Annotated in this window: 115 protein-coding genes and 6 tRNA genes (2 of these 121 cut by a window edge); 58 read left to right on the top strand and 63 right to left on the bottom strand. The window is 67.8% G+C overall.

Going from position 1 to position 111,390, the window contains the following annotated elements; translation table 11 throughout:
* From clpX to BLU77_RS03700, 5 genes are all read right to left on the bottom strand, one after another.
* Positions 1-121, bottom strand: partial view of an ATP-dependent Clp protease ATP-binding subunit ClpX gene (gene clpX, locus BLU77_RS03720; RefSeq protein WP_089771748.1) — the 5' portion only. The gene continues 1,163 nt to the left of window position 1, outside the view; the window shows 121 of its 1,284 coding nt (coding positions 1-121); the start codon lies at positions 119-121; the stop codon falls past the left edge of the window.
* A gap of 194 nt (positions 122-315) precedes the next feature.
* Positions 316-984, bottom strand: coding sequence for an ATP-dependent Clp protease proteolytic subunit (locus BLU77_RS03715; protein ID WP_089771747.1), 669 nt, complete (start codon positions 982-984; stop codon positions 316-318).
* 35 nt (positions 985-1,019) lie between these two features.
* The gene (locus tag BLU77_RS03710) at positions 1,020-1,628 is read right to left on the bottom strand and encodes an ATP-dependent Clp protease proteolytic subunit (RefSeq protein ID WP_089771746.1); all 609 of its coding nucleotides are present in this window, start codon (positions 1,626-1,628) and stop codon (positions 1,020-1,022) included.
* Positions 1,629-1,793: 165 nt separating this feature from the next.
* A complete protein-coding gene (gene tig, locus BLU77_RS03705; RefSeq protein WP_089771745.1) occupies positions 1,794-3,251 on the bottom strand; it encodes a trigger factor in 1,458 nt (485 codons plus the stop codon).
* A 185-nt stretch (positions 3,252-3,436) separates the two neighbouring features.
* Positions 3,437-3,510 (bottom strand) — tRNA-Gly (locus tag BLU77_RS03700).
* 100 nt (positions 3,511-3,610) lie between these two features.
* Between BLU77_RS03700 and BLU77_RS03695 the strand changes: the two genes are divergently transcribed.
* Positions 3,611-3,687, top strand: a tRNA-Pro gene (locus BLU77_RS03695).
* A gap of 271 nt (positions 3,688-3,958) precedes the next feature.
* Here the strand turns inward: BLU77_RS03695 and rpmF are convergent.
* Both rpmF and BLU77_RS03685 read right to left on the bottom strand, forming a co-directional pair.
* Positions 3,959-4,129 carry a 50S ribosomal protein L32 gene (gene rpmF, locus BLU77_RS03690; RefSeq protein ID WP_089771744.1) on the bottom strand — a complete coding sequence of 57 codons (171 nt, stop codon included), beginning with the start codon at positions 4,127-4,129 and terminating at the stop codon, positions 3,959-3,961.
* Positions 4,130-4,221: 92 nt separating this feature from the next.
* Positions 4,222-4,479, bottom strand: coding sequence for a type B 50S ribosomal protein L31 (locus BLU77_RS03685; protein ID WP_089771743.1), 258 nt, complete (start codon positions 4,477-4,479; stop codon positions 4,222-4,224).
* A gap of 489 nt (positions 4,480-4,968) precedes the next feature.
* Here BLU77_RS03685 and cysK point away from each other — a divergent pair, with 489 nt between their 5' ends.
* Together cysK and cysE are read left to right on the top strand one after the other, a co-directional pair.
* Entirely contained in the window at positions 4,969-5,904 is a 936-nt protein-coding gene (cysK, locus tag BLU77_RS03680) for a cysteine synthase A (RefSeq protein WP_089771742.1), read from the top strand.
* A gap of 7 nt (positions 5,905-5,911) precedes the next feature.
* Positions 5,912-6,511, top strand: coding sequence for a serine O-acetyltransferase (gene cysE / locus BLU77_RS03675; RefSeq protein WP_089771741.1), 600 nt, complete (start codon positions 5,912-5,914; stop codon positions 6,509-6,511).
* Here cysE and BLU77_RS03670 read toward each other — a convergent pair.
* Complete coding sequence (locus tag BLU77_RS03670) at positions 6,502-6,831, bottom strand: MGMT family protein (protein WP_245708652.1); 330 nt, start codon at positions 6,829-6,831, stop codon at positions 6,502-6,504. The two genes, cysE and BLU77_RS03670, sit on opposite strands and share 10 nt — an antisense overlap.
* A gap of 30 nt (positions 6,832-6,861) precedes the next feature.
* Here BLU77_RS03670 and BLU77_RS03665 point away from each other — a divergent pair, with 30 nt between their 5' ends.
* Positions 6,862-7,605: a hypothetical protein gene (locus BLU77_RS03665; protein ID WP_089771739.1), complete on the top strand. Its 744-nt coding sequence runs from the start codon at positions 6,862-6,864 to the stop codon at positions 7,603-7,605.
* A gap of 5 nt (positions 7,606-7,610) precedes the next feature.
* Here the strand turns inward: BLU77_RS03665 and BLU77_RS03660 are convergent, their stop codons facing one another.
* On the bottom strand, positions 7,611-8,057 hold the full coding sequence (locus tag BLU77_RS03660; protein WP_089771738.1) for a ribose-5-phosphate isomerase: 447 nt from the start codon (positions 8,055-8,057) through the stop codon (positions 7,611-7,613).
* Between the two features lie 51 nt (positions 8,058-8,108).
* Between BLU77_RS03660 and BLU77_RS23025 the strand changes: the two genes are divergently transcribed.
* Positions 8,109-8,432, top strand: coding sequence for a hypothetical protein (locus BLU77_RS23025; protein ID WP_342741439.1), 324 nt, complete (start codon positions 8,109-8,111; stop codon positions 8,430-8,432).
* Positions 8,369-10,081, top strand: coding sequence for a M13 family metallopeptidase (locus BLU77_RS03655; RefSeq protein ID WP_342741438.1), 1,713 nt, complete (start codon positions 8,369-8,371; stop codon positions 10,079-10,081). Before BLU77_RS23025 ends, BLU77_RS03655 begins: the two co-directional genes overlap by 64 nt.
* Positions 10,082-10,103: 22 nt before the next feature.
* On the opposite strand, the gene BLU77_RS03650 is transcribed toward BLU77_RS03655, so the two are convergent.
* The 3 genes from BLU77_RS03650 to BLU77_RS03640 all read right to left on the bottom strand — a co-directional run bounded on the left by BLU77_RS03650 (position 10,104) and on the right by BLU77_RS03640 (position 12,054).
* Entirely contained in the window at positions 10,104-10,496 is a 393-nt protein-coding gene (locus BLU77_RS03650) for a rhodanese-like domain-containing protein (protein WP_089771737.1), read from the bottom strand.
* Positions 10,497-10,751: 255 nt separating this feature from the next.
* Complete coding sequence (locus tag BLU77_RS03645) at positions 10,752-11,336, bottom strand: hypothetical protein (RefSeq protein WP_139177576.1); 585 nt, start codon at positions 11,334-11,336, stop codon at positions 10,752-10,754.
* Between the two features lie 64 nt (positions 11,337-11,400).
* Positions 11,401-12,054: a mycothiol-dependent nitroreductase Rv2466c family protein gene (locus tag BLU77_RS03640; RefSeq protein ID WP_281242044.1), complete on the bottom strand. Its 654-nt coding sequence runs from the start codon at positions 12,052-12,054 to the stop codon at positions 11,401-11,403.
* 98 nt (positions 12,055-12,152) lie between these two features.
* Here BLU77_RS03640 and BLU77_RS03635 point away from each other — a divergent pair, with 98 nt between their 5' ends.
* Positions 12,153-12,746: a GNAT family N-acetyltransferase gene (locus tag BLU77_RS03635; protein ID WP_089771734.1), complete on the top strand. Its 594-nt coding sequence runs from the start codon at positions 12,153-12,155 to the stop codon at positions 12,744-12,746.
* Here the strand turns inward: BLU77_RS03635 and BLU77_RS03630 are convergent.
* Positions 12,718-13,050 carry a cupin domain-containing protein gene (locus BLU77_RS03630; protein ID WP_089771733.1) on the bottom strand — a complete coding sequence of 111 codons (333 nt, stop codon included), beginning with the start codon at positions 13,048-13,050 and terminating at the stop codon, positions 12,718-12,720. The genes BLU77_RS03635 and BLU77_RS03630 overlap by 29 nt on opposite strands.
* A gap of 119 nt (positions 13,051-13,169) precedes the next feature.
* On the opposite strand from BLU77_RS03630, the gene pepN reads away from it, so the two are divergent.
* Positions 13,170-15,749 (top strand): aminopeptidase N, encoded by a 2,580-nt coding sequence (gene pepN, locus BLU77_RS03625; protein WP_089771732.1) that lies wholly within the window; start codon positions 13,170-13,172, stop codon positions 15,747-15,749.
* 7 nt (positions 15,750-15,756) lie between these two features.
* Here pepN and BLU77_RS03620 read toward each other — a convergent pair whose 3' ends face one another.
* Positions 15,757-16,407: a transaldolase family protein gene (locus BLU77_RS03620; RefSeq protein WP_175476928.1), complete on the bottom strand. Its 651-nt coding sequence runs from the start codon at positions 16,405-16,407 to the stop codon at positions 15,757-15,759.
* A gap of 109 nt (positions 16,408-16,516) precedes the next feature.
* Here BLU77_RS03620 and BLU77_RS03615 point away from each other — a divergent pair, with 109 nt between their 5' ends.
* The 8 genes from BLU77_RS03615 to BLU77_RS03580 all read left to right on the top strand — a co-directional run bounded on the left by BLU77_RS03615 (position 16,517) and on the right by BLU77_RS03580 (position 23,699).
* Entirely contained in the window at positions 16,517-17,473 is a 957-nt protein-coding gene (locus BLU77_RS03615) for a ribokinase (protein WP_089771731.1), read from the top strand.
* Positions 17,473-17,877: a D-ribose pyranase gene (gene rbsD, locus BLU77_RS03610; RefSeq protein WP_089771730.1), complete on the top strand. Its 405-nt coding sequence runs from the start codon at positions 17,473-17,475 to the stop codon at positions 17,875-17,877. The genes BLU77_RS03615 and rbsD overlap by 1 nt, the downstream gene beginning before the upstream one ends.
* Entirely contained in the window at positions 17,877-18,662 is a 786-nt protein-coding gene (locus BLU77_RS03605) for a GntR family transcriptional regulator (RefSeq protein WP_089771729.1), read from the top strand. The genes rbsD and BLU77_RS03605 overlap by 1 nt, the downstream gene beginning before the upstream one ends.
* A gap of 180 nt (positions 18,663-18,842) precedes the next feature.
* Positions 18,843-19,319, top strand: a complete 477-nt coding sequence (locus tag BLU77_RS03600; RefSeq protein WP_245708651.1) for a glucose-6-phosphate isomerase family protein — start codon at positions 18,843-18,845, stop codon at positions 19,317-19,319.
* 1 nt (position 19,320) lies between these two features.
* Entirely contained in the window at positions 19,321-20,811 is a 1,491-nt protein-coding gene (gene xylB / locus BLU77_RS03595; RefSeq protein WP_089771728.1) for a xylulokinase, read from the top strand.
* Entirely contained in the window at positions 20,811-21,806 is a 996-nt protein-coding gene (locus BLU77_RS03590; protein WP_089771727.1) for an NAD(P)-dependent oxidoreductase, read from the top strand. Before xylB ends, BLU77_RS03590 begins: the two co-directional genes overlap by 1 nt.
* The gene (locus tag BLU77_RS03585) at positions 21,806-22,723 is read left to right on the top strand and encodes a hypothetical protein (protein ID WP_089771726.1); all 918 of its coding nucleotides are present in this window, start codon (positions 21,806-21,808) and stop codon (positions 22,721-22,723) included. Before BLU77_RS03590 ends, BLU77_RS03585 begins: the two co-directional genes overlap by 1 nt.
* Before the next feature lie 4 nt (positions 22,724-22,727).
* Positions 22,728-23,699 (top strand): phosphotriesterase family protein, encoded by a 972-nt coding sequence (locus BLU77_RS03580; protein ID WP_089771725.1) that lies wholly within the window; start codon positions 22,728-22,730, stop codon positions 23,697-23,699.
* A 61-nt stretch (positions 23,700-23,760) separates the two neighbouring features.
* On the opposite strand, the gene BLU77_RS03575 is transcribed toward BLU77_RS03580, so the two are convergent.
* From BLU77_RS03575 to BLU77_RS03550, 6 genes are all read right to left on the bottom strand, one after another.
* The gene (locus tag BLU77_RS03575; RefSeq protein ID WP_089771724.1) at positions 23,761-24,765 is read right to left on the bottom strand and encodes an ABC transporter substrate-binding protein; all 1,005 of its coding nucleotides are present in this window, start codon (positions 24,763-24,765) and stop codon (positions 23,761-23,763) included.
* Positions 24,766-24,925: 160 nt separating this feature from the next.
* The gene (locus BLU77_RS03570) at positions 24,926-25,930 is read right to left on the bottom strand and encodes an ABC transporter permease (protein ID WP_089771723.1); all 1,005 of its coding nucleotides are present in this window, start codon (positions 25,928-25,930) and stop codon (positions 24,926-24,928) included.
* On the bottom strand, positions 25,927-27,465 hold the full coding sequence (locus BLU77_RS03565; protein WP_089771722.1) for a sugar ABC transporter ATP-binding protein: 1,539 nt from the start codon (positions 27,463-27,465) through the stop codon (positions 25,927-25,929). The genes BLU77_RS03570 and BLU77_RS03565 overlap by 4 nt, the downstream gene beginning before the upstream one ends.
* A gap of 137 nt (positions 27,466-27,602) precedes the next feature.
* Positions 27,603-28,049, bottom strand: coding sequence for a PTS sugar transporter subunit IIA (locus BLU77_RS03560; protein ID WP_342741437.1), 447 nt, complete (start codon positions 28,047-28,049; stop codon positions 27,603-27,605).
* Between the two features lie 18 nt (positions 28,050-28,067).
* On the bottom strand, positions 28,068-30,230 hold the full coding sequence (gene malQ / locus BLU77_RS03555) for a 4-alpha-glucanotransferase (protein WP_089772950.1): 2,163 nt from the start codon (positions 30,228-30,230) through the stop codon (positions 28,068-28,070).
* 111 nt (positions 30,231-30,341) lie between these two features.
* Positions 30,342-30,581 (bottom strand): PTS sugar transporter subunit IIB, encoded by a 240-nt coding sequence (locus BLU77_RS03550; RefSeq protein ID WP_175476927.1) that lies wholly within the window; start codon positions 30,579-30,581, stop codon positions 30,342-30,344.
* 106 nt (positions 30,582-30,687) lie between these two features.
* Between BLU77_RS03550 and ptsP the strand changes: the two genes are divergently transcribed.
* The 3 genes from ptsP (at position 30,688) to BLU77_RS03535 (ending at position 33,784) form a co-directional block, all read left to right on the top strand.
* Positions 30,688-32,367, top strand: a complete 1,680-nt coding sequence (gene ptsP, locus BLU77_RS03545) for a phosphoenolpyruvate--protein phosphotransferase (RefSeq protein WP_089771719.1) — start codon at positions 30,688-30,690, stop codon at positions 32,365-32,367.
* Positions 32,368-32,471: 104 nt separating this feature from the next.
* A complete protein-coding gene (locus BLU77_RS03540; protein ID WP_089772949.1) occupies positions 32,472-32,885 on the top strand; it encodes a globin in 414 nt (137 codons plus the stop codon).
* 2 nt (positions 32,886-32,887) lie between these two features.
* A complete protein-coding gene (locus tag BLU77_RS03535; RefSeq protein ID WP_089771718.1) occupies positions 32,888-33,784 on the top strand; it encodes an acyl-CoA thioesterase in 897 nt (298 codons plus the stop codon).
* 1 nt (position 33,785) lies between these two features.
* Here the strand turns inward: BLU77_RS03535 and BLU77_RS03530 are convergent, their stop codons facing one another.
* Both BLU77_RS03530 and BLU77_RS03525 read right to left on the bottom strand, forming a co-directional pair.
* Positions 33,786-34,730: an N-acetylmuramic acid 6-phosphate etherase gene (locus BLU77_RS03530; RefSeq protein WP_089771717.1), complete on the bottom strand. Its 945-nt coding sequence runs from the start codon at positions 34,728-34,730 to the stop codon at positions 33,786-33,788.
* Entirely contained in the window at positions 34,727-36,163 is a 1,437-nt protein-coding gene (locus BLU77_RS03525; protein WP_089771716.1) for a glycoside hydrolase family 3 N-terminal domain-containing protein, read from the bottom strand. The genes BLU77_RS03530 and BLU77_RS03525 overlap by 4 nt, the downstream gene beginning before the upstream one ends.
* Before the next feature lie 298 nt (positions 36,164-36,461).
* On the opposite strand from BLU77_RS03525, the gene ectA reads away from it, so the two are divergent.
* From ectA to thpD, 4 genes are all read left to right on the top strand, one after another.
* Complete coding sequence (gene ectA / locus BLU77_RS03520; RefSeq protein ID WP_089771715.1) at positions 36,462-36,986, top strand: diaminobutyrate acetyltransferase; 525 nt, start codon at positions 36,462-36,464, stop codon at positions 36,984-36,986.
* An 82-nt stretch (positions 36,987-37,068) separates the two neighbouring features.
* Positions 37,069-38,325, top strand: coding sequence for a diaminobutyrate--2-oxoglutarate transaminase (gene ectB, locus BLU77_RS03515; RefSeq protein WP_089771714.1), 1,257 nt, complete (start codon positions 37,069-37,071; stop codon positions 38,323-38,325).
* Between the two features lie 65 nt (positions 38,326-38,390).
* Entirely contained in the window at positions 38,391-38,783 is a 393-nt protein-coding gene (locus BLU77_RS03510) for an ectoine synthase (protein WP_089771713.1), read from the top strand.
* 145 nt (positions 38,784-38,928) lie between these two features.
* On the top strand, positions 38,929-39,828 hold the full coding sequence (thpD, locus tag BLU77_RS03505; protein WP_089771712.1) for an ectoine hydroxylase: 900 nt from the start codon (positions 38,929-38,931) through the stop codon (positions 39,826-39,828).
* 64 nt (positions 39,829-39,892) lie between these two features.
* Here thpD and BLU77_RS03500 read toward each other — a convergent pair whose 3' ends face one another.
* From BLU77_RS03500 to BLU77_RS03480, 5 genes are all read right to left on the bottom strand, one after another.
* Positions 39,893-40,318 carry an acyl-CoA thioesterase gene (locus BLU77_RS03500; protein WP_089772948.1) on the bottom strand — a complete coding sequence of 142 codons (426 nt, stop codon included), beginning with the start codon at positions 40,316-40,318 and terminating at the stop codon, positions 39,893-39,895.
* A 32-nt stretch (positions 40,319-40,350) separates the two neighbouring features.
* Positions 40,351-42,033 carry an energy-dependent translational throttle protein EttA gene (gene ettA, locus BLU77_RS03495; RefSeq protein WP_089771711.1) on the bottom strand — a complete coding sequence of 561 codons (1,683 nt, stop codon included), beginning with the start codon at positions 42,031-42,033 and terminating at the stop codon, positions 40,351-40,353.
* An 86-nt stretch (positions 42,034-42,119) separates the two neighbouring features.
* Positions 42,120-42,638 (bottom strand): single-stranded DNA-binding protein, encoded by a 519-nt coding sequence (locus tag BLU77_RS03490; RefSeq protein ID WP_089771710.1) that lies wholly within the window; start codon positions 42,636-42,638, stop codon positions 42,120-42,122.
* 183 nt (positions 42,639-42,821) lie between these two features.
* Positions 42,822-44,309 (bottom strand): GTPase, encoded by a 1,488-nt coding sequence (locus BLU77_RS03485; RefSeq protein ID WP_139177574.1) that lies wholly within the window; start codon positions 44,307-44,309, stop codon positions 42,822-42,824.
* Positions 44,306-45,979, bottom strand: a complete 1,674-nt coding sequence (locus BLU77_RS03480; protein WP_089771708.1) for a GTPase domain-containing protein — start codon at positions 45,977-45,979, stop codon at positions 44,306-44,308. Before BLU77_RS03480 ends, BLU77_RS03485 begins: the two co-directional genes overlap by 4 nt.
* 108 nt (positions 45,980-46,087) lie before the next feature.
* On the opposite strand from BLU77_RS03480, the gene BLU77_RS03475 reads away from it, so the two are divergent.
* Positions 46,088-46,163 (top strand) — tRNA-Arg (locus BLU77_RS03475).
* 300 nt (positions 46,164-46,463) lie between these two features.
* Here the strand turns inward: BLU77_RS03475 and BLU77_RS03470 are convergent.
* From BLU77_RS03470 to BLU77_RS03460, 3 genes are read right to left on the bottom strand one after another with little or no spacing between them, the layout of a single operon-like run.
* Entirely contained in the window at positions 46,464-47,108 is a 645-nt protein-coding gene (locus BLU77_RS03470) for a dihydrofolate reductase family protein (RefSeq protein WP_089771707.1), read from the bottom strand.
* Between the two features lie 35 nt (positions 47,109-47,143).
* Positions 47,144-47,599 (bottom strand): SRPBCC family protein, encoded by a 456-nt coding sequence (locus tag BLU77_RS23155; RefSeq protein WP_089771706.1) that lies wholly within the window; start codon positions 47,597-47,599, stop codon positions 47,144-47,146.
* Positions 47,596-47,922, bottom strand: a complete 327-nt coding sequence (locus BLU77_RS03460; protein ID WP_245708650.1) for an ArsR/SmtB family transcription factor — start codon at positions 47,920-47,922, stop codon at positions 47,596-47,598. The genes BLU77_RS23155 and BLU77_RS03460 overlap by 4 nt, the downstream gene beginning before the upstream one ends.
* 312 nt (positions 47,923-48,234) lie before the next feature.
* Between BLU77_RS03460 and BLU77_RS03455 the strand changes: the two genes are divergently transcribed.
* The 3 genes from BLU77_RS03455 to BLU77_RS03445 all read left to right on the top strand — a co-directional run bounded on the left by BLU77_RS03455 (position 48,235) and on the right by BLU77_RS03445 (position 51,135).
* Positions 48,235-49,248 carry an ATP-binding cassette domain-containing protein gene (locus BLU77_RS03455; RefSeq protein ID WP_089771704.1) on the top strand — a complete coding sequence of 338 codons (1,014 nt, stop codon included), beginning with the start codon at positions 48,235-48,237 and terminating at the stop codon, positions 49,246-49,248.
* Positions 49,248-50,099 carry an ABC transporter permease gene (locus tag BLU77_RS03450; RefSeq protein ID WP_089771703.1) on the top strand — a complete coding sequence of 284 codons (852 nt, stop codon included), beginning with the start codon at positions 49,248-49,250 and terminating at the stop codon, positions 50,097-50,099. The genes BLU77_RS03455 and BLU77_RS03450 overlap by 1 nt, the downstream gene beginning before the upstream one ends.
* A 64-nt stretch (positions 50,100-50,163) precedes the next feature.
* Positions 50,164-51,135, top strand: coding sequence for a squalene cyclase (locus tag BLU77_RS03445; RefSeq protein ID WP_089771702.1), 972 nt, complete (start codon positions 50,164-50,166; stop codon positions 51,133-51,135).
* A gap of 12 nt (positions 51,136-51,147) precedes the next feature.
* On the opposite strand, the gene BLU77_RS03440 is transcribed toward BLU77_RS03445, so the two are convergent.
* Genes BLU77_RS03440 through BLU77_RS03430 form a run of 3 tightly spaced genes read right to left on the bottom strand, consistent with a single transcriptional unit; the run spans position 51,148 to position 53,499 of the window.
* Positions 51,148-51,681, bottom strand: coding sequence for a DUF1697 domain-containing protein (locus BLU77_RS03440; protein ID WP_089771701.1), 534 nt, complete (start codon positions 51,679-51,681; stop codon positions 51,148-51,150).
* A gap of 10 nt (positions 51,682-51,691) precedes the next feature.
* Complete coding sequence (locus BLU77_RS03435) at positions 51,692-52,336, bottom strand: response regulator (RefSeq protein ID WP_089771700.1); 645 nt, start codon at positions 52,334-52,336, stop codon at positions 51,692-51,694.
* Positions 52,333-53,499 carry a sensor histidine kinase gene (locus tag BLU77_RS03430; RefSeq protein ID WP_245708649.1) on the bottom strand — a complete coding sequence of 389 codons (1,167 nt, stop codon included), beginning with the start codon at positions 53,497-53,499 and terminating at the stop codon, positions 52,333-52,335. Before BLU77_RS03430 ends, BLU77_RS03435 begins: the two co-directional genes overlap by 4 nt.
* 41 nt (positions 53,500-53,540) lie before the next feature.
* Between BLU77_RS03430 and BLU77_RS03425 the strand changes: the two genes are divergently transcribed.
* The 4 genes from BLU77_RS03425 to BLU77_RS03410 all read left to right on the top strand — a co-directional run bounded on the left by BLU77_RS03425 (position 53,541) and on the right by BLU77_RS03410 (position 55,969).
* Complete coding sequence (locus tag BLU77_RS03425; protein ID WP_089771699.1) at positions 53,541-54,278, top strand: ABC transporter ATP-binding protein; 738 nt, start codon at positions 53,541-53,543, stop codon at positions 54,276-54,278.
* Positions 54,275-54,976, top strand: a complete 702-nt coding sequence (locus BLU77_RS03420) for an ABC transporter permease (protein ID WP_245708648.1) — start codon at positions 54,275-54,277, stop codon at positions 54,974-54,976. The genes BLU77_RS03425 and BLU77_RS03420 overlap by 4 nt, the downstream gene beginning before the upstream one ends.
* A 55-nt stretch (positions 54,977-55,031) precedes the next feature.
* Positions 55,032-55,649: a DUF998 domain-containing protein gene (locus BLU77_RS03415; protein WP_217632351.1), complete on the top strand. Its 618-nt coding sequence runs from the start codon at positions 55,032-55,034 to the stop codon at positions 55,647-55,649.
* A 104-nt stretch (positions 55,650-55,753) separates the two neighbouring features.
* Positions 55,754-55,969, top strand: coding sequence for a hypothetical protein (locus BLU77_RS03410; RefSeq protein WP_089771698.1), 216 nt, complete (start codon positions 55,754-55,756; stop codon positions 55,967-55,969).
* 99 nt (positions 55,970-56,068) lie between these two features.
* Here the strand turns inward: BLU77_RS03410 and BLU77_RS03405 are convergent, their stop codons facing one another.
* Genes BLU77_RS03405 through BLU77_RS03380 form a run of 6 tightly spaced genes read right to left on the bottom strand, consistent with a single transcriptional unit; the run spans position 56,069 to position 63,205 of the window.
* Positions 56,069-58,081: a hypothetical protein gene (locus tag BLU77_RS03405; RefSeq protein ID WP_089771697.1), complete on the bottom strand. Its 2,013-nt coding sequence runs from the start codon at positions 58,079-58,081 to the stop codon at positions 56,069-56,071.
* Positions 58,078-59,121, bottom strand: coding sequence for a glycoside hydrolase family 130 protein (locus BLU77_RS03400; protein ID WP_089771696.1), 1,044 nt, complete (start codon positions 59,119-59,121; stop codon positions 58,078-58,080). Before BLU77_RS03400 ends, BLU77_RS03405 begins: the two co-directional genes overlap by 4 nt.
* Positions 59,122-59,130: 9 nt before the next feature.
* Positions 59,131-59,961: a carbohydrate ABC transporter permease gene (locus tag BLU77_RS03395; protein ID WP_089771695.1), complete on the bottom strand. Its 831-nt coding sequence runs from the start codon at positions 59,959-59,961 to the stop codon at positions 59,131-59,133.
* A 1-nt stretch (position 59,962) separates the two neighbouring features.
* The gene (locus BLU77_RS03390) at positions 59,963-60,892 is read right to left on the bottom strand and encodes a carbohydrate ABC transporter permease (RefSeq protein ID WP_089771694.1); all 930 of its coding nucleotides are present in this window, start codon (positions 60,890-60,892) and stop codon (positions 59,963-59,965) included.
* Between the two features lies 1 nt (position 60,893).
* Positions 60,894-62,168 carry an extracellular solute-binding protein gene (locus BLU77_RS03385; RefSeq protein WP_089771693.1) on the bottom strand — a complete coding sequence of 425 codons (1,275 nt, stop codon included), beginning with the start codon at positions 62,166-62,168 and terminating at the stop codon, positions 60,894-60,896.
* Entirely contained in the window at positions 62,165-63,205 is a 1,041-nt protein-coding gene (locus BLU77_RS03380; RefSeq protein ID WP_089771692.1) for a LacI family DNA-binding transcriptional regulator, read from the bottom strand. The genes BLU77_RS03385 and BLU77_RS03380 overlap by 4 nt, the downstream gene beginning before the upstream one ends.
* Before the next feature lie 154 nt (positions 63,206-63,359).
* On the opposite strand from BLU77_RS03380, the gene orn reads away from it, so the two are divergent.
* Positions 63,360-64,031, top strand: a complete 672-nt coding sequence (gene orn, locus BLU77_RS03375) for an oligoribonuclease (RefSeq protein WP_281242041.1) — start codon at positions 63,360-63,362, stop codon at positions 64,029-64,031.
* A 61-nt stretch (positions 64,032-64,092) separates the two neighbouring features.
* Here orn and BLU77_RS03370 read toward each other — a convergent pair whose 3' ends face one another.
* Complete coding sequence (locus tag BLU77_RS03370; protein ID WP_089771691.1) at positions 64,093-64,458, bottom strand: MarR family winged helix-turn-helix transcriptional regulator; 366 nt, start codon at positions 64,456-64,458, stop codon at positions 64,093-64,095.
* A gap of 353 nt (positions 64,459-64,811) precedes the next feature.
* Here BLU77_RS03370 and BLU77_RS03365 point away from each other — a divergent pair, with 353 nt between their 5' ends.
* The 5 genes from BLU77_RS03365 to BLU77_RS03345 all read left to right on the top strand — a co-directional run bounded on the left by BLU77_RS03365 (position 64,812) and on the right by BLU77_RS03345 (position 69,790).
* Positions 64,812-66,143 carry an ABC transporter substrate-binding protein gene (locus BLU77_RS03365; RefSeq protein WP_089771690.1) on the top strand — a complete coding sequence of 444 codons (1,332 nt, stop codon included), beginning with the start codon at positions 64,812-64,814 and terminating at the stop codon, positions 66,141-66,143.
* Positions 66,143-67,087: a carbohydrate ABC transporter permease gene (locus tag BLU77_RS03360; RefSeq protein ID WP_089771689.1), complete on the top strand. Its 945-nt coding sequence runs from the start codon at positions 66,143-66,145 to the stop codon at positions 67,085-67,087. The genes BLU77_RS03365 and BLU77_RS03360 overlap by 1 nt, the downstream gene beginning before the upstream one ends.
* Complete coding sequence (locus tag BLU77_RS03355) at positions 67,087-67,947, top strand: carbohydrate ABC transporter permease (protein ID WP_089771688.1); 861 nt, start codon at positions 67,087-67,089, stop codon at positions 67,945-67,947. Before BLU77_RS03360 ends, BLU77_RS03355 begins: the two co-directional genes overlap by 1 nt.
* A gap of 58 nt (positions 67,948-68,005) precedes the next feature.
* Positions 68,006-69,586, top strand: coding sequence for an arylsulfatase (locus tag BLU77_RS03350; protein ID WP_089771687.1), 1,581 nt, complete (start codon positions 68,006-68,008; stop codon positions 69,584-69,586).
* Between the two features lie 128 nt (positions 69,587-69,714).
* Positions 69,715-69,790, top strand: a tRNA-His gene (locus tag BLU77_RS03345).
* A gap of 362 nt (positions 69,791-70,152) precedes the next feature.
* Here BLU77_RS03345 and BLU77_RS03340 read toward each other — a convergent pair.
* Positions 70,153-70,698, bottom strand: a complete 546-nt coding sequence (locus BLU77_RS03340; RefSeq protein WP_089771686.1) for a GNAT family N-acetyltransferase — start codon at positions 70,696-70,698, stop codon at positions 70,153-70,155.
* 59 nt (positions 70,699-70,757) lie between these two features.
* Here BLU77_RS03340 and BLU77_RS03335 point away from each other — a divergent pair, with 59 nt between their 5' ends.
* The gene (locus tag BLU77_RS03335; protein WP_089771685.1) at positions 70,758-71,366 is read left to right on the top strand and encodes a TetR/AcrR family transcriptional regulator; all 609 of its coding nucleotides are present in this window, start codon (positions 70,758-70,760) and stop codon (positions 71,364-71,366) included.
* A 263-nt stretch (positions 71,367-71,629) separates the two neighbouring features.
* On the opposite strand, the gene BLU77_RS03330 is transcribed toward BLU77_RS03335, so the two are convergent.
* Complete coding sequence (locus BLU77_RS03330; RefSeq protein ID WP_089771684.1) at positions 71,630-72,214, bottom strand: TetR/AcrR family transcriptional regulator; 585 nt, start codon at positions 72,212-72,214, stop codon at positions 71,630-71,632.
* Positions 72,215-72,281: 67 nt separating this feature from the next.
* On the opposite strand from BLU77_RS03330, the gene BLU77_RS03325 reads away from it, so the two are divergent.
* A complete protein-coding gene (locus BLU77_RS03325; protein ID WP_089771683.1) occupies positions 72,282-73,637 on the top strand; it encodes an MFS transporter in 1,356 nt (451 codons plus the stop codon).
* Between the two features lie 168 nt (positions 73,638-73,805).
* Here BLU77_RS03325 and BLU77_RS21695 read toward each other — a convergent pair whose 3' ends face one another.
* A complete protein-coding gene (locus BLU77_RS21695) occupies positions 73,806-74,030 on the bottom strand; it encodes a hypothetical protein (RefSeq protein WP_139177572.1) in 225 nt (74 codons plus the stop codon).
* Between the two features lie 107 nt (positions 74,031-74,137).
* Complete coding sequence (locus BLU77_RS03320; RefSeq protein ID WP_089771682.1) at positions 74,138-74,518, bottom strand: hypothetical protein; 381 nt, start codon at positions 74,516-74,518, stop codon at positions 74,138-74,140.
* Between the two features lie 310 nt (positions 74,519-74,828).
* On the opposite strand from BLU77_RS03320, the gene BLU77_RS03315 reads away from it, so the two are divergent.
* Positions 74,829-75,425, top strand: a complete 597-nt coding sequence (locus BLU77_RS03315; protein ID WP_217632349.1) for a TetR/AcrR family transcriptional regulator — start codon at positions 74,829-74,831, stop codon at positions 75,423-75,425.
* Positions 75,426-75,475: 50 nt separating this feature from the next.
* Here the strand turns inward: BLU77_RS03315 and BLU77_RS03310 are convergent, their stop codons facing one another.
* From BLU77_RS03310 to BLU77_RS03300, 3 genes are all read right to left on the bottom strand, one after another.
* Positions 75,476-75,784 carry a hypothetical protein gene (locus tag BLU77_RS03310; protein ID WP_089771680.1) on the bottom strand — a complete coding sequence of 103 codons (309 nt, stop codon included), beginning with the start codon at positions 75,782-75,784 and terminating at the stop codon, positions 75,476-75,478.
* Between the two features lie 88 nt (positions 75,785-75,872).
* Positions 75,873-76,310: a PaaI family thioesterase gene (locus tag BLU77_RS03305; RefSeq protein WP_089771679.1), complete on the bottom strand. Its 438-nt coding sequence runs from the start codon at positions 76,308-76,310 to the stop codon at positions 75,873-75,875.
* 136 nt (positions 76,311-76,446) lie between these two features.
* Entirely contained in the window at positions 76,447-77,217 is a 771-nt protein-coding gene (locus BLU77_RS03300) for a helix-turn-helix domain-containing protein (protein WP_245708773.1), read from the bottom strand.
* Between the two features lie 379 nt (positions 77,218-77,596).
* On the opposite strand from BLU77_RS03300, the gene BLU77_RS03295 reads away from it, so the two are divergent.
* The 6 genes from BLU77_RS03295 (at position 77,597) to BLU77_RS03270 (ending at position 81,567) form a co-directional block, all read left to right on the top strand.
* Positions 77,597-78,127 carry a glyoxalase superfamily protein gene (locus BLU77_RS03295; protein WP_089771677.1) on the top strand — a complete coding sequence of 177 codons (531 nt, stop codon included), beginning with the start codon at positions 77,597-77,599 and terminating at the stop codon, positions 78,125-78,127.
* A gap of 275 nt (positions 78,128-78,402) precedes the next feature.
* Positions 78,403-79,005, top strand: a complete 603-nt coding sequence (locus BLU77_RS03290; RefSeq protein WP_089771676.1) for a PadR family transcriptional regulator — start codon at positions 78,403-78,405, stop codon at positions 79,003-79,005.
* Positions 79,002-79,751, top strand: a complete 750-nt coding sequence (locus tag BLU77_RS03285) for an ABC transporter ATP-binding protein (protein WP_089771675.1) — start codon at positions 79,002-79,004, stop codon at positions 79,749-79,751. Before BLU77_RS03290 ends, BLU77_RS03285 begins: the two co-directional genes overlap by 4 nt.
* A complete protein-coding gene (locus BLU77_RS03280; protein WP_089771674.1) occupies positions 79,748-80,533 on the top strand; it encodes an ABC transporter permease in 786 nt (261 codons plus the stop codon). Before BLU77_RS03285 ends, BLU77_RS03280 begins: the two co-directional genes overlap by 4 nt.
* A gap of 171 nt (positions 80,534-80,704) precedes the next feature.
* Entirely contained in the window at positions 80,705-81,031 is a 327-nt protein-coding gene (locus tag BLU77_RS03275) for an ArsR/SmtB family transcription factor (RefSeq protein ID WP_089771673.1), read from the top strand.
* Positions 81,032-81,033: 2 nt separating this feature from the next.
* A complete protein-coding gene (locus BLU77_RS03270; protein ID WP_175476926.1) occupies positions 81,034-81,567 on the top strand; it encodes an SRPBCC domain-containing protein in 534 nt (177 codons plus the stop codon).
* A gap of 254 nt (positions 81,568-81,821) precedes the next feature.
* On the opposite strand, the gene BLU77_RS03265 is transcribed toward BLU77_RS03270, so the two are convergent.
* Positions 81,822-82,793: a LysR family transcriptional regulator gene (locus tag BLU77_RS03265; protein WP_217632347.1), complete on the bottom strand. Its 972-nt coding sequence runs from the start codon at positions 82,791-82,793 to the stop codon at positions 81,822-81,824.
* A 115-nt stretch (positions 82,794-82,908) separates the two neighbouring features.
* Between BLU77_RS03265 and BLU77_RS03260 the strand changes: the two genes are divergently transcribed.
* On the top strand, positions 82,909-84,150 hold the full coding sequence (locus BLU77_RS03260) for a Glu/Leu/Phe/Val dehydrogenase dimerization domain-containing protein (protein ID WP_089772943.1): 1,242 nt from the start codon (positions 82,909-82,911) through the stop codon (positions 84,148-84,150).
* Here the strand turns inward: BLU77_RS03260 and BLU77_RS03255 are convergent.
* Positions 84,140-84,793, bottom strand: coding sequence for a TetR/AcrR family transcriptional regulator (locus BLU77_RS03255; protein ID WP_089771671.1), 654 nt, complete (start codon positions 84,791-84,793; stop codon positions 84,140-84,142). The two genes, BLU77_RS03260 and BLU77_RS03255, sit on opposite strands and share 11 nt — an antisense overlap.
* A 21-nt stretch (positions 84,794-84,814) precedes the next feature.
* Between BLU77_RS03255 and BLU77_RS03250 the strand changes: the two genes are divergently transcribed.
* Positions 84,815-85,714 carry a CPBP family intramembrane glutamic endopeptidase gene (locus BLU77_RS03250; protein WP_139177571.1) on the top strand — a complete coding sequence of 300 codons (900 nt, stop codon included), beginning with the start codon at positions 84,815-84,817 and terminating at the stop codon, positions 85,712-85,714.
* Between the two features lie 128 nt (positions 85,715-85,842).
* Here BLU77_RS03250 and BLU77_RS03245 read toward each other — a convergent pair whose 3' ends face one another.
* The 3 genes from BLU77_RS03245 to BLU77_RS03235 all read right to left on the bottom strand — a co-directional run bounded on the left by BLU77_RS03245 (position 85,843) and on the right by BLU77_RS03235 (position 89,573).
* Positions 85,843-87,207 carry an MFS transporter gene (locus BLU77_RS03245; protein WP_217632346.1) on the bottom strand — a complete coding sequence of 455 codons (1,365 nt, stop codon included), beginning with the start codon at positions 87,205-87,207 and terminating at the stop codon, positions 85,843-85,845.
* A gap of 304 nt (positions 87,208-87,511) precedes the next feature.
* The gene (locus tag BLU77_RS03240) at positions 87,512-88,465 is read right to left on the bottom strand and encodes an ATP-grasp domain-containing protein (protein WP_089771668.1); all 954 of its coding nucleotides are present in this window, start codon (positions 88,463-88,465) and stop codon (positions 87,512-87,514) included.
* 58 nt (positions 88,466-88,523) lie between these two features.
* Entirely contained in the window at positions 88,524-89,573 is a 1,050-nt protein-coding gene (locus BLU77_RS03235; RefSeq protein WP_089772942.1) for an aldo/keto reductase, read from the bottom strand.
* A 282-nt stretch (positions 89,574-89,855) separates the two neighbouring features.
* Between BLU77_RS03235 and BLU77_RS03230 the strand changes: the two genes are divergently transcribed.
* On the top strand, positions 89,856-90,854 hold the full coding sequence (locus tag BLU77_RS03230; protein WP_245708647.1) for a diacylglycerol/lipid kinase family protein: 999 nt from the start codon (positions 89,856-89,858) through the stop codon (positions 90,852-90,854).
* Positions 90,855-90,966: 112 nt separating this feature from the next.
* Here BLU77_RS03230 and BLU77_RS03225 read toward each other — a convergent pair whose 3' ends face one another.
* The gene (locus BLU77_RS03225; RefSeq protein ID WP_089771667.1) at positions 90,967-92,841 is read right to left on the bottom strand and encodes a glycoside hydrolase family 2 protein; all 1,875 of its coding nucleotides are present in this window, start codon (positions 92,839-92,841) and stop codon (positions 90,967-90,969) included.
* A gap of 161 nt (positions 92,842-93,002) precedes the next feature.
* On the opposite strand from BLU77_RS03225, the gene BLU77_RS03220 reads away from it, so the two are divergent.
* The 4 genes from BLU77_RS03220 to BLU77_RS03205 all read left to right on the top strand — a co-directional run bounded on the left by BLU77_RS03220 (position 93,003) and on the right by BLU77_RS03205 (position 97,656).
* Positions 93,003-94,127, top strand: a complete 1,125-nt coding sequence (locus tag BLU77_RS03220) for a carbohydrate ABC transporter permease (RefSeq protein ID WP_089772940.1) — start codon at positions 93,003-93,005, stop codon at positions 94,125-94,127.
* Complete coding sequence (locus tag BLU77_RS03215) at positions 94,124-95,020, top strand: carbohydrate ABC transporter permease (RefSeq protein ID WP_089771666.1); 897 nt, start codon at positions 94,124-94,126, stop codon at positions 95,018-95,020. The genes BLU77_RS03220 and BLU77_RS03215 overlap by 4 nt, the downstream gene beginning before the upstream one ends.
* Before the next feature lie 52 nt (positions 95,021-95,072).
* Positions 95,073-96,467: an extracellular solute-binding protein gene (locus BLU77_RS03210; RefSeq protein WP_089771665.1), complete on the top strand. Its 1,395-nt coding sequence runs from the start codon at positions 95,073-95,075 to the stop codon at positions 96,465-96,467.
* 160 nt (positions 96,468-96,627) lie between these two features.
* The gene (locus tag BLU77_RS03205) at positions 96,628-97,656 is read left to right on the top strand and encodes a LacI family DNA-binding transcriptional regulator (protein WP_089771664.1); all 1,029 of its coding nucleotides are present in this window, start codon (positions 96,628-96,630) and stop codon (positions 97,654-97,656) included.
* A 59-nt stretch (positions 97,657-97,715) separates the two neighbouring features.
* Here the strand turns inward: BLU77_RS03205 and BLU77_RS03200 are convergent.
* Positions 97,716-97,788, bottom strand: a tRNA-Lys gene (locus tag BLU77_RS03200).
* Positions 97,789-97,897: 109 nt separating this feature from the next.
* Here BLU77_RS03200 and BLU77_RS03195 point away from each other — a divergent pair.
* Entirely contained in the window at positions 97,898-98,374 is a 477-nt protein-coding gene (locus tag BLU77_RS03195) for a peroxiredoxin (RefSeq protein ID WP_089771663.1), read from the top strand.
* 9 nt (positions 98,375-98,383) lie between these two features.
* Here BLU77_RS03195 and BLU77_RS03190 read toward each other — a convergent pair whose 3' ends face one another.
* From BLU77_RS03190 to BLU77_RS03165, 6 genes are all read right to left on the bottom strand, one after another.
* Positions 98,384-99,256 (bottom strand): MurR/RpiR family transcriptional regulator, encoded by an 873-nt coding sequence (locus BLU77_RS03190; protein WP_089771662.1) that lies wholly within the window; start codon positions 99,254-99,256, stop codon positions 98,384-98,386.
* Entirely contained in the window at positions 99,256-100,134 is an 879-nt protein-coding gene (phnE, locus tag BLU77_RS03185; RefSeq protein ID WP_089771661.1) for a phosphonate ABC transporter, permease protein PhnE, read from the bottom strand. The genes BLU77_RS03190 and phnE (BLU77_RS03185) overlap by 1 nt, the downstream gene beginning before the upstream one ends.
* On the bottom strand, positions 100,131-100,952 hold the full coding sequence (gene phnE / locus BLU77_RS03180) for a phosphonate ABC transporter, permease protein PhnE (RefSeq protein ID WP_089771660.1): 822 nt from the start codon (positions 100,950-100,952) through the stop codon (positions 100,131-100,133). Before phnE (BLU77_RS03180) ends, phnE (BLU77_RS03185) begins: the two co-directional genes overlap by 4 nt.
* Positions 100,949-101,725 (bottom strand): phosphonate ABC transporter ATP-binding protein, encoded by a 777-nt coding sequence (phnC, locus tag BLU77_RS03175; RefSeq protein WP_089771659.1) that lies wholly within the window; start codon positions 101,723-101,725, stop codon positions 100,949-100,951. The genes phnE (BLU77_RS03180) and phnC overlap by 4 nt, the downstream gene beginning before the upstream one ends.
* A gap of 74 nt (positions 101,726-101,799) precedes the next feature.
* A complete protein-coding gene (phnD, locus tag BLU77_RS03170) occupies positions 101,800-102,825 on the bottom strand; it encodes a phosphate/phosphite/phosphonate ABC transporter substrate-binding protein (protein WP_089771658.1) in 1,026 nt (341 codons plus the stop codon).
* Positions 102,826-103,003: 178 nt separating this feature from the next.
* A complete protein-coding gene (locus BLU77_RS03165; protein WP_089771657.1) occupies positions 103,004-103,717 on the bottom strand; it encodes an HAD family hydrolase in 714 nt (237 codons plus the stop codon).
* A 22-nt stretch (positions 103,718-103,739) separates the two neighbouring features.
* On the opposite strand from BLU77_RS03165, the gene BLU77_RS03160 reads away from it, so the two are divergent.
* Positions 103,740-103,821 (top strand) — tRNA-Leu (locus tag BLU77_RS03160).
* An 83-nt stretch (positions 103,822-103,904) separates the two neighbouring features.
* Here BLU77_RS03160 and BLU77_RS03155 read toward each other — a convergent pair.
* From BLU77_RS03155 to BLU77_RS03145, 3 genes are all read right to left on the bottom strand, one after another.
* Positions 103,905-104,630 carry an amino acid ABC transporter ATP-binding protein gene (locus BLU77_RS03155; protein ID WP_281242039.1) on the bottom strand — a complete coding sequence of 242 codons (726 nt, stop codon included), beginning with the start codon at positions 104,628-104,630 and terminating at the stop codon, positions 103,905-103,907.
* Positions 104,627-105,298: an amino acid ABC transporter permease gene (locus BLU77_RS03150; RefSeq protein ID WP_089771656.1), complete on the bottom strand. Its 672-nt coding sequence runs from the start codon at positions 105,296-105,298 to the stop codon at positions 104,627-104,629. Before BLU77_RS03150 ends, BLU77_RS03155 begins: the two co-directional genes overlap by 4 nt.
* Before the next feature lie 62 nt (positions 105,299-105,360).
* Positions 105,361-106,185: a transporter substrate-binding domain-containing protein gene (locus BLU77_RS03145; protein WP_089771655.1), complete on the bottom strand. Its 825-nt coding sequence runs from the start codon at positions 106,183-106,185 to the stop codon at positions 105,361-105,363.
* A 263-nt stretch (positions 106,186-106,448) separates the two neighbouring features.
* Between BLU77_RS03145 and BLU77_RS03140 the strand changes: the two genes are divergently transcribed.
* The 3 genes from BLU77_RS03140 to BLU77_RS03130 all read left to right on the top strand — a co-directional run.
* On the top strand, positions 106,449-107,480 hold the full coding sequence (locus BLU77_RS03140; protein WP_217632345.1) for a LacI family DNA-binding transcriptional regulator: 1,032 nt from the start codon (positions 106,449-106,451) through the stop codon (positions 107,478-107,480).
* A gap of 170 nt (positions 107,481-107,650) precedes the next feature.
* Positions 107,651-109,006 carry a discoidin domain-containing protein gene (locus BLU77_RS03135; protein ID WP_089771653.1) on the top strand — a complete coding sequence of 452 codons (1,356 nt, stop codon included), beginning with the start codon at positions 107,651-107,653 and terminating at the stop codon, positions 109,004-109,006.
* Positions 108,967-111,390, top strand: partial view of an endo-alpha-N-acetylgalactosaminidase family protein gene (locus BLU77_RS03130; RefSeq protein ID WP_089771652.1) — the 5' portion only. It continues 1,056 nt past the right edge of the window; the window shows 2,424 of its 3,480 coding nt (coding positions 1-2,424); its start codon is at positions 108,967-108,969; the stop codon falls past the right edge of the window. Before BLU77_RS03135 ends, BLU77_RS03130 begins: the two co-directional genes overlap by 40 nt.

Genomic DNA, 111,390 nt, shown 5'->3' with positions numbered 1-111,390 from the left:
GGTCGATGCACTCGTCACAGATGTACACACCGGGACCTGCGATGAGCTTGACGACCTGCTTCTGGCTCTTCCCGCAGAAGGAGCACTTGAGCAGATCGGCGCCTTCACCTACTCGCGCCATCTCTCCTCACCTCTCTGCCGTCGTGGGGCCGACCGCACGGTCGTCGTGTTCATTCTGCGCTATCGATGCGTGGGCGACCACCCGTGTATCCGGATCGTCACCGACCACTGTCCACGATACGGGGCGCGTCACGTGGATATCGCAGCGGCCCGCCGCGTGTCGTCCACGCGACGGGCCGCCAGAGCGATCTCTGATCAGTTCTTGCCTGCAGGAAGCGCCTGGGCCTTGCGGCTGTCCAGCACCTGGTCGACCAGGCCGTACTCGAGCGCCTGCTGAGCAGAGAGGATCTTGTCCCGCTCGATGTCGCGTCGGACCTTCTCCACCTCGGTGCCGCTGTGCCCGGCGATCGTGGTCTCGAGCCACTCGCGCATGCGCATCACCTCGTTGGCGTGGATCTCGATGTCCGAGGCCTGACCGAACCCGCCCTCGAGTGCCGGCTGGTGGATCAGCACGCGGGCGTTCGGCAGCGCGAGGCGCTTACCGGGAGTGCCGGCGGCGAGCAGCACGGCGGCGGCGGAGGCCGCCTGGCCGAGGCAGACAGTCTGGATCTGCGGCCGGATGTACTGCATGGTGTCGTAGATCGCGGTCATCGCGGTGAACGAGCCGCCCGGGGAGTTGATGTACAGGATGATGTCCTGATCCGGGTCCTGGCTCTCCAGCACCAGGAGCTGGGCCATGATGTCGTCGGCCGAGGCATCGTCCACCTGCACACCGAGGAAGATGATGCGGTCCTCGAAGAGCTTGGTGTAGGGGTCCTGGCGCTTGAACCCGTAGGCGGTGCGCTCCTCGAACTGGGGAAGCACGTAGCGCGCGCCCGGGGACTGCGGGGCCCGGCCACCGAAGGCTTGGGGGGAAAAGTTCACGTCTTTCTCGCTCCTTGTCAGTGGTGGACCGACGGTCAGGACTGGGCGGCCGTAACGGCGTCCGAGTCGGTCACGACGTGGTCGATGAAGCCGTACTCGAGGGCCTGGTCGGCGGTGAACCACCGGTCCCGGTCAGCGTCGCGGTTGATCTCCTCCACGGTGCGCCCGGTCTGCTCGGCCGTCAGTTCGGCCATCACGCGCTTCATGTGCAGGATGAGTTCGGCATTGATCTTGATGTCCGAGGCCGTGCCACCGATACCGCCGGACGGCTGGTGCATCATCACGCGGGCGTGCGGGGTGGCATACCGCTTCCCCTTCGCGCCGGAGGCGAGCAGGAACTGCCCCATCGAGGCCGCCATCCCCATCGCCACGGTCGCGACGTCCGGCTTCACGTACTGCATGGTGTCGTAGATCGCCATCCCCGCGGTGACCGAGCCGCCCGGGGAGTTGATGTACAGCGAGATGTCCTTCTCCTGGTCCTCGGCAGCCAGCAGCAGCATCTGTGCACAGATCTGGTTCGCGTTCTCGTCCCGGACCTCGGAACCGAGCCAGATGATCCGTTCCCGGAGGAGACGGTTGTAGATGTGGTCGCCCAGTGCGAACCCTGGGGTGTCGCTGCTGGCGGCCTGCGGGTAGTCGCTCACGTGCCTGCTCCTGATCGTCGGGTCGTGGTCGGGGTCTGCGATGACACTAACGCTGCTGCGGCGTCAGACCTGCCCGCCACCGGGCCTATTTCGCTGATGGCGCACGAGACGAGGAAACCCCCGCACCACGGGTGGTGCGGGGGCTTCTCCTGTCACGTCTGACGATCAGGCTTTCTCAGCCTCGTCAGCGTCCTCGGGTGAATCGGCGGACTCGGAGGACTCAGCACTCTCGGCGGACTCGCTGCTCTCGGCGGACTCAGCGTCCTCAGATGCCTCGGTGTCCACATCGGCCACCTCGACACCGGCTGCCTCGGCCTCGGCCATCGCTGCCTGGACGGCGTCTTCCTCGTCCGAGCCGATGTAGGCGGTCAGGTCGACGGCCTCGCCGGCCGGGTCGACCACCTTCACCTGGCGCAGCGCCACGGCCAGGGACTTGTTCCTGGTCAGCTCGGCCACGAACAGCGGGATCTGGCCGTTCTGGTCGGCCTGCTGGATGAACTCGTTCGGGTCCTGCTGGTACTGCTGTGCGGTGCGGAGCAGGAACTCCAGCAGCTCGTTCTGCCCGACGGACACTGACACCTTCTCGGCGAGGGTGTCGAGCACAAGCTGACGCTTGAGCGCCGTCTTCGTCTCCTCGGTGACCTCGGCGCGGTGCTCGTCGTCCTCCAGGCGCCCCTCGTTCTCCAGGTGCTGGTGCACCTCGGACTCGATGACGCCGGAGGGCAGCGGGAAGTCGGTGGCCTCGAGGAGCTGCTCGAGGAGCTGGTCGCGTGCGGCGACAGCCCGGTTGTTCTCCTTGTCGTCGGCCACCTGGCTGCGCAGGCTCTCGCGCAACTCGTCCACGGTGTCGAACTCGGAGGCGGTCTGGGCGAACTCGTCGTCCACCTCGGGCAGCTCCTGCACCTTGACGGCGGTCGGGGTCACGGTGACCTCAGCCTCCTGGCCGGCGCGGTCACCCCCGGCGAGCGGTGCGGTGAAGGTCGCCGTCTCATCGGCGGAGAGACCGATGAGCGCCTCGTCCATCCCTTCCAGCATGTTGCCGGAGCCAATCTGGTAGGACACGCCGGAGACCGAGTCGATCTCCTCGTCACCGATGGCGGCCTTGAGGTCGAGGGTGACGAAGTCGCCGTCGACGGCTGCACGGTCCACCCCGACGAGCGTGGCGTGACGCTCGCGCAGCGAGGTAAGGCGCTCTTCGACGTCGTCATCGGTGACGTCGCTGCTCTCCACGGTGATGCTGAGGCCGTCGAGCTCAGGAAGCTCGAACTCGGGGCGGACGTCGAGCTCCGCCGTGAAGATCAGGTTCTCGGCGTCGTCGCTGACTCCCGGCACCGCGGTGACCTCGACCTGCGGCTGACCAAGCGGCTTGAGCTCGGCCTCGGTGACCGCCTGGCGGTACAGGCCGGGCAAGGCTTCGTTGATGGCCTGCTCCATGACGGCACCCTTACCGACCCGCTGGTCGATGATCCGGGGCGGCACCTTGCCACGGCGGAAGCCAGGGATGTTCACCTGGGTGGCGATCTGGGAGTACGCGTGGTCCACGCTCGGCTGAAGCTCGGCCAGAGGCACCTCCACGGTCAGCTTCGCCCGCGTGGGCTCGAGGTTCTCGACGTCGCTCTTCACTACGTGCTCTCCACTCATGATTGCTCGTGCCACGCCGGGAAGGCCCGCGGGCAAGGACTGGGTGCGTCCACCAGCCGCAGAATCGGCAGCGGCATGCGGGAATAGACGCAGCCACCCATCGTACGGCACGGTCGGACAGGCCGAGAACGCCACGGCGATGGGGCCGCTCGGACAATTCACACGAATGGAGCGGGTGACGGGAATCGAACCCGCACCATCTGCTTGGAAGGCAGAGGCTCTACCATTGAGCTACACCCGCGAGGCGCCACCTAGCCTACCCGCTCGAGCGGACTGCCCGGGACAAGAACACCCCACCTGACGCCGTAGACTCATCTCTGCGGCCGTCACCCTGGTCGCACCGGGATGTGGCGCAGGTTGGTAGCGCGTCCGCTTTGGGAGCGGAAGGTCGCAGGTTCAAATCCTGTCATCCCGACCATGAGCAGAGCCGGTCGCCCGAGCGGGCGGCGGCCGCGATCGACAGTGCGTCTGCGATCCATTGGAACGGACTTCCGCCATACGAACGGACTTCCGCGCGCACGAAACCCCGTTCGAGTGACCAAACCCCGTTCCAATGCGACGTGTGGGCGCCTCGCCGATGGGTGCCTCGCGAATGGGCACCTCCCCGATAGGTGTCTCGCAGCCCCGCACGACGAAACGGCCGCCCCCATGGGGACGGCCGCTTCGATCTGCGGTTCAGGTGTCGACGCTCAGCTCTCGACGTCGACCAGGCCGCGCTCGACGGCGCGCGCCAGGCGCCGCGGCACCTTGACCTCGCGCCCACCGGAGCGGACCGGGACGAGGTCAGCCGCCTTGGTCTTCCACTGCGAACGACGCGAGCGAGTGTTGCTGCGCGACATCTTGCGCTTGGGAACTGCCATGGGCCCTACCTCCCCTTCTGTGCTGGTTCTCTCCCCGCGAGCAGGCTGCTGCGGGACGTACGGGTGGCACCGGCGGACCGGGGCCTCACGACTCAGGCCTTGTCGCCGGCCTTCGCGTACCGCTGGCGGAACTTCTCCACACGGCCCGCGGTGTCCATGATCTTCTGCTTACCCGTGTAGAAGGGGTGCGACTCGGAGGAGATGTCGACGTCGACCACCGGATAGGTGTTGCCGTCCTCCCACTCGACCGTGTTCTCCGACGAGATCGTCGACTTCGTCAGGATCGCGAAGTTCGCGGAGATGTCTCGGAACACGACCGGCCCGTACTCCGGGTGGATGTCCTTCTTCATGTTTCGCTTCCTACCTACTTCTGCTCACGCGATTGCCGGGTGGTTGGTGGTCACTGGGTGCTCATCGCCGCGCTCTCGCATCTCACGACAACGGTGCGGATCGCAGGCCCGATGTACCCAGTGACTCGAACGCGTCGTCCGCGCAGCACCACAGGCGAGCCACGGTGCGCCCCGGAGATGATACCCACATTCGGCACGCCACGCCTACCCGACGCCGCTCCACCGGCCGCGCAGACCCCCAGGTCACGGGGCTGGTCGAGGCGAGTGTGACGAATCCCTCAAGGCCCCACCCACCCTACGCCCGGGTGACGTGACCGCATAGTGGGACGGTCGCCGTCGGGAGCCTGGGCCTCTGGCCACGACTGCGAGGATGAGCGAGCGTGACGCGTACGGCTCCCAGCCAGGTGGGGCCACGCCGTCCGGCAGGCCGGCCGTTCGGCCTGTCGGCGTCCGCTCGCCATCCGACAAGCCAACGAAGGACGAGACACCATGGCCCGCATCTACGACAATGCCACTGCGCTGATCGGCAACACCCCGCTGGTCCGCGTCAACAAGGTCACCGATGGCGCCGACGCCACGGTGCTCGCCAAGCTCGAGTTCTACAACCCGGCGAACAGCGTCAAGGACCGTATCGGCGTTGCCATCGTCGACGCCGCCGAGGCGTCCGGGCAACTGCCCGCCGGCGGCACCATCGTGGAGGCCACCAGCGGCAACACGGGTATCGCGCTGGCTTTCGTGGGCGCGGCTCGGGGCTACGACGTCGTGCTCACCATGCCCGAGACCATGTCCAACGAGCGCAAGATGCTGCTGCGCGCCTTCGGTGCCGAGCTGGTGCTCACCCCGGGCTCGGAGGGGATGAAGGGTGCGGTGAACCGCGCCGAGGAGATCGCTGCTGAGCGCCCGGGCGCTGTGCTGGCCCGCCAGTTCGCGAACGAGGCGAACCCGGAGATCCACCGCAAGACCACGGCCGAGGAGATCTGGGCCGACACCGACGGCAACGTCGACATCGTGGTGGCCGGCATCGGCACCGGCGGCACCATCACCGGTGTGGGCCAGGTGCTCAAGGAGCGCAAGCCGGACATCCAGATCATCGCCGTGGAGCCGGAAGAGTCCGCGATCCTCAACGGCGGTGCACCCGGCCCGCACAAGATCCAGGGCATCGGCGCCAACTTCGTGCCGGAGATCCTGGACACCTCCGTCTACGACGAGGTCATCGACGTCAACGCCGAGACCGCCGTGCAGGTGGCGCGCCGCGCGGCCCGCGAAGAGGGCCTGCTCGTGGGGATCTCCTCCGGTGCGGCGCTGCACGCGGCCACTCAGGTGGCCCAGCGCCCGGAGAACGCGGGCAAGACCATCGTGGTGATCATCCCGTCCTTCGGTGAGCGCTACCTGTCCACCATTCTGTACGCCGACCTGGCGGAGTGACTCACGCGTGAGCCCCACCAAGCACCTGCGGCTGCGTGAGCTGATCGCAGAGGACCTCGAGACCGCCCGGCGTCGCGACCCCGCGGCCCGGACCGGTCTCGAGGTCGCGCTGCTCTACCCCGGCGTGCACGCCCTCTGGCTGCATCGACTGGCGAACCGGCTGTGGCACACGAGTCTGCTCCTGCGCCTGCCAGCACGGTTGATCTCCCAGCTGGCGCGCGCCGTCACCGGGGTGGAGATCCACCCCGGCGCCGTGCTGGGTAGGCGCTTCTTCATTGATCACGGGATGGGCGTGGTGATCGGCGAGACCGCCGAGGTGGGCGACGACGTCCTGATGTTCCACGGCTCCACCCTCGGCGGCCGCTCGATGAGCAAGGGCAAGCGCCACCCCACCATCGGCGACCGGGTGGTGATCGGGGCCGGCGCCAAGGTGCTGGGTCCGATCACGATCGGCGACGACGTCCGGATCGGCGCGAACGCCGTGGTGGTCAAGGACGTTCAGGATGATTCCGTGGTGGTCGGTGTCCCGGGCCAGACCCGCAAGGTAGCCGGGGCCGAGGACTCCGTCGATCCGGCCTACTACCTGGACCCGGCCATCTACATCTGAGACCCGTCCTCCCACGGCTCCCAGCCCGCCTCGGTGAGGTCAACCCGTGGCGGGTCGTGCCGCGTCATCGCCACCCCCTCGGAGCGGAGCAGCTCGATCGCCCGGCCGGCCACCCGCTCGGCAGCCGCGCCACTCGCCGTGACCACGCGCCACCAGGGCACCCCGCCGCCGTACTGCGCCATCACCGTGCCGACGGTGCGCGCACTCCCTTTCCCGGTGCGCTCCCTCGCCGCCTCGGCAAGCACGCCGTAGGTGGTGGCGCGCCCAGGCGGGATCCGCTGCACCAGGTCGAGCACGACCTCCACGTAGTCCTCAGCCACCTCTCGCACCCACCTATGATCTCCCATGACATGACGGACACCTCCCCGGCCGACGCCGACTCCCCCGACACGTACCTGTGCCCGCACTGCGACGCCACCCACGAGCATGAGCACGTGGACGAGCGGGCGGTGGTCGAGGCCTATCGACAGACGCTGCTGACCGTGGCGGCGACCCGGCTCGCCGTGGCGATCCTCGCCGTGGCCGCAGTGCTGCTCATCAACCCCGTGCTGCTGCTGGCCGCGGGTGGAGCGGCACTGGGCTGGGGGGTGGCCACCGCTGCGGGGATGGGAGCGGCCACCGTCGACCTGGCACGGCGCCGGGTTCCCGCCGGCGCACGGTCCCACCCCGAGGAGCGTCGCTTTGTGCTCGTCTCGGTGCTGACCGGTGCCGCGCTCACCCCGCTGGTCGCGCTCGGCCTGGCTCTGCTCGCCCCGGCCGGGCTGATCCCGCTGCCCTGGGCACTGGCCGTCGCCGCCGGCTGGTTCGCCGGCGCGGCGGGCGCCGAGGTGATCGCCGAGCTCCGCCTGCGCCGTCTGCTCGCCACCGACACCCGCGTCGGCGAGGTGGCGCGTGAGAACGCCGTCCGGCTCCGCGAGCGCACCCACGAGATCCGGCTCCTGATCACCGTGCTGGCCACCGCCGTCGTGGTCGGGGCCGAAGTGCTGCTGTGCCTGTGGTTGCCGGTGATCGTGGTGGTTCTGATCCCGCTGCACGTGGCCGTGGCCGCCCTCACCGGCCGCTGGCACCAGCGGAACCCGCTACCCCCGGCCTGAGGAACTCAGCGAGTCTCGTACGCGGCCATCTGGTCGATCCGGCGCTGGTGACGCTCGTTGCCCGAGAACGGCTCGGCGACGAAGGCGTCCACGATCGCCAGGGCCTCGGAGGTGCTGTGCATGCGAGCCCCGACGGCGACCACGTTGGCATCGTTGTGCTGCCGGCCCAGGCGCGCGGTCTCCACGTTCCAGGCCAGGGCCGCACGTACCCCGGTCACCTTGTTCGCGGCGATCTGCTCGCCGTTGCCGCTGCCTCCGATCACCACACCGAGCGATCCGGCATCGGCCACCACAGCCTCACCGGCGGCAAGGCACACCGGCGGATAGTCGTCCAAGGCGTCGTAGGCAACAGCACCGTGGTCGGTGATGTCGTGGCCGCTCGCGCGCAGATGCTCGATGAGCGCAGCCTTCAGCTCGAATCCGGCATGGTCGGCGGCAACGTGAATTCGCATGGCCGACATTGTGCCGCACGACGGGTGTTCCGGCGCAGGTATGTTCGGGGCATGAGCACTCTCTCCGATACCGACGCCGCCGCGATGGACCACGGAGTCCGCCCGCAGGACGACCTCTTCCGCCACGTCAACGGTGCCTGGTTGGCCAGTCACGAGATTCCCGCCGATCGGGGCCGGGACGGCACCTTCCACCAGCTCCACGACCAGGCCGAGGAACAGGTGCGCACGCTCATCACCGAAGCAGCGGACGTCCCGAGGACGACCCGGCGGGAGCCGAGGCCGCCAAGATCGCTGCCGTCTATGCCTCGTTCATGGCCACCGAGCGCGTGGACGGGCTGGGCACGCTGCCGTTGGCTGCCGATCTGGAGCTCGTGACGGCGGCGCACACCCGAGCGCAACTGGCTCGGGCCCTCGGCACCCTCCAGCGCACCGGGGTGGGCGGCGCAGTGGCGCCGTTCGTGGACGTCGACTCCGACGACCCGACCCGCTACATCGTCTACCTGGAACAGGCCGGCCTCGGCATGCCGGACGAGGCGTACTACCGCAAGGACGAGCACGCGAACGTCCGGGCCGCCTACGTCCCGCACGTGGCCGCGATGCTCGCGCTCGCTGGTGTGGTGAGCGAGGTAGAGGCGCACGCCGCCGCCGAGCGGGTGATGGCGCTGGAGACGCGCCTGGCCGGCGGGCACTGGGACCAGGTGCGGTGCCGGGATGCGCAGGCCACGTACAACCGGATGAGCTTCGACGAGCTCGTCGAGCTGGCACCGAGCTTCGACTGGCGGGCCTGGGCCGAGTCCCTGGGTGCGTCGGAGGAGGCGCTGGCCGAGGTGGTGGTCCGCCAGCCCGACTTCCTCGCCGAGCTGTCCCGGGCCTGGGAGTCCGAGAGCGTGGAGGTGTGGCGACTGTGGTTGACCTGGCGGGTGATCCGCGGGCGCGCGCCGTACCTGGGCAGCGAGATCGTGGAGGAGAACTTCGATTTCGTCGGCCGCACGCTCACCGGTGCTCCGGAGATCCGGGAACGCTGGAAGCGTGGCGTCACGCTCGTCCAGGGCGTGCTCGGTGAGGCCGTCGGCAAGCTGTACGTGGCGCGGCACTTCCCGCCCGCGCACAAGGAGGCGATGGACATCCTCGTCGCCGACCTGGTGGAGGCATACCGCCGGTCCATCTCCACGCTGGACTGGATGAGCCCGGCTACTCAGGAGTTGGCCCTGGAGAAGCTCGCCGCGTTCACCCCGAAGATCGGCTACCCGGACAAGTGGCGGGACTACTCCGGCCTGCAGGTGAGCTCGGACGACCTGCTCGGCAATGTCCGCGCCGCGCAGGCTTTCGAGACCGACTACGAGTTGAACAAGCTCGGCGGACCGATCGATCGTGACGAGTGGTTCATGTCCCCGCAGACGGTGAACGCCTACTACAACCCGTCGATGAACGAGATCGTGTTCCCGGCCGCGATCCTCCAACCACCGTTCTTCGACGCCGACGCCGACGACGCCACGAACTATGGCGCGATCGGTGCGGTGATCGGGCACGAGATCGGGCACGGGTTCGATGATCAGGGCAGCCGGTTCGACGGCACGGGTCGGTTGCGCGACTGGTGGACCGAGTCCGATCGTGCGGAGTTCGACACCCGCACCCAGGCCCTGATCGCCCAGTATGACCTGCTCTCCCCCGCCCAGCTGGACGAGAATCACACCGTCAACGGCGCCCTGACAGTCGGCGAGAACATCGGCGACCTCGGGGGCCTCGGGATCGGGATCAAGGCGTACCGGATCGCCAAGGAGCGCCGCGGCGAGGAGGTCACCGCCGAGGACCTGCAGCGGCTGTTCACCGCGTGGGCACGCTGCTGGCGGATGAAGGCTCGGGACGAGGAGGCGGTGCGGCTGCTCTCGATCGACCCACACTCCCCCGACGAGATCCGGTGCAACGCCACCGTGCGGAACCTGGACGAGTTCGTCGACGCGTTCGACGTGCAGCCGGGCGACGGGCTGTGGCTGGACCCGGCCGAGCGGGTGAGGATCTGGTAACGAACGGGTCCGGTCGGTCGCGCTAGGCGGCCGACCGGGCCGGCAGGCCGGCCTGCAGCCAGGCGTGGAAACCCCCGACGGCGTAGCTCACCTGGGCGAGCCCCAGCTCACCCAGCGTCTCGGCCGCCTCCCGGGCCTGCTCACCGTCCTCACTGAGCAGCACCACCGGGCGCGTGTCCGGGTTGTTTACCAACCACGAGACCAGCTCCTGCGGGCTGACCGTCACTGCTGCCAGATCGGGGTGAACGGCGCCGTCACGGCGCGTCTGTTCGGCGCGCAGGTCCACCAGCAGGGCGCGCTCGTAGAGAGCTTGCTGATAGGTGGCCCGGACGCTGAGTGCGGTGCTGCCCGGCTCGGGTGCGACGGGGCGGGCGGAAAGGATGACATCCCAGGCGGTGCCGGTGGTAACGGCCATGATCGTGCTCCTGATGTGGTGAGGGGTGACGTGCCGGGCGGGATCAGCGAGAGCGACAGCAGTCGCACATCGCGGCGCTGTCCGAACAGCGCATCCGCCCCGGCATTCGCACCGGTGCCCACATCAGGGCGTGCTCGACCCGCGCACCGGTGGTGACGGGGTCGACAGAGAACATGAGAAGTACTCCACCACATCGCGCGTGCCTCCAGGGAGCACCGACGCACCATCTCACCGACTGAGATTGGGTGTGGTGGATCAGAAGGTGCGGGTGCCGCCCCGGGCGATCTGGAACCCGGACCCGGTGCTGATGGAACGGCAGATCGCCCCGTCCTCCGTGCTCTCGCAGAGGAAGTCGCCCACGGCCGTTGCCTCGCCGTAGCCGAGCTCGGTGAGATCGCCGGGCTGGTTGGGGGCCTCGCCACAGACCGGTGTGGCGCCGTCAGCTGTCACCCGCCAGCGGTAACCAGACTCGGCGGCCGCACAGTCGTCGATCGACGGGGGTGAGAACCCGAAAGACTCGATCACGCAGGTCGCGGCGTCACCGGTGATCTCGCACCAGATGTTGCCGCTCGGCAGCACGAAGTCGGCCACGTCGAGAGCGTCCTCGGGCACCTCCACCTCGGCGGCGTCCGTCTCACCCTCGGTGGACTCTTCGCTCGCATCGCTGTCAGCGTCGCCAGCCGCTTCCTCGGCGGCCGTGGCCTCGTCCTCCGACCGCGACCCGTCCGGTGTGCCGCTGTCCGGCCAGGTCACCAGGATGACCACCAGAGCGATGATCAGGAGCGAGTCGAGCACGATCAGCGCGATCGCGCCAGGCCCCAGTCCGCCTCGCTGAGCCATCGATCCTCCGTCGTTCGCCGTCTTGTGCCCCACTACGGTAGCGGTCTCGGCACATGACGCCGAATCAGTCGAAGATCGGCCCCTGGGTCCGGGTGCGCTTGATCTCGTAGAAGCCGGGGTAGCTCGCCACGGCCACCACACCGTCCCACAGCTTGCCGGCCTCCTCGCCCTTCGGCGCGGGCGTGATCACCGGACCGAAGAACGCGGTGCCGTTGAACGCCACCACCGGGGTGCCGACGTCCTCGCCCACCAGGGAGATTCCTTCGGCGTGCGAGGCGCGCAGCGACTCATCGTGCTCGTCGGAATCTTCGAAATCGATCAGCTCCGCCGGCAGGCCGACCTCGGCGAGCGCCTCCACGAGCACCTCGTGCCGCTCGTCGCCACGACCGCCCGGGTGGAACCGGGTGCCGATCGCGTCGTAGAGCGGCTTGACCCATTCCTCACCGTGCAGCACCCGGGCCGCGTTGATCACCCGGACCGGGCCCCAGCCCTTGGCGAGCATGGCCTTGTAGTTCTCCGGCAACTCCTCGCGCCCTTCGTTGAGTACCGAGAGGCTCATGATGTGCCAGCGCACCGTGATGTCGCGGACCTTCTCCACCTCGGTGATCCACCGGGAGGTCATCCATGCCCAGGGGCACGCCGGGTCGAACCAGAAGTCGGCGACGTCGGTGCCCGCAGCCTCGGTCGAGTCGGTAGCGGTCTGGGTGGCAGTGCTCACGGAATCTCCTTCGTCAGGTCGAGACAGGTCCATTGTCGCCAACCGAGAACAGGCGTCCGACATTCCGCCGGCCGGCGGGCGGCTGACACGATGGGCGGATGAGTCTCGCGTGGCCGTCTGAGGCGCCCTCCGCCGGTTCTGTCCTGCTGCGCCCCTTGAGTGCGAACGACGCCCACCTGGTGGCGGAGCTCGCCGCCGACTCCTACATCCCCACCATCGGGTCCGTGCCCGCTCAGGTCGACGGCGACGGGGCGGCGGCGTGGATCTCACGCCAGCTCTCTCGGGCCAAGCGAGGGACGGGCTACTCGTTCGCCGTGGCCGACAGGCACACCGATCGTGCGGTCGGCAATGCCGGCCTCTCTCTGCGAGCCCTCGACAGCGGCCGGGCCGTAGGCGGCTACGCGATCTCGCCGCAATGTCGCGGACGCGGATACGCCACGGACGCACTAGTCGCTCTGACCGCCTTTGCCTGGACCGTCCCAGGCCTGCACCGCATCGAGCTGTACATCGAACCGTGGAACGTCGCCTCCATCCGGACCGCCGAACGTGCCGGCTACCTGCGGGAGGGTCTGCTCCGCTCACACCAGGAGATCAACGGCGTGCGTCGCGACATGGTGCTCTACGCCGCGCTCCCACCAAGGGCGCCAGCCGATCAGGGCGCGCTCAGACGAAATCCTCCCGCATCGGGGTGAACAGGTCGAGCAGCACCCCCGCCTCGCGGCAGACGCACCCGTGCTCGACGTTGCTGGACTTGAGCATCGAGTCGCCAGCGGTGACGGTCTTGACGACTCCGTCGATCTCGAACTCGAAGACGCCGCTGACCACATAGGTGATCTGCGTGTGCGGGTGATGGTGCAGTGGCCCGACCGCCCCGGCCTCGAAGCTGTTCTCCACACACATCACGTTCTGGTCGTAGGCGAGCACCCGTCGCGTGACGCCCTCTCCTGCCACCGTCGCCTCGACATCGTCGCGAAAGATCCACCGTTGATCGATCATGTGCCCACCCTACGGCCCAGGGCGCAGCTCCCCTGGTCGCGGGTGTTGATGGCAGGATCATGCGCACGGCCCACCGCCGGGAATCACCGTCGATCCACCAGATCTAAGGAGCCACGTCCGTGCCCGGAGAGAATCTCACCCGCAGCGAAGCCGCCGATCGTGCAGCGGTCGTGCAGCCCACCACCTACCAGGTGCAGCTGGACCTCACCGGCTCCGAGCAGACGTACCGCTCAGTCACACAGGTGCACTTCACCGCCACGCCAGGCGCGAGCACGTTCATCGACCTGATCGCGCCTGGCGTGCACGAGATCGAGCTCAACGGGGTGGCCCTGGACCCGGCACACGTGTTCACCGACTCCCGTATCCAGCTCACCGACCTCGCGGGCGAGAACACGCTGCGCGTCGTGGCCGACTGCGCCTACATGAACACCGGTGAAGGTCTGCACCGGTTCGTGGACCCGGTGGACGGGGAGGTGTACCTCTACTCCCAGTTCGAGGTGGCTGACACCCGCCGCATGTTCGCCGTTTTCGAGCAGCCCGACCTCAAGGCCACCTTCCAGTTCACGGTGACCGCCCCGGAGCACTGGCAGGTGGTCTCGAACGCCCCCACTCCCGAGCCGACCCGAGCCCACGACGGCACAGCGACCTGGGCCTTCGACCCCACCGGAGTGCTGCCCTGCTACGTCACCGCACTGGTCGCCGGGCCCTACCACCGGGTCGACGGCGAGCTCACCTCCCGCGACGGTCGGACCATTCCGCTGGGCGTGTTCTGCCGGGCCTCGCTCGCTGACCATCTTGATGCGGAGAACATCCTCGACATCACCCGCGCCGGGTTCGCCTTCTACGAGCAGGCGTTCGACATGGCCTACCCGTTCGGCAAGTACGACCAGCTCTTCGTCCCCGAGTTCAACGCCGGAGCGATGGAGAACGCCGGCTGCGTCACCTTCGTGGAGAACTACGTCTTCCGCTCCAAGGTGGCCGAGGCGACGGTGGAGCGTCGCGCGGTGACGATCCTGCACGAGCTGGCCCACATGTGGTTCGGCGACCTGGTGACGATGCGCTGGTGGAACGACCTGTGGCTGAACGAGTCTTTCGCCGAGTATGCCTCCACCCTCGCCACCGCCGAGGCGACCCGGTGGACGCAGGCATGGACGACGTTCAACTCGCTGGAGAAGTCCTGGGCGTACCGGCAGGACCAGCTGCCGTCCACCCACCCGATCGTGGCCGAGATCAACGACCTCGAGGACGTGGAGGTGAACTTCGACGGCATCACCTACGCCAAAGGCGCTTCGGTGCTGAGGCAGCTCGTCGCGTGGGTGGGGCAGGAGAAGTTCCTCGCCGGCGTGCAGCGCTACTTCCGCAAGCACGCGCGGGGCAACACTGAGCTGCGGGACCTGCTCGTGGAGCTGGAGGCGACCAGCGGACGAGACCTGAGCGCCTGGTCGTCCCTGTGGCTCGAGGAGGCCGGCGTCACCCTGCTGCGCCCCGCCGTCGAGGTCGACTCCACGGGACGGATCACCTCCTTCCAGATCACTCAGGAGGCGCCCGAGGCACACCCGGTGCTGCGTCCGCACCGCATCGCCGTCGGTGGCTACAACGTGGACGCCGAGGGCACCCTGGTCCGGACCCACCGGGCCGAGCTGGACGTCGACGGAGCGGTCACCCCCGTCCCGGACTTCGTGGGGATCCTCCGCCCGCAGCTCATCCTGGTCAACGACGACGACCTCGCCTATGCCAAGATCCGGCTGGACCCCGAGTCCCTGGCGACGGCGACCGCGCACCTGAGGTCCTTCACCGACTCTCTCCCCCGGGCGCTGGTGCTCAGCGCCGCGTGGGACATGACGCGCGACGGCGAGTGGCCGGCACGCCGGTTCATCGACCTGGTGCTCGAGAACATCGGCGCCGAAACCGACTCCACCGTGCTGCTGGTGCTGTTGCGCCAGCTCGGCACCGCCGTGTCCTTCTACACCGACCCTGCCGCTCAGGAACGGGTCGGCTCCGACGTGGCGGACCGGCTCTGGGCCCTCGTGGAGCAGGCCGCGCCGGACTCGGACAGTCAGCTTCAGCTCGTGAAGGCGTTCGCCGCACGGGCGAGCACCGCCGCGCACCAGGACGTGCTGCGCGGTTTGCTCTCCGGCGAGCGAACCCTGGCCGGGCTGACCGTGGACACCGACCTGCGGTGGGACCTCCTCGGAGGCCTTGCCGCGGCCGGCGGTGCGGGTGCGGAAGAGATCGCCGCCGAGGAGCAGCGCGACTCCACTGCGGCCGGCCGGCGCGCCGCAGCCGCTGCTCGTGCGTCCTTGCCGACGGCGGAGGCCAAGGAGGCCGTGTGGGCGTCAGTCGTGGAGGACGGTGAGCTGCCGAACGCGGTGCAGGGTGCACTGATCGGCGGCTTCAGCCGGGTGGGCGCGTCAGGACGTGCCCTGCTCGCCCCGTTCGTGGAGCGCTACTTCGCCTCGATCGAGACGATCTGGGCCGAGCGCACGAACGAGATCGCGCAGAACATCGTGATCGGCCTGTACCCGGCCCGCCTGGCTGACATCGACGGCTCCACCGGGGTGGATCTCCTCGCCCGGACCGATGCCTTCCTGGCCGAGCTCGGCGACCGCGCACCCGCGTTGCGCAGGCTGATCGTGGAGAACCGGGACTCGGCGCGACGGGCCCTGACGGCCCAGGAGGCCGATCGCGCGGCCGGCTGAACTGCCGCTACTGGACGGAATCGGCCGCCTCGAAGGCGGCTGCCGCGGCGTCGGTAGCCTCGTGGTCGAGCATGCCCCAGAGGATCTCCGGCGCCGCGGTCACGTACGGCACCCCTGCCTCCGCGAGCGCGACCGCGTCCTCGGGGGTGCGCAGGCTGGCCGCGAGCACGTTCGTGTCGGTGCCGGCGCAGATGGCCTGCATCCGGGCGATCTCGGTGAGCGCGTCGAAACCCGCGTCCCGCATCCGGCCCAGGTAGGCCGCCAGGTATCGGATGCCCACACTGACGGCGGCCAGCGCCTGCGCGGGGGTGGTCACCGCGGTCAGCAGCACCGGTGCGCCCTCCCGCGCCAAACGGGCCCCGACGGCGAAGCCCGCCCGGGTGGCGGGTACCTTCACCACGGCCAAGTCCCCCAGGGCGAGGATGTCCCGAGCACGTTGCTCAAGCAGGTCCTCGGCGCCACCCCAGGCCTGGAAGTAGATCTCCCGCGCACCGGCAGCGGCCCAGGTCTCGTACAGCGTGGGGATCTCCCCGGCCGTGCGGCCGGCACGGTCGAGGATCGTGGGGTTCGTCGTCACGCCGTACACCAGTGAACTGGCGAGCAACGGGGCGGCGGCCTCCGGGTCGGCGGAGTCGACGTACAGGCGCGGTGCGCTCATGGATTCCCTCTCACGGGGTGGGGGACGGGGTGGGGGATGGGGCCAGGCCCGGGTAATGTAATGACAGGTGCATGCCCCAGTCAACGACGACCATCCCGCGAGGAGCCAGATGACCGAGAACCCGACACCGGCGGCCCAGGGCGGTGTGCTCATCGTCGGCTCGATCACGGCGGACGTCACGACCTTCTCCAGCAGACTGCCACGCCCTGGGGAGACTTTCCTCGGCGATGCGTTCACCTTGGTCCTGGGGGGCAAGGGTGCGAATCAGGCCGTGGCTGCCGGCCGCGCCGGGGCGGCCGCACGGATGGTCGGATGCGTCGGCTCGGACCTGTTCCAGCACCTGGTCACCGACGGTCTACGGGACGCCGGCGTGGACATCAGCCACGTCCGCTCCGTCCCGGGCCAGACCGGGGTGGCGCACATCCGGGTGGACGCCTCGGGTGAGAACGACATCGTGATGGTTCCGCTGGCGAACGCCGCCCTGGACACCGCGCAGATCGACCAGGCCTTCACCGAGCACGCCGCCAGCAGTGCCGTGCTGCTGACCCAGCTGGAGATACCGATCGCGCTGACCCTGCACGCCATCCGGCGCGCGCACGCCGAGGGCCTGACCGTGGTGCTCGATCCTGCTCCCGCACAACCACTGCCCGAGGACATCTGGCCATTGGTCAACCTGGTGACACCGAACGAGACCGAGGCCGCCCTCCTCACCGGCATCGAGGTCAATGGCCCTGAGTCCGCCGAAGCTGCCGGGCGATGGTTCGTCGACCGTGGGGTCGGCGCCGCCCTGATCACCCTCGCCGGCGCCGGAAGCGTCCTGGTGAGCGCCGACGAGACCCGCCTGCACCCACCGATCCGGGTGGAGGTGGTGGACACCACCGCTGCCGGCGACGCATTCGCGGGGCACCTCGCGGCGGCGATCGCGGCAGGACACGACCGGGACACTGCAATCCGACGAGCGGCCGCGGCCGGCGCTCTGGCCGTCACCAAGCGCGGCGCCTCACCCAGCCTGCCGGCGGCGAGCGAGGTCGACGCCCTCCTGGACCGACAGAACAGGGAGATCTGATGCGCAAGAGCCGCACCACCATCCACCCGCAGCTGAGCCGGATCATCTCCGAGCTGGGCCACACCGACGAACTGTTCGTCGCCGACGCCGGGCTGCCGATCCCACCCCGTGCGGAACGGGTCGACCTCGCCTACCGCCAAGGCCAGCCTCCGTTCCTGGACGTGCTGGACGTGATCCTCGCCGAGATTGTCATCGAAGGGGCAGTGATGCCTGCCGAGGTGGCCGAGGTGAGCCCGCAGATGCTGCGCGCCGTCCAGGACCGGTTGGACCCGCACGGCATCGAGGTCCAACTGATCCCGCACGTGCAGTACAAACAGCGCTCGACCGGGGCGCGCGCGTTCGTCCGGACCGGCGAGTACACGCCATACGCGAACGTGGCCCTGATCGCCGGAGTCGACTACTGATGAGTGACCGCAGCTCAGCCATCACCCGTGAGTCCGCCCTGCCGATGTACGACCAGCTCCGTCGCGCGATCCTGGCCACCATCGACTCCGAGTCCCTCGGTCCCGGTGACCGGCTGCCCGGCGAGATGCAGATGTGCGAGATGTACGGCGTGTCGCGCACGGTCGTGCGCCAGGCTCTCGGCCAGCTCGAGCACGACGGCATGATCACCCGGGTGAAGGGCAAGGGCACCTTCGTGGCACGGGGCAAAACCGCGGAGGCCCTGGCCCATCGGCTCACCGGTCTGCACGAGGAGGTCACCGCACGTGGCGGCCAGGTGCGCAGCCGAGTGCTGCGCCTGGAGACCGTGCCCGCCGATACCGATGTGGCCGACCATCTGCTGTGCGCCCCCGGTACCCCCGTGGTGGTGCTCGAGCGGTTGCGCTTCGTCGATGATGAGCCGTGGTCGTTGACCATCACCTGGATGCCCGAATCCATCGGTGAACTGGTCGCCGAGGTCGACTTCACCGAATCGTCCCTGTACGCCGCCCTCGGCGAGCGCGGCGTGCGCCCCACGTCGGGAGTCCGGTCCGTCGAGGCGACGGTCACGGACGCGCGTGAGGGGCAGCTGCTCGGCACCGGCCCGAGCAAGGCGGTGCTCAGCCTGGGCTCGGTGACATTCGACGCAGCCGGGCGGCCGATCGAGTACTTCCGTGCCCTGCACCGCGGTGATCGCAGCCGCTTCGAGTTCGAGCTGCGGGCCAGCGAGCCGCGCAGCACGATCTTGCACACCTCCGGAACGCACTGAAACGCTAGCAACAGCCTGTAATTACAGGTACGGTGACAGGAGCCGCTCGACGACGAGCACGTCACCATTGCGAGGAGCCCCCGTGCCTGATTTCGCCCCCACCCCGCTGGCCCCGTTCGCCATCACCTTCGACCATGACGCCGCCACGCTGACCCCGAGGGTCCGACCCTGGAACGGCGGATGAGTGACCTGGAGGGCCTGTTCCTCGACCACGCCGCCTGGGAGGCAGCCGTTGCCGACGGCGACCCGGTGGTGTACCGGGTGCAGTCCTCACCGGTTCCGGAGACGCCGCGGGAGCTGCCGCAGTCGATCACCACGATCTCCGCCGGTGCCACCGGTGGCGAGCTGTGGATGACCAAGGGGCACCAACACCCGGACCCGCAAGGCGAGATCTATCTAGCCCTGCACGGCACCGGCGGGCTGCTGATGTTCGACGGCGACGAGCACCGGTGGCTCGACATGACCCCGGGCACCATCGGTTACATCCCACCGGGCTGGGCGCACCGCTCGGTCAACGTCGGCGACGATGCCTACTCTTTCCTCGCGGTCTACCCGGGCAGCGCCGGGCATGATTATGGCTGGGTGCTGGAGCACGGGATGGGCGCGCGCGCCTACCGCACCGGCGATGCCTTCGAGTTGCGGCCCTACGGCGGCTGACATGCTCATCGCGCACGACCTCGGCACCACCGGCAATAAGGCATCCCTGCACGCCGACGACGGTCGGATGCTCAGCAGCGTCACCGTCGGCTACCCCGCACACTTCGGCGAGGGCGGGCTGGCGGAGCAGGACCCCCGGGACTGGGAGCGCGCCGTCGTCGAGGCAACCCGGTCCCTGCTGACGTCCACCGGCACGGCGCCGGACGCCATCAGCGGGCTCGTGGTGAGCGGCCAGATGATGGGCGCCGTGCTGCTGGACGAGCAGTACGAGCCCGTCCGCCCGGCGATCATCTGGGCCGACACGAGGGCGGGTGCGCAGACCGACCAGCTCATCGAGCGGATCGGCGCTCAGGAGGCCTACGCGCTGCTCGGGCATCGCCTGAACCCGACCTACTCGGTCGCGAAGGTGATGTGGGTGCGCGACAACGAGCCGGACGTCTTCGCCCGGGTCCGTCATTTCTGTGTGGCGAAGGACTTCGTGGTGCATCGCCTCACCGGACGGTTGGCCACTGACCCCAGCGACGCGTCCGCGACGAACGCCTACGACCAGCGTGCCGGCACCTGGTCGGCCGCAGTGCTCGAGGCAGCCGGTCTGGACGCCGCACTCTTCCCCGAGATCGTGTCCTCGACCGAGGTCGTGGGCACGCTCACCGCCTCGGCCGCGACCGCGACCGGCTTGCCGGCCGGCACCCGGGTGGTGATGGGCGGAGGTGACGGTCCGATCGCCGCCGTCGGTGCCGCAGTGTGCGGGCCCGACGACGGCGCGTACGTATGCCTGGGCACGTCCAGCTGGATCTCGTTCGCCGCCGACACGCCCGTGCTCGACCCGAGCATGCGTACCTTCACCTTCGACCACGTGGTGCCGGGCCGGTACGTGCCCACCGCCACCATGCAATCGGCCGGCGCATCGGTGCAGTGGATCAACGAGGTGCTCTCCCCCACCCCGTCGGGGCGGACGCTGACCGACCTGGTCGCCGCCGCCGATACCTCCCACCCCACCGGTGACCTGTACTTCCTGCCCTACCTGCTCGGCGAACGCTCCCCGCGCTGGGACCCGGACGCGCGCGGTGCCTTCATCGGCCTGGGTCGCCACCACGGCCGGGAGCACCTGGTGCGCGCTGTGCTCGAAGGAGTCGCGTTCAACCTCGCCGTGTGCCTCGAGGCGTTCCGCACCGCCGGTGCCACGATCGAGAGCATCGACGCTGTCGGGGGCGGCGCGGCGAGCGATACCTGGTTGCAGATCCTGGCCGACGTGTGGGGCGTGCCGGTACGTCGACACACCGTGGTGGAAGAGGCGAACAGCCTTGGCGCCGCTGTGGTCGGTGCCGTCGGGCTCGGCCTGGCCGACGACTTCGACGTCGCCGCGAGGCTGTCCACGGTGACCGCGGAGTTCACGCCGCACGGGACCCGACACGGCGAGTACCGCGAGCGCCTGGGCAGGTTCGAGGCCGCCTACGCGCAGCTGGCCCCGTGGGGAAAGGAAGCACGCTGATGGCAACCATCCTCGTCACCAGCCGGTCCTTCGGCTCCGGGAACCGTGCCCTTGCGGACGAGCTCACCGCCGCCGGGCACCGGATCGTCCGCGCCGGTAGCGACCACGACCTGGACGCCCTCACCGGCCACCTCGCCCACGCGGACGCGTGGATCGCCGGCACCGGCCCCGTCACCGCCGCGCACCTGGATGCCGCCCCGCACCTGCGCGTGGTGGCGCGTTATGGCGTCGGTGCGGAGTCGGTGGATATCGAAGCGGCCACTGCACGCGGGATCACGGTCACCAACACCCCGGGCGCGAACTCCGCCGCCGTGGCCGACCATGCCGTCGGTCTCATGCTCGCGGCTCTGCGGGGAACCGCGGCGAGCGACCGACGGGTGCGGGGCGGGGACTGGCGGACCGACCGCGGCAGCCAACTGGGCACCGCGACGGTCGGGATCGTCGGCTTCGGCCGGATCGGCCGCGGTGTGGCCGACCGGCTCAGCGGTTTCGGCTCCCGAGTGCTCGTCGTCGACCCATTCCTCACCGACAGCGACCTCAATGAACTGACCAGCGCTGATGCGCAGTCCTGCACGTTCGAGGAGATGGCCACCCGGTGCGACGTGCTCTCACTGCACGCTCCTGGCGGTCAGACCCTGGTCGACGCCGCGTGGCTGGCTACGGTGCCCGGGCCGATGGTGCTGGTGAACACGGCCAGGGCCGACCTGGTGGATGAGCCCGCCCTCGCCGCGGCCCTGCGGGACGGGCGGGTGCGCGCCTACGCCGCGGACTCCCTCGTGGGAGACACCGCCGCGACCGCCTCGCCCCTGCTGGACCCCGCACTCGCGAACCAGGTGACCGTCACGGCCCACGTGGGCGCCCAGACCGTCGAGGCCGTGGACGCGATGGGCACGATGGCCGTCGACAACACCCTCGCTGTGCTGACCGGCACGGTCCCGCCGCACCCCCTCAACACCTTCGACCCCGACGAGGGGCACACAGAACGGAGCAGGTGATGACCAGCACGTCCGGACACATGGGCTTCGTGGGCGTCTCCACGGCGGAGTCGTCGATCATGCGGATCTTCCCGGTGTGGGCGGACCTGCTGGGCCTGCCCACCCGCCATCTCGAGGGCCACGACCTGCCGATGGACGCCTCCATCCAGGCGTACCGGGAATTGGTGACCGAGATCGCCGCGGACCCCGGTCATCTCGGCGCCCTGGTGACCACGCACAAGGTACGCCTGCACGCAGCCGCTGCCGACCTGTTCGACGACCTCGACGACTTCGCCCGGGCGTGCGGGGAGATCTCGAGCATCTCCAAGCGAGACGGACAGCTGCTCGGGCACGCCAAGGACCCGCTGACCGCGCGGCTCGCCCTGGAGGAGTTCTGGCCGGGTGACGGCTTCTCCTCAGTGCGGGACGCCGTCGTGCTGGGCGCCGGAGGCGCCGGCCTGGCGCTGACCTGGGCCCTGGCCGAGCGCAGCGACGCTCCACGCCGCATCGTGGTGACCGACACCAGTGCCGAACGTCTGGAGCACCTGGCTCAGGTGCACGCCACCCGCGGTACCCCGGGCGACCTGCTGGACCTGCGGGTCGCGTCGGCGGAGACGACGGCGACCGTGCTCGCCTCCGCCGCGCCCGGGAGCCTGGTGGTGAACGCCTCCGGGTTGGGCAAGGATCGGCCCGGCTCACCGGTCCCGGACGGCGCTGCCTTCCCCGAGGGTGGTTCCGTGTGGGAGTTCAACTACCGCGGCAGCCTCGAGTTCCTCGCCCAGGCGCAGGCCCAGGAGGAAACCCGGGCATTGACGGTGGTGGACGGGTGGCGCTACTTCATCCACGGCTGGACCCAGGTGATCGGTGAGGTCTTCGGCGTGCCGATGACGCCGGAGCTGGTGGCCGAGCTCTCCCGGGCGGCGCACGAGGCACGCTGAGGCCATGACGAACGGGACCGCCGGAACCATCCGTACCGTGCTGGGCGACGTCGACCCGGCCACGCTCGGCGCGACGAACACGCACGAGCACCTGTTCCAGGTCTCACCGCTGCTGCCCGGGGACGACCTGGACGATCCGGAGCTGTCCCAGGCCGAAGCAGCCGACCTGGTCGAGAGCGGCTTCACCGCGATGATCGACGCGACCCCGATCGGCCTGGGCCGGCGGCCCGCCGACGTGGCTCGGATCAGCGCTGCCGTCGGGCTCACCGTGGTGGCCTCCACCGGGGTGCACCGCGAGGCGCACTACCCTGCCGGTCACCCCATGCACACGGTGAGCGTCGCCAAGCGTACCGCCCTGTTCCGGCGCGACCTCACCGAAGCGATGCCGATCTCCGACGACGTCACCCACCCCACCGAGCGGGCCGTCGGCCCGCAGGGGGCCGACGTACGGGCCGGGCTGATCAAGTGCGGGATCGGGTACTGGAGCATCTCCGGATTCGAGCGGAGCACCCTGGAGGCCGCGGGAGAAGTGCACCGCGAGACGGGCGCGCCGGTGATGGTGCATCTGGAGCACTGCACTGCTGCGCACGAGCTGCTCGACCTGCTCGTGCGGTGCGGGGTGGCCCCGTACCGGGTGATGCTCGCGCACGCGGACCGGCTGCTCGATCCGGGATTGCACGTCGAGCTGATCGCGCGCGGGGCATATCTGGGCTATGACGGCGCGGCCCGTGCGCGCAACCACAGTGACGCGGCCCTGATCGACCTCACCGAGGCAGTGCTCGCCGCTGGGGGCACGCGGATCGTGCTCGGCGCAGATGTGGCGCGGGCCTCCCGCTACCTGGCCTACGGCGGGATGCCCGGTCTCGCCTACCTCGGCCGTCGGTATCTGCCACGCCTGGAAGCACGCATCGGCGCGGATGCGGTGCACCAGATCCTGGTGCAGAACCCGCGCGAGCTCCTCACCTGGGCACACTGAAGCGCCAGCCCTCCGCGATCGGGTCGCGGAGGGCTGGCGCTCGTGGTGCCTCAGCTCACCCTCACTCGTACAGCAGCGGGGCGATCTCCGGGTCCTCCAGGTTGGAGGAGTCGTACCAGTAGGAACCGGTGTCGGTGAACTCCTCGAGCTCTTCCCCGTTGATCGCGGCCACGGCGTTCTCCACCACGGTGCGGCCGATGCCGATCGGGTCCTGGGTGATGGCACCCGCCATCACACCGCTCTCGATCGCGCCCACCTGGGCGGAGCCGGAGTCGAAGCCGACGATGGTGATCTCCCCGGGTGCCAGACCGAGCTCGTTGACGGCGTTCACGATGCCGATCGCCGAGCCCTCGTTGGTGCCGTACAGGCCCGCGATGTCCGGGTTCGCCGCGATCATCGCCTTGGCGATGTCGGAGGAACGCAGGTGGTCACCGTCGCCGTACTGGATGTCGACGATCTCGATGTCGGGCCAGTTCTCCTCGATCTCGTTGACGAACCCGTCTCGGCGCTCGACACCGGTGGAGTTGATCTGGCTGTGACCGACGATGCCGACCTGCCCTTCACCGCCGATGATCTCGGCCATGTGCTCGGCGGCGATAGCGCCGGCGGCCACACCATCGGTGGCGGCCAGGTTCTGCCCGTAGTCACTGTCGCAGCCAGCGTCGAACTCGACCACCGGGATCTCGGCGGCTTCGGCCGCCTCGTACAACGGCACGCACGCCTCCGGGTCGAGAGCGGCATAGCCGATCGCGTCCGGACTCCGGTCGATAGCAGCCTGCAGCATCTGCAGCTGAGCGTCCACCTCGGTCTCGGCGGCCGGTCCCTCGAAGGTCACTTCCACGTCGAGCTCGTCGGCGGCCTCCTGGGCGCCCTGCTCGACGGCCTGCCAGAACTGGTGCTGGAAGCCCTTCGAGACGAGCGCGATCTGCAGGGCGTCTCCTCCGGCGTCACCGCCTCCGTCACCGCCGTCGGTGGTGCCACCGTCACCGCTGTCGGAGCAGCCCGCGACGGCCAGCGCGGCAGCCAAAGCTGCGGCGACGCCGAACTTCTTCCTGGTCAGTTTCATACAAGGCCTCCATAGCTCTCCGGCCGGTAGGTCCGGCCGCTGGATTGCGGACTGTGCCCGATACCCGCAGGTACCGCTAGGGGTCGACGCGTGGTCGACGACGAGGCCGGTCCTGCACAGGAACCGGCGCCCGAGTCTGCGTGGATGGCAGTGCCGGCGTTCATCTGCCCTTGCGACTGCGCAAGGAGTCGGCGAGCACCGCAATCGCGATCACCACACCCAGCACGACGTATTGCCACTCGGTCTGGATGGACATGATGCGCAGGCCGTTGATCAGCACACTCATGATCAGGGCGCCAATCAGCGTCCCGACGATGGTGCCGCGCCCGCCGAGGAGCGAGGTGCCCCCGATGATGACGGCGGCGATCGCCTGCAGCTCGTACCCGACACCGAGCTGGGGCTGGGCCGACCCGAGCCGGGAGGCGATGACCACGCCGGCGATCCCGGTGAAGATCCCGGCGACGGTGTAGATGATCACCTTCCACCGGCGGGTGTTCACGCCGGAAAGACGGGTGGCCTCCTCGTTCGACCCGATCGCCACGGTGAAGCGCCCGAACTGGGTCTTCCCGAGCATGAAATAGGCGATCCCACCGAGGACGAACATGATGAGCACCGCGTTCGGCAGGCTACCGAGTGCCGTCCCGAGCGCGATGTTCTTGAAGGCCGGGATCTCCGAGAAGTAGATCGGGGAGACGTCGGAGATGACCAGCGCGAGACCTTGCGCCACCTGCATCATCGCCAGCGTGGCGATGAACGGCGGAAGCTTGAAATACGCCACGTTCACACCGTTGACAAAGCCCATCAGAGCACCCATCGCGAGGCCGGCGAGCACTCCAGGAACCAGACCGAGGCCCCAGTTCACCGCGACCACCGCCGTCATCACCGCGCACAGGGTCATCCCGGTGCCGATGGAGAGGTCGATGCCGGCAGTGGTGATCACGAAGGTGGTGCCCAGGGCCAGGATGCCGATCACCGCGGTGGCGAGCAGCACACCGGAGATGTTGGACCAGGTGAAGAAATTGTCGCTGGCGATGGCGAAGAACACCACAAGCACGAGGAGGCTGCCGAATGCGAGCCCCTGCTGCAGCCATGCTCGCACAGTGGCGCCATGGCCGGTACGAGCGGTGTCCTGCTCCTCTACCGCGACCTGCGTGCTGTCAGTCATGCTGCTCCTCGCGTGTGATCGGCTGCGGCGGTCACATCCGCAGCCAGGTGAGTGGCGTAGTCCATGATCGTGGCCTGGCTGGCGTCCTCGTTGGCGAGCGTGCCGGTGATCCGGCCCTCGGCCATCACCACGATCCGGTGGGAGAGCCGGAGAACCTCCGGCAGTTCGCTGGAGATGACGATGATGGACTTGCCGTCCGCGGCCAGGCCCTGCAGGAGCCGGTAGATCTCCTCCTTGGCGCCGACGTCGATCCCACGGGTGGGTTCGTCGAAGATGAGGATGTCGCAGTCGCGGGCGAGCCACTTGGCGATGACCACCTTCTGCTGGTTGCCGCCCGAGAGCAGTTTCACCTGCTGCGACGTGGAGGGGGTCTTCGTTCGCAGGCGATCGACGAAGGTCTGCGCGACCCGGCGCGCCTTCCCGTCGAAGAAGTACCCCAAGGGGCCGGTGAAATTCTTCATCGACGCCAGCACGGTGTTGAAAGAGACGTCCTGCTCAAGCATCAGCCCGTACGCCTTGCGGTCCTCGGAGAGGTAGCCGATGCCGTGCCGGACCGCGTCGGCGGGTTGAGAGATGTGGACCTGCCGCCCGTGCACCGTGATCGTTCCGGCGGAGCGCGGGTCCGCGCCGATGATCGCACGGGCCGTCTCGGTGCGGCCGGCGCCCATCAGCCCGGCGAAGCCGAGGATCTCGCCCCGGTGCAGCTGGAAGGAGACGTCGTCGAGCAACGCCTTGGTAGACAGGCCCTGCACGTCGAGCACCACCTCGTCGCGGGCGTGCTCGCTCGAGACAGGCCGGGCGCCCTCGTCGATCTGGCGACCGACCATCATCTCGATGATGGTTGGCACGTCGATCTCGGCACGCTCCAGGTCACCGATGTACTCACCGTCGCGCAGCACGGTGACGCGATCCGCGAGCCGCTTCAGCTCCTCCATCCGGTGCGAGATGTAGATGATCCCGGTGCCGCCCTCTTTGAGGCTCTCGATGAGGCCGAACAGGGTCTCCACCTCAGTGTCCGTGAGGGCACTGGTGGGCTCGTCCATGATCAGCACTCGAGCATTGAACGAGAGCGCCTTGGCGATCTCGACCATCTGCTGAGTGGCGACGGTGAGATCTCCGACCCGCGCACGCGGGTCAAGGCCGATCCCCAGCTGCTCCAGCAGTTCGCCCGTCTGAGCGTTCAGGGCACGCTCGTTCAGCACCCCAGCCACGCGGGGTTCACGACCGATGAAGATGTTCTGCGCCACGGTCAGGTCGGCCATCAGGTTCATCTCCTGGTGGATGATGCTGATCCCGAGTTGCTGCGCGATCGCAGGCCCGGAGATCTCGACCGGTTCGCCGTCCACTCGGATCGCGCCGGTATCACGCTGGTAGATCCCGGAGAGGATCTTCATCAGGGTCGACTTGCCGGCGCCGTTCTCGCCGACGAGCACGAGGACCTCGCCGGCGGCGAGGTGGAACTGCACGTCATGGAGTGCGCGGACGCCGGGAAAACTCTTGCTGATTCCCTCGACCTCAAGGAGTGGTGCTGACACGTCGTGCCTTCTTCGCTGGAGGAACGCTGCTGGACTTTGGGCCGCCAATGCGGGGTCTCCGCCATCGGCCGACTCAACTTGTACTCCAATGTATCTAGCCGCGTCGAGGCTGTCATTGATACGGAGTTACAGGTTCGTCACGGTTTCCACTCCAGCAGCGGATCGCCGGTGTCCAGCACACCGGCTCCCACGACGCGAACCTGACCGGACGTGGCGTCCAAGGCGACCACTGGGCACACGGGCGAGCGGCCGCCGTCGGCAATCTCCCGGGGCGAGAAGGTGACCATCCGCTGCCCGACCTCCACCTGGTCCCCCTCGGCCACGTGCAGGGTGAACCCGGCACCGGCCAGCTGCACCGTGTCGATGCCGAGGTGGACGAGCACACCCTGCCCGGACCCGCTCACCACCACAAAGGCGTGCGGGTGCAGCTTGAGGATGCGCCCCTGCACCGGCGCCACCACATCCACCACGTCCGGGCCGGCAGCAGGATCGATGGCGGCCCCGGGCCCGACGATCTCCTGGGCGAAGACCGGGTCCGGTACCTCGCTCAGCGGCAGCACCGCTCCGGCCACGGGAGCGCTCACATGCAGAGTCATCGCTGTTCAGGCCCGTTCGGCCAGCTCGTGGGTGATCGCGGTAACCAACGACGCGAACCGGGCATTCCCGGGCAGGTCCTCCACGAGCACCACCTGCTCACCGCCGTCGGCGAGCGGGATCTTCCAGTTCGGGTACTCGGTGTCGGTGCCCGGCTGGTTCTGTGCGCGCCGCTCCCCCACTGCGTCGGCCAGCGAGACACCGACGAGCACCGACGGCGTCTGGGCGATGTAGCGGTGCAACGCCTCGACGATCTGCCGCTCGGTGGGATCCGATGGCAGCAGGAACCGCTCGCGCATGGCGTCCAGCATCCGTTCCCGCTCGACCCTGGCAGCCAGGCGCACCTGGGCGGCCGGTTCGGTGAGCAGGCCGAGGCGTTCACGGAGATCGACGTGCTCCTCGGCCAGGTACCCGGCGGTCGGCGGCAAGTCGTGGGTCGTGACCGTGGCCAGCACCAGCTCGCGGTAGTCCTCGGCGGGCAGTGGGCGGCCGTCGGCCTGCTCGAACCAGAGCACCGAGGTGCCGAGCACACCGCGCTCGCTGAGGTAGTCGCGCACCCAGGGCTCAACGGTGCCCAGGTCCTCCCCGATCACGACGGCGCCCGCCAGGTGGGCCTCCAGCGCCAGCACTCCCACCATCGCCTCGTGGTCATAGGTCACATAGGTGCCCTCGTCGGCACCTGCGCCATCAGGGATCCACCACAGCCGGAACAGACCGATGATGTGGTCGACGCGGATCGCGCCGGCATGCCGCAGCACGGTCCGCACCAGGTCCCGCAGCGGTGCGTACCCGGCTTCGGCCAGCGCGTCCGGTCGCCATGGTGGCTGCGACCAGTTCTGCCCCTGCTGGTTGTACATGTCCGGTGGGGCGCCCACACAGATCCCACGGGCGAGCACGTGCCGCATCGACCACGAGTCGGCGCCTGCCGGATGCACACCCACGGCGAGATCCTGCATCACCCCGACCCGCATTCCCGACGCGCGGGCGATCCGCTGGGCGCGGGCCAGTTGCTCGTCCGCGATCCACTGCAACCAGCAGTGGAAGTTCACCCGGTCGGCGAGCTCGCGGCGCAGCGCGGTCAGTGCCGCCGGAGTGGCGTCCTCGGTGAGCGGCCAGGGTCGCTCATCGTCGCCGTAGGTCTCTTTCACGGCGCACCAGAGGGCGAAGTCCTCCAGGCCTTGGCCGTGCTCGGCACGGAAGCGGTCGAGCTCGCGCTGGCGCGATCGCGAGCGCCCGGCCGCGTAGATGGTCTCCAACGCGGACTTCTTCTCCTGCCAGGCAGCGTCCCGGTCCAACGGTCCGGAGTCGAGATTCATCTGCTGCACCGACTCTGCCGCCCACTCCAGCAGGGTGCGCTGGGTGTTCGGCAGGTACGCCGCCTCTCGGATCTCCTCCGGGCGGATGTAGAGCGGACTGACGAACCGGCGCGTCACGGGCAGGTACGGCGAGGGCGTGACCGGCGGGCTCGGCTCGGCGGCGTGCACCGGGTTGATCAGCAGGAAGTCCGCTCCCACTTCGCCGGCCAGCCCGGTCAGCTCGGTCAGGTCAGCGAAGTCGCCGATCCCCCACGAGCGTGCCGATCGCACCGAGTACAGCTGCGCCATCAGGCCCCACGCACGACCGCCCAGCTGGTCCCGCAGCTCCGGGAGCTCCAGCGTGGCCGGGGTGACCGCGAGCGGAGCCCGGGCACGACCGTCCGCGAGAGCCCCGACATCACCGACCTCGGCGACGATCTCGTGCCACCCCAGGGGCAGGTCGTCCGGGATCTCGAACGAGGCGCGACCGATCCGCTTCCCGTCGACGTCCCGCGGCTCGACCCAGTCGTCCTGCTGGGTCAGGGTGCGAGCAGCGCCCCCGTCCAGCACCACCCGCGCCCGCACCTCCGCCCCGTCCGGCACGTGCACGGCGACCGAGCCCGCGGTGCCGCTACGCACGACCACACACGGAGGAAGGGTGCGCCGCCACGGCGCGAGGTCGGCCTCATCCAGGGCTGCTGCGACGTTCTCGGGCGTGTCGGCCGACACGCCCATCGCGGCCAGCACGGCACGGACCGTCGCGGGTGAGACCTCGCGACGGTCACCGTGGAAGTCCCAGAAGTCGCTCGCCACCCCATGGGCAGCGGCAAGCCGGCGCAGGTCGGCGCTCAAGGCGTCATTGCTCTGCTCTGTCACGGCGTGGTTCAACGCTCCCCATCGGTCGGTGCGGCGGCCCTCAACAACCGCCACCCACGATCCTGCCAGAGACTCCGCCGTCGCGACCGTTGAAGCGGGGGTCGTCGGCGGTCAGGAACTCGGGCGGAGCCCCTCGATCTCGGCGGCCAGGTCGTCCGCCTCCGGGCCGACCACCACCTGCACCACCCGACCGGACCGTACGACACCGAACGCACCGTTCGAGCGCAAGTTGTCCTCGTCCACCAGCGCCGGATCGGTCACCTCGACGCGAAGACGTGTGATGCACGGCTCCAGGTCGACCACGTTCGAGTCGCCACCCAGTGCCGCCAGGATGTCTTCGGCCTTGCTCACGTCCACTCCTCCATGCCGCTTGTGATACATCCCACTCTACAACCGCGTAGACCCCACCGGTGCCCACCAGCAGAATGAACGGCAACCGACGAGCCGGAGGCGAGCAATGACGCAAGGCGACCAGAACGTCGTCACCGGGGCGGGCGTATCCCCCGGACGGGCCGCAGGACCGGCCGTACGCATGACCACCGGGGCTGGGGAGCCGCCGCGCCGACGCAGCTCTACCGATGCGGACACCGCGTGCTCCGCGATCGCCAGCGCCGCCACCGCGGTGGCACAGGATCTCGCCGCCCGCGCCCAGACCACCGAGGGAACAGCGCGGGACGTGCTGGCCGCCACCTCGCAGATCGCCCAGGACCCCACCCTGGTCAAGGACGCCCAGCGACGGGTTCGCGAGATCCGGCTGAGCCCGGAGCGTGCCGTGTGGGAGGCCGCCGGAGCGGTGGCCGACCAGTTCGAGTCCCTCGGCGGATACCTCGCCGAGCGCGCGCGGGACGTCATCGACGTCCGCGATCGGATCGTTGCCCACCTGCTCGGCGCTCCCACCCCGGGGGTGCCCGCACGGGAGGAACCGTTCATCCTGATCGCCCGGGACCTGGCTCCGGCGGATACGGCGCAGCTCGACCCGCGTGTGGTGCGCGCCCTGGTGACCGAGGAGGGTGGCCCCACCTCACACACCGCGATCCTCGCCCGGGCCATCGGGATCCCCGCCGTGGTCGGTGTGGGCGAGTCGCTGGACCGGATCGTCGTGGACGAGGTGGTGCTGGTCGACGGCGGCGCCGGCCGGGTGTACCTGAACCCCTCGCCCGAGGCGGTCGAGGCGGCCCGCGAGCGGGCCACCGCGCGCACGTTCACACCCCCGGGTGCCACCAAGGACGGTCATCGGGTGGAGCTGCTGGCCAATGTGGGTGAGGTGGCCGAGGCCGGTCCTGCTGCGGCCTCCGGGGCCGAAGGGGTGGGCTTGTTCCGGACCGAGTTCTGCTTCCTGGACCGCGACGACGAACCGACCATCGACGAGCAGGTGGAGGCCTACTCGGCGGTGCTCGACGCATTCGGCGGCAAGAAGGTGGTGATCCGCACCCTGGACGCCGGTGCGGACAAGCCGATGCCGTTCCTCACCGACAGCGACGAGGTGAACCCCGCGCTCGGTGTGCGGGGGTACCGCACCGCGTGGCACAACCCGGACGTGCTGAACCACCAGCTCGCTGCGATCGCCTCCGCCGCCGACGCCCATCAGGCGGATGTGTGGGTGATGGCGCCGATGGTGAGCCGCGTGGAGGAGGCGGAGTCGTTCGTCGCCGCATGCGAGGCGCACGGGTTACGCACAGCGGGTGTGATGGTGGAGGTCCCGAGCGCGGCCCTGCTGGCTGGGCCGATGCTGGCGCGGGCAGCGTTCGCCTCCATCGGCACCAACGACCTGGTCCAGTACACGTTGGCCGCCGACCGCCTGCTGGGCGCCCTGGCCCCCCTCTCCACGCCGTGGGATCCGGCTGTGCTCCAGCTCATCCAGCTCACCTGTGCTGGAGGGCGGGCGCAAGGCCGCCCGGTCGGCGTGTGTGGTGAGGCAGCGGCTGATCCGGCGCTGGCCGCAGTGCTGGTGGGCCTCGGGGTGACGAGCCTGTCCATGACGCCGCGGGCACTCGGTGACGTGGCGGCGCTGCTCGGTGCGGTGACCGTCGATGAGTGCCGCACGGCCGCCGGGTTGGCCGTGGCGGCGGAGAGTGCCGAGGGAGCGCGCAGGGCGGTGCGAGAGGCCCTCCCGGTGCTGGCCGACCTCGCCCTCTGAGCCCGGACGCTGCTGCCCGGCACCGGGACCGGCCCCGGACCGCCTAGTCTGGGCAGGTGAGCACCCATCCCGCGAGCAATGCCGGACGGCGACCCACCCTGGGTCTGCGCAGCGCCGGTACACCCGGCAACGACCAGCAGGCCACCTTCTACGCGGCCATCGGCGGCGAGGAGACGTTCCGCGCCATCGTGCACCGGTTCTACGAACTGGTCGCCGAGGACGAGCTGCTCCGCCCGATGTACCCCGAGGAGGACCTGGGGCCGGCCGAGGACCGGTTGCGGATGTTCCTCGAGCAGTACTGGGGTGGCCCGACGACCTACTCCGACACCCGGGGGCACCCCCGGTTGCGGATGCGGCACGCCCCGTTCCGGGTGAGCCCCGCCGCCCGTGACCGCTGGTTGGCGCACATGCGGGTGGCCGTGGACGAGGCGGGGCTGGCGCCGGCGTATCACGCGACCCTGTGGGACTACCTGGAGCGCGCCGCGTACTCCATGGTGAACACCTTCGACGAGGAGTAACCATGTCCGAGCCGACAGCCTCGCTCCCCCAGGGTGACGGACCGGAGCCCCTCGCGGCCGTCCTGGCCGCCCTCGAGCTGGAGCAGACCGAGACCGACACCTTCGTCGGTACGTCCCTCCCGCAGCTGCACGGGCGCGTGTACGGCGGGCAGGTCCTCGCCCAGTCGCTGCTGGCGGCCGGACGCACCGTCGCCGACGCCCGCCTCCCCCACTCCGTGCACGGCTACTTCCTTCGACCGGGTGCCCTGGACGAACCGATCACCTTCGCCGTCGAGCGCCTGCGGGACGGTCGCTCGTTCAGTGCCCGACGCACCCATGCACTGCAGTCCGGGGTGCCGATCCTGTCCATGATCACCTCCTTCCAGGAGGAGCAGGAGGGCCTGGAGCACGCCGACGAGATGCCGGACGTTCCGGACCCGGAGTCACTCCCCAGCTCGGTGGAGCTGTTCAACTCGCTGGACCACCCGGTGGCGCAGTTCTTCTACCGCAACGGCGCCTTCGATCTGCGACACACGGCCGGAAACCTGTTCACCGGGCCGGTCGCGGAGCAGACCGACCGGCAGTGCCTGTGGATGCGGTCCCGTGCCCCGATCCCCGGTGACCAGCTGCGGCAGCGCGCCATGCTCACCTACGCGTGCGACCAGGTGATGCTGGAACCGATCATGCGTCGGCACGGCCTGTCCTGGATGACCCGGGAGGCGAGCGTGGCCAGCCTCGACCACGCCATGTGGTGGCACCGGGACGTCGACGCCGGCGAGTGGCTGCTCTACGTCCAGTCCTCCCCGTCGGCCCGCGGAGGTCGCGGGCTCGGCACCGCGAAGGTGTTCAGCCGCGGCGGCGAGCTGGTGGCCAGCATCGCGCAGGAAGGAATGCTCCGGGTTCCCCGGTCAGGCGTCTGAGCTACGTCCGGGCTGCAATCACCGCCGACCGGATCCCCGACGGATCCTCGTTGCGGGCGGGATCCGGCGGGTTGTCGGCCAGCGCATCTCGCGCCTGCGCCACGCCCACGTCGGCGAGAAGGCAGACCAGCGCGGTGCGCGGGTCCTCCGCCTCGGCCAGCACCGCCCCGCATTCCTGCGCCGAGCGTCCGGTGGCCTGCTCCAGCATCCGCACGATCCGCCCGTGCAGCTTCTCGTTGGTGGGCAGCACGTCGATCATCAGGTTCGAGTACGTCTTGCCCAAGCGCACCATCACGGCCGTGGAGAAAGTGTTCAGCACCAGCTTCTGTGCGGTTCCTGCCTTCATCCGGGTGCTGCCGGTGATCACCTCGGGACCGGTGTCCACGAGCACGGCCACGTCCACCAGGGTGGCCAGCTCGGCACCGGGGTTGCACGCGATCAGCCCGGTGCGCGCACCCCGCTCCGCAGCAGCCACCAAGGCGCCCCGCACGTACGGTGTCCGGCCGCTGGCGGCAAGGCCGATCACGAGGTCAGCACCGGTCACGTCAGCCACTGCGCACGCACCGGCCGCCGGGTCGTCCTCGGCACCCTCCACCGGTCGGGTCATCGCCTCACCTCCACCGGCGAGGAACGCCGTCACCTGATCCTCGCCCACCCGGTAGGTGGGGAGCAGTTCGACGGCGTCCAGCACGGCGAGCCGGCCGGACGTTCCGGACCCGGCGTAGATCACCCGTCCACCACCGGCCAACGCGTGCACGCCGAGCTCCACGAGTGCTGCGATCCGGTCACCGGCCGCGGCCACGGCACCAGCGACAGCCGCGTCCTCGGAGGTGATGAGCCGCACGATGCCTGCGGCGTCTTCAGTGTCGATCGCTTCGGTACGTGGGTTGCGATCCTCGGTGCGGGAACGGACCTGCACCGGGAGCTCGTTCGGCTCGGTGGTCATGGACGCTCTCCTCCAGTGGCGAGTCGGCAGGTCTGCGCGGCGGCGCGGGCGCTGGCGAGCCCGATACCGCCGGTGAACACGAGGTGCGGGTGCTCCGGTGCCGCGCCTGCCACCCCGACGTGCACCAGGACGGCGTCGGGGTGGGCGGCGAGCACCTGAGCCAGGCGCGCGTCCGGTTCGCGGGAGACGACGGCGAGTCGGCGCCCGGTCGGGACCGCCACGACCTCGCCTGGCTCCACCCGCGCCAGGGCGCACGCCTCGATCAGCTGGTCCGTCACCGGACCGGACCGAGCACCTGCGGCCTGATCCCAACGCGAGACCAGGTCGATGACGACGTCCCCCGGCTGTAGCTGCACGTCGCCTCGGGTTCGTACCGCCCGGCGCGCTGCGTCGGCTCCGATCGTCTCGACGGCGGCCCGCGCCGTCTCCAGGTCCGGCACCGGGGCGGCCGGGCCACGTCGGCGCAGCGAGGCGACCCGGGCGGCGGCCTCCTGCAGTCGTGCCTCGCTGAGGCGCCCTTCCCGCACAGCAGCCTCGACCGTGGCGACGACCTGGGCAAAGTGCGCTCCGTCGTCGGCGATCTCGGCCGTGGAGCCCAGGCAGAGCAGGTCCGCCCCTGCGGCGAGCGCGCGCACGCAGGCGGCGCCGACCCCGTCGGCGGCGACCGCCTGCATGTCCAGGGCGTCGGTGACCAACGGACCGGTGAAGCCGAGCTCGCGCGCCCGGGCGAGGATCGCCGTCGAGAGCGAGGCAGGTGCTTCGGTGTCGAGCGCGGGCACCATCAGGTGGCCCACCATCAGGGTGTCGATGCCCTCAGCGATCGCGGCGTGGAACGGCGGCAGATCGCGTGCTTGCAGAATCTGCTCGGACACGTCGAGCCGGGGCAGCGCCAGGTGCGAGTCGACGTTGGTGTCGCCGTGTCCGGGGAAGTGCTTGCCGCCGCTGAGGACTCCGGCGCTGCGTAGCCCCCGCACCACGGCCCGGCCATGCCGGGACACCAGGTCGGGATCCCCGCCGAACGCGCGGGCACCGATCACCGGATTGTCATCACGAGCGGCGACGTCAAGCACCGGGGCGAAGGTCAGATCGATCCCGCACGCGGCGATCAGTCCCCCCATCGCACGCGCGCACGCCTCGGTGAGGTCCGCATCGTCCACCGCTCCTAGTGCCGCCGGGGCTGGGAGCAACGAGCCAGTGTCCGCCTGGAGCCGGGTGACGTTCCCGCCCTCTTCATCGATGGCCACCAGCAGGTCCGGATGCTGCCGACGCAGATCCGCGGTCAGTCGCGCGGTGGTGGCCAGGTCAGGGGTGTTCTGGGCGAACAACAACACACCGGCCAGGCCGTCGGCGCCGGACACCCAGCCGGGCACCTCGGTGCCGGAGAACCCGGGGAGCAGGACCGCGTGCACCGCCCGACGCAGGGCCCCCATCATCGACGTCTCCGGAGGTTCGGGCGGTTGGCGGCGCCGCTGCTGCTGCTGCTGCGTAATCTCACCGACCCACCTTATCGACAGTGTGATGGAGGCCTCACTTCCGCGCGATTCGGCGCTTCATCGGCAGAGAGTCTCACTATTCGGACCGAATTGGGCCGGCGTGACCGAGGTCTCCTCCAGGGGTGACCTTTCCGCATCACCATGCCGGAGATCGGGACGTCGTCGGGCCGTGGGAACCTGTGTGCAGCAGGATCCGAGGTTCCCATCGCCCCGCGGAGTGGCTACCGTAGAAAGCCGTATGCCGAAGCCGACAAGTGCAGACTCGACCACTCCGACGCCGACCCGTGACGATCTGAGCATCCGCAGCACCACCGTTGCCGACGGTGGTGCGATGTGGGAACTCGCCCGCGAGTGCGGGCTGGATCTGAATTCTTCGTACGCCTACCTGATCCTCGCTGGGGACTTCTCCGCGAGTTGCCGGCTGGCTCTCCTCGGCTCCGAGCCCGTCGGGTACGTGCTCGGATACCGCCCGCAGGACCGCCCCGACCACCTGTTCGTCTGGCAGGTCGCGGTGAGTTCCCGGGCTCGTGGCCGGGGAGTCGCCGGCCGGATGTTGCACGACCTCCTCGACACCAACCCTGACGTGACTGTGCTGGAGGCGACGGTCGAGGAGACCAACGATGCTTCTCGCGCATTGTTCGCTGCGATCGCTCGCCGCCGCGGTGGCGAGCTGACCTGGACCGAGGGCCTGCGGGCTACCGACTTCCCCGACGACCACGCCGGAGAGCCGCGCCTCGAGATCCGAGGATTGCAGGCTCCCTGAGCCCGCGCAGCACCCTCCGACGACTTCCTGACCACCCTGAGGCTGTTCCCAGCCGCGACCACGAAAGAATGGCATGAGTCTGATGACGAACGATACGACGGCGCTCGAATCCGACGTTCGGAGCTACTCTCGCTCCTGGCCCGCGGTGTTCGACAGGGCCAAGGGTGCCGAGATGTTCACCGAGGACGGCCAGGCCTACCTCGACTTCTTCGCCGGTGCGGGCAGCCTCAACTACGGGCACAACAACCCGCTGATGAAGAAGGTGCTGCTGGACTACATCAGCGATGACCGCGTGGTGCACTCTCTCGACATGCTCACCACCGCCCGCAACGAGTTCCTCACCACCTTCACCGAGCAGATCCTGCGCCCCCGCGGCCTCGACCACCGGGTGATGTTCCCTGGTCCTGGCGGCACGAACGCCGTTGAAGCCGCCCTGAAGCTCGCCCGGAAGATCACCGGCCGCGAAGCGATCGTGAACTTCACCAACGCCTTCCACGGGATGACGCTCGGCGCGCTGTCGGTGACCGGGAACTCGATGAAGCGCGGCGGTGCCGGTATCCCGCTGGTGCACGCCACCCCGATGCCGTACGACGACTACTTCGACGGTGACGTGGCCGACTTCATGTACCTCGAGCGGCTGCTCGAGGATGCGGGCTCCGGTCTGAACGAGCCGGCAGCCGTGATCGTGGAGACCGTGCAGGGTGAGGGGGGCATCAACAGCGCCCGCGCCGAATGGCTGCGGACCCTCGCCGAGCTGTGCAAGAAGCACGGCATCCTGCTCATCGTGGACGACATCCAGATGGGCTGCGGCCGCACCGGAGGCTTCTTCAGCTTCGAGGAGGCCGGCATCGTGCCGGACATCATCACCCTCTCGAAGTCGATCAGTGGCTACGGGCTCCCGCTCGCGCTCACCCTGGTGCGGCCGGAGTACGACGTCTTCGAGCCGGGCGAGCACAACGGCACCTTCCGTGGTTTCGCTCCTGCGTTCGTGACCGCCAGCGAGTCGATCCGCCAGTACTGGTCCGACGACGAGCTCGAGAAGTCGACCAAGGCGAAGGGTCTGATCATCGAGGGTGCGTTCAACGCCCTCGTTGCCCAGTACCCCGATGCCGGTCTGATCTCCAAGGGCCGTGGACTGGCCCGTGGCCTGCAGTTCGGCGAGGCGGCCAACGCCGGCGCCGTGGCCAAGGAGGCCTTCAACCGGGGTCTGCTGATCGAGACCTCGGGCCCGAACGACGAGGTGATCAAGCTGCTGCCGCCGCTGACCCTCACCGAGGACGAGCTGAACCGGGGCCTGGACATCATCCGCGACTCGGTCGCGGCGGTCCTGGCCGGCTGAGCCACTCCCCTCCAGTTCCGGCCGACCACCGGCCACCACCACCTGAGTCGAAAGGTAGATGCCCCATGCTCGTTCGCTCCATCGACGAGATCAACGACACTGACGCCGACATCAAGACCCCGAACTGGCGCAGCAAGCGAATCATCCTCGCCAAGGAGGGGGCCGGCTTCTCGGTGCACGAGACCACCCTGTACGCGGGGACCGAGAACGAGTTCTGGTACGCCAACCACATCGAAGCGGTGTTCATCGTCGAGGGTGAGGGGCAGATCGTGGATCTGGCCACCGACGAGGTGCACGAGCTCAAGCCGGGTTCGATCTACCTGCTCAACAATCACGACAAGCACCGTGTACTTCCGCGCACCGATATGCGTACGGTGTGTGTGTTCAACCCTCCGGTGACCGGTCGGGAGGTGCACGACGAGAACGGGGTCTACCCGCTGGTCACAGAGGAGGCCTGATTCCTCCCGCGAGGGCTGCGACATCCCCGCTCGGATCCACGTGATCTGAGTGGAGAGTCGCAGCTTTCGTCGTTGGTGGGCCCGCGCTGAGCGGGCAAGGAAAGTTCACGACACCCGGCGCGAGCCGGGAGAAGGGAATTCACCGATGACCACCACAACCATCCAGCAGGATCTGTATCCGACCCGCACGGGCGAGGTTCCCGGACCTGCGATCGAGCGTGAGCACCCCACCGTCTGGGGCTCCGAGGCCGATGGCCCGTTCGACGCCGCCGCTCTCGAGGCGCATGAGCAGCGCGGGTTCACCATCCTGGAGAACTTCATCACGCCCAGCGAGGTGGACCTGTACTCGGCTGAGCTGCGCCGGCTCTCCGCCGACCAGAGCCTGGCCGGAGACCCGCGCGTGATCACCGAGAAGTCCACCGGCGCGGTGCGCTCGGTCTTCGAGGTGACCGCCCTCAGTGAGGCGATCGACGCGCTCAGCCGGGATCCACGAGTGCTGGACCGGGCACGGCAACTGCTCGGCTCGGACGTCTACCTGCACCAGACCCGGGTGAACTACATGCCGGGGTTCAAGGGTAGCGGCTTCTACTGGCACTCGGACTTCGAGACCTGGCACGCCGAGGACGGCATGCCCGCCCCGCGAGCGGTGAGTTGCTCGATCGCGCTCACGCCGAACTACCCGTACAACGGCGGGCTCATGGTGATGCCCGGATCGCACAGGACGTACGCTCCGGGCGTTGGCGAGACCCCAGCCGACAACCACTCCTCGTCGCTGAAGGAGCAGACGGTAGGTGTGCCGAGCCAGGAGGCTGTCACTGAGATGGCACACCGGTACGGGATCGATCAGTTCACCGGTCCGGCCGGGTCCGCGCTCTGGTTCGACTCCAACATCATGCACGGGTCGGGGAACAACATCACCCCGTTCCCCCGCTCCAACGTGTTCATGGTGTTCAACTCCGTCGAGAACACGCTCGAGGACCCGTACGCGGCACCCACGCCGCGGCCGGAGCACATCGCCAGCCGGGACTTCACCCCGCTGCGCTGATCCGGTAGCGACACAGAACGGGTCGGTCCCCGCGGGGACCGACCCGTTCGATGTTGTGCGTCGACTAGCGGCGGCGGAACTCGATCGGGTCCTCCAGCAGGGACTCGAGCGCCGTGCGTTCGTCCTCGGTGAGTCGGCGCGGCCGGCCGGAGGCCGCCTCCACCATCACGATCGACGTGGCCGCCTTGGCACAGAGCGTCCCAGCGGGTGAGCGCAGCTCATAACAGACCTCGAGGCTGGCACCGCCGATCCGGCCGATCCACAGGTCGACAGCGACTGGCTCCTGGCTGTAGTCCAGTGGCGCCAGGTACTCGATCTCCTGCCGCGCCACCAGGGTGAAGCTGGTAGCGGTCGGGCCGGCCGTGAGCACCTTCGTGCCCGCGGCCGACCCTCCGTCGGACCAGAACGTCGCGATCCGTGCCTCCTCCAAGAGAGTCAGCATCGCGGCATTGTTGACATGTCCGTAGGCGTCCAGGTCCGACCACCGCATCGGCACCGGCACGCGTACCCGAGGCACGCGGGTCAGTCCCGGGTGAGCTTGCGGTAGGTAACCCGGTGCGGCCGGGCTGCCTCCGGACCGAGCCGCTCGACCTTGTTGGCCTCGTAGTCGGCGAAGTTGCCCTCGAACCAGTACCAGTTGGCCGGGTTCTCATCCGTCCCCTCGTAGGCGAGGATGTGGGTGGCGACGCGGTCCAGGAACCACCGGTCGTGGGAGATGACCACGGCAGAACCGGGGAAGTTCAGCAGCGCGTTCTCCAGGCTGCCGAGCGTTTCCACGTCGAGGTCGTTCGTGGGCTCGTCCAGCAGCAGCAGGTTGCCGCCCTGCTTCAGGGTGAGCGCCAGGTTCAGGCGGTTACGCTCACCACCGGAGAGCACTCCGGCGGGCTTCTGCTGGTCGGGGCCCTTGAATCCGAACTGAGAGACATAGGCGCGCGAGGGGATCTCCACGTTGCCGACCTGGATGAAGTCGTGTCCGTCGGAGACGACCTCCCAGAGCGTCTTCTTGGGGTCGATCCCGCCGCGGGCCTGGTCGACATAGGAGATGTCGACCGTCTCGCCCACCTTGAGCTCGCCGGCGTCCAACGGTTCCAGGCCCACGATCGTCTTGAACAGGGTGGTCTTACCCACACCGTTCGGACCGATCACGCCGACAATGCCGTTGCGTGGGAGGGTGAAGCTCAGGCCATCGATGAGCTGACGGTCGTCGAAGCCCTTCTCCAGATCCTTGGCCTCGATGACCACCGAGCCCAGGCGAGGACCAGGCGGAACCTGGATCTCTTCGAAGTCAAGCTTGCGGGTGCGCTCGGCCTCGGCGGCCATCTCCTCGTACCGGGCCAGACGGGCCTTGGACTTGGCTTGCCGCCCCTTGGCCGAGGAACGCACCCAGTCGAGCTCGTCCTTGAGACGCCTGGCCAGCTTGGCATCCTTCTTCCCTTGGATGTCCAGACGCGCGGCCTTCTTCTCCAGGTAGGTCGAATAGTTGCCTTCGTAAGGGTAGAGCCGGCCACGGTCGACCTCGGCGATCCATCCCGCCACGTGGTCCAGGAAGTACCGGTCGTGCGTCACGGCGATGACGGCGCCGGGGTACTTGGCCAGGTGCTGCTCGAGCCACTGGACCGACTCGGCGTCCAGGTGGTTGGTCGGCTCGTCGAGCAGCAGCAGGTCGGGCTGCTCCAGCAGCAGCTTGGCGAGCGCGACACGACGTCGTTCACCACCGGAGAGGTGCGTGACCTCCGCGTCCCCGGGTGGAAGCTGCAGGGCATCCATCGCCTGCTCGAGCTGGGAGTCCAGGTCCCACGCATCCGCGGCGTCGATCTCCGCCTGCAGGCTGCCCATCTCCGCCATCAACGCATCGAAGTCGGCGTCCGGTTCGGCCATCAGGGCGCCGATCTCGTTGAACCGGTCGATCTTGCCCTTGATCGCCCCGACGCCTTCCTCGACGTTGCCCAGGACGGTCTTCTCCTCGTTCAACGGCGGCTCCTGCAACAGGATGCCGACGGAGTAGCCCGGCGAGAGCCGTGCCTCACCGTTGGAGGGGGTGTCCATACCGGCCATGATCTTCAGGATCGTGGACTTCCCGGCACCATTCGGTCCCACCATGCCGATCTTGGCACCCGGCAGGAACGACATCGACACGTCATCGAGGATGACCTTGTCACCGTGCGCCTTACGCGCCTTCACCATCGAGTAGATGTACTCGGCCACAGTTCTCCCAAGAAGGTAGGGGCGGATCAACCACCCAGACTACGGCCCTTGAGGCCCCCAGGTGTACCTGTGGCCGAGCCACCCGTTCATGCGCCGATCTGCTCCACCAGATAGCCGTCCTCGGAGTGGTCGTCGTCGGAATTCAGATCCTGCGTACCATCGGCATCCTCGGGGACCTCCTCCAGGCCGGAGACGTCGACGCCGTCCGCCGCGAGGCCGTCATCCTCGTCGGCCGCTGACCTGCGGGTGACCCGACGCACGTTCGCTTCGGCGAAGTGCAGGTCGGGGCCGAAGGCGTGGGCGACGATGACTGCGCTCCACCGTGGCTCACCGTCGCGGGAGAGATACTCCTCGTGCTCGAGGCGTCCGCGCACCAGCACAGCGTCGCCCTTGCGCACGCTCCCGGCCACGTTCTCGGCGAAGTCGCCGAAGAACTTCACCGAGAACCACTGCGTCGTACCGTCGCTCCACTCCCCGTCGCGGTCCCGGATCCGCGGCGTGCTCGCCACGTTCAAGCGCAGGAAGGGCTGGCGCCCCTCCCGCTGGTTCAGGGTCGGGTTGTGCCCCACGTACCCGCGAACTGTCACATCGACCTCGTTGGCCATCGTGCGCTCCTTGCGTCCTCGTGCACCGGACTCTCCGGTGCACGACTTCAGCGTGGGCGCTCGGGCATTGAGGCGTCGGCGCGTCAAGGACGGGCTGTGGACACCGAGTCATCGGCGATGCACCTGTGGAGCGAGCCCTGCATGGCGAGGCCCCACCTCGCAGCACGGGCGCCGACCGGGGTGCTACCCGTGCACCCCTCGGCGGACCTGAGCGTGCTCGGCCAGCGGAGCAGCGGTGGGCTCGACCAGGTCCTCGCTGACCACCTGGGCGAGGGCCGCCGTCGTTCTCTTCAGGTAGTCCTCGGCGCGCTGGTCTCCCGTGGCCCGCCGGCGGCGGCGTGCCGCCACCAGGAAGGCGATCAACACGAACACCTGCGCGAGGGCTGCTCCGGCGAGCGACGCGGCAGCGACCCCGGATACGGACCACACTGCCCCGGCCGCGATCAGCAGTCCCAGTGCGAGGCCACCGGCAACGAGCCCGAGGATGCGGAACGTGGCCGCACCCTGGTCCCGTCCCGAGGGCAGCGTGCTGCCGGAGAGCGCACGCCAAACGTGGGCGCTGAAGTCGGCAGCGCTCGGCACGTCGGCCAGCACGGACTCCTTCCACGGTCCGGGCATCCCGGTCGTCGCGTCGGCGATCCACCGGTCGCGGATCGCCTGCACCCGGCTGTTGGCGGGCTCCTGCACCGGTGCCAGCGCGATCGGGCGCGGTGAGCTGACCGCAGTCCGCACCGACTCAGCCACCGATGGAACCCCAGAGGCGACCGCAAGCTGCTCGGCGGCGGCGGGTGCTGTGGGCGGGGAGTTGTCCTCGGTGCCGAGGTGCTCGGCGAGACGCCTGGTAATCGCACCGACCTCAGCGCGGGCAGTGCGTGCGGCGACCGATTCGCCGGCGATCACGTCCGCGAGCGCCTCGCGCAGACCATCCACACCAGTGCCCTCACGTGCGGAGACCAGCTCGATCCGCACGTCGGCCAGGCCGTCGTCGACGAGCAGCCTCCGCACGTCGTCACGGACTCGTTCGTGGGCGGACTCCGGCAGCGTGTCCACCTGATTGATCACCACGATCATCGCCTCATGACGGGCAGCGAGAGCGCGCAGGTACTTCTCGTGCAGGACGTTGTCGGCGTACTTCTGCGGGTCGACGACCCAGATGAGCAGGTCGATGAGCGGGAGCAGGCGGTTCACCTGCTCGGCGTGCCCGGACTCCACCGAGTCGTGGTCGGGCAGGTCCAGGAGCACCAGCCCGGACAAGGCGTCCTCGGAGTCGCCGTCCAGTGCTGATTCCCGCTGGATCCGCCGGTCCGGGACCACCTGCAGGAAGTCGAGCAGGGCGGTCGCCTTGCTCCCCCACACGCATGCGGCCGCACGGGAGGTCGTGGGGCGGATCACCCCGACATCGGCGAACTGCAGGTGAGAGACGGCGTTGAAGAGACTGGACTTGCCGGAGCCGGTTCCTCCCACGAGCGCCACGACCGTGTAGTCGACGCCGAGCTCGAGGCGACGCGTGACCCGTGCGAGATCCTCGCGCGCCACGGAGACCACGTCGGCCGGGACACGATCACCGGCGATGTCCAGGGCATCGGAGATCTCGTCCACCCGTTGGCCGAGCTTGACTCCCACACCGTCGGCCGGGCGCGCGGTGTCGAGCTCGGCGAGAGTCTCGCTCACAAGTATCCCTTCAACTCTGAGGCACGCAGTCGCAGGCTACGTGCGGCTTGCTCGTCCACCCCGAGGTCCTCCAGGGCGGCGATGAACGGTTCCGCCTCAGCCACGACAGCGACGTGCGCCCAGGATCCCAGATCCTCGTTCAGTCGAGCGACGACGGCGGCCCCTCGCTCGCCGAGCATACGCGTCACGGCACGGGAGGCGCCGTCCAGGCCGACGGCGGCCGCCTCCACCAGGGCGACCTTGCCTGCCTCGTCCAGCCCGGCGTCGTCGGCGGTGAAGGTGAGCGTGGCGCACAGTTCGGCCACCACGTCGTCCCATTCGGAGAACAGCATGGCCAGGCGCTCGGCTCGGCCGGCCGTGCACGTGGCGGGTGCGACGGCCTCGGTCACCTGACACCCTGCCGGGGACTCCTCGGCCGCCGTCCGCAGGGCGCGCTCAGCGCGCTCGCCGGCCTCATGGATCAGGGTGCGGGCGGCGTTGATGGCCACTTCGCGCAGCGACCGCACCGACTCCAGGCGAGCGGCGTTGGCGCGGCGGACCCGCCACGACTCGAACAGGTTGGCCGGGGCGGCCACCAGTGGGGAGAGAATGCCACCGCTGCTCGCACCGGCGAGCCATGCGGTGGTCGGGGCGCCGGTCGCGGCAGCGCCGGAGGTCAAGTCCGTCCTGACCTGGTCGGCGGAGGCCGCGGTGGCCGCGTTGAGCTGATTGCGCAGGGAGAGGTTGGTGCGACGCTGGTCCTCCATCGCCACGGCCACTGCCTGCACGTCCTGGCGGAGAGCCGGCCACGCTCCGCGCACGGTCCGCGCGATCACACTGCGCGACTGGCTCTTCGCCCCGAGCACGGTGAGCCATTGCGTGAACTCCCGGATCCGATGGTCCGGTAGCGCCCCCTCGAGCGGGCCGACGTCGGGGATGACGAAGAACGGCACCGAGCCGAACCCTTGGGCTTCCAGGCGCTCGAACAGGTCCCTGCGCACGGTGGCGAGCGCCTCGGGATCCACGCGGTTGAGGATTACCGAGAGGGACACGCCTCGTTCGGAGGCGGCCTGCAGCCGGGTCCACGGCACAGCGTCGCCGTAGCGGGAGCCGGTGGTGACGAACACCCACAGGTCCGCGAGCTCCACGAGCTCATCGGCCAGGCTCCGGTTCCCGGCGTGCACCGAGTCCAGGTCGGGCGCGTCGAGGAGCGCCATACCCCGGGGGACGTCCTCGCTCGGATTCACCCGAGCCACCTCGGTCACCGGGTGGGTGTCCATCAGCTCGGCATCGAGCGGGTGCACCACGAGGATGGGTTCTCGGGTGGTGGGGCGCAGCACCCCGGCCTCAGTGACCTCCCGGCCGACCACCGAGTTGACGATGGTGGATTTGCCGGCCCCGGTGGACCCACCGACCACGACGATCACCGGCGCCGCGACCTGCTTCAGCCGGGGCAGCAGGTGGTGGCGCACCTGGGTGGCGAGCCGGTCACGCTGCACGCGGCACTCCGCCACACCGGGCACCTCGAGGGGCAGCGAGGCGGTATCCAGGTTGTCGAGCAGGTGCTCGATCACCTCGACCATGGGCACGGGCCCGTCGAGATCGGACTGGATGTGCTCGGCGGTCTCCTCCGGCGCGCCGTGGTCCTCCGTGCTCGGATCGTGCGGCGGAGTCGCGGGGGTCGGGGTCACGTGACTACCCTGCCGTCTCGGAGGTCGCTGGGCCAACTCTTGCTCACCCCATGATCGTTGACGGCGCTGCGAACCGGTGCATGAACCACGCCGATATCCTAGGTGGACGCCCCCGTAGCTCAATGGATAGAGCAACGGCCTTCTAATCCGTAGGTTGCAGGTTCGAGTCCTGCCGGGGGCACCAGCGACGAAGGAGCTGTGCACCCACAGGACGAGGAGGAGCGCAGCGACGGCCCTGCCGGGGGCACCAGCGACGAAGGAGCTGTGCACCCACAGGACGAGGAGGAGCGCAGCGACGGCCCTGCCGGGGGCACCAGCGACGAAGGAGCTGTGCACCCACAGGACGAGGAGGAGCGCAGCGACGGCCCTGCCGGGGGCACCAGCGACGAAGGAGCTGTGCACCCGCAGGACGAGGAGGAGCGCAGCGACGGCCCTGCCGGGACATTCAGGGGAGGCCGGGCCACGCTGTCCTGGTATCGGGTGCTCACCGCCTCCAGAACAGGTGGTGCCTCACACCACTTGGGCTCGGCACCACCTCGAGGTGGAATCGGTCGAGCAACTCCTCGGGTGACTGCCATAGTCGGACGCCCGATCCGAGTTCGACGTCCGAAACCGCAATGTGCATCGTGTCGACCAGATCGGCGTCGAGGAACTGGCGGATGGTTGTTGCGCCACCCCCCAATCGGACGTCCTTGCCTTTGGCCGCAGCCTTGGCCCGTTCCAGCGCTTCTTCGGGCCCAGCATCCAGGAAGTGGAAGGTGGTGTCGGAGAGGGTGAACGACGGCCGCTCGTGATGAGTGAGCACGAACACCGGGGTGTGGAAGGGCGGCTCGTCGCCCCACCAGCCGCGCCATTGGCGGTCCCGCCACGGCCCACGCTGCGGTCCGAACTTGTTGCGCCCCATGATCTCGGCACCGATGTTCCGAGCGAAGTCGCGAGTGAAGTAATCGTCAAGACCGCGGGTTCCGCCGGGGTCGGTCCGGTTCGGCCAACTGGCCGTGGCCCCTGCCCAGGCGAACATGTCGCCGGGGTCGGCATGGCCGAACGGCCGCTCCAGGGACTGGTTCTCACCGGCGCCGAATCCGTCGCGCGAGAGGTTGAAGCAATGGACTCTGAGCAATTGATCCATATGAACTCTTCCGTGCTCCTGATGCGTGTGCGTGGCTATCGGGGTAGATGCGTGATCTCGAGGTACGTCGCCAGGGCGTCCAACGTCGAGGCGAGGCCTTCGGCGGCACGCTCAGTCTGAAGCTCGTGTGGCAGCTCCCGTTGATGGACACTGACGCACGTGTCTTCACCCACACCACGCAACGTGATGGTCGTCCTGATCCCGGTCAGTGGCTCGTCGAAGACCATCTCCTGTGGTGCGGCAAGCCGTCGGTAGAGGAAACGGAGTCGATGTCTGGAGCCGTCCGGCGCTTGGGTATCGAGAGCGAATCCTCCTCCAGCGCGAAGGTTCACCTCCACCGACTCCGGCGGCACCATAGCGTGGGTGCCACCCCAGAACGCTGCGAGACTCGCCGGCCGTGTGAACGCCTCCCAGACTTGTTCAGGTGTCGCTCGTAGGCGACGCTCGGCGATCAGCTCGCCATCGCGAAACTGCGTCGTGCTCGCGGTCACTGTCCCTCCTTCGAATGCTCAAGATGCGCTTCAAGCGCATCGAGCCGGTCGTTCCACTCGCGGCGCTGATCGTCGATCCACGTACTCAATCGATCGAGCTCCCTGACGTTGAGCCGACACGGCCGGCGCGTTCCGTCACGAGACTGGTCGACCAAGCCTGCCCGGCGCAGGACCGCCACGTGGTGTGAGATCGCCTGTGGCGTGAGCGCGAACGGCTCGGCCAGTTCCTTCACGGTGGCCGCGCCCGCAGCCAGGCGATTCACCAGCCTCCGGCGCACCGGGTCAGCGAGAGCGGCAAACGCGGCGTCGAGAGCCGGGTCCACATGGGCCAGTGACGAGCGCATGCCCTCACAGTACAGAAAACTCTTACTTGCGCAAACTCTTACTTGTATATACCTAGGCGCGACACAGCCTGCGGTGGCCGCGTTCAGCCCATACACCACCACCAGGCACGTCGGCGTCATGGCCGCCGGCTGACCCGGGCCACAGGCACCCGACGTAGGCCATGGCCGGAATGTCAGACCGTCCGCCTACGGTGAAAACGGTTGGACGACACCTGCTCCCCCATCGAAGATGGAAACGAGACGACCCGCCGTCAGAAAACCGCCACCCGCGGACCAACAGAGAGGACCCCCGTGACCACCCCCACGGACCAGCTCGCCATCCATACCGAAGGGCTGGTGAAGAAGTTCGGCGACAATGTCGCCGTCGACGGCATCGACCTGGCGATCAAACGCGGAGGTGTCTACGGCGTCCTCGGACCCAACGGCGCCGGCAAGACCACCGCGATCCGCATGCTCGCCACGCTGCTGCGCCCGGACGCCGGACACGCGCACGTGCTCGGGCACGACGTCTTCGCCGAGCCGGCGACGATCCGCAGCAAGATCGCCCTCACCGGCCAGTTCGCCTCGCTGGACGAGGACCTGACCGGGATCGAGAACCTCATCCTGCTGGCCAAGCTGCTCGGCTTCCGGACCCGGCCTGCCCGTGCACGAGGCATGGAGCTGCTGGAGGCATTCGGGCTGTCGGACGCCGCGAACCGGCAGGTGAAGAAGTACTCCGGCGGGATGCGCCGCCGCCTGGACATCGCCGGCTCGCTGCTGGTGACCCCGGAACTGATCTTCCTCGACGAACCGACCACCGGGATCGACCCGAGGAGCCGGAACCAGGTGTGGGACATCATCCGCACGCTGGTGGCATCCGGCACCACGGTGCTGCTGACCACGCAGTACCTGGAGGAGGCGGACCAGCTGGCCGACCGGCTCGCCGTGATCGACCACGGGAAGGTGATCGCCGAAGGGACACCGGGCCAGCTCAAGGCGCAGGTCGGGTCCGGGGCGTTGAAGGTGCGGGTCTCCGACCCCGCCCAGCGCGAGCTGGCTGCCGACATCCTCGGCACCACGATCCACGCCGAGGTCACTCGGGAGGCCGACAACGCGTCCCTGCTGGTGCGGCTGAACGAGAACTCCCGCGCTGCCGAGGCCCTGACCGCGCTGGAGCAGGCGGAGATCGAGATCGAGACGTTCGCGCTCGGGCACCCCAGTCTCGACGAGGTCTTCCTGGCCCTGACCGGTAAGCGCACCGATGACGACCCCGAGGACTCTGCTGGTTCGGGCACCAGCAATGACGACGAGAAGGTGAACGCCTGATGACCGCCACCACGTCCACCCGGACCGTCGAGGCCAGCGCGGAACCGGAGAAGATCCGCAAGATCCTGGTCAGCGCAGCCGACCGCCCGCATCGGGCCGGACCGGTGAGCGCCTCCCTCACCTACGGCTGGCGTGCGCTGCTGAAGATCAAGCACGTCCCGGAGCAACTCTTCGATGTGACGGTCTTCCCGATCATGATGACCGTGATGTTCACCTACATCTTCGGTGGTGCACTGGCCGGCTCGGTGGGCGAGTACGTGCAGTGGTTGATCCCGGGGATCTTCGTGCAGACACTGATCATGATCACGATGTACACGGGTCTGACCCTGAACAAGGACATCTCCAAGGGTGTCTTCGACCGGTTCCGCTCGCTGCCCACGTGGCGGCCCGCCCAGCTGGTGGGTGCGTTGCTCGGGGACCAGGTGCGCTACACCCTCGCCGGGATCATCATCCTGGCGGTCGGGTTTGTGATGGGTTTCCGTCCCGACGGCGGTCTGCCCGGTGTGGTGGCCGCGTTCGTGCTGCTGCTGGTGTTCTCGTTCGCCGTCTCCTGGATCTGGACGGTGGTGTCCCTGTCCGTGCGCAGCGAGCAGGCGGCGATGGGGATCTCCATGTTCATCCTGATGCCACTGACGTTCGCCTCGAACATCTTCGTCGACCCGACGACGATGCCCAGCTGGCTGGAGAGCGTCGTGGAGGTCAACCCGGTCTCGGTGGTGGTCACCTCCGTCCGCGAGCTGATGACCGGGGTCTACGACGCCGGTTCGCTGGTGACCGTGCTGATCTACTGCGTGGTGCTGGTGGCCGTGTTCGGCCCGATCTCGATGTTCATCTACAACCGCAAGTCCTGACGGCGGAGCATCGCCGCGTACTCAGCCCTTGCCGTCGCGCTGGGGCTGAGTACGCTGAGCGCCCATGACGGCGTCGTCCCTGACCGACTGGCTGCTCGACTCCGACCCGGCGCTGCGCTGGCAGGTGGAGCGCGATCTCGCCGGCGAGCCGGAGCGGGTCTGGCAGGCGACCCGCGCTCGCGTGGCGGCCGAGGGTTTCGGTGCCCGACTGCTGGCCCACCAGGACGCCGACGGCCAGTGGGCCGGCGGGGCATACTTCCCGGCCGACTTCTCCAGTGAGCTGTTCGACGCCGAGGGGCAGCCGTGGACGGCGACCACATGGAGTCTGAACGCACTCCGGGAGTGGGGAGTTCCGCCGTCGGCACTCGGCGACACCGCTGACCGGTTGGCGGCGAACAGCCGCTGGGAGTACGACGACCTGCCCTACTGGGGCGGTGAGGTGGATGCCTGCATCAACGCTTTCACGCTCGCCAACGGCGCCTGGCTCGGAGTGGATGTCACGCCGGTCGCGGAGTGGTTCGTCGCCCGGCAGTTGCCCGACGGCGGCTGGAATTGTGAGTGGGTGGAAGGCTCGACCCGGTCCTCCTTCCACTCCACCTTGAACAGCCTGGTCGGGATCCTCGAGTGGGAGAACACCACGGGCGGCGCTGATGCGCTCCGGGACGCCCGGCATGCCGGTGAGGAGTACCTGCTCACGCGGAACCTGTTCCGGCGATTGAGCACGGGTGAACCGGTCGGCGACTGGGTCACCCGGTTCCGGTATCCGCTGCGGTGGTCCTACAACGTGCTCCGCGGATGTGACTACTTCCGTGCGGTCTGCCTCGCCGAGGAGCGCGGGCCGGACCCGCGGATGGCCGAGGCGATCGAAATGATCCGGGCGGCCGAGCAACCGGACGGCACCTGGGTGCAGGCGGGTCGACACCCGGGCCGGATGTGGTTCGAGATCGATGTTCCGGCTGGTGAATCGTCCAAGTGGCTGACGTTCTACGCCCGCCGGGTGCTGGACTGGTGGGACTCCCGCTCCCCCAGCTCCTGATCCGCCGGTGGCTCAGTTGAGGAGCTTGCGGACGGTGCGCAGGTTGCGGGTGGTGGTGTCCGCCTTGAACCGCTTCCGTGCCAGCACCTTGGCGATCGGCGTGTCCAGGCTGCGCCCCTTGGGGGTCTCCCAGTAGAGCACCCGCTCCCCTGCAGCAACCCGCTCCACGTCGTCGGCCCGCTCCGGCGGGCCGTGGACCGTCTCCTGCAGCGCCGCGAGCGCGCCGGCGTCCCGGCAGAACACCACGTACGGATGGTGCGTGGACTCGTCGGTGTCGAACGGGTAGTCGGCGGCGATCCGGGCCAGCTCGTCCTGCTCGACCACCTGCACCCAGGCGTCATAGCCGAACCGGTCCCGCAGAGCGACCTCCACCAGCTCACGGATCTGTTCCCCGGGCCGGTCGTCGGCGAGAATCACGTTGCCGCTGGCGAGCACGGTCCGCGCGCCTGGGAATCCGGCCGCGTCCAGGGTGGCGCGCAGGTCGGCCATCGTCATCGTCGTGCCCTGTACGTTCACCCCGCGCAGCAGCACCACCTGCGTCCTCATGATGAGGACGCTATCGCAGGATGCCGTGGTGCAGGGCGCGCAGCACAGCATTGGTGCGATCCCTCGCGCCGAGCTTGACCAGCACCGTGGAGACGTGATTCTTCACCGTGCCCTCGGCCAGGTGGAGTGTGCCCGCGATCTGGCGGTTGCTGTGCCCCTCGGCCACGAGCCGCAAGACCTCGAGTTCACGGGCGGTGAGGTCCTCGACCACGGCATTCTGCACACTCTGCGGCACCGGTCCGGAGCGGATGGCCCGCAGCATCCGGTCGGTGAGTGACGGGGAGACCAGCGTTCCGCCGTCGGCGAGGGTGCGTACCGCATCGGTGAGTTGCTCCACGGTGACGTCCTTGAGCAGGTAACCGCGCGCCCCGGCCGCCAGAGCCTGGAGCACCAGGGTGTCGTCGTCGAAAGTGGTCAGCACCAGCACGGCAACGTCCACGCCGCGCGCCCGCAACTCTTCCAGCACCCAGATACCGTCCCGGCCCGGCATCCGCAGGTCCAGCAGCACCACGTCGGGGCCGGTGGCGGCCACCACCTCCACGGCCCGTGCACCATCGTCGGCCTCCCCGACGACGTCGACCTCGGCGATCGTCAGCAACGTCCGGATTCCCTGGCGCACCAGCGCCTGGTCGTCGACCACCACGACGCGCGTCATGTGGCCGGAACCCGGACGGTGACGGTGAAGCCGCGGGCGCCATCGATGTCGAGCCTGCCGCCCAGGTCGGTCAGGCGTTCGGCCATTCCGCGCAGCCCGTTGCCCCAGGTGGGGCGGTCGGCCCCACGGCCGTCGTCGACCCCGGTCAGGACCACCTCCTGCCCGTGGCGGGCGATCTGGATCGTCAGGGTGCTCGCCTCGGCGTGCCGGAGCGTGTTGGTGACGATCTCCTGGACGGCTCGCAGGACCGCGGCACTGCGTTCCTCGTCAAGCCTGACATCGGCTTCGAGGTCGAGGCGTACGTTCAGGCCGGGGATGTCGGCGACCATCCGGTGCACCGCCGCCGGAAGATCAGACGGTGCCTCGCGCAGCTCGGAGACGGTGTGCCGCACGTCGGCGAGGAGGTCCCGTGCCACCGAGTCGGCGCGGTCGATGTGCTCGCGGGAGCGCTCCCCCGGGAGGTGCCGCGCGGCCTCGAGCTCCAGCGTGAGCACGGTGAGCTGGTGCCCGATCAGGTCGTGCAGGTCTCGGGAGATCCGCAGCCGTTCGGCCGATCGTGCCGACTGTTCCATCAGTACGGCAGCCGTCTGCAGCTCCACGTGCGCATGTGCCAGATCGCGGCGCATCCGCTGCTCCCGAATGAGGGCAAGGGAGCTGAGCACAGAAGCGATCTGGATCAGCAGATAGAAGCCGACCATCGCGAGCGGCTCACCGAACGCCTCCACCGGCAGATGTGCGATCCAGAGCACCACGGTATTGGCGACGACGATGCCGGCGACCACCCGAACAGGCACCAGATACGCGCTCACCGCAGCCACGACCACGAGGATCACGGCCACCAGCCCCGAAGCGCCGACCGCGAGGACGAGCGCCCACGAGGAGAGTACTGCCCCGGTGAGCGCCAGGTAGCGGCTCCGGGGACCGAGGGCGATCACGGCGAGCAGCAGGCAGAGTACGAACGCGATCAATATCCCGGTCCAGGCGCCGCGCCCGATATCAGTAGGCACAGCACCAAGCAGGACGGGTAGCGAGACACCGACGGCGACAGCGAGCATCACCAGGCCCGCCCACTCGTCCGACCCCATCCGCCGCATCCCCTCAGCGTACGGGCGAGGCTGCGTCTGGCACCCGTGCCAGAAGTCATGGGTCGCAGTGGTGACCACCGGCACCTGTGCACGAGCGATCGGTTCCCTAGCGTTCAGATATGACTTCTCATGACCTGGCGATCGAGGCGATCGATCTGCACAAGCGCTACGGCAGCACGACGGCGGTGGCCGGGATCAGTCTGGGCGTCCACCGGGGCGAGGTGTTCGGAATCCTCGGGACCAACGGGGCAGGAAAGACCACCACGGTGGAGATGATCGCCGGCCTGCGCCGGCCCGATGCGGGGCAGGTGCGGGTGCTCGGACTGGACCCTGCGGTCGATCGTGGGGAGGTCCGGCAGGTGCTGGGAGTGCAGCTGCAGTCATCGGCCCTGCACGGGTCGCTGACCGTCACCGAGCTGGTCGGCCTCTACTCGAGCTTGTACCCACGCCCGGTGCCCACCGGCGAGTTGATCAAGCAGGTCGGCCTCACCGAGCAGGCCACCACCCGGTTCGAGAAGCTCTCTGGTGGGCAGCAGCAGCGGCTCTCGATCGCGCTCGCTCTGGTCGGGAGGCCACGGGTGGTGATCCTGGACGAGCTGACCACCGGGCTGGATCCTCGCGCCAGGCGCGAGATGTGGCGGACGATCGAGAACCTGCGGGCGGGCGGCGTGACCGTACTGCTCGTCAGTCACGCCATGGAGGAGGTGGAGGCGCTCTGCGACCGGGTGGCGCTGTTCGTGGCTGGGCAGGTGGAAGCACTCGACACGCCGCAAGGTCTCACTGATCGAGCGGGGGTCTCCTCGCTCGACGAGGCTTTCGTTGCCCTCACAGGGCAAGAACCGGAGGAGGTTCGATGACGACGGAGATCCAGGCTCAGCGTCCAGGTCTGCGCGCCTGGCGCACGCTGGTGGTGTGCGAGGCCAAGATGGTCGCTCGCGACACCTCCGGCCTGATCGTGCCGCTCGGGCTGCCGCTGCTCATCCTGCTGATGAGCGCCTCGAGCGCGGGCGAACAGGTGGTGCAGAACGGTCGCACCGCCCTGGAGGTGTTCGTGCTGCCGCTGGCGCTGACCATCGTGATCGCGATGATCGCGATCGTGAATATGCCGAGCTTCCTCGCCTACTACCGGCGCACCGGCATTCTGCGCCGGCTCGCCGTGACGCCCGCCTCCCCCGCCCTGGTCCTGGTTGCGCAGCTGGTGGTCAGCCTGATCCAAGCGGCCCTCGGCATCGGTATCGCCCTGGCCGTGGCAGCGCTCGCCTTCGGTGCAGGCCCACCGGAGAATCTGGCGGCAGCGATCGGGTCGTTCACCCTCGCCAGCCTGGCGATGTACAGCGTCGGGATGGTGGTGGCCTCGGTGGCTCCGACGCCGAACTCGGCCGTGGCGATCGGCCTGGTGGCGTTCTTCGCTCTCGGTGCGCTCGGGGCATGTTCGGTGGCCCGGGCTCCCTGCCAGAGGGGTTGCAGACGGTCGGCGAGGTGCTTCCGTTCGGTGGTGCCGTCCAGTCCCTCGGCGCAGCGTGGGTGGGTGCCCCACTGGAGGCGACACCCCTGATCGGCATGGCCGTGACGGCGGTGCTCGGGTTCGCCATCTCCGCTGCCCTGTTCCGGTGGGAGTGACCGGGTTGGGGATCGTCGACGCAGTGGGGTGGGCGGGCGCGACCGCTGCCGTGCTGTTCATGCTCGTGTTCACCGTCGATGGATGGACACGTACCGGATACCGACCCGACTACCACCCTGTCAGCGCACTCGCGCTGGGAGGCCGAGGATGGCTACAGAAGGCCAACTTCATAGTCTGCGGGGGCGGGATCGCCATCGGAAGCCTCGCACTGATCGAGGTGAGCATCTTGCTGACACTCGGCATCGGCGTGTTCGGGATGGCCCTCATCGCCTCCGGCGTGTTCACGATGGACCCGATGCGGAGCTACCCACCGGGCACTCCTGCCGGGAATCCAGCGTCGTTCTCGCGCCGCCACGAGCTGCATGATCACGCCGGGATGGTGGTCTTCGCCACAGTACCGATCGCTGCGGGGATCGCGACCTTCACGCCGCAGCTGAGCGACCCTCTTCGGGTGTACTCAGCGGTGATCGCCGCTGTGGTGACCGTCGGGTTCCTCGCCTTCGGCCAGGCGTGGGAGAACGACTCCGCAAGGACTGGGTTGTGGCAGCGGCTGACCATTCTCGTCGGATGGTCGTGGCTCGCCGTGCTACTGGCCATCTCAGCCTGATCGCCGACGGCGGAAAAAGCCGTGACCAGGAGAGGCGCCCCTGCCAGGGTGGTCACCGTGCCCGGCCGGGTACGTCCACACCACCACGAAAGCAGGATCCACCCATGCACCCGATCGTCGTCTACGACATACACCGCCTCGAGCACAGGCAGCGACTCGCCGAGCTCACCCACCGCAGGACGATCCTGCGGGAGTTGAGGATCCGGAAGATCATCGCGCAACTCACTCGAGGCGGTCGGTCCACCGGCCGCCTTTTTGCTGTCCAGGGCACAGTTGCTGAACAGCAGGAGGAGAACCCCGACTACATCCGAGCCAGCTGACGCCGTCGCGCCAGTCGTTCGGTGGTGGCGGCTGGCGCTGACGCGCTGACAGAACACCAGGGCCCCGCAGGCTTCGTTCCTGCGGGGCCCTGCTGTGCCCTACCGGGTGATGGTGAAGCCGCCCCCGGCCACGCGCACGCGGTCCCCGGCCTCGGCCCGGCCACGCTGGGCGCCCCGCACGGTGAAGGTACGGCCCGTCCCGTCGGTGAGTGGCTCGGTGCGCACCCCATCGTCACCGGCGTTCACGTACAGCGCCGTCTCGCCGGTCTCGGTGCGGTACACGGCGCCGGCCACCGCGGGCCGGATCAGCACCCCGTCCAGGCGCAGGTTTCCGGCGCTGGTGCACCGCACCCGCACCGGTCCGGCCGGGATCGGCCGATCCAGCGGGAGCGGTCGCAGCGCGCCGGGGGCTTCGGTCAGCCCGGCGTCGCCGAGACCGCCGGCTGGTGTGGATCCGAGAACGGGGCCGTCGACGATCTCCCACTCGGCATGACCTGCCTCCTCGGCACGCTGCCACACGATCGGGTGCAGCCAGCCGCCGTCAGGGGTGTCGATCTGCAGCTCCACCCACTCCCCCGCGGGCACGCTCACGTACGCACCGCCGGAGAGGTTGCCCTCCCCGGTCCACGCGCCGGTGTCGGGACGTTCCACGACGCACCCGGCGCTCAGGGTCGCCGTCTCGGCCTCGACCACCCGTACCCCGTGGAGGTGCGTGATCTCCCGCATCGCCACAGCGGCCGCCGCCACCTCGGGATGGGCGTCCAGGAGCAGCATGACCAGCTGGGCGTGAATGGTGGACTCGGCGCCGCTGTTGCGGTTGATCCGCCCGTCCGGTTCGATCCCGTCCACGGTGACCCCGGTGGCCGGGTCGTATACCGGCTCACCGGCGGGGTTGGCGCCGAAGAACCAACCGGCAGCGAGCGCCGCCACCTCGGCGAGCCCGGGCCCGCCGGTGGCGTCCGAGGCGGCGAGCGCCGCCACCACCCGACCGTGCACACCGTAGGCGATCTGCGCCTCGGCCGGAGTGGGCGCCCAGGCATTCGCCGGGCCACCGGTGGCGAGCAGCAGCGGGGTGAAAGATCCGGCGTCGGCGACCGCCACGTCCACCAGGTCCGCCCGGCCCAGCACACCTCCGGCGCGGGCGAGCGCCTCGGGTGCGGCCGCGCCCCAGCCGTGCCAGAACCCGAGCGACCCGGTCCACGGCAGCACGGCACCGAACGGCCACGCGTCGGTGCCGGTGCCCATCCGTGCGATGCCCTCGGCGTAGTCGCGCAACGCCTCGGCCACCACCGCATCGTCGGGATCCACCTGGTGCACGGCGACCAGCCCGAGCACCGCCTCAGCGGTGGCGTCCGCGCCGCCGGCGATCAACCAGTCGGGCAGATCCACGCCGTCGCTGGTGACGGTCTCACCCACCCGGGCGAGCGACTCCTCGCCGAGCGCGGCGAGCGCCAGGTGCAGCCTGCCGGCGAGGAAGGCAGCAAACGCCGGGTCGGTGCGATGGAAAGCCGCGTACCCCTCCCCGAAGGCCCACACGGTGCGCGCGAGCCAGTAGGACTCGGCCGAGTCGGATGGGTCGGGGTACTCGACCGGTTCGGCGCTCGGGTTCAGCGTGCCATCGGCCTGCTGCCAGAGCACCACCCGCCCGGCGTCCGGGCCGGAGTCGTTCTGCAGGTAGGCGAGCGTGCGCAGGGTCCCGACGGCGTGCTCCCGGCTGCGCGGGTCGCCGCCGGCCTGCCAGTCGCGCAGGAAGACGACGGCGGCCCGGGTGATGTCGTCGGCGTTGTAGGCGCCCTGGGTCCAGTGCCCGGTGTCCGGGTCGAGGGTGCCGCCGCCGACGCGGGTGAACGTCTCGCCGTCGTAGTCCGCATAGGTCCAGGGGGCGAGCCCGGGGCTGCCCTGATCGTAGGTGCGGTGGTGCTCCAGCTCAGGCAGTGGCACCTCGTCGGTCAGGAACCGCAGGTGATCGAGGTTCGTCAGGCGGGCGGCGCCTCCCGGGCGGCCGGGAGCAGCAGCGGCAGGAACAGCGAGGGACGGTGCGGTGAGGGCCGACCCCGTGCCGAGGGCAGTCCCGGCAGCGAGCCCCAGGAACGCGCGACGTGACGTGCTCATCGTGACCCTCCGCCGTCGGGAATCGTGACCGAGGAACCCCAGCCCATGGCGGGATCGTGCACGGCCACAGCGAGCGTGGTGTCGGACTGGCCATAGTAGGCGAACCACTTCCCGTCAAACGTCACCAGGCCCTCCACGAAGGTGACGTTGGAGACCAGCCCGTGGGTGTCCTCGAAGGTCTGTGGCCGCAACCACGGCTCCTGCAGGCGGGCGAGCACCCGGGTGGGATTGTCCGGGTCGATCGCGATCTGACCGCACCGGTAGTCCACGTCCACGCTCCCGTCCTCGTGCACGGTGCGCGTGGCGCCGTTGGTGAGGAACACCAGCAGGCCGTTGTCGGCGAGCACCGGGGAGGTGCCGATCTCGACCAGGTCGGCGTCGAAGGAACCGGGGGTGGGCACGTACATCGGCTCGGTGTCGGGGGTGCCCGGGGTCCAGTGGATGAGGTCGTCGCTGGTGGCCCAGTAGATGCCGCCCTCGCCGAAGTACATCCACCACTGGCCCTGCATCTGGAAGGGCACGATCACGCCGGCCTTGGACCAGTTGAAGCCGCGCGGATCCATAGTCTTGAAGGTGTCGAAGTCCTCGAACAGGGGCCCGTGCTTGGTCCAGGTGCGTAGATCGGTGGAGGTGGCCAGGCACAGCTGGGCGCTGCGGCGATCCCAGCCGGTGTAGGTGAGGTAGTAGGTGCCGTCGATGACGGCGATCCGCGGGTCCTCGCAGCCGTACCGTTCGTAGTCCTCGCTCGGGGACAGGATCGGGGTGTCCTCGCGTTCGAAGTGGTAGCCATCCTTACTCCGGGCCAGGCCGATGTGGGAGACGATGTCCTCGGCGTGCGCGCGGTAGAGCAGCAGCACCTCGTCGCCGTCGACGAGGGCCGCCGGGTTGTACAGGTTGGCCGACTCCCAGGAGTTCCCGCGGGGCCGCAGGATCGGGTTGCCCTCGAACGGGGTGAACGGGCCAAGCGGGAACGTGGCCCCGGTGAAGATGCTGGGCACCGTGGACGCGGTGGCGGGCTCAGTGGAGGGGACGGTAGACATGGATTCCTTTCAGCCTTTGACGGCAGCGCCGATGTCGGAGGCGGTGAAGTACCGCTGGAACAGCAGGAAGAGGATCACCACGGGGAACGCGAGCGCGGTGGCGCCGGCGAGGATGGCCCCGTTGGGGTTGGCGGTGGACTGGGCAGCGTTGGAGATGTAGTTCGCCAGGGAGACGGCCAGGGGCTGCAGGGACGTGTCCTTGGTGATCAGGAACGGCCAGAGGAACTCGTTCCACGGGCCGATGAAGGTCACCAGCACCACCGTGACCAGCGCGGGCCGCACCATCGGGACGGCCACTGAGCGCAGGATGCGCAGTTCGGAGGCACCGTCGATGCGCGCGGCCTCGAACATCTCCTTGGGGAGAGCCTTGAAGAACTGGGTGAAGATGAACACGGCCGTGGTGTTGATCAGGAACGGCAGGATCATCCCGAGGTAGGTGTCGCCGAGGCCGTAGCTGCGGGTGATCTGCACGTACAGCGGGATCATCAGCAGCTGGAAGGGCACCATCTGCACCAGCATCATCAGCACCCAGGTGGCGCTCTTGCCGCGGAAGTCCAGCCGGGCCAGGGCGTACCCGGCGAGCAGCCCGAAGGTGACAGTGCCGAGCAGCACCCCGGCGGTGAAGATGAGGGAGTTCGCCAGTGAGCCGAGCAGGTCGATCCGGGCGTTGATGGCAGTGAAGTTCCCGAACGTCCAACCGGAGGTGGGGAACATCTCGTCCGGGGTGTTGGTCGGGTTCTCCTGGAAGGCGCCCACCACCATGAAGTAGAACGGGAATGCGAAGACGATGGCTGCGAGGGCGAGCAGGACGTAACGCCACCAGGTCGTGGTCCGTGTCATCTCAGGTCTCCCTGGTGAGTCGGTTGGCCGTGAGCGAGAGCAGCCCGACGGCGATCACCAGCAGCATGCCGATGGCCGAGGCGGTGTCCGGGTTCTGCTGCTGGATCCCCTGCTGGTAGATGAGCAACACGGGTGTGGTGCTTGCCCCGTCCGGGCCGCCGCCGTTGGTGAGCAGATACGGCTCGGTGAACAGGTTCGCGCCGGTGATGATGGCCAGGATCAGCACCAGCGTGGTAGCGCTGCGCACGCCGGGGATGGTCACGTGCCGGAAACGTTGCAGGGTGGTGGCGCCGTCCGTGGCGGCGGACTCGTGCAGCTCGGAGGGGATGTTCTGCAGGGCGGCGAGGTAGAGCAGGATGTAGAAGCCGAGCTGCTTCCAGGTGACATACAGGGCGATGCTCGGCATCGCCAGTGCGGAGTTCACCAGCCAGGACGGGTCCGGGGCGAGCGGACCCAGCACGCTGTTCACCAGCCCGCCGGAGGAGAACAGCAGCATCCACACGCCCACCAGGGAGACACTCGCCGTCAGGTACGGCACGTAGAAGGCCACCCGGAACGCGGCCGCCCACCGGATCCCCGCATTCAGGGCACTGGCCAGGACGAGCGCTGCGACCGCCGTCAGGGGCACGTTGATCACCAGGAACACGGCGGTGTTGCGGAACGACTCCAGCACCTGGGGGTCGGTGAGCACTGCGGCGAAGTTGTCCAACCCCACGAAGGGGCGTTCCACCTCCACGCCGGGTGCGGTGAAGAAGTAGTCGTGGAAGGCGATGTAGCAGGCGAACCCGAGCGGGAAGGCGAAGATCACCGCCACGAACACCATGTACGGCAGCGCAAACAGCGAGCCGATGGGGTTCCGGCCCAGCAGCCGGCTCCGGAGCGGGCCTCCCGCGCGCTGGGTGCGCGCGGGAGGGGCGGTCGCGACGCTCATGTCAGCCCACGAGCCCGGTGATCTCTTCAGCGGAACCGGAGAGGAACTCCTCGGTGGTGGTGTTGCCGAAGATCACCGCCGAGGAGTAGGCCTCGCGGAACACCTGCCAGGCCTCCACGGAGTTCGGGATGCTCGGCACATCGGCCACGCGTTCGGTCTGGCTGGCGAACTCGGCGTACATGGGGTTGGCCTCGAAGTAGTCCGGGAAGGTGCCGGCCAGGTCGACGCGCATCGGCATCTGCCCGGTGGCTTCGAGGAGCTGCCCGTCGGCCTCGGCGCTGGTGGAGAACTTCAGGAACTCCCAGGCAGTGGCCTGGTTCTCACAGGCGGTGAACATGGAGATGTTCTTGGAGTCAGCGAAGGTGACGACCTCCTCGCTCCCACCCGATGTCGGCACCGGCATGAACCCGACGTTCACGTCCTCGCCGTAGGAGGCGATCGCCCAGGGTCCGGCGAGCTGCATGGCGGTGTTCCCGGAGACCATGGCGTCGTCGGTGGCGGCCTCCTGCGGGGCGAGTCCCTCGGAGTAGATCGTGGACCAGAACTCGGCCACGGCGGCGCCGGCCTCGTTGTCGAAGGTGGCGGCCCCGTCCTCGACGAGCTGCGTGCCGCCGGTCTCAGCGAGGTAGAGCGGGTAGAAGTCGAACCACGGCTGGTAGAACTCGTTCGTCGGGGAGGGCCAGATGGCGGACTCCACGCCCGAGTCGACGAGCTGGCGGGCGCCGTCGAGGAAGTCGGAATAGGTGCTCATCCCCGGGTCCTCCGGGTCGAGGCCGGCCTGTTCGAAGAGGTCCTTGTTGTACATCACCATGACCGGGTTCGACTTCCATGGCAGCTGGTAGTAGCCCCCGTCGGTCTGGTAAGCGGTGGTGGAGTCACCGCCGCGCTCCTCGATGGAGGAGGCGCCGTCGTCGAAGGTGCTCAGGTCGACCAGGCCGCCCTGCTGCACCCAACCGGAGACGGCGGCGGTGGCGATGTTGTACACCAGGCACGGGGCGGTCCCGGCGGTGATCGCTGCGGTGATGGCTTCCTCGGAGGAGGAGCCGGCAGGGATCTCCTGGGCGGTGACCTGCTGGTCGGGATTCTCGGCGTTCCACGCCTCCACCACCGCCTCGCCCCAGGCGATCTCAGCCTCGTTGTTGGACAGCCAGATCTCGATCGGGCCGGTGCCGGCAGCGGCATCGTTCCCGCCGCCGGACTCGTCGCCGCCGCCGGAACAGGCGGCAAGCATCAGGGTGGTGGCGCCGACGAGCGCCGCAGTCTTGGTGAACTTCATCGTCCTTCTTCTCCTTGGGGGATGGGGGCAGTACGGGTGCTGTCGCGCAGCTGGAGGCGAGTGCAATCGAGCTCGATATTGCGCGCGGGCTCGCCGGCGATGTCGGCGAGCAGTGCCGTGGCGCTGACCCGGCCACGTTCGGTCGGGTCGGTGGCCACGGTGGTCAGGGCGGGAGAGAGGTGAGCGGAGAGGTGGTCGTCGTCAAAGCCGGCGATGGCTAGGTCCGCAGGCACTGACAAACCGATGCTGCGCGCATAAGAGAGGCCGGCGATCGCCATGGTGTCGTTGGCGTAGATGATGGCCGTAGGCGGCTCGGGCCGAGCAAGCAGCTCAGCCGTGCGGTCACGGCCGCTACCGGCGCCGAAATCACCCTCGGTGAGCAGATCGTCACTCCCGACGGCGGCCACGTAGGCCTGGGAGCGCACGTGGGAGTGGACGTAGTCCAAGGGTCCCGCCACGTGGGCGATCCGAGTGTGGCCATGGCCGCGCAGGTGGTCGACCATCTCGGCCATCGGGGTGGCGTCGTCGGTGCGCACGCAGGTGAAGGGGCTGGGGGCGTCGTAGGCGCCGAGTACCACACCGTGCAGGCCGAGCTGGTGCACGTACGGCACCCGCCAGTCGGCGCGGTGCAGATCGAGGATGATCACGCCGTCGGCACGACCGCTCGCCATCGCCCGGTAGGCGCGCTCTTCCGCCTCACGCGAGCCTGCCACCTGAAGCACCAGGGCCACTTCGGCATCGGCGAGCACCGACTCCACCCCGGCGATGAAGGCGGGGAAGAAGGTGTCCGAGGCGAGGATGGCCGGGTCGCGGGCGAGCACGATGCCGATCGCGTTGGCGCGGCTGGTGGCCAGTGCGCGAGCGCTGGCACTCGGCAGCCACTGCAGGTCCTCGGCAGCGGCGAACACGCGCGCCTTGGTCGCCTCCGAGATCGGACGGCGGCCGCTGAAGGCGTGCGAGACGGTCGCCTTGGTCACGCCGGCCTTGGCGGCGACGTCGCCGATGGTCGGTTTCGCCGGGCTCGGTTGTTGGGGCACTGCGCACCTCCTTCGCTGGGCTGACGATCGTGACGCTAACCGGTTTGACGATTGCAGGTCAACCGGTTTGATTCGTTTGATGAAAATCGGCTTCTGTGAGGTGGCGCATGCGCTGTGGCAAGCGGCGTGGGCGGCGATGGATACAGTGAGGCGCGTGAGTTCTTCGTCCAAGACCCCTGGCCGCGGCGATCCGATCGTCTGGATCGACTGCGAGATGACCGGCCTCGACCTGCATGGCGACGCGCTGATCGAAATCGCCGTGATCGTGACCGATTCCGAGTTGCACACCCTCGACGCGGGTCTGGACCTCGTGATCGCGCCCCCCGACGGCGTGGTGGAGCAGATGAACGAGGTGGTGCGCACCATGCACACCACCTCGGGGCTGCTCGAGGAGCTGCCGAACGGAATCTCGTTGGCAGACGCGCAGGCACAGACGCTCGACTACATCAAGCAGTTCGTGCCGGACCCGGGCAAGGCGCCGCTGGCAGGGAACTCAGTGGGAACCGACAAGGCGTTCTTGGAGCGGGACATGCCCGAACTGACCGGGCACCTGCACTACCGGATCATCGACGTCTCCTCCATCAAGGAACTCGCCCGACGCTGGTACCCGCGGGCGTACTTCAACTCCCCGAAGAAGGACGGCGGGCACCGCGCCCTGGCCGATATTGCCGAGAGCATCGACGAGCTGCGGTACTACCGGGCCGTACTGTTCCCGGAGGACTCCAAACTGCCGGACTCCAAGTCTGCGCAGCGTGCGGCGGCACTGATTGCCTCCTCCCCCACGCTGCCGTCGCCGGCAGACCCGGACGCACAAGCGAGCACGTGAGCGGGCAGCGCCGCCAGCCGCCCGTTGCGCGGCCGCGTCACGGCGCGCCCGACGGGAGCGATTACTCCCGGCTGACGTGGTAGTCGAGGAGGACCGTGAGCAGGCCGCGAAGTTGCTCACGCTGATCGGCATCCAATGGCGCCATGAACTCCGCTTGAGCCGCATCGACCTCGGCAAGCAGGTCAGTGGCCATCCGGTCGCCCGCGGGGGTCAGCGACACCACATTTCGTCGGCGGTCATGCGGATCGACGGACTGCCGGACACAACCGCGCGCCACGAGTAGGCGGACACCCTCCGTGACGTCGCTACGGTCCAGCGCCGTGCGCGCCCCCAGCTCCGCCTGACTCATGGCGCCGGACTCTTGCAGCGTCAGGAGCATGACATAGGGCGGCGGTCGGAAGTCGTGGATGGCGAGGTGCTCGTTCACCAGAAGACGCCCACGCCGACCGGTTTGGTTGAGCAGCCAGGTGACGTGCCCACGGATGGGGCGAGGCGGAGGCGGCTTCGGTTTCACGACTATCGATCCTATTCCGGTGGGACTTGACAGACTCGCACGATCTCATATCGTTGGTCTTGCCAACGTTGGTTAACCCAACGAATATCACAGCGACGTGTAGCGGTCCAGGCACACCTGCCAAACCGTGCTGCAGACCTCGGACTCCAGAGGCACCACATCCTCCCGGTGACCGTGGCAGCGCCGCACGCTCCGCCGTCGTGCGCTCAGCCGACGCCACGACAACATCTGCAATCGACTCCAGACGGATCGGAACGGGAGAATCGATGAAATCTCAGGGATACAGGACACCTGCGCTGCGCCGCCGCAGCTTCCTCACCGTCACAGGCGCGTCAGTCGCGGCCATGATCGGCGCCTCCGGTTGCTCTCGACCGGAAGATGCCGGCGGTGGCACCGAGGGCTCCGCTCTGACCGTGACCTGGTGGGGCGAAGGCGACCAGAACACGCGCCAGTCCGACGCCATCGCCGCCTTCGCCGAAGATCGCGGCGTAGAGATCGAGACTCAACCGACGAACTTCGAGGGCTACTTTGACCGCCTTGCCACCCAAGTAGCAGGCGGCAACGCGCCCGATGTCTTCCAGCTGTACATGCCGACGATGGGCGAGTACGCCGACCGAAACGCCCTGCACGACCTGTCCGAGTTCCTCGGCGAGACGATCGACGACACGAATCTCGAGACAGGCGCGATCGAGGGGAGCCTGCTGGAGGATCAGCTCTTCTTCCTCCCCCTGGGCCTGTCGACCCAGCCTGCATTGATCTACGACCGGACCGTGTTCGCAGAGCTCGGGGCACCGGACCCGGATCCGGACTGGACGCTGGACGACTACGTCACACTCCTCGAATCGCTCACCGACGCGCTCGGAAGCGATGGTTTCGGATCGGCCGAGTTCGGGGGCGACGGAATCGTGTTCGAAGCCTTCGTCCGCTCCAAAGGCAAGGAGGCGTTCACCACCGATGGTGCGCTCGCGTTCGAATCCGACGATCTCCGCGAATGGTTGCAGTTCTGGGAAGACCTTCGCCAACGCGAGCTCGTCGTCCACCCGCGCCTCATCGAAGGAAGCGGCTTCGAGGCTTCTCCGCTCATCACGGGCCAGGCGCCCATCGCGTACGCCTACTCCTCGAAGGGCATTCAGGGATACGCGTCGCTGACCGACCACGACCTCGACTTCCTCCCCTTCCCCCGCTACGACGCATCGACCGATCGGCGCGAACTGGTGGCACCGGTCGAGTGGATGGGCTTGGCGGCGGAATCACCCAGTCACCAGCTGGGGGCTGAGCTGCTGAACTTCTTGGTGAACGACGAAGGTGCGGCGAGAGCCATGGGGATCGGGCACGGAGTGCCCGTCAACAACCAGATTCGAGAGGCATTCGCCGCCTCGGGTGAGTTGGATCCGCTGGTCCAGAAGGTGTACGACAACGTTGCCGAGGCAATCGAGTTCTCCACTCCACGACCCATGTACCCGGCAGGCGCAAGCGAGCTCCTCGGCGGCACCGACCCGGTGATCGACCGCGTGAACCAGCAGGTCGCCTATGGCGAGGCGACCGTCGGCGAAGCGACTGAGCAGTTCTTCAGCGAAGCGGAACGGCTGCTCGGCTGATGGCGGTACGAACCGACGACTCCCGACCGCGCACTCGTGGCAGACCAACGCTGCGCCGCGGACGCGAGAATCGCGCCGCGTTCGCGTTCCTGGCACCCTGGCTGCTCGGGGCCGCACTCCTCACTGCAGGGCCCATGCTCGCCTCGCTGTTCCTGTCGATGACAGACTTCGACCTGCTCTCGACACCGTCCTGGGTAGGCCTGGACAACTACGAGCGGATGTTCACCGACGACCCGCGGTATCTCGCATCGATCAAAGTGACCACGATGTACGTTCTGATCTCGGTGCCGCTCTCGGTCACGGTGGCACTCCTTGTTGCCGTTCTGCTGAACCAGAAGGTCCGCGCCCTCGGATTCTTCCGAAGCGCCTACTACCTACCGTCATTGTTGGGCGGCAGCGTCGCGATCGCCATTCTCTGGCGGCAGATCTTCGGGAACGACGGTCTGATCAACAACATCCTGGCGCTCGTCGGCATCGACGGCCCGGGATGGATCTCCACCCCGGAGTATGCGATCTGGGCGCTGATCTTCCTCCATGTATGGCAGTTCGGTTCCCCCATGGTGATCTTTCTCGCCGGGCTCAAGCAGATCCCGCCAGAACTGAAGGAAGCAGCTGCAGTGGATGGCGCCGGGGCGATCCGAACATTCGCCGTGATCACACTGCCACTGCTCACGCCACTCATCTTGTTCAACCTGGTGATGCAGACAATCGTGTCCTTCCAGGCCTTTGCTCCGGCCTTCATCATCAGCGGCGGAACGGGCGGCCCGGTGAATTCCACACTCTTCTACACGCTCTACATCTACCTCGAGGGTTTCGGAAACTATCGGATGGGTTACGCCTCCGCGATGGCATGGGTCCTCCTACTCATCATCGGAGTCTTCACAGCATTCATGTTCCTCACCTCTCGGCGATGGGTTCACTATCAGGACGGGAGGGATACCTGATGCGAGTAACGAAGCTCGAGGAACGGTCAGTCCCAGTACGGCGGATCGCGATCTACGTGGCCTTGTGCGCCGGCCTGGTCGTGATGCTGTACCCGCTGACATGGATGCTCTCGGCCTCGGTCAAGGCTGAGACCGACATCTTCACTGAAGCGAGCCTGTGGCCGACCGAATGGGATCTCGGCAACTACACCGATGGCTGGTGGCAGATGGAATACCCGTTCGGGGTGTTCTTCACCAACTCGTTCGTCATCTCCGCCCTGGCAATCATCGGCAATCTGATCTCCTGCTCAATGGCCGCCTATGCCTTCGCCCGCCTCGACTTTCGTGCGAAGCGATGGCTCTTCGCCAGCATGCTCGTCACCATCATGCTGCCGTTCCACGTCACGGTCGTCCCTCAATACGTACTGTTCAGCTCACTCGACCTGATCAACACGATCGTTCCCCTCGCACTACCGAAATTTCTCGCAGTCGACGCATTCTTCATCTTTCTGATGGTGCAATTCATCCGAGGAATCCCACGCGAATATGACGAAGCAGCGGCGGTCGACGGGTGCAGCCCTGTGCACATCTTCCGGCGAATAATCCTGCCACTCTCATTGCCAGCACTCCTCACGACGGCGATCTTCACGTTTCTGTGGACGTGGAACGACTTCTTCAGCCAGCTCATCTACTTGAGCAGTCAGAGCAATTACACCGTGCCACTCGCGCTTCGGCTGTTCATCGACTCCACTGGCGGGGAATCAGCATGGGGACCCCTCATGGCCATGGCCGTACTGTCCCTCATTCCGGTCCTCGTCGTCTTCGCGATCTTCCAACGGATGCTGGTCGATGGCGTCGCAGCCTCCGGGATCAAGGGATAACCACATCAACTAAGAACTGTACAGAAAAAATGCACCGACACCGAAAGGACAACGCTAAGTGCTTCACGCAGATGAGGGACGATCACCCGATATCGTCCTGATCGTTGCCGACGACCTGGGGTTCTCCGACATCGGCTGCTACGGCGGCGAGATCGACACACCCGTGCTGGACGGACTGGGCCGGGCGGGCACACGCTTCTCGCAGTTCTACTGCTCGCCACGGTGCAGCCCCTCACGGGCGTCTCTCCTCACCGGCCTTCATCCACACCAGGTGGGCGTCGGAATTCTCACCGGTGACGAGCGTCCGCACGGGTACCCTGGGGACCTCGACGCGAACTGCGCGACACTGCCGGAGCGACTCCGGGATGCCGGCTACGGCACGTATCTCAGCGGGAAGTGGCACCTCTCGGCGGAGGTGGACTCGCCACAGTCGTCGTGGCCGACTCGCCGAGGTTTCGAACGCTTCTTCGGCACCTTGCACGGGGCCGGCTCGTTCTACGAACCCGTCTCTCTGATGGACGGGGAAGATCCGGTGGACGTGTCAGCCCTTCCGGATGACTTCTACTACACCGATGCCATCGCCGATCGGGGCGCGACGTTCGTGACCGAGCATGTCCGGGAGCGAGGGGACGATCCGTTCTTCCTCTACCTCGCATTCACGGCCCCACACTGGCCACTGCACGCCGACGAGGACGACATTGCACGGTACGACGGTCGGTACGCCGAGGGGTGGGATCAGTTGCGCCGACGTCGAAGCGAACGCCTGGAGGAGGAAGGCATCCTGGACGGCCACGCCAGGCTCAGCGAGCGCGACTCTCACGTCCCTTCGTGGCACGACGCACCGGACCAGGAGTGGCAAGCGCGCAGGATGCAGACCTATGCGGCGCAAGTGACGCGGATGGACGCTGCCATCGGTCGGGTCGTGGAGGCGCTGGACGCCCAGGGGCGGCTGGAGAACACGCTGATCGTGTTCCTCACCGACAACGGGGGCTGCGCCGAAGAGGTCCCCGTCGGGCAGGACACACGGTTCACCCGATTGCCTTTTGTGTCCGCGACCACCCGATCGGGCCAGGAGGTTCGCTTCGGCAACTCTTCCGAGATCAACCCTGGTCCGCCCGACACGTTCACCAGTTACGGCCGCGAGTGGGCGAACCTCTCGAACACTCCGTTCCGCGAGTACAAGCACTGGGTCCACGAAGGCGGGATCGCCACTCCGCTCATCGTGCACTGGCCGAACGGTATCGATGGCCACCAGCTCTGCCGGGCGCCGGGCCAGTTGGTCGACCTCACGACGACCTTGCTTGATGTGGCAGGCGCGGGGCGAACGCCGGGGTCCGGTTCACCCCAGACGGAGGGACGAAGTCTGCTGCCGGAGCTCCGCGGTTCAGACACTCCCCCGCGCGTGCTCTTCTGGGAGCACGAAGGAAACGCAGGATTGCGATGGGGGCGGTGGAAAGCCGTCCGTAAGCACGGCCAGCCATGGGAGTTGTACGACCTGGACGAGGACCGGACCGAGCTCAACAACCTCGCTTCGGCCGAGCCCCGACTGTTGAGCCTGATGAGCGGGGTGTATGAAGATCGGGCGGCCCGCTACGGCGTCATTCCCAGAGATCAGGTGCTGGCTGGCTACGAAGGATGAATACTGCAGCACGCTCGACAGCACGGGACGCCCGGTGGTGTGCCGATCACCACACCATCGGGCGTCCCGAGGCGGCCTGATCGTTCGCTACACTGGTGGATCGCAGCCGCCGTGTGCGGATGTACTTGGTGGCTATAGCTCAGTTGGTAGAGCACCGCGTTGTGGTCGCGGGGGTCGCGGGTTCAAGCCCCGTTAGCCACCCCAGACGAGCGAGGTGTGAACTTTCGCCCGAGAGACCATTCTCGGGTGGGGTTCGCACCTCGCTCTCGTTCCGGGTGTTCATGCGTAGCCGACTGGCATGCAGATGCGCCCCCACGGCGCGCCGCGTTTCAGTGCTGATCGGCACCTTCTCGCGGTGCCACTCGACCAGTCGCGCCACCGTGGCGCCATGCCTCATGCGGCACCATCAGCACGAACCCGGCCGTCCGCACGTTCTGCGCCAGACCGGCCAGAGTCCGTCGGGCGTCCCCGCTTCGAGTTGAGCCGGTGACGGCGGTGCTGGAATCGGCTCCCCGGCGGTCTGAGAGACATCCAAGACGTAGGCGGGGCGCACGCCGACCGCGGAGTTACCGGTCGGTGGCGAGAATCGCGTAGATCAGGGTGTCGGTCCACTCGCCCTTGCTCCACCAGTCTTGCCGCAGATGTGCCTCCTGCCGCATCCCCACGCTCGCGGCGAGTTTCGCGGACCCCGCGTTGCGGCCGTCCATCTGCGCGGCCACCCGGTGCGCCCGGTAGTGGTCGAAAGCGAGGTCGAGTACGGCACGCACCGCCTCGGCCGCGTAACCGTGGCCTCCGAACCCGGGATCGAGCACCCAGCCGATCTCCGCCACCCGCCGCTTGCGATCCGTGAACCACAGCGTCACGTCCCCGATCGGCTCATCGTCCCGTTCGATGATGAGGGCCAGCGCCCCGCTGTCGCCGTCCAGGTCGGTCTTCTCCGCACGCTCGGCGGCGTGCCGTTCCGCATCCTCGATCGTCCACGGCTCATCCAGGAGATACCGGGCGACATCAGGGCGCGAGTAGACGCTATGCAGCCACGTACAGTCACCTGGGATGTGCCGGCGCAGGCGCAGACGGTCAGTGCAGACAGGGAACGAAACCGCCTCACTCACCCCGCAAAACTAACATAGTACGGCTACAGGGCCGAACATTGTTTGGATACGGTGGAGGGGTGAGCTACTGGGAGCACCGCAAGCCGCAACGCCGCACGCGCGTGGTCGACGTGGACGGCATCGCCCGCATCTCCACCGAACTGCTGGACGACGGAGGCTTGCGAGCCCTAACCATCCGCGCTGTCGCGGGGAAGCTCAGTGTCGCGCCGGCGAGCCTCTACTCGCGCGTTGCACGCGTAGACGACCTGTTCGACCTTGCCCTGGACAACGCCCTCGCACAGGACACGGCCATCCAGCGGGCCATCACGGACGCCGGCCTGCACGACCTGATGCTGACCTACTACCGACATCTCGCCCGCCACCGCTGGGCAACCCAGGTGATCGCGATGCGCGCGCCCCGCGGGCCGCACTACCTTCAACTCTCGGAGCGCATGTGCGCACTCCTCGCCGATGCAGGCGCCCGGGACCCGCTCGGAGCCGCCTATGCACTCTCCAACTTCGTGATCGGGAGCGCGACCACCACCTCGATGGCAGGAGATGAACGCACGGCCCCTGTCGATCCTGAGATCGCCCCGCTCTACTCGCGACTGCACCGAGACCATGCCGTAGACAGCGAATCGATTGTCGCAGCCGGCCTCGCGCCCCTCGTGGCGCACGTGGTTCTGTAAGAGGGGTCGCCCGCGCCAACGATACGGAATCTTCCAGCACGCCATGCGATATCGGGAAGTTGCAGTGGCGGCCATCTCCTCGATCCGCAGCATCGTCAGATAGTTGAGGGAAAGCTCGCGGGCATCGGTGAACACCGGCCGAGCCGCTTCGTGGCCGCGGATGCACCAGACCCTGTTGCGCTCAGACGGTGCCAGGAGAAGCAAACTGTGGTTGCTGATGCTGCGGAGCAGGAGGTTCTTGGCAGCCGCCAAGACGTCCGGAGTCATGGAGATAGGTGTGGTTCAAGTCGTTCGAGGTAGTTCTTGACGAGCGCCTGGGCGTCGCGCTCCGAGAGCTGCCCTGCCATCAACAGTGTCCCGACGCCGTGCGCCAGCGCCATCACTTCCAGGGCGAGGCGGCGCGCGGCTGTGGCGCTGAGTTCGTCGGACTGCAAGACCCCGGCAAGATGGTCAGCAAGCCCGCTCAGATGCTTCTGATAGGCCCGCCCTGCCATGCCGGGGTTGGCGATCGCCACCCCCTCCAGGGAAACCCCGACTCGATGGAAACCTTCGCTCGCCGTATCGGTCGGTAGCGCCTCGTCGACGAACGCCTTGATGACGTCGAGTCGCGATTCACATCCCCTCTGTCGACGGGCGCGGGCCCGCCATCGTTCGACACTCTTGTCAGCGAGCCGGTCGAGCGCGGCTCCGAGGAGCTCGTCCTTGGTGCTGCCGTAGTACTGGACGAGCCGGAGGGATACGTCCGCTTCGGCGGCCACGGCTCTCATGGTGACGGCGTTGACTCCACCGCGGGCCAGGAGGCGCTCAACAGCCTCCATGATCTCGGCCCTGCGCCCGGACTCCGTCATCGAAAGGATCCCTCCATCTCCCGATGATACATTCGTATCAGGTGATACACGCGTATCAAGGAGGGGAATGCCATCTCCGTCGCAACGCGGGCTGTGGACGTCCTGTCTGGCTCAGCTGATCGTGGTGCTGGACATCTCGGTGGTGAACGTCGCACTGCCTTCGATCCAGGCCGACCTCGGACTCGGAAGGGTCTCCGCGTCGTGGGTGGCAATGGCTTACAGCCTCGGCTTCGCCGGATTGCTCCTGGTCGGCGCGCGACTGGCCGACGTCGTGGGCACCGCGAGATTGCTCGCCTGGAGCGTGGGGACATTCACCCTGGCGAGCCTCATCGGGGGCCTCGCGACGGACGGTTGGGTGCTCATCGCAGCCCGTGCCGCACAGGGCATCTCTGCCGCCGCGCTGTCTCCGGCGACGTTCACGTTGCTGACGACCACCCATGCCGAAGGCCCGGGTCGAACGCGAGCAATCGCAGTCTGGACTGCCGTGAGCCTCGCAGGAGGCGGAATGGGCAACATCGTCAGCGGGGTGCTCACCGACCTCATCTCGTGGCGAGCCACCTTGTTGATCAATCTACCCATTGGACTCGGAGTCCTCATCTCAGCACTCGTCCTCCATCGACGAACCCCGGACCAGCGCCGCGCGGGACGTATCGACCTGCTCGGCGCAGGGCTAGCAACGGCCGCATTCACGTGTGCCACCTACGCGCTGTCCGTCCCCGGCGAGGGAGCGATGAGGGGCCTTCCAGTCGTCGTCGGTACGACAGCAGTCGCGCTGTTCATCGCGCTCTTTGTTCAGCAGCACCGCACGCCTCACACACTCGTGCCGGGTGCGCTCGCACGAGACCGACTGATCGTCCTCGGTAACATCGCGACCGCACTGACGGGCGCATGCTTCCAAGTCGGCTTGTGGTACTTCTTGACCTACCGGATGCAGACTCAGTTCGGCTATTCGCCGATCCAGGCCGGTCTGGCCTTCCTCCCGCTCACCGCCAGCATGCTGGTCGTCAACCTCTGGCTCACGCCCCGCCTCATGAAACGACGCACGCCCCGGTCGCTGATCGTGGCAGGTGTCGTGAGCACCGTTCCGGGCCTGATCTGGCTCACAGTTCTCGACCACGGTCCCTTCGCCCTCACCATCCTGGTGCCCACCGTCGCGATCGGGATCGGCGGTGGCCTGATGAACACTCCGCTCGCCACGCTCGTCACCACAGGAGTCCGCCCCGAATACGCCGGCGCAGCCTCTGGCCTGATGAACACGGCGAAGCAGTTCGGCGGCACGATCGGTCTCGCCGCCGCGACCACCGCGGCCGCCATCACCGGCACCGACAGAGCCGCCTTCCTCCTCATGGCCGCAGCCGTCGTCGCCGTGATCGCCGCGGCGGCCACGATCCCCACCCACCGCTGCGGACCACAGCACACATGACACCAGGGTCACGTCGTGACCCACTCCAACGCCCCGCTCAGCATCGAGGGACGCCGATGACTCATCGAGAGATGCGAGACGCGCCCCAAGCGTTCGCGTGGAACACGGATATCGTCCACGCACAGTCGCATGACCCGACTGCGTCAGGCGAGATCGCCATTGGCTCCGTCAATTATCAAACTCTGTGGTCTTTTGCTGGCGCTGTTTCGCGTTCTTTCGCCCCAGCAGACTTCCACCGATCAGTGCTGCGCCCACTGCGATTGCTCCTATCTGGAGTGCGGTGAGCGCTGTGCCGTCGGCGAGCCGGGCCAGTAGCCCGAAGTCGTCGTTCCACAAGCCACCGACTCCGTTGATTACCAGAATGATTCCGACGATTTCTATGACTGCTCGCATGAGTTCTTACCTTTCGGTGGCTATTCTTCGACCCAACCGTGACTGGCTCTGACCGTTGGCGGCGCATGGGTCACGGGTGAGCGCCTTGCGGGTCTGCGGGTGCCTGCTCACCAGTCCCGTTCGACATTGAGATCCTGTGGCACCTCGACTTCAAAGCGGGCGTCGCAGATCGCGATGCCGTGGCATCCGGCATCGATCTCCAGGGTGTCGCCGTTGAGTTCCCACGTGAGCCGCTCGAAGCCTGCCGTATGTTCGAACCAGCGGGTGACTTGGATATCCTCGCGATCGGTCGCGACAACATCTGTGGCAACTTCGTTCGTCTTGAGAATCAGGGTCTCGCCGGAGTAGGGGAAGGTCTTGATCTCCGGATCGGCGTTCGAAGCCTCTGTAGTGCAGCCGACCAGCCCGAGCGACGCGAGGGATAAGGCGACCACGGCAAGAAGGCACTTGCTCACTGGTCGCCACAGGAGGGTGCGTGTCTCTTTCATGGGGAATCTCCAGATAGTTCAGTGAGCTTCGACGATCGGGGAAGTTCTGGACGATGACGGCGCGTTGCTCATCTGCCGATCCACTCCAGCGCGGATTTGTCTCACACGGCGAGGACCGCGCCCTCGTGCCCTTGCTATCCATCCGGATGCTGACGACGAAAAATTGCAAGCGCGAGCAAGGTCCCCAGACTCATGGCGTCGGGCGTGAGCGCTCCTCCCTCCTCTGCGCCTTCACGTTGTAGCACAAGTGTGCTTCTATAATTCACGCAGTGTAGCACGACCGTGCTAGCATGTGCCCATGCCTCGAAGAATGGACAGGGATGCACGCAAAGCTCAGCTTGCGGAGGCGGTGTGGCAGGTGATCCTCGATCAGGGCATCTCGGCGGTGTCGGTTCGCACAGTCGCCGAGCGCGCGGGCGTCGTCGTCGGCTCCCTCAGGCACGTCTTTCCGACGCGTTCGGAACTCGTGCAGTTCTCCGCCGAGCTCATGATGGAACGCGTGACCGAGCGGCTTCTCGCCACCGCACCCCACGATGACCCACGCGAATATGCGCTGGCGATCATCAAGAGTGTTCTCCCCCTCGACCCGGACAGTCGGGCCGAATATGAAGTCAACCTCGCACTCCTTGCGGAACGCGCCGCAGTGCCGGGCCTACAGCAGGTGAGCCTCGATGCACATCGGCAGCTCGCCGGACTCTGCGCCCGCCTCGTCGAGATGCTGACAGGGCAGGCTGGGACGCCAGATGCGGCATCACTGGCACGTCGACTTCACGCACTGATCGACGGGCTCGCGTTCCACCTGTTCCACCAGCCCGTTGACAGCGATGTCACCTGGGCGCTCTACTTCATCCAGGATGAGTTGGCCACTATCGCCGGCGAGGCGAGCACCTGTGGAATCTCGCGCTGAGCCGACATTCCTCGGGTTGCGCACCTTCAGTCATGAGTCACCAACCGTGACTACTTCGAGGTGAGCTTCTTGGCCCACCGGGACCTGTAATCAGGGTGGTCGCTCCATGTTGCTGCCAGGGAAGCCAGGAGCTGGTCACTGAAACGAGCGGCTTCCGCCTCGGCATCGGCGCCGAAGACATACTCCCCCGCCTTGACCAAGGCGCTTGCGCCGGTGAACCACGACATCAGATCACCCTCCGCACCAGCCCTGCGCATCTGCCCCGCGACCTTGAGGACGCGCCCATAGGCCTGCAGCACCTCCGTAGGAAGATCCTCCTCGGCAAGCCGTTCTTCCACAAAGTTCCCCAGATCACTCATCGTGACACCTCCCTGACATCGACTCAGACCCCGAAGGGGGCGAGCACTGCGCCTCCGAGTGGACAGTTCCCATCCTAGCACGACCGTACTATTTTGGGTTTGCATCGGGGCCCTCGTAGAAGATGCGGCTGTTGACCTGTCCGGTTGCGACGAGATCCCCTTGGGTGTCCGTGACGTGCACTTCGGTGAGTGTTCCCGAATGGGTTCGATGCACGACCGTGGCTGTTGCGGTGAGGTCCGTGCTGGCTGATCTCAGATAGTTCACGAGGAGATTCGTGGTCGCGCCACCGGAGGCCGGGACATCGGGTGAGATACCGGATGCCGATGCGGCGGCACCGACGGTGTCGATCAAGGTCGCGACGGCACCGCCGTGCAGCACGCCGGGAGTGGTCGTCAATGCTTCGGAGAACGGCATCACGAAGGTCACGTGATCGATGTCCGCTGAGCGCGCGGTGATGCTGAGAGTCTGCGCGACGGGCGATTGCAGAACGATGTTCTCGATCCAGTGATTGGCAAGCGGGTGCATGTGGACTCCGGGTAGTCGAGGCGGTGACGATCGTGCTGGCGTTCAAGAATCGCCTCTGCAGCGGCTGGTTGCCGATGACCTCACAGGTCATGCACCCCCGACTCCTCGGCGCCCAGCTCTTCGGCACCCGCCCGCTTCAGGTCAGAGCGAAGACGGCGCTTCTCGTCGCATCGTCGCTCGGGTAGAACGCCTCGATACGGAGTTCGTCGACGGTGACGTCTCGTGCGGACTCCACTGTTGCGGAGATGCTGAAGAAGCGCAGCATGGCGCCATCGATGGTGAGTTCAAGTGGCATCACCACATCGGAGGGTGCCAGCCGACCGGCACCATCACCCGGGTAGGCGGCTGCTTCCACGGCGAGATCACGCAATCGCACATCACCGTCACGGTCGAATCTGGCCCGAACCTGGGCAAGCAGGCGCGAGCGCCACTGCCCCAGATTGGCAATCCACGGAGCCAGACCTTCAGGGTGCAACGTCAACCGCACCGCGTTCATGGGCGGCTCCAAGAGATGGGCCGCGCATCCGGCGAGCAGGAGATCGGTCGCCGCGTTGCGATCGACGATGTCCCACCACCGGTCGAGGACAAGTGCGGGAAAGGGCATGTGCGCCTCTAGGAGCGACTGCAGTGCCCTGCTCACTGCCAGCAATTCAGGTGCATCGAGTCCACGCTCGGGATGGGTCGGCGCAAGGCCCGCGGCTAGCATCAGATGATTGCGTTCGCGCAGTGGAACCTCCAAATGGTGCGCGAGCCGTTCGATCATCTGTCGTGTCGGCGTGGACCGCCCCGTCTCCACGTAACTCAGATGACGCGTCGACACATCGGCCCGTGACGACAACTGGAGCTGGCTCAACTGCCGCCTGACCCTCCAGGCCCGCAGGAGCTCACCAATCGGTGTCGCACTCATGGCGGTCACGCGCACCATCGTAGCCAGACGTCATGGTTTCCATGACTCTAAGAATCATGAGAACCATGGCTCCTTCGCGGGAACCCGTGCAAGTTCGACGTCGGAATCCACCTCTTGACCGTGCGTGCGCACAGGGCTGGTCGGCTGGCATGCGTGCGACGACAGCCGAGCGCGGGGCGGCCCAGGTCCGGATGCCGGACCGCGGCCTTGATAGTCTGCGGGCAGGGCTTCTCGATGAGCCTGCCGCCCGCGCCGAGATTTTCGGCCTGGTGAACACATCGAGCGCATCTTCTGCCAGAGGTTCTCGTGACTGTCACGGCGCCCCGGACGGCAACGCGGGCACCGACCATGCTGACGGCACCGAGATAGCGATGAACTCATGCACTTCACCCTGAATGATGCCAAGACGGCCGCGCGAACGCTGCGACGGAGCCTGGCCGCGGCTGACGCCTCCATCAGTCATAGCCGCGCTCTGGAGATCGTCTCGCAACAACTCGGCTTCACCGACTGGAACACCGCATCAGCTCGACTGTCCGCCGTGCGCCCTGGCATGGGTGCATCGGTCCCGGTGCTCCGCATCCACGACGAATCCCTCGCAAGAGAGTTTTACCTGGACTATCTGGGCTTCACCGTCGAGTGGGAACACCGTTTCGAGCCTGGGATGCCCTTGTACCTGCGAATACGCCGCGACGAGACGACCCTCGACCTCTCCGAGCATCACGGTGATGGCACGCCAGGAACCGTAGTCTGGGTACCCGTAGCCAACGCTGTCACTTTCCTCGCCGAGATCTCCACACGATCGCACCCACGGCTCAACCCCGGCATCGACCGCGACGCCCCCGGCGGACCCACGATCGAGATCACGGACCCCTTCGGCAACGTCCTACGCCTCTGCGAGACAAACGACTGACGCAGGCCCTGAACGTCAGAAGACTGCCGGAACGACACACTGGCTGCGCGCGACGCCGTCGGCAGTAGTGCAGTCTTCTGCCACGTGATCGCGCGGTTCTCCATCCACGACGTGGCTCCATTCCGTGAGCGGTGATCCCAGCTCCCCCGGCGGCCGACACTCACCCAACCCCTCGCTGGCGCTGCAAGCAGCAGTCACCTGGCCGAACCGACTGCAGCAGTCGACCTCACAGCGCATAGGTGCACAATCATATATGTGTGCAGTAGACTACGATCATGGAGTTGAAACACGCGATCCTCGGACTGCTGTCGATCCGTTCGTTGAGTGGCTACGACCTGAGCCGCGCCTTCGCCGGTACCGTGGCGCACTTCTGGCATGCCGACCGATCCCAGATCTATCGGACACTGGACCGACTGAGCGCGGCCGGAGCGATCACGACCGAGGTGGTTCCGCAGGATGGGAAACCCGACCGCAAGGTGCACTCCCTGACCGACGTCGGGCACCAGGAGCTGGCCGACTGGCTGTCATCCCCCGTCGAGGCAGACCAGCCCAAGGAGCCGTTCCTCGCCCGACTGTTCTTCGCTACCCCGATCGGCCGCGAAGGAGTGGAGCGACTGCTCGACGAACGAGACCGCCAGGTGAACGAGGCACTGACCGAACTGGCCTCGATCACGATCGAAGCCGATGACATGACGGGACGGTTGCAGAAGGCGACTCTGCGCAACGGCCTCCTCCACGCCAGGGCAGAACGGGAATGGCTGCGCGAAACACGACAACTTCTCGGAATAGCCGAACCACCCCAGATCCCGGAGAAGGGACCATCACCGCAAACCGACCCGACCGAGCACGGTCCGCGGCAAGAGCAGGGATCAGCATGACGGATACGACTCCACCTCTGGCCGTCGAAGCCCAGCGGCTGGTCAAGCGATACAAGAACAAGACAGCAGTCGACGGCATCAGCCTGCGAATCCCTGCTGGGGAGACCTTTGGTGTGCTGGGGTCAAATGGTGCAGGCAAGACCACCACGATGGAGATGATCGCCGGACTGCGCAAGCCCACCGAGGGCTCGGTCCGGATTCTGGGCCTAGATCCTCTCGCCGACCGAGCCGAGGTCCGTCAGGTGCTCGGCGTCCAGCTGCAGCATGCCAATCTGCATGATGCGCTGACTGCTCGTGAGCTCGTGGACCTCTACCGCAGTTTCTATCCGAACCCCTTGGACGCCAGCCGGGCCTTGGCCATGGTGGAGTTGCAGGAGAAGGCCACAACCCGCTTCAGCAATCTCTCCGGCGGACAGATGCAGCGACTCTCGATTGCTTTGGCGCTGGTGGGGCAACCACAAGTGGTGATCCTCGATGAACTGACTACCGGGCTGGATCCCCTGGCCCGACGTCGGGTGTGGTCGACGATCGAGGCTCTACAAGAACAGACAGTGGTTCTCGTCAGCCATGCCATGGATGAAGTCGAACGACTCTGCGACCGGGTGGCACTCATCGATGCCGGGCGCATCATCGCCCAGGGTGCCCCGGATGACCTGAAAGCTCAGGCCTCAGCGACCACCCTGGAGGATGCCTTCGTGACGCTGACCGGCAGAGCGCTTCTGAACGAGGAGGAATACGGCCGATGACCACCATGACCACGCCTACCGTCCATGCGCGCCGACCGGGGCCCCACGCCTGGATGCGGATGATCCAGGCCGAAGCCAAGATGATCACCCGCTCTACTGCCAACCTCATCGTTCCCCTGGGTCTACCCATCCTGCTGCTGGTGATGCAGGGCCTGAGAACTGATGACCTGAGCCAGGAAGTAGCTCCTGGCGTCACAGCGATGGACTATTACGCGTTGCCAGTCGTGCTGAGCATAGTGGTGACCTATATCGGGGTGATGAACTTCCCCAGTTTCCTGTCGACGTATCGCAAGACCAAAGTACTGCGCCGCTTGGCGGTCACCCCGGCTTCTCCAGCCATGGTGATGGTGGCTCAGATGGTGGTCGGTCTGGTCCAAGTACTCGTAGGCATCACCCTCGCCTTCGGAGTCGCGATGTTGTTCTTCGATGCCGGTCTCCCCGCCGATACGTTCACGGCCCTGCTGGTGCTGCTGACGTGCTGCGTGGCGATGTACGCATTGGGCATGATCGTGGCCTCAGTAGCTCCCACGCCGAACACGGCTGCGGCCATCGGCTTGATCGCGTTCTTCGCTATGGCTGCACTCGGCGGCATGTTCGGCCCCATGGAGAACCTGCCCGAGCAGCTGGCCGAAATCGGCGCCTGGCTACCCTTCGGTGCCGCCGTCGAAGCGTTCCAGTCCACCTGGATCGGCGAGACAGTGGCGTGGGAGAGCTGGGTCAGCCTCGGAGTCACCACCGCGCTCGGCGTCGGTGTAGCGTCCGCATTCTTCCGTTGGGAATGATCACGTAGGCGGGCCTGCGGCGACCGCCCGTAGGCGATCGGCGACTGGCCCTGACGCCCTCGACGACGCCACTTCGCCCGCACTGCCGCTGCACACCTGCCCCGGCATCGCCCGGCGATACGCATATCACATTCCTTGACAGGAATATTCTTTCGTAGGAATAATGCCTGCATGCCCACCCGCGATCCGTTCACGGTCCTGGCCGACCCCACCAGGCGCCAGATCCTTGACCTCCTTCGCGGGCGAGACTTCATGGTCTCGGAGCTGGTCGAGCAGATCCGGACAGCGCAGCCGAACGTCTCCAAGCACCTCAAGGTGCTGGGCGAGGCAGGGTTGGTCGAGGCCCGTGTGGATGGCCCTCGTCGCCACTATGCGCTTGCGCCGGAACCGCTGCGCGAGCTCGATCACTGGCTCGAGCCCTACCGGCGTATGTGGGCGAGCCGCCTCGACGCCCTCGAGGCACACCTGGACGACATGTCGGACGACCAAGGAGATTGATGATGCCTGAATCACTGGGAGAAGTCACCCGCGACGGTGAGATCGTGGTGCTCCGCTATCAACGCACGCTGACTCACCCGCGCGAGACGGTGTGGCGCGCGATCACCGAGTCAGAGCACCTACGCCACTGGTTCCCGGCGGACATCATCGGCGAGCGGACGGCGGGAGCCGAACTGACGATCACCTTCTGGCCCGAGTCGATCGAGCAGGCCGGCTCCGAGATCGAAGCGGCTGGTCTCGATCTCGACGACGCCAGCCTTCCGGGTCGGCTGCTGACGTGGGACCCTCCGCACACGTTCGAGTTCACCTGGGAGACCGAACAGCTCCGATTCGATCTGATTCCAGACGGTGCTGGGACCCTGCTGACCCTGACCGTGCGTGCCGAGAAGCCGGCCCCACGGGGGTTCGCCAGCACGGCCACCGGGTACCACCTGTGTATCGACGCACTGGTGGCTCACGTGCACGAGGACCGGGCCGACCTGTTCGACGCCGAGCGCACCGCAGCGCTCGAGACGAGGTACGCCGCCGCTCTCTGATCATGGCGCCTCACGGGGGCCTGAGTGTCGCAACGACCACTTAACATTGGGGGCCAATCCGTGACACTCAGGCCACCCTCGTGTATCACCGGAGCCGGGGACCCTTGGTGGGATCGGTATACATCGGCGGGCACCCGTGTCGCGTAGCATCCGGGTGCAGTTCGAAGTGCCAGTTGTCGCTGCCGTCGATCTGGCACAAGCCATATCTGGCACCGTGCCGACTGAGCCAATCCGTGGCGGCGTACAAACGCATGTCACGGTGGCGTCGAGCTCGCCGCCAGCCCCCGCTCCGCCGCAGCGGTCCGCACGGCATCGATCACCAGCTCGAGCGACCGACGGGTCGGGTTCGTGGCCCGGTGCGCGAGGGAGACGGTGCGCAGCACCGGCTCGGTGAGCGCCACGATGTCGACGCCCTCAGGGACCGAGTCCAGCACGAGGTCGGAGACGAGCGTCACTCCGAGGCCCCCGGCGACCATCGCAAGCGCCGTGGACTGCTCCTCCACCTGGTGCACGATGCGCGGTTCGAACCCGTTCCGGCGGCAGGCGATCCGCACCGCACGCCCGAAGTGAGACTTGCCACCGGCCAGCACCCAGCGTTGGTCGGCGAGCGCGGCCAGAGCCACCGTGGGTTCGAGCATCGAGCCTGTCGGCACTGCCCCGTGCAGTCGTTCCACCGCGATCACCTCCCGCACCAGTGCGGGATCCCACGGCATCGCATAGTCGGAGTAGTCGATCACGAAGGAGAAGTCGAGGGACCCGTCCAGCACAGCCCCCGCAGTGTCTTCGGGTGCGAGCTCGATGGTGCGCACCTCGATGCCCGGATGCTCCTCGGCGAGCTTCGCCAGCGCGGCCGGCAGCAGACCCGATGCCACCGACGCCCACACTCCCCCTTCGAGGCGGGAGACCACGCCGCCCTGGGCATGCTCGAGTGCCATCTCGGCGCGTTCGACGGAGTCGAGGATGTCCTCGGCGTGCTCGGTGAGCAACACCCCCAGCTCGGTGAGCCGGATCCTGCGCCCCATTCGCTCGAAGAGGGTCGCCCCTACCTCCCGTTCGAGTTGCGCCAGCTGCTGGGACACCGCCGACGGGCTGTAGTGCAGGCTCGCTGCCGCACCGGTCACGGTGCCGCGGCGATGTAGTTCGCGCAGCATCCGCAATCGGCGCAGGGACAGCTCCATGATCGCCAGGGTACGCACTGTGAAGCAGAACTGAACGGATCTGTGCATGAACCGTTGCTAGACGCGCACAGCACCCAGGCCGCACTCTGAAGACACCAGATGAGGGACGCCGTCAGGCGCTCTCCCCCGAGACCTCGTAGGCAACCAGCAGGAGGTGATCGTGATGACGACTCTCGACACACGGTGGCAGAACACACCCGCCGACGACGGCCGCTCCGGCTCGTCGATCAAGCACGTCGAGCCGACAACCGAACCGTACCGGCGGGTCCACTGGACCGACCCGGTCACCGGCGCGCGCGGTTATCTCGTCGTCCAGACGCTCGTCTCCGGACTGGCCACCGGCGGCACCCGGATGCGCCCCGGCTGCACGCTCTCGGAGGTGGAGGATCTGGCTCGCGGGATGGCCGCCAAGACGGCCGTCTTCGGCCTGCCGGTCGGCGGAGCGAAGGGCGGGATCGACTTCGACCCGCAGGACCCCCGCGCGACCGGGGTGCTGGAGCGCTTCTTCGCCCACATGAAGCCGTGGCTGGACGCCCACTGGGTCACCGCCGAGGACCTCGGCGTCACGCAGCAGCGCATCGACGAGGCATTCGCCGCCGTCGGGCTGGGCCAGTCCTTCCACGCAGCGATCCAGCGCTCGGTCAACCCCGCAGCCACCCTCGAGCGGGTACGCACCGGCCTCGACATCATCACCGACGACGGATGCGTCCTCGGTGACGTGATCGGCGGGTACGGCGTGGCGCAGGCCTGCCTCGGTGTCTTCGAGACACGCGCCTGGCTGCAGCCGGAGGTCGCGATCCAGGGCGTCGGCACGATGGGCGGCGCCGCCGCGTTCTACCTGCACGAGGCGGGCGTGCACGTGGTGGCGATGGCCGACGCCGTCGGCACCCTGTACGACCCGAACGGGCTGGACGTGCCCACCTTGCTCGACCTGCGCGATGACTACGGCACGATCGACCGCACCCGGGTACCCGCTACGATCACCCAGCTCCCCCGCGAGGCGGTGCTGGCCGTCGAGGCGGACATCCTCGTCCCGGCAGCGATCTCCTACGCGATCACCCCGGCCAACGTCGACGACGTCGCCGCCGCCGTGATCGTGGAGGCCGCCAACACCGGCGTCACCCGCGAGGCCGAGGCACTGCTCGCCAAGCGCGACGTGATGGTGATCCCCGACGTCGTGGCCAACACCGGCGCCGCTGCCTGGGCCTGGTGGCTGCTGTTCGGATGGGTGGGCAGCGACCCTGCCGAGTCCTTCGATCGGCTCTACACCGAGATGCGCACCAAGGTGGCACGCCTGCTCGAGGATTCCCTGCGCACCGGAACGTCGCCGCGCGAGACGGCCTGGAGCATCGCCTCAGCCAACCGGGCAGCGATGGACAACCGGCCGGACGCCGTCATTCCCTGATCTGGCCCCTCGCGCCCGCCGGCAGCCCGTACCCGGCGAGGAGCGTCTCGACGGCCCGCTCGAACTCCTCCGCGGGATCCCACGGCAGCTGGGCCATCCGGGCGGTCAGCGGCACCGAGGCGAGGTCCACGTCGAACGGTTCCGGCTCCTGACTGCGCTCCCGATCACCGATCTCGACGAACAGGTAGCCGTACAGGAACACGGTGAGGGCATACGTGAGGCGACTGGCCTGACCGAGGCTCAGTCCGCCGTCGGAACAGGTGCGCAGCAACGCCTCGCTCAGGGCCACCGCGGCCGGCCCGCGCACCGGCGTGGTGGCCAGGATACGCAGCACGCCCGGGTCGTTCAGCAGGGCCCGGCGCGCAGCGAGGGCGAACGTGCGCAGCCGCTCCCCCGGCGCCCCGGCGGCCTCGAGGACGCCCAGCTCGAGCCGGGCGAGCCCCCGGTCGGCGAGGCGTTGGTGCAGCTCGCCCTTGGAGGAGACGTAGGTGTAGAGGGCGTTCGGGGCGACATCGAGGCCGGCTGCGACCGCCCGGATGCTCACCCGGTCGGGGTCGCCGGCGGCGAGCAACTCCTCCCCCACGGCCAGCACGCGCTCCAGGCTGAGGTCCCCGCGAGGACCCCGGTTGCGGCGCTGTGGCATCAACAAAGTATAGTGCTGACCATGGCATCTGTACGCCGTACAAATATGGCCGAGATCCCCCTCCCATTCCGCCCGGACGGGCGCCTGCCGCGGGAGTCGATGCGGGCCGTGGGCTGGTTCACCGCGGCGCTGCTGGCCGTCACCGCGGTGATCATGATCCCGTTCTGGTTCGGCGGCACGAGCACCGACCTGCTGGTCACCATCACCCCGGCGCTGCAGTGGTTGCCGCTGCTGGTGATGCTCGGGGTGCACCTGGCCACCCGCCGTGGGACATCCTTCCTGCGCCAGTCCGCCCTCACCCCGGTGCGGCCGTTCGGTCCGATCGCACGGACCAGCGGGCTGATCCTCGTGATGCTGGTCGCCGTGCCGGTGGTCACCATCGCGGGGTCTGTGCTGGTCGGGGCGGAAGAGTTCACGATTGCCGACGGCGCAGGTTCAGCCGCGCTGATGATCGCGCCCCTGGTGGCGGTCACCATGATCCTGACCGTGGGCGAGGAAGTCGCCTGGCGTGGGTATCTGGCCACCCTGCTGGCGCCCTGGGGTTTCTGGCGGGCGAGCGGGGCGATCGCGGCCCTGTGGTCGTTGTGGCACCTGCCGCTGACGGCGACCTACCTCCTCGACGGCGCGATCCCCGGCCGTGAGGTGCTGGCCACCACGGTGAACCTGTTCCTCTCGGCGTTCGTGCTCAGCGCCGTCCGATACCTCTCGGGCTCAGTGTGGCCGGCCGTGCTCGGGCACGCACTGCTGAACACGGTCCTGGTGTACGCCTACGCGAACTTCATCATCCCCACCGCTGACCTCGGTGCGGGTGCCTACTGGCTGCACAACGCCGTCAGCTGGGTGGTGTGGGGTGCGGCGATCGTCGTCGCCGTAGGGCTCGTGGCGCGCTCCAGCGGTCGCCCGGGGCTCCGCGCCGAATGACGGCTCTCCTGGAATCTTCCCGCACCGTCTGATGCAGAGTGTCGGCACGTGATCTTCCGATCGTCGCCGCCGGAGCGAACGGCGAGGCTGCCGCGCCGCAGTCGCATGGGCGCGGCTAGCCTGCTCGACTACCCGGCCTGCCCCTCCACGGTGCCCGGCGAGCGGGAGATGACCATCGCACCGACGATCAGCCCGGCGACGGCGAGTACCGCCGCGATGACGAACGGGTCACCGGCGTGCAGGGCCGGGGCGAACCCGAGACCTACGTAGATGGCCACACCGCTTGCTCCACCGAGCTGGTCTGCTGCTCGCTGGACCCCGGAGGCGATCCCGGCGTCCTCGTCGGTGGTCCCGCTGACCGCGATGTACTGCAGACCCACGATTCCGAAGCCCATGCCCGCTGCGATCAGCAGCATCGCCGGGAGCAGCCATGCCGCCCCGCCGCCCAGGACGGCCACGAACGCGACCACCGCCATCGCGCCCGCAGCGGCCGCGAGCCCGACCAGCACGCACACCCGTGCGCCCCAGCGTCCCAACAGTCGGGGCACGAGCACCGATGCCGCGATCAGCGCTACGGCCAGGGGCAGCATCGTCAGGCCCGCCCCCAGTGGCCCGATACCGAGCCTGTCCTGCAGGTAGAAGGTGAACAGCAGGAACGAGGTCGACAACGCACCGCTGAGCAGCATCGTCGTCAGGTTCGCCCGCAGCCGAGCGCGGTCCGCGAAGAACGTCAGCGGGACCAGCGGGTTCGGCGACCGCGACTCGACCCGCACGAACCCGACGGCGGCCAGCACCGCGCCGACCAGCGCGGCCACACTCACCCACGGAGCGGTCCCCGGCTCGCCCGCTTCGACCGCGGCGTAGACGAACAGCAACGGGCACGCTGTCAGCAAGAACGAGCCCGGGAGATCGAGGCGGACCCGCTCGCGGGGTACCGGCCGGTCGGCCGGGACCAGGAGGAGCGTGGCCACGATCACGACCAGGATGAACGGCACCGAGATCAGGAAGATCCAGCGCCAGCCCAGGTGCGCAGTGATGATCCCCGACAAGGCGAACCCGAGAACCAGTCCGCAACTGGCCACGGCCGCCCACACGCTCAAGGCGCGCGACCGGCGCGGGCCTTCCGGGAAGAGCAGCACGATGGTCGCCATCGCCGCGGGTAGCGCGATGGCCTCGCCGGCACCCTGGAGCAGGCGCGCGGCGACCAGGACCGGGAAGGACGGGGCCAGGCCCGCCAGCAGGGAAGCCGCGCCGAAGAGAGTCGTGCCGACCAGCAGGGTGTGGCGGCGGCCGAGAAGGTCACCGAGCCGGCCGCCGAGCATCAGCAGGCCGCCGCCGGTAATGGTGTAGCCGACCACGACCCAGGTCAGGGAGTGGCCTTCGACGCCGAAATCCGCGCCGATCGAGGGCAGCGCGATGTTGACCACGGTCACGTCGACCGCGATGAAGAACTGCAGCATGGACATCGCGCACAGCACGAGCCATGCGCGCACAGGGGTAGGACTGTGCACGCGGGTAGAAGGGGAAATGCCTGAACGCATCGATTGCTCCGTCGCTCTGAAGAATGACGAGCAGCACAAAGGGCCGCTCCGGATGGATCACGAAGCGACTGGACGTTCCAGGGTGAGGTAGTGCTGAGAGCCGGACGTCCCGCCGCTAGCGGGACGTCCTGGTCACTGCCGCACAAGCGGCCGAGCACGAAGCGGCTGACATGGTGCACATGCTAACAGCGGGAACCGGTGCCTCCATGCCCGTGCTCCTATTCGCGCGAGGTCCTAGCGCACCGGGCACAGACCATCAGGCGAGATCGATGTTGTTCGAGTCCGGCCCCATCCGGATCTCGGCGGCGAGGGAGTCCGCGAACCGGGCCATCGCGTCGCGGCCGAGGGTGCAGTGCAGGGCAGGGTCGACGAGCTCGAGCTCCATCACCACGGGAGTACGCCCGGAAGGAATCAGGTCCACGCGGGCGTACGGCAGCGGCCTGCTGGAGATGTTCCGGCCGGGGATCCGAGCGCGGGCGAACGCGAGTGCTTGCTGCGCGGCCTCGATCTCGGCGTGGGTGGCCTTGTAGGCCTCCATCTCCTCCACCTGGAAGGCGTTCGGGTCGTCGATGCCGGTGAGCATGGCGCCCTTGCGCATCGCGTGCGAGAAGGTGCCGTGGAAGAAGACCAGCGCAATCTCGCCGTGCGAGTCCACCTCCGGCATGTACCGCTGGACCATCACGCTGTGCCCGTCGTCGATGAGTCGCTTGGCGTGCTCGATGGCGTACCGGCGGGAGTTCGCGTTCGTGGCCGTGTACCGGCCGGCACCCTCGGACCCTGCCGCGACGGCGGGCTTGATGACGAAGTCCTCGCGCGCCGGGAAGCGGTTGTGCAGTCCGCGCTTGTCGTAGCCGTGGTGCGGCTCGAGCCAGGTGGTCTGCACCACCGGCAACCCGTGGTCCTCCAGGGCCTGCAGGTAGTGCTTGTCGATGTTCCAGCGCACCACGTTCGGCGGGTTCACCAGGCGCGGCACAGAACCGGCCCACCGCAGGAACTTCTTGCGCTGGGAGGTGTAGTCCCACACCGAGCGGAGCACCACTAGGTCGTAGACCGACCAGTCCACCTCCGGGTCGTCCCACACGACGACGTCGGCGGCCACCTCCCGCTCGGCGAGAGCGCCGATCAGTGGAGCGTCCTCAGGGTCCAGGTCGGGCAGGTCGGAGCAGGTCACGAGGGCGAGCCGTGCGCCGGCGTCAGGTGTGGTGGTCACGGTGAAACCGTACTAAACCTCGGCCCGACGCCGGTGCTGCTCGTCGCCCGAGTGAGGCTCAGCGGCCACCCTCGATCTTGCGATGGCGCTGCGCCGCGCCGGGTGCGCCATAGGGATAGTCCTCCGCCTCGGGCGCGCTCGCCTCGGTGAGGCGGGTGAGTTCGTCCGCGGTCAGCTGCAGCTGCACGGCGCCGAGGTTGTCCTGGAGCTGCTCGAGCGAGCGAGCGCCGAGGATCACCGAGGTGACGCCGGGCTGGGCGCCGAGCCAGGCAAGCGAGACCTGCGACGGGCTCGCGCCGTGGGCGGCGGCGATCTCGGCGACGGCGTTCAGCACCTGCCAGGTGCGTTCACTGTCGTTGCGCTTGCGCCAGGCCTCCATGCCCCGCTGCGGGTTCTCGCCGAGGCGGGTGGCGCCGGTCGGTGGCACATCGCGCTCGTACTTGCCGCTGAGCCAGCCACCGCCCAGGGGCGACCAGGGCAGCAGGCCGATCCCGGCGTCCAGCGACGCGGGCACGATCTCGTGCTCGATACCGCGGACCAGCAGGCTGTACTGCGGCTGCAGGGTTGCCGGGAGGGCCCACCCGTGCCGTTCGGCCACGTGCACGGCCTTGGTGAGCTGCCAGCCGGTGAAGTTGGAGGAGCCGTAATAGCCGATCTTGCCAGCCGAGACGGCGTCGTCGAGGAAGCGCAGCGTCTCCTCCAGCGGCGTGAGGGCGTCCCAGGCGTGCAGCTGGTAGAGGTCGATGTGCTCCACGCCGAGGCGGCGCAGGGAGTCGTCGAGTGCCGTGCGCAGGTGACGGCGCGAGGTGCCCAGGTCGTTCGGTCCGGTGCCCATCGGGAACCTGCCCTTGGTCGCGATGACCACCTGCTGAGCCTCAGTGGGGTGTGCAGCGAGCCAGCGCCCGATGATCTCCTCGCTGGCGCCCTGGCTGTAGACGTCGGCGGTGTCGAGGAAGTTGCCGCCGGCGGCCAGGTAGGCGTCGATGAGGGCGTGCGAGGTCGCCTCGTCGGCCTCCTTGCCGAAGGTCATGGTTCCCAGCGCCTGTTCGAAGACGACGGCTCCGCTTCGGCCCAGGGTGCGGTAGGGAGTGATTCCGGTGGCGGTCATGCGGAGGATCTCCTCGGGTGTGCTCGGCGGTGAGTGGCGCGCGATCGGCGCAAGTCCGGCGACGCGGGTGCGCAGACGGATCCGAGCCACCGACCGCCTCGACGATAGAACCGCCATCACCCACAAGTCCAACAGCAATATCTGTTCAATCTCAGAAACTCAGATCATGAGTCCTAGGTCGGCCGGCGTCGGGGAGGGGTGATGGGATCATGGTCATCAAGGTCGGTCCGCGCCCACGCGAGCGGGCCGGCTTGAACGGCACAGGTCCGAGGGGTGGTGTGCGTGCCAGGACAGCGCCGTGAGCAGCATGCTCCGAGCGAGCGCCGAGCGGTGCTCATCGTCAATCCGGTGAAGGTGGATGCGGTGCGGCTGAGATCGGCCGTCGTAGCCGAGGAGCAGGCGGGCGGCTGGCGCCGGTCGGTGTGGCTCGAGACCTCCGCCGATGACCCCGGGCAGGAGGTCGCGCGCACGGCCCTGGCGCACGACCCGACTGTCATCATCGTGGCCGGCGGTGACGGCACGGTCCGCGCGGTCGCCGAGGTCGTGCACTCGAGCGGAACCCCGGTGGCCGTGGTCCCCGCGGGCACCGGGAACCTCCTGGCCCGCAACCTCGACCTGATGGGCAGTATCGAGACGGCGGTGCGCACCGCGTTCACCGGGTCCGCCCACCCGATCGACGTTGGCGTCGCCGAGCTCACCCACCGGGACGGCCGGGTGGGCACCCAGGTGTTCCTCGTGATGACCGGCGTCGGTCTGGACGCGCGCATGGCGAACGACACGAACATGGTGCTGAAGAAGCGGATCGGGTGGCTCGCCTACACCGAGCCGATCAGCCGGTCGGTGCTCGGCAACGAGCAGTTTGAGATGCATTTCCGGGTGGGCGATGCCAAGGAACGCTCGGTCCTCGCGCACACGGTGATCGTCGGAAACTGCGGCACGATCACCGCGGGGATCCTTCTGCTCCCGGACGCTCAGCCCGACGACGGACTGCTCGACGTGGTGCTACTGCGACCCAAGGGGTTCTGGCAGTGGTTCCGTGTGGCGGCCAGGCTCGGCATCGGCGGACTGCTCCACCGCACTGAGGGCGGTCGCGTGGTCCTGCGCGCCGCACCCGACCTGCGCGCCATGCAGTACGTGCGCGATCGCACGCTCACGGCCCGGTTCGACCGGGCCCAGCACATCCAGCTCGACGGCGACAGCTTCGGTCTGGTCTCCGCCGTCACCATCACGCTACGTCCGGGGGCGCTTCTGGTCCGCCGTCGACGGCCTAGGGCTCGCTGAGACGCCAGCAGGGAAATGGTGGCACGCTGCGAACCACCTCGCGGCCCGGGAAGGGAACCCTGATTCCGACGGCGTCAGCCGCGGTATGGTCAAGGCGCGCCTCCTGAATGCGTCAGGCGTTCGGCTGACCGCACGGGATGTCGTGCGGCTGCTCGGCCGGCTTTCTCGGGCGGCGATGGCCGCTTGTGTCCACGGTGTCGCCGCGCACGATCGCGGCGATGACCTCCGGGGCCAGTTTCGGGGTTCGGTGGGCATCTGCCAATCCGTTCGACTCCTGACGGGTGTCGACAAGCTGTGTGTAGCAGAAACCAGCGAGGACCGGACTGGACTGCAGAGCCGTGAACAGCTCCCGGACGATCGACTCGAACTCCTCGCCGGAGGCGGCAGTCCCGTACCCCCAGGCCGTGCCATCGTCATGGGACGGGGCAAAGCTGATGCCCCCGAACTCACTGACCATGACCGGTGCGGTGCGCGATGCCGAGGCCAGGAGACGCATACGGCGCCCCAGCGGCCCCAAGCCCGACAGCACAGACTCGAGCGCCGGCGCATCGGTATAGCACGCAGCCAGCTCCGGCCCGGTGATGGCGTAGTCGTGGATCGTCATGATGTCGGACTCGGCATGCTCCCAGCCGTCGTTGCTGATCACCGGCCGGGTGGGGTCCAGAGCCTTGGTGAGGTGATACAGGGCCTGGGCGTAATCGAGCTGTGCAAAGTCATGGGAGATGTGCTGCACTCCCCAGCTCTCGTTCAAAGGCACCCAGGTCACTATCGAGGGGTGGGAACGGTCGCGAAGCACGACATCGCTCCACTCCCTGGTGAGCCGGGTTACCGCCGTGGAAGAGAACTCGAAGTGGCTCGGCGCCTCTTCCCAGACCATCAGTCCGAGTCGGTCGGCCCACATGAGGAAGCGAGGGTCCTCGACCTTCTGGTGCAGTCGGATGGCGTTGAAGCCGAGCGATTTGGTCAGCGCCACTTCCGCACGGAGCGCACCGGAGCTCGGTGCGGCGAGATGACTCTCGGGCCAGTAACCCTGTCCGAGCACGGACCGCACGTAGTAGGGCCGATCGTTGAGCACGAAGTGCCCGCCGTCGGTTCCTACGCTTCGCAACCCCAGGTAGGAGGAGACGGTATCCACCTGCCCGGAGGCGTCTGTCACCTCGACAAGCGCTTCGAGCAACCGTGGCGACTCCGGTGTCCACAGCAGCGACTCGTAGGCCTGACCGTTGGTCTGCCTGGGCAGCGAGATCACCTGGGTGGAACGCGGTTCGCCGGTGCGCCACTGGGCGGTACCGAGAACGGCGCCCTCGTACGACAGGGAGACATCGACAGTCACGGGAGCGTGTGGACGCCTGGCCAGCTCGAGCTCGAGGGTGACGCTGGCACGCGGCAGGTCGGAGGACCAGGAGAGCCTGCCGATGTGTTCGACCGGGACCGCTTCCAGCCAGACCGGCTGCCAGATTCCGGTGGTGCGCTCGTACCAGATCCCATGCGGCTCTTCCTGCCAGTCCTGCTTGCCGCGCGGTTGGCCGACATCCAGCGGGTCGTCCTCCGCGCGGACGGTGATCACGACGTCACGATCAGTCGTGAGCAGGTCGGTGATGTCGAAGGAGAAGGGCGAGTGCCCTCCCTCGTGCCGTCCCGCCAGACTGTCATTCACCCAGACGTCGGCACGGTAGTCGACTGCGCCGAAGTGCAGCACGAGTCGATCGCCGTCGGCCCGCCAGCCGGCGGTGGCGAGCTCGTCGGGTGAGAGCGTGCGTCGGTACCACACCACGGGGTGGAAGCCGCGCTCGCCGACGCCGGAGGCGGGCGACTCCGGAGGAAATGGCACGACGATCTGTCGCTCCAGCCGAGCGGGGAACGCCTCGGTGAAGTCGTCGTCATACCCGAACTCCCAGCTGCCGTCGAGGCTCATCCACGACGCGCGGACGACCTGGGGGCGCGGGTAGTCCGCAGTGAAGAGCGAGGGTACCTGTCCTTGTGCCATTCGGTCATGATGCACCACTCCCCCCTTCTTTGCAACGGCGCAAATCTATGAGTCATCCATCAGAATGGCGTAATTTTAACCAATTCGGTTGACACAGTGGCAAGCATCGGTCAAGGTATAGGCTCACGATTTGCTACGCAGCAAAGGAGTCAAGGATGACGATGAGCACACGCTCTGCGGCGGATCCGTCGGCCGCCGACGCGGGGGTGCGGACCCCACGACGGGCCCCTAGGCGCACTCGCGACCGCAACATCGTCGACGGTGCTCTGTTCTTGGCCCCGTTCATGGTCGTGTACGCGATCTTCCTGCTCGGCCCGGTCGTACAGGCGATCTACATGAGCGGGTTCAACTGGGACCTGCTCAGTCCGATCCGCGAGGCCATCGGTCTGGAGAACTACGTGCGGATGTTCGGGGGGACCGGCATCACCTGGAGCGCCACGCACGATCTCGGGGCGCGCGCGGCGGTTCTGGCCCTGACAGCCGGCGGAGTGTGGCTGCTCCGGAGACGATCCACGAGAGTCAGGGCGGTTGTACTCACCGCCGGTGTCGTCCTGTGGGCGCTCATGGGAATCCACGCCGGCCCCGGTGGTTCATGGAACGACGAGATTTTCTGGATCTCGCTGCGTAACACCCTGGTCTTCACCATCGTCTCCACACCGTTGCTCATCGGGCTCGGGCTAGGCCTTGCCCTGCTGGTGAACACCAAGGGCCGCGGGCGTGCCGTGTATCGCGCCGTGTTCTTCCTGCCCTACGTGTTGCCGATCTCGGCCGTGACGTTGATCTGGAGCTACCTGCTCAACCCCGACCGCGGACTGATCGCCGGCTTCCTCGGGTGGTTCGGGCTCGAGGGGATCCCGTGGCTCTCGAGCCCCGCGCTGGCGATGCCGGCGATCATCGTCACCAGCGTCTGGTGGGGAGTGGGCTTCAACATGGTCCTCTTCCTGGCTGGCCTGCAGGACATCGAGCCCTCGTACTACGAGGCAGCCTCGCTCGACGGAGCGAATTGGTGGGAGCGGTTCCGCCATGTCACCGTGCCAGGGCTCTCGCACGTGACGATCCTGGTTGCCGTGACGCAGTTCATCGCGTCGTTCCAGATCTTCGGGCAGGTCTACATCATGACCCGAGGCGGCCCAGGCACCGCCACCATCGTGCTGATCCAGCACATCTACGAGACCGGCTTCAAGAACTATCAGCTGGGTTACGCCGCAGCGGTCTCGGTGTTCCTGTTCGTTGTGATGGCAGCCGTGTCCGCCATCCAGTTCCGCGTGATGGCGAGGACCTCATGAGCACATCCACCCCGACCACGACAACCCGGCCGGCCCCGGCCGCCATCGGCAACCGACCCCGATCGGCGGCGCAGAAAGGCCGCTCAGCGCGCTTCCACCTTCTGCTCGTGGTCGCTGCGATCACGTGGCTGTTGCCAATGATCTGGATGGCGTCGATGGCACTCACGCCCAACGAGGTTCTGCAGCGGTCCTCCACGAGCCTGTTCCCCCAGTCATTGACGTTCGAGAATTTCCTGACCGTGCTGCGGGGCAGCGACATGCCGCGTTGGTTCCTCAACAGTGCCGTCGTCAGCATCGTCACCACCGTGGTGACCGTGGTGTTCTGCGCGATGGCGGGTTACGCGTTCGCCCGCATCCCGTTCCCCCGGCGCCGGATCGTGTTCGTGATCGTCCTGGCTGGACTGATGGTTCCCAAGGAAGCCATGTTCGTTCCGCTGTTCCTGATGATCTCCAGCCTGGACTGGCAGAACACGTACGCCGCGCTGATCCTGCCGCGCCTCGCCGCTCCGCTGGGCGTCTTCCTGATGACCCAGTTCTTCAGCAAGGTGCCACCTGAGCTGGAGGAGGCAGCCCGCATCGACGGCGCAGGACGCTGGCGCACATTCTTTGCCGTGATGCTGCCGCTGGCTCGCCCTGCCATGGCGTCCCTCGCCATCTTCACCTTCGTCCTCACGTGGAACGACTACATCTGGCCGCTTGTTGCCTCCACCCGGCCGGAGTGGTTCACCATCACCACCGGACTCGCCTCGCTGCAGTCCAACTTCGCTTCTGCCACAAACCTCGGCGACCTGATGGCACGAGGCCTGGTCGGCAGCCTGCCGTTGATCGTGGTCTTCATCGTCTTCCAGAAGCAGCTCATCCGCGGCATCACCCTCGGCAGCGGAGAGAAGTAGCGCACCACCTTCCCCCCCCCCTACCCGATCCACCGCACAAAGGAGTACACCCATGAAAACTCGAATCGGCGCCCTTGGGGCGTTCACCACTGCAGCTCTGCTGCTCGCGGGCTGCTCAGGCGGCACCACGTCAGCCGACGCCGGTGGTGGCGGCGGCGAGGACGTCGCCGCCGGCATCAACGCGGTCACGGGCGAGCAGCTCGATGGCACGAACATCCAGTTCGCTCACTTCTTCGGCAACTGCGAAGACGAGGTCGGCGACAATGTCGATCTGGCCAACGCCGTCGGTGAGTGCGCCACGCTCACCACGCTGATGAACCAGTTCAATGCCGAGAACGAGTTCGGTATCACCGTCGAGCGCCTCGGTGGTGCTGCATGGGACTCGTTCTACGACCAGCTCAACACCGCCATCGCCGGTGGCACGCCGCCCGACGTCACGGTCATGCACGGGCAGACCCTGCCCGACTACGCACAACGCAATCTGCTCCTTCCGCTCGACGACGTCACCGAGACAGCGAACATCGAGCTCGACGATGCGCTCCCGGTCGAGCAGGAAGCCGTGCAGTCCGAGGGCACGACGTACGCCGTCCCGTTCGACTACCACGCGGCCCTCGCACACGTGAACGTCGACATCTTCGCTGAAGCCGGACTCGTCGACGCGGACGGCAACCCGCAACTGCCCACCACGGAGGAGGAGTTCCTCGCTGCCGCCGCAACCGTCAAGGAGGCAACCGGCAAGGAGTTCATCGCGATCCCTCGGGTCGGCGACAACCTCGGCTGGCACTTCGTGAACTCCATGGTCATGCAGCAGGGCAGTTCGATCCTGAGCGAGGACCTCAGCGCCGGCAACCTCGACAGCCCGGAGGTGAGGACAGGCATCGAGTTCGTGAACGCGCTCGTGGAAGGCGGTTACACCGACGGCAACCAGACCTATGACTCCGCCAACCAGAGTTTCATCAACGGCGAGGTCGCGATGATGTACAACGGCACCTGGGTGGTCAACACATTGGTCGAGACCGCGCCGTTCGACTACCAAGCACACACGTTCCCGAACCTCTATGGGGAGCCCAACGGCTGGGCGAACCAGCACACCTGGGCCATCCCGCTGCAGCAGGACCAGGACCCGGTGAAGTACCGTGCAGCCCTCGAGTTCATCTCGTTCCTGTACGACAACAACGCGGCGTGGGCGCTGGGAACCGGGCACATCGCTGCCCGAACCTCCGTCCTCGAATCTCCGGAGTACCAGGATGCTCCGCAGCGATCCAACTACGCCTCTACTGCAGCAGACGCGACCGAGACCCTTCCGCACATCCAGAACTGGCCCGCTGTGGAGACGGTCTCTGTTCAGGCAGTTGAGTCGATCTGGTTCCAGGACACCGAGATTGCTGACGCCCTCGCGAACGGCAACTCTCAGATCACGTCCACACTCGAGGGCCAGAACTCCTAACCCTCAGGAGCCGGCGCCACGGTCACCGCCGCGGCGCCGGCTCCCGGCCCCGGAGCACCCGGTGCCCGAGACCTGCTCGGTTGGACGACGAGGTCGCCGTTAGGATCACCTGGTCATCCTCTCCGGACAGGCAACCGATACCGACGACTAGGGAACCGTGATGCCGGCAAGCATGCGCGACGTGGCTGCACTGGCGAACGTCTCTCAACGAACTGTCTCCAACGTCGTCAACGACTACGTCCACGTCACACCGGAGACCCGCGCGAAGGTGCTCCGTGCCATCGACATGCTCGGGTACAAGCCCAACGTCACCGCCCGTAAGCTGCGCGGCGGCCAGTCGAATCTCATCGCCCTCGCCATGCCCGAGATCGCCGCCCCGTACTTCGCCGAGCTGGCGAACCTGATCCAGCAAGAAGCGGCGGCACGTGGCAAGGTGCTTCTGATCGAGCAGACCGGTGGTACGAGGGCACGCGAACTCAGCGTCCTGGCCGGTTACCCCTCGGCGATGATCGATGGGCTGATCATCGATCCGATCTCCATCACCGTCGACGACCTCGCCCTGTCCCGCGACAGCGTGCCGACAGTTCTCCTCGGTGAGCGAATCGAGCTGGACGGTCAACGTGTGCAGGGCGCGTTCGTCCATGTCTCCATCGACAACGTCGCCGCCGCGCGCACCGCGACGGAGCATCTACTGGGGCTCGGTCGCACCCGCATCGCAGCGGTCGGCGCGACGCCGCGCATATCGAACAACAACGGTACAGGTCTGCGCCGTACCCAAGGATATCTCGACGCGCTCCGCGATGCCGGCGTGGACGCGCCCCCTGACCTGCGCGTCCCGGTCAAGACCTGGACCGCAGCGCACGGCCACCAGAGCGTTCAGAATCTCATCCACGACGGGATACCTTTCGATGCACTGTTCTGCTTCAACGACACCCTCGCTATCGGCGCCATGAGCGCCCTGCACGAGGCCGGCCGACGCATCCCCGACGATGTGGCCGTCGTCGGGTGGGACGACATCGCCGACGCACGATATGCCGTACCCCCGCTCACCACGGTCGCCCCCGCCACGACAGAGATCGCCGCGACCGCCGTCGACCGTCTGCTCACTCTGCTCACCGAACAGAGCCCGCGTGTGGACGACGTCACCGTGCCGTTCGAGCTTGTCGTCCGCGCTTCCACCGTCCGCTAGCCACCCCGGTCACGAACACAATGATCCCCGCCCGGCTACTGCCGGACGGGGATCTGGGGTACACCCCCCGGGACTCGAACCCGGAACCCAGTGATTAAGAGTCACTTGCTCTACCAATTGAGCTAGAGGTGCTAGCGCGTCAGCGATATTAGCAGCCTCCTGGCCTCGGATGCGAACCGGTGGATCGGCCCCACGAGGGGGCGCATAGGGTGGGAGCACACCCGGATCTTTGGAGGTTTCCATGCCACGTCTCGAGCCCGGCCAGGCCGCGCCGGACTTCACCCTGCCCACCGCCGACGGTGGCTCCTTCTCCCTCGCGCAGGCCCGCGAATCCGCTAAGAATGGCGTGATCGTGTACTTCTACCCGGCGGCAAGCACTCCGGGGTGCACCACGCAGGCGTGCGACTTCCGCGACTCGCTCGCCTCCCTCACGGCGGCCGGATACGCCGTCGTGGGTGTCTCACCTGACCCGGTGGAGAAGCTGAAGACGTTCACCGACAACGAGTCCTTGACCTTTCCGTTGGTCAGTGACGTTGAGCACACCGTGCTCGAGCCGTGGGGTGCGTGGGGCGAGAAGAAGAACTACGGGCGCACCTACACCGGCGTGATCCGCTCCACGGTGGTGGTGGCACCCGACGGGACCGTCTCCCTGGCGCAGTACAACGTGAAGGCCACCGGGCACGTGGCCAAGCTGCGCCGCGACCTGAAGCTCGACTGACCGCACCCGCTACGGCGGGTCCTGCAGGAACACCTCGCCGATCACGTCGAGCATCCGCGCCTGCGCGAGCCGGGCGCTCTCCGGGTCCGCCTGGATGAGCGCCCGGATCAGCGCGTTCACCATGATCGTCTGGCTCAGTCGCGTGGTGCGGGTGATCTCGTCCCGGAACGAGGAGGCACCGAGCGCGGAGACGAAACTGACCGTGGCGATCTCCGTCAACGGTGAGGTGGTGAACGCCGTCAGGGCGATCAGGCCCGCACCGGCCGTCCGGGCGGCGCGGGCGGCCTGCACGGTGGGGCGGGTACTGCCCGATCCGCTCACCACGATGCACACGTCCTCCGGGCCGAGCAGCCGCGCCCGCACCCCCTGGGCCACGTGGTCCATCGGCGCCTCGGCGCTGCGGCCGATCGCGTTCAGCCGCATCGCGGCCTCCATCGCGACCGGTGCGGACAGCCCGTTGCCGATCACCAGCACCGAGCGGGCGCTGCGGAGCAGCTCCACTCCGGTCTGCACGTCCTGGGCGTCCAGCAGCGCCGCCAGATCCTCGGCCGCGCGGGCCAGGTCCCGCACCACGGCACGCACCACCCCGACGGCGTCCCTCGGCTCGGTGTCCTCACTCCCCCTGGCAGCAAGGCCGACGTCCCGGGCGAGCAGCACCCGCAGCTGCGGATAACCGGAGAACCCGAGCCGCTGCGCGGCTCGCACGACAGTGGCCCGGGAGGTACCGGCCGCGTCAGCGACCTCCTGCGCGGATGCCTCGATGGTCCATTCCGGGCGGTCGATGAAGACCTGCGCCACCCGCTGCTCGCTGGGGTGCAGCGCGGAGATCCCGGCACGGATCATCGCCGGGACACTGCCGAGCTCGGGGTTCGCGCCGGTCATCAGTCCGCCACCGGTTCGGGAATGGTCGCCTTCGATGCCGCGCCCGGTCCGGAGATGATGCGCTCACGCACCTTCGCCGAGATCTGGTCCACGATCACTGTCACCACGATGATCACCACCAAGGTGATGCCGATGCGTTCCCACTCGCGACCGTCGAACAGTTGCTTGAGGATCGATCCGATGCCGCCGGCACCCACGATGCCCAGGATCGCGCCGGCGCGGATGTTGATCTCGAACCGGTACAGCCAGAACGCCACGATCTCCGGCAACACCTGCGGGAGCACAGCCCAACGCAGGATCCGGACCTTCGACGCTCCCGTCGCCTGCAACGCTTCGACCGGACCGGTGTCGATCCCCTCGATCGCCTCACTGGAGAGCTTGCCAAGCGTTCCGATCGACCCGACGCCGAGCGCCATCGCACCTGCGAGCGGCCCGAACCCGAAGACCGGGATCATGAAGACCAGCGCCAGCACGATCTCGGGCACGGCCCGGATGATGTTCAGCACCTGCCGGGTGACCAGCACCACGGGCCGCGGCGCGGTGTTGCTGGCCGCCAGGAAGGAGACCGGGAAGGAGAGCACGGCGCCGATGAGGGTCCCGATCCACGCCATCTGCAGCGATTCGATCATCAACGTCAGGCTCTTGGACCAGTACTCGCTCCACGGCATGGCGAACGGGTTCTCGACGAGCCCTTGGCCCATCAGCCCCACATAGCGCGGCGCTTCGGTGAAGATCTGACCCACGCGTTCCCATCGCGCACCCACCTGCCACACGGCCCAGATCACGATGGCGCCGCTGATGATCAGCCAGAGCGTGGAGCGCAGCTTCGACGGCGGTGTGGGGCGCGCGCCACGTGCGCGAGATCCTGGCGTCCTCATGTCAGCCTCCTGCGGATGGCTCGCGAGGCCTGGTCCAGGACGAAGACGACCGCGACGAGAGCGATCACCACGGCGGAGAGGTCCTCGTGCTGCAGGCGCGTCACCAGCAGGTTGATCACCACACCGATCCCGCCGGCGCCGACCATCCCGAGCACGGCCGAGGCGCGGATGTTCAGCTCGAAGACGTAGAAGCAGTAGGAAAGATAGTTCGGCGCCACCTGGGGCAGCACCGCGAAGCGGCCCCGCTGGAACCGGCTTGCCCCGGCGGCCTCCACCGCCTCGATCGGGCCCCGGTCCACGGCGTCGATGCTCTCCGAGGTGAGCTTGGCGACGATGCCGATGTTGAACATGATCAGCGCCAGCACGCCGGCCAGCGGACCGTCCACCACGAAGGCGACGAACAGCAGCCCCCAGGCCAGATCGGGCAGCGACCGCAGCACCGAGAGCACCAGCTTGGTGATCCGGTACACGGGCAGGTTGGGTGCGGACACCTTGGAGGCGAGCATCGCGCACACCAGCGCAAGAATGCAGCCGACGAGGGTGGCGATGATCGCGATGTAGAGGGTCTCCAGGAACCCCTCCCGCACGGCGGGACGGGTGAGGATGGCCCAGTTCGGCTCGAAGTAGCGCGCGATGATCTCCCGCCCGCGGTTCACGTCCTCCCACAGGGGGCGCAGCGTGAAGTCGATCCCCCAGGCGGCATACCCCGTGATGGCGAGGAAGATCACGACGGCAAGGACGGCGCCGATCGAGAGTGGAGGTTTGACCGGTCGTTCCGCCGGAGGTGCCGCGGCCGGTGCATCGGTCGGGACACTCACGCGACCGGTCCCGTCTCGGCCACGTCCTCCGCGGTGAGGGACCGGCCGTAGATGGACTCGAACACGGCGTCGTCGGCCTCCTCGCCGGTGCCGTCGAAGACGACTTGCCCGTCCCGCATCCCGATGATGCGGTCACCGTAGCGGCGAGCCAGGTCGAGGAAGTGCAGGTTCACCACCGTGGTGATCCCGAGTTCGCGATTGATCCGCTGCAGGTCCCGCATCACAGCGTTCGCCGTCGGTGGGTCCAGCGAGGCGACCGGTTCGTCGGCCAGCATGATCTGCGGCTGCTGGGCGAGCCCGCGGGCGATCGCCACCCGCTGCTGCTGGCCGCCGGAGAGCTGGGAGGCTCGTACGTAGGCCTTCTCCACGATGCCGACGCGCTCCAGCGCATCGAAGGCGATCTCCTTGTCGGCGCCCCGGAACCAGCCGAGCAGGGACCGCAGGGCGCTGGCCGAGTGCAAGCGTCCGGTGAGCACGTTGTTCATCACCGTAGTGCGAGTGACCAGGTTGAACGACTGGAAGATCATCCCCACCTGGGAGCGGAGCTGACGCAGCTGCCGGCGGTTCGCCGCTGCCACCCGCTCGCCGTTCACCAGCAGCTCGCCACCAGTCACCGGGACGAGGCCGTTGATGGTGCGCACCAGGGTGGACTTGCCCGCCCCGGACAACCCCACCACCACCACGAACTGACCGTCCGGGATGGTGAGGTCGACGCCGTCGAGCGCTTTCGTCCCGTTCGGATAGGTGACGGACACGTCACGGAACTCGATCATCACTCACGTCCTTGATACACGCCGTCGGCACGGGCAGCACTGCGTGCCGCTGCCCGTGCCGATCGACTCAGGCCTCACAGGCCGGCGAAGTTGGCCTCCACCTGGCGGGCGGCGTCGAGTGCGTCCAGGTCCGCGGGCACCAGGCCCTCGATGGAGTACACGTCGTCGTAGACCTGAGCGCCCTCCTCGGTCTCCATCACGGCCACCATGGCATCGGCGATCCGCTGCTGCAGGTCCTCGGAGAGGTCACCGGCCACGGCGACGCCGTCGTTCGGGATCTCGTCGGAGTAGGCGAACACCGTGACCTCTTCGCCGATCTGCGGGTTCTCCTCCACCACGTTGTTGCGGGCGTCATCAAAGCTCACGCCCACCGGGTAATCGCCGCTGGCCACGTTGATGATCGAGTTCGGGTGCCCGCCGGCGAACTGCGTGTTCAGAGACAGCGGGTCGAGCTCGGCCACGCGCTCGAGCTGGGTGGCCGGGTAGTAGTAGCCCGAGGCGGAGGAAGCGTCGACCATCGAGATCGGGGTGTCCTGCTCGATCAGGGCCAAGGCGTCCTCACCGGCCGGGCCGGTCTCGGCCTCGTCGGTGCCGTTGCAGAAGGTGTAGGTCGAGCCGTCCTCGTTCTCCACCTCCACCACCTCGTCCAAGCAGTAGGTGTCCGGATCGTTGGTGAACCACTGCGTGTGATAAGTCGATGCCCCGAACCGCACCGACTGCAGGACAATCTCGGCACCGGACTGGTCGGCTGCCTGCACCAGAGCGATCGGACCGAACATCCCGATGTGCGCCTGACCGGTCTGCATCGCTGTCACGAGCGCCGCGTAACTCTCGGTCACCGTCGTCTCGATCGGGATGCCGAGCTCGTCGGAGATCAGGGTGCCGAGCTGATCGGCGTCCTCCACCAGGCTGTCCATCTCCTGCGACGGAACCAGGCCGAGAACGAGGGTGTCGGGATCCTCGACCGTCTCCTCGCCGCTCGTCTCGCCATCGGTCATGTCCTCGCCGCCGGTCGTCTCCTCGTCACCGGAGCCGCCGCACGCCGTGAGGGCCAACGCGGCCGCCGCACCCACGGCCGCCCAACGCATCGCACGCTTCATCTCTCACCCTTGTCATCCTGGGCACCACTCGGCACCGTCGGTCGGCCCCCGCAACGCCATTACCTGGCTCCCGGGAACCATGAACACGAGTTGCACGCTACTGAGGCTGAGGCACGTGCGCCAGAGATGGCTGGTTGCATCTCGGTAAACACTCACTGAACGGTCGAAGGTTCTGCGATCAGGGTGCGGTCACCGTTCGGACCCAGTCGCGAATCGCCGCGACGACCCCTTCGAACGTCGCTGCGGCAGAGGTGCTCGGCCCGTGACCGAGCCCGAACCGGTCGATGAAGAAGCCGGCGGAGCCGCGCTCCATCGCCGGTCCGATGTCGTTGACCCACACGTCACCCACGCTGGCCAGCCGCTGTGGCGCCGCCAGGCCCCACCGCGCGGCGAGGTCGTCGAGGATCTGGGGCATCGCGGCCGGCTTGCCCGCGTTGGGGACCACCTCGTCGATCAGGGCGGTCAGCTCGTGCGTGTCCAGCCAGCTCTGCGCACCCACCAGGGGGGCGTTGGTCACCAGGACCACGCGCACCCCCGCGGACCGGACGTCGGTGAGCAGGTGGCGGACGCCGTCGGGCGGCCTGGTCTCCCCCTCGCCTGCGTCCAGGCGGGCACGGGAGGCGAGGTAGGCCTCGCTGAGGGTCGCGTTCGAGAGGCCGGCGGCGCGGGCCATCGCAGCCACGGCGTGGTACCCGTCCGGTGCGTCAGGGACCGCGCCGCTGCCGGCGAGGAAGGTCCGCGTCGGTTGGACCAGCGCCGCGCCAGGGTGCCGACGTTCGGCCTCCTCGGCGTAGAAAAGCACCGGATCGTCACCGATGCACAGGGTTCCGTCGAAGTCGAGGACCAGGACGGCGGAGGGCTGAGCAGGCTCGGGGGGTTCAGTTGTCGCCACGGCGACTAGGCTAGAGGGGCAAGCGCGAGTGGCGTAACTGGCAGCCGCGCAGGATTTAGGTTCCTGTGCCTTCGGGCGTGCGGGTTCGAGTCCCGCCTCGCGCACTGCGACGGAGGAGCTGTGCTCGCGGCGGGACGAGGAGGAGCGCAGCGACGGCCCCGCCTCGTGCACCACGACGACGGAGTCGTCAGAGCACCTTCTCCAGGAACGCTCGGGTGCGCGTCTCCCTGGGGTGGTCGAACACCTGGGTGGGCGTACCTTCCTCCACGATGACTCCGCCATCCATGAACAGCACCCGGTCACCGACCTCACGCGCGAAGCCCATCTCGTGGGTAACCACGACCATCGTCATGCCTTCGCGCGCGAGGTCCTTCATCACGGCGAGCACCTCCCCGACAAGCTCAGGGTCGAGGGCGGAGGTGGGCTCGTCGAAGAGCATGATCTTCGGTTCCATTGCCAGCGCTCGCGCGATCGCGACCCGCTGCTGCTGCCCGCCGGAGAGGCTACTGGGGTAGGCGTTCTCCTTCTCCTGCAGCCCCACCTTCTGCAGCAAAACGCGGCCACGTTCACGTGCCTCGTGGGCGCTGAGCCCGCGTACCTTCATCGGCGCGAGCATGATGTTCTCGATCACCGACTTGTGCGGGAACAGGTTGAACTGCTGGAAGACCATCCCGATCTCCGCGCGTACGTCATCGATCCTGATCTTGCGATCGGTGAGGTGGTACCCGTCCACCACGACCTCGCCGGCGGTGATGTCCTCGAGGCGGTTCAGGCATCGCAGCAACGTGCTCTTGCCGGATCCGGACGGGCCGATTACGCAGACCACTTCGCTCTCGGCAACGGTGCAGTCGATCCCGGTGAGCACCTCGTTCTCACCGAACGACTTGTGCAGGTTCGTGACCTCGATGATCATGATCGGCTCTCCAAACGCTTCTCGATGATCCGCAGGACTCCGGACAAGGTGAGGGTGATCCCCAGGTAGAACACCGCCACCGTGGTGTAGATCTCCACCGCGTTGAAGTGGTTCGAGACAATCTGCCGCCCTTGGTAGATCAGCTCGGGCACCAGGATCACCGAGAGCAACGACGTGTCCTTGATGCTGATGATGAACTGGTTGCCCAGTGGCGGGATCATCCGCTTGAACGCCTGCGGCCAGATCACCTTGACCATCGTGGTGTGATGGCTCATCCCGAGAGAGCGCCCTGCCTCCATCTGGCCCTTCGCGACCGACTGCACCGCACCCCGGACGATCTCGGCGATATAGGCCGCGGAGTTGATCCCGATCACGATGATGCCGGCCAGCACGGAGGGCAAGGTGTACTGGATGAACAGCGGCAGTGCGAAGAAGATCCAGATCGCCTGCACCAGCACCGGAGTCCCGCGCACCACCTCGACGTAAATGGAACTCAGGGCATACACGGTCCTGAATCGGCTGATCCGCCCGAGCCCGATCACAGATCCCAGGACGAAACCGATCCCGAGCCCCGCCACGGAGATCAGCAGTGTGTAGTAGAGCCCTGTCCGCAGAGCGGGGAGGAACTCGACAACCCCGGCCCAGTCGAAGTTCAGCAACGTTTCCATGCGCTACATGCCTTCCCGGTCGAGGCAGGTACGCCCCGCAGGGCGCACCACCGTCGCGTGGATCAGTTGCCCGACGCCGCCAGCTCGTCCAGCCACTCCGGCTCGCTGCCGAACCAGCTCTCGTAGATCTCGGTGTACGTGCCGTCCTCGATCATGCCGGCGAGCGCCTCGTTCATCGCCTCGACGAGTTCTTCGTTGCCCGCGGAGACGGCGATCCCGTAGTCCTGCGCCTCGAGCAGTTCGCCGACGATCTTCAGGGTGCCTTCACCCGTGGTCTGGATGTAGTACTCCACGTTCGGTGCGTCGTAGAGCACCGCGTCGGAGCCGCCGCCTTCGACCGAGAGGTAGGCCTGGTCGAGCTGCTCGTAGGTGTTCGCGGTGGCGCCCTCGATGTTCTCCTCGATGTAGTTCGCACTGGTGGAGCCGAGGCGGGTGGCGATGGTCAGACCCTCCAGGTCGTCCACGCCCTGGATGTCGGTGTTGTCCGCAGGGACACCGATCCGCAGACCGGACTGGTAATACGGGCTGGTGAAGTCGATGACCTCTTCGCGCTCTTCGGTAATGGTGATTCCGGCGATCGCAATATCGAACGACCCGGTTTGCAGGCCGGGGATGATTCCATCGAAATTGGTGGTCTGCAGATCGACCTCGAAGCCGACCTCGTCCGCAATAGCATTAATGATGTCGATATCGAATCCGACGTACTCGCCGTCCTCTTCGAACTCGAAGGGCACGAAGGAGGTGTCGGAGACGACGACGTAGGTGTCCTGCAGGCCACCGTCGCCGTTCCCGCCTTCGCCCCCGTCGTCACCCGCACACCCGGCGAGCCCCGCAGAGAGGGCGATGATCGAGAGGCTGGCAGCAGTTGTCGAGATTCGGTTCTTCATTTGCGCGCGGGCCCTTTCCCCAGGAGAGAATTATCTGTGGATGTCCCTATCCACCGATGCGAAACTACCGACGAGGGTAACACCCGGCTCCCCGCGTGCCAGTGTTGCACCGACCGAACCGCTCGCGAGCAGACCACCCGGTCACCGGGACCGACTGAAGGACGCTGTTCGACACCCCGTTGGCCCACCCACACCCGCGCCTGTGGCCGCCCTCCCCTCTGATGGACGTAGGGAAATCGCCCCTCGTGGGGTAGAACTCAGGGATGACCGCGAACACTCGCCCGACCAGTCAGGGGCCCGGGCGCGGGCCCAGCATGCGCGATGTCGCCACCCTCGCGGGCGTCTCCACCCAGACCGTCTCGCGCACGCTGAGCGGCCACCCGTACGTCCGCCCGGACCTGCGACAGCGGGTGATGGACGCCGTCGCTGAGCTCGGGTACACCCGGAACCTGGCGGCACGTGCACTCTCCTCCGGCCAGAGCGGAACGCTCGGCGTGATCACTCTCGCCTCACGCGGCTACGCCCGGATCGAGTTCGCGTACGGCGTGGAGCAGGCCGCCGCGGCGGCCGGGTACTCCGTGATCACCGCGACAGCGAACGCTCCGACCGAATCCGACCTCGCCCGCGCCGTCACGTTTCTGCTCGAGCACGGTGTGGACGGACTGGTGGTCTCCACCCCACTCACCGAGCGGTCCGACACCCTGGACGCCCTCCTCGAACGAGTGCCGGCCGTGATCCTGGAAGAGCCAGGAACCGCCGAGGACGGCGTGCTGACGGTGGACCAGCGCGAGGTGGCACAGCTGGCGACCACCCACCTGCTCGATCTCGGGCACCAGACCGTGTGGCACCTCGCCGGCTCACTGGACTGGTCCGACGGGTGGCTGCGAGTCTCCGGCTGGCAGGAGACGCTCGAAGCGGCCGACCGGGAGGTGCCGCCGCTGTTGCGGGGCGACTGGACCGCCGCAAGCGGGTACGAGCAAGGCTTGTTGCTCAGCCGGATGCCCGATGCCACGGCCGTGTTCGTGGCGAACGATGAGATGGCCTTCGGGCTGCTACGCGCGCTCGCCGAACGCGGCCGATCGGTGCCCGAGGAGGTCTCGGTGGTCAGCTGCGACGACATCCCGCTGGCCGCGTACGCCACACCGCCACTGACCACGGTCGCGCAACCATTCGACGCGACCGGGCGGTACGCCGTGGAGGTCCTCACCGCTCGGATGGGTGGGCACGCAGCGCCCGAGGCGGCAGCGCCGCAGCCGCGGCTCATCATTCGAGGAACCACGCAAGCCACCACGTAGCGTATGTGTTACCGATATCAGATTGGAGACTCATTGTGATCGCTTTCCCCTGATTCTGGGCTAGTCAGCGATGTGTTATCGGTGCTACTGTCCCGAACCAAGCCGCAACGACGGGGCCGCTGACCAGCGATCAGCCCCGCCAGCGGACGCTTCGCGACCGAGAGGCCACTGTGACCGCTACCCCGCACCGACGCCGACGTCGGCTGACCTCCTCCCTCACCTTCACCGCCCTGCTGGCCGGAACCGCCATCAGCGGCACCGCCGGTGCCGCCTACGCCGCCGGGGCCTACGACGTCCCGCACACCGACTACGAGCTGGTCGCCGTCTCCAGCGAGTCCGACCCCTACCCCGCGCCGCCCGCGATCGACGGGACCGCGCTGGCGGCCTTCGACGGCGACTTCCAGTCCCAGTGGACCTCCCGGTACGCCGACGAGGCCCCGTACCCGCACTGGATCAGCCTCGACCTCGGGCAGACGCTGCCCCTGACCGCCGCCGACTACGCAGTCAAGCCCGGCCAGAACGGTGCGGCCGGTGAGGTCGCCGTCTACGTCACCAACAGCGCGACCGTCGCCGCTGAGGAAGACCCGACGGCGTGGGGTGAGCCGGTGGGGACGGCCACCCTGGATGCCCCCGAGACCGCCGAGACCCGGCAGCGCGTCGACTTCGACACCCCCGTCGAGGGGCGCTACCTCCGCTTCCAGCTGAACAGCGGGCTCGTCGAGGACGCTCCGGCCGGCTCGGCCGCCGAGATCATCGCCGTGTCCTCCGAGCCGGTGCCAGAGATCGTGGATCAGCCGGAGATCACCGACTTCGAGACGGTCGAGCTCGTCAACGGCGACCTCACCGCGACCGTGGCGACGGAGTTCCCGCAGGTGGTTGCCTACACCGTGGGCGGTGAGCCGTTCGCCGGGCGCGAGTCACTGCTGGACACCTGGACGGTGAACGGCCAGGACTACTCGGCCAGCACCACCTCCACGGTGGAGGGTGCCACGGCCACCTACACCTCCGCCGTCGAGGACCTCGGCGTGGAGATCACCTCCACGATCACCGTCACCGACGAGGCCACGGTGGCCTTCGCCGTCACGGATGTGACCGGAGACGTGCAGGTGAACACGCTCGGCATCCCCGGCCACAGCCTGCTCTCGGCCACCTCCGCCACCGACGGCGTGGAGCTCGACCGGACCACGATCAGTCCCGACTCGACCCAGAACGCCGACCAGTACCTCCCGATCACGGCCACGACCGCCGTCGACGATGACCCGGTGGGCGCACACACGGCCTTCCTCGTGAACGGACCCGTGGTGGGCGGCGTGGAGACCAACGCGACGGTGGAGGCCCGCAACCAGAACTCCTGGAACCAGCGCCTGCTCACCCAGATCAGCGGCACCGAGGAGCGCACCGCCACCATTGCCTCGAACAGCTGGGTGTATGAGCCCTCGGCCGGGCAGGACCCCGCACCACCCAGTTCGAGCAGCCGCAGGCCACCGTGTACTTCGCCGGTGACCTCAACGGTGACGGTCACGTGACCTGGCACGACGGCGGCATCCGGGCGCGGGACGTGGTGCCGGAGCGGCTGGGCGCCGAGCGTGTGCCCGAGCGCGTGGTGAACCGGATCCCGTTCAACTTCGCCTCGCAGGCCACCAACCCGTTCGAGATGACGCTGGACAACACCATCCGGCTCGCCAACTCCACCGACGAGCTCGGCCAGTGGGTGCTGGAGAAGGGCTTCGGTGCCGAGGGGCACGATTCGGCGAACACCGACTACGGCGGCAACTACAACGAGCGCGCCGGCGGCCTGGCCGAACTGAACGAGCTGGTCGACCTGGGCGCTGACCTGAACGCCGACTTCACCGTGCACGTGAACGCCACCGAGATCTACCCGCAGGCGAACTCCTTCGATCCCGCCATCCTGCAGACCTCCACCAACCCCAGTGTGGGACCGCACCCGTACGGCTGGAACTGGCTGGACCAGTCCTACTACATCGACCAGGACGTCGACCTCGGCACCGGGCAGGTGCTGGACCGGTTCGAGCAGCTGAGCGAGGAGGTGCCGAACCTCTCCGGGGTGTACATCGACGTGTACTACTCCTCCGGCTGGGTGGCCGAGGAGCTCGCGGACGAGCTGACCGCCATGGACCTGGAGATCGGGACCGAGTGGAGCGACAAGTTCGTCGGGAACGCCGTGTGGGCCCACTGGCCGAACGACCTCAACTACGGCGGCGCCACCAACAAGGGCATCAACTCCACGATGGTGCGCTTCATCCACAACAGCGACGCCGACATCTGGAACGCGGACCCGGTGCTGGGCAACCAGCGCCTGGTCGACGCCGAGGGATGGACCGGCAACCGGGACTGGAACACCTTCTACGAGGCGATCTGGACCACGAGCCTGCCCACGAAGTTCGTGCAGCACTTCGACCTGCTCACCTGGGAGCCGGGCACCTCGGCCAGCCTCACCGGTGACGTCGCGATCACGATGGACAGTGAGGAGCGAGTGATCACGCTCGGAGGCGCCGAGGTACTCCGCGGTGATGACTACCTGCTCCCCTGGCAGTCCCTGGCCACCAACGAGGAGACCGGCTCCCCGCTGAGCGCCGACAAGATGTACTTCTTCACCCTCGACGGCGGGGACCGCACCTTCGACCTCACCGAGCGGTTCGCCGAGGTGTCCAGCTTCGACGTGTACCAGCTCACCGACACCGGCCGCGTGCACACCGGCACGGTCACCCCCGACGGCGGAACGCTCACCCTCACCGGGGACGCCGCCACGCCGTACGTGGTGGTGCCCGCCGGGGACCAGCCGCTGAACGATCCGCTCCCCTACGGTGCCGCCTCGGAGCTGGCCGACCCCGGGTTTAACTCCGGATCGCTGGAGCCGTGGAACGCGCGCGGACCGGTGGAGCTGGACGTGAACGCCATCGGCGACAACGTGGCGACCTTCGGTCCGGGCCGCAGCAGCATCTCCCAGCAGGTGACCGGCCTGGAGCCCGGGCAGCAGTACACCTTCTCCGCGCACGTGGAGATCGCCCACGACGCTCTGCGTCCGGTGACCGTGGGGGTGACCTCCGACGGCGAGGAGGTCGAGAACACTTTCGACCTCACCCCGGCGCAGAACAAGGTGCAGGCCGACGCCAAGCGGGAGACCTACTCCCAGCGTGCGTCCGTCTCCTTCACCGCACCGGACTCGGGTGAGGTGACGGTGCAGATCGCAGCCGAGCCCGGCCGTTCCGAGGTGACCGTGGACGCCGCCCGGGTGTTCGTCGACACCACCACGGACGCTCCGGCGGATCTGGTCGCCCACGAGGACTTCGAGGGCAATCAGCCGGGCTGGGGCCCGTTCTACAAGGGACCGGCGGGCGGGTCGAACGACCCGCGCACCTCCATCTCGGTACGCAACGACCCGTACACGAGCGCCGAGTGGCGCAACACGGTGTACCCGCACCACGAGACTGGACCGCAACCGGGCATGGCGATCGATACGGTGCTGGACGGCGACCACTCGCTCTCCGTGCACAACGACAAGGTCGGGCTGCTGATGCGGACGGCACCGAGCAGCGTGTCGTTCGAGGAAGGGCACCGGTACCGGGTGGAGCTGGACTACCAGACCAACGGTGACGGCGCGTTCCGGTGGGTCGTCGGTGGTGACGAGATCGCCGACGGTGCGCTCAGCTCCATCACTGTCGACACCGTGCCGATCCCGCAGAGCCTGCAGACCAGCACCTTCTCGCACGAGTTCACCGGAGGCTGCGGGCAGGCGTGGGTGGGTCTGGAGCGCCTCCCGGGTAACGCCGCAGACCTGGTGCTGGACAACGTGCGGATCACCGACCTCGGCGAGGACCCGGCCGGCGCCACCTGCGCCACGCTGGAGACGCCAGACCAGGTGACGCTGAACCCGGCGACAGCGAACGTC

Source organism: Ruania alba, from assembly GCF_900105765.1.
Classification (GTDB): Bacteria; Actinomycetota; Actinomycetes; order Actinomycetales; family Beutenbergiaceae; genus Ruania; species Ruania alba.
The sequence above is the reverse complement of the archived record's forward strand: the minus strand, read 5'-3'. Positions and strand labels throughout refer to the sequence as shown.

Coding starts and splice junctions, on each gene's coding strand:
- BLU77_RS03585 (WP_089771726.1), top strand. CDS start 21,806: ATGACCAGCACGTCCGGACACATGGGCTTCGTGGGCGTCTCCACGGCG.
- BLU77_RS03365 (WP_089771690.1), top strand. CDS start 64,812: ATGAAATCTCAGGGATACAGGACACCTGCGCTGCGCCGCCGCAGCTTC.
- BLU77_RS03300 (WP_245708773.1), bottom strand. CDS start 77,217: ATGAGTGCGACACCGATTGGTGAGCTCCTGCGGGCCTGGAGGGTCAGG.
- BLU77_RS03660 (WP_089771738.1), bottom strand. CDS start 8,057: ATGCGAATTCACGTTGCCGCCGACCATGCCGGATTCGAGCTGAAGGCT.
- BLU77_RS03635 (WP_089771734.1), top strand. CDS start 12,153: ATGAGTCTCGCGTGGCCGTCTGAGGCGCCCTCCGCCGGTTCTGTCCTG.
- BLU77_RS03355 (WP_089771688.1), top strand. CDS start 67,087: ATGCGAGTAACGAAGCTCGAGGAACGGTCAGTCCCAGTACGGCGGATC.
- BLU77_RS03390 (WP_089771694.1), bottom strand. CDS start 60,892: ATGAGCGTCGCGACCGCCCCTCCCGCGCGCACCCAGCGCGCGGGAGGC.
- BLU77_RS03330 (WP_089771684.1), bottom strand. CDS start 72,214: ATGACGGAGTCCGGGCGCAGGGCCGAGATCATGGAGGCTGTTGAGCGC.
- BLU77_RS03630 (WP_089771733.1), bottom strand. CDS start 13,050: ATGATCGATCAACGGTGGATCTTTCGCGACGATGTCGAGGCGACGGTG.
- ectA (WP_089771715.1), top strand. CDS start 36,462: ATGCCGAAGCCGACAAGTGCAGACTCGACCACTCCGACGCCGACCCGT.
- phnC (WP_089771659.1), bottom strand. CDS start 101,725: ATGATCGAGTTCCGTGACGTGTCCGTCACCTATCCGAACGGGACGAAA.
- BLU77_RS03255 (WP_089771671.1), bottom strand. CDS start 84,793: ATGCCACAGCGCCGCAACCGGGGTCCTCGCGGGGACCTCAGCCTGGAG.
- BLU77_RS03325 (WP_089771683.1), top strand. CDS start 72,282: ATGCCATCTCCGTCGCAACGCGGGCTGTGGACGTCCTGTCTGGCTCAG.
- BLU77_RS03580 (WP_089771725.1), top strand. CDS start 22,728: ATGACGAACGGGACCGCCGGAACCATCCGTACCGTGCTGGGCGACGTC.
- cysK (WP_089771742.1), top strand. CDS start 4,969: ATGGCCCGCATCTACGACAATGCCACTGCGCTGATCGGCAACACCCCG.
- BLU77_RS21695 (WP_139177572.1), bottom strand. CDS start 74,030: ATGCGAGCAGTCATAGAAATCGTCGGAATCATTCTGGTAATCAACGGA.
- BLU77_RS03215 (WP_089771666.1), top strand. CDS start 94,124: ATGAGCACATCCACCCCGACCACGACAACCCGGCCGGCCCCGGCCGCC.
- BLU77_RS03650 (WP_089771737.1), bottom strand. CDS start 10,496: ATGGCCGTTACCACCGGCACCGCCTGGGATGTCATCCTTTCCGCCCGC.
- ectB (WP_089771714.1), top strand. CDS start 37,069: ATGACGAACGATACGACGGCGCTCGAATCCGACGTTCGGAGCTACTCT.
- BLU77_RS03470 (WP_089771707.1), bottom strand. CDS start 47,108: ATGGATCAATTGCTCAGAGTCCATTGCTTCAACCTCTCGCGCGACGGA.
- BLU77_RS03280 (WP_089771674.1), top strand. CDS start 79,748: ATGACCACCATGACCACGCCTACCGTCCATGCGCGCCGACCGGGGCCC.
- BLU77_RS03445 (WP_089771702.1), top strand. CDS start 50,164: ATGACGGCGTCGTCCCTGACCGACTGGCTGCTCGACTCCGACCCGGCG.
- BLU77_RS03420 (WP_245708648.1), top strand. CDS start 54,275: ATGACGACGGAGATCCAGGCTCAGCGTCCAGGTCTGCGCGCCTGGCGC.
- BLU77_RS03435 (WP_089771700.1), bottom strand. CDS start 52,336: ATGACGCGCGTCGTGGTGGTCGACGACCAGGCGCTGGTGCGCCAGGGA.
- BLU77_RS03500 (WP_089772948.1), bottom strand. CDS start 40,318: ATGCGGTGGTCGGACCTGGACGCCTACGGACATGTCAACAATGCCGCG.
- BLU77_RS03295 (WP_089771677.1), top strand. CDS start 77,597: ATGCACTTCACCCTGAATGATGCCAAGACGGCCGCGCGAACGCTGCGA.
- BLU77_RS03250 (WP_139177571.1), top strand. CDS start 84,815: ATGGCATCTGTACGCCGTACAAATATGGCCGAGATCCCCCTCCCATTC.
- BLU77_RS03645 (WP_139177576.1), bottom strand. CDS start 11,336: ATGGCTCAGCGAGGCGGACTGGGGCCTGGCGCGATCGCGCTGATCGTG.
- BLU77_RS03315 (WP_217632349.1), top strand. CDS start 74,829: ATGGACAGGGATGCACGCAAAGCTCAGCTTGCGGAGGCGGTGTGGCAG.
- BLU77_RS03535 (WP_089771718.1), top strand. CDS start 32,888: ATGTCCGAGCCGACAGCCTCGCTCCCCCAGGGTGACGGACCGGAGCCC.
- phnD (WP_089771658.1), bottom strand. CDS start 102,825: ATGAAGCGTGCGATGCGTTGGGCGGCCGTGGGTGCGGCGGCCGCGTTG.
- BLU77_RS03360 (WP_089771689.1), top strand. CDS start 66,143: ATGGCGGTACGAACCGACGACTCCCGACCGCGCACTCGTGGCAGACCA.
- BLU77_RS03145 (WP_089771655.1), bottom strand. CDS start 106,185: ATGAAGAACCGAATCTCGACAACTGCTGCCAGCCTCTCGATCATCGCC.
- BLU77_RS03425 (WP_089771699.1), top strand. CDS start 53,541: ATGACTTCTCATGACCTGGCGATCGAGGCGATCGATCTGCACAAGCGC.
- BLU77_RS03260 (WP_089772943.1), top strand. CDS start 82,909: ATGACGACTCTCGACACACGGTGGCAGAACACACCCGCCGACGACGGC.
- xylB (WP_089771728.1), top strand. CDS start 19,321: ATGCTCATCGCGCACGACCTCGGCACCACCGGCAATAAGGCATCCCTG.
- BLU77_RS03210 (WP_089771665.1), top strand. CDS start 95,073: ATGAAAACTCGAATCGGCGCCCTTGGGGCGTTCACCACTGCAGCTCTG.
- BLU77_RS03665 (WP_089771739.1), top strand. CDS start 6,862: ATGACGGACACCTCCCCGGCCGACGCCGACTCCCCCGACACGTACCTG.
- BLU77_RS03140 (WP_217632345.1), top strand. CDS start 106,449: ATGACCGCGAACACTCGCCCGACCAGTCAGGGGCCCGGGCGCGGGCCC.
- BLU77_RS03655 (WP_342741438.1), top strand. CDS start 8,369: ATGGCCACCGAGCGCGTGGACGGGCTGGGCACGCTGCCGTTGGCTGCC.
- BLU77_RS03155 (WP_281242039.1), bottom strand. CDS start 104,630: ATGATCATCGAGGTCACGAACCTGCACAAGTCGTTCGGTGAGAACGAG.
- BLU77_RS03530 (WP_089771717.1), bottom strand. CDS start 34,730: ATGACCACCGAGCCGAACGAGCTCCCGGTGCAGGTCCGTTCCCGCACC.
- BLU77_RS03195 (WP_089771663.1), top strand. CDS start 97,898: ATGCCACGTCTCGAGCCCGGCCAGGCCGCGCCGGACTTCACCCTGCCC.
- BLU77_RS23025 (WP_342741439.1), top strand. CDS start 8,109: ATGAGCACTCTCTCCGATACCGACGCCGCCGCGATGGACCACGGAGTC.
- BLU77_RS03575 (WP_089771724.1), bottom strand. CDS start 24,765: ATGAAACTGACCAGGAAGAAGTTCGGCGTCGCCGCAGCTTTGGCTGCC.
- rpmF (WP_089771744.1), bottom strand. CDS start 4,129: ATGGCAGTTCCCAAGCGCAAGATGTCGCGCAGCAACACTCGCTCGCGT.
- BLU77_RS03190 (WP_089771662.1), bottom strand. CDS start 99,256: ATGACCGGCGCGAACCCCGAGCTCGGCAGTGTCCCGGCGATGATCCGT.
- BLU77_RS03275 (WP_089771673.1), top strand. CDS start 80,705: ATGCCCACCCGCGATCCGTTCACGGTCCTGGCCGACCCCACCAGGCGC.
- BLU77_RS03395 (WP_089771695.1), bottom strand. CDS start 59,961: ATGACACGGACCACGACCTGGTGGCGTTACGTCCTGCTCGCCCTCGCA.
- BLU77_RS03525 (WP_089771716.1), bottom strand. CDS start 36,163: ATGATGGGGGCCCTGCGTCGGGCGGTGCACGCGGTCCTGCTCCCCGGG.
- BLU77_RS03220 (WP_089772940.1), top strand. CDS start 93,003: ATGAGCACACGCTCTGCGGCGGATCCGTCGGCCGCCGACGCGGGGGTG.
- thpD (WP_089771712.1), top strand. CDS start 38,929: ATGACCACCACAACCATCCAGCAGGATCTGTATCCGACCCGCACGGGC.
- ptsP (WP_089771719.1), top strand. CDS start 30,688: ATGACGCAAGGCGACCAGAACGTCGTCACCGGGGCGGGCGTATCCCCC.
- BLU77_RS03150 (WP_089771656.1), bottom strand. CDS start 105,298: ATGGAAACGTTGCTGAACTTCGACTGGGCCGGGGTTGTCGAGTTCCTC.
- BLU77_RS03205 (WP_089771664.1), top strand. CDS start 96,628: ATGCCGGCAAGCATGCGCGACGTGGCTGCACTGGCGAACGTCTCTCAA.
- BLU77_RS03490 (WP_089771710.1), bottom strand. CDS start 42,638: ATGGCCAACGAGGTCGATGTGACAGTTCGCGGGTACGTGGGGCACAAC.
- BLU77_RS03225 (WP_089771667.1), bottom strand. CDS start 92,841: ATGGCACAAGGACAGGTACCCTCGCTCTTCACTGCGGACTACCCGCGC.
- BLU77_RS03570 (WP_089771723.1), bottom strand. CDS start 25,930: ATGACTGACAGCACGCAGGTCGCGGTAGAGGAGCAGGACACCGCTCGT.
- BLU77_RS03620 (WP_175476928.1), bottom strand. CDS start 16,407: ATGAGCGCACCGCGCCTGTACGTCGACTCCGCCGACCCGGAGGCCGCC.
- BLU77_RS03510 (WP_089771713.1), top strand. CDS start 38,391: ATGCTCGTTCGCTCCATCGACGAGATCAACGACACTGACGCCGACATC.
- BLU77_RS03590 (WP_089771727.1), top strand. CDS start 20,811: ATGGCAACCATCCTCGTCACCAGCCGGTCCTTCGGCTCCGGGAACCGT.
- phnE (WP_089771661.1), bottom strand. CDS start 100,134: ATGAGGACGCCAGGATCTCGCGCACGTGGCGCGCGCCCCACACCGCCG.
- BLU77_RS03615 (WP_089771731.1), top strand. CDS start 16,517: ATGACCGAGAACCCGACACCGGCGGCCCAGGGCGGTGTGCTCATCGTC.
- BLU77_RS03320 (WP_089771682.1), bottom strand. CDS start 74,518: ATGAAAGAGACACGCACCCTCCTGTGGCGACCAGTGAGCAAGTGCCTT.
- BLU77_RS03385 (WP_089771693.1), bottom strand. CDS start 62,168: ATGAAGTTCACCAAGACTGCGGCGCTCGTCGGCGCCACCACCCTGATG.
- BLU77_RS03685 (WP_089771743.1), bottom strand. CDS start 4,479: ATGAAGAAGGACATCCACCCGGAGTACGGGCCGGTCGTGTTCCGAGAC.
- BLU77_RS03270 (WP_175476926.1), top strand. CDS start 81,034: ATGCCTGAATCACTGGGAGAAGTCACCCGCGACGGTGAGATCGTGGTG.
- BLU77_RS03450 (WP_089771703.1), top strand. CDS start 49,248: ATGACCGCCACCACGTCCACCCGGACCGTCGAGGCCAGCGCGGAACCG.
- BLU77_RS03600 (WP_245708651.1), top strand. CDS start 18,843: ATGAGTGACCTGGAGGGCCTGTTCCTCGACCACGCCGCCTGGGAGGCA.
- BLU77_RS03440 (WP_089771701.1), bottom strand. CDS start 51,681: ATGAGGACGCAGGTGGTGCTGCTGCGCGGGGTGAACGTACAGGGCACG.
- BLU77_RS03305 (WP_089771679.1), bottom strand. CDS start 76,310: ATGCACCCGCTTGCCAATCACTGGATCGAGAACATCGTTCTGCAATCG.
- BLU77_RS03605 (WP_089771729.1), top strand. CDS start 17,877: ATGAGTGACCGCAGCTCAGCCATCACCCGTGAGTCCGCCCTGCCGATG.
- rbsD (WP_089771730.1), top strand. CDS start 17,473: ATGCGCAAGAGCCGCACCACCATCCACCCGCAGCTGAGCCGGATCATC.
- BLU77_RS03410 (WP_089771698.1), top strand. CDS start 55,754: ATGCACCCGATCGTCGTCTACGACATACACCGCCTCGAGCACAGGCAG.
- BLU77_RS03310 (WP_089771680.1), bottom strand. CDS start 75,784: ATGAGTGATCTGGGGAACTTTGTGGAAGAACGGCTTGCCGAGGAGGAT.
- BLU77_RS03235 (WP_089772942.1), bottom strand. CDS start 89,573: ATGACCGCCACCGGAATCACTCCCTACCGCACCCTGGGCCGAAGCGGA.
- BLU77_RS03400 (WP_089771696.1), bottom strand. CDS start 59,121: ATGTCTACCGTCCCCTCCACTGAGCCCGCCACCGCGTCCACGGTGCCC.
- BLU77_RS03285 (WP_089771675.1), top strand. CDS start 79,002: ATGACGGATACGACTCCACCTCTGGCCGTCGAAGCCCAGCGGCTGGTC.
- BLU77_RS03290 (WP_089771676.1), top strand. CDS start 78,403: ATGGAGTTGAAACACGCGATCCTCGGACTGCTGTCGATCCGTTCGTTG.
- BLU77_RS03265 (WP_217632347.1), bottom strand. CDS start 82,793: ATGCACAGATCCGTTCAGTTCTGCTTCACAGTGCGTACCCTGGCGATC.
- BLU77_RS03405 (WP_089771697.1), bottom strand. CDS start 58,081: ATGAGCACGTCACGTCGCGCGTTCCTGGGGCTCGCTGCCGGGACTGCC.